The 113,941-nt window shown below is 68.5% G+C and carries 108 protein-coding genes and 1 pseudogene (2 of these 109 only partly in view); 71 read left to right on the top strand and 38 right to left on the bottom strand.

Translation table 11 applies throughout. The annotated features are described in order from the left end of the window. The 3 genes in view from NM203_RS19905 to NM203_RS19895 are tightly spaced (at most 28 nt apart) and all read left to right on the top strand, a layout consistent with a single transcriptional unit that may run on beyond the window. Positions 1-606: the 3' portion of a crotonase/enoyl-CoA hydratase family protein gene (locus tag NM203_RS19905; protein ID WP_255062003.1), read on the top strand. Its footprint begins 156 nt before the window's first position; only the last 606 of its 762 coding nucleotides appear in the window; its start codon lies beyond the left edge, outside the window; its stop codon occupies positions 604-606. 10 nt (positions 607-616) lie between these two features. Further along, on the top strand, positions 617-1,414 hold the full coding sequence (locus NM203_RS19900) for an SDR family NAD(P)-dependent oxidoreductase (protein ID WP_255062002.1): 798 nt from the start codon (positions 617-619) through the stop codon (positions 1,412-1,414). Positions 1,415-1,442: 28 nt separating this feature from the next. Beyond that, on the top strand, positions 1,443-2,450 hold the full coding sequence (locus tag NM203_RS19895) for a dihydrodipicolinate synthase family protein (protein WP_255062000.1): 1,008 nt from the start codon (positions 1,443-1,445) through the stop codon (positions 2,448-2,450). A gap of 5 nt (positions 2,451-2,455) precedes the next feature. Here NM203_RS19895 and NM203_RS19890 read toward each other — a convergent pair whose 3' ends face one another. Next, positions 2,456-3,946 (bottom strand): hypothetical protein, encoded by a 1,491-nt coding sequence (locus NM203_RS19890; protein ID WP_255061998.1) that lies wholly within the window; start codon positions 3,944-3,946, stop codon positions 2,456-2,458. Positions 3,947-4,196: 250 nt separating this feature from the next. Between NM203_RS19890 and NM203_RS19885 the strand changes: the two genes are divergently transcribed. The 8 genes from NM203_RS19885 to NM203_RS19850 all read left to right on the top strand — a co-directional run bounded on the left by NM203_RS19885 (position 4,197) and on the right by NM203_RS19850 (position 12,993). Then, positions 4,197-5,015: an enoyl-CoA hydratase gene (locus NM203_RS19885; RefSeq protein WP_255061997.1), complete on the top strand. Its 819-nt coding sequence runs from the start codon at positions 4,197-4,199 to the stop codon at positions 5,013-5,015. Next, entirely contained in the window at positions 5,016-6,230 is a 1,215-nt protein-coding gene (locus tag NM203_RS19880; protein WP_255061996.1) for an amidohydrolase family protein, read from the top strand. It begins immediately after the preceding gene. 2 nt (positions 6,231-6,232) lie between these two features. Continuing rightward, positions 6,233-7,849, top strand: coding sequence for an acyl-CoA synthetase (locus NM203_RS19875; RefSeq protein WP_255061995.1), 1,617 nt, complete (start codon positions 6,233-6,235; stop codon positions 7,847-7,849). 77 nt (positions 7,850-7,926) lie between these two features. After that, positions 7,927-8,688: an amidohydrolase family protein gene (locus tag NM203_RS19870; protein ID WP_255062283.1), complete on the top strand. Its 762-nt coding sequence runs from the start codon at positions 7,927-7,929 to the stop codon at positions 8,686-8,688. Then, on the top strand, positions 8,688-9,752 hold the full coding sequence (locus tag NM203_RS19865) for an acyl-CoA dehydrogenase family protein (protein WP_255061994.1): 1,065 nt from the start codon (positions 8,688-8,690) through the stop codon (positions 9,750-9,752). The genes NM203_RS19870 and NM203_RS19865 overlap by 1 nt, the downstream gene beginning before the upstream one ends. Before the next feature lie 12 nt (positions 9,753-9,764). Beyond that, entirely contained in the window at positions 9,765-10,955 is a 1,191-nt protein-coding gene (locus tag NM203_RS19860) for an acyl-CoA dehydrogenase family protein (protein ID WP_255061990.1), read from the top strand. Further along, positions 10,952-12,004: an NAD(P)H-dependent amine dehydrogenase family protein gene (locus tag NM203_RS19855; protein ID WP_255061988.1), complete on the top strand. Its 1,053-nt coding sequence runs from the start codon at positions 10,952-10,954 to the stop codon at positions 12,002-12,004. Before NM203_RS19860 ends, NM203_RS19855 begins: the two co-directional genes overlap by 4 nt. A 17-nt stretch (positions 12,005-12,021) precedes the next feature. After that, positions 12,022-12,993, top strand: a complete 972-nt coding sequence (locus tag NM203_RS19850; RefSeq protein WP_255062282.1) for an NAD-dependent epimerase/dehydratase family protein — start codon at positions 12,022-12,024, stop codon at positions 12,991-12,993. Positions 12,994-13,019: 26 nt separating this feature from the next. On the opposite strand, the gene NM203_RS19845 is transcribed toward NM203_RS19850, so the two are convergent. Continuing rightward, entirely contained in the window at positions 13,020-14,165 is a 1,146-nt protein-coding gene (locus NM203_RS19845; protein ID WP_255061987.1) for a thiolase family protein, read from the bottom strand. On the opposite strand from NM203_RS19845, the gene NM203_RS19840 reads away from it, so the two are divergent. Together NM203_RS19840 and NM203_RS19835 are read left to right on the top strand one after the other, a co-directional pair. After that, entirely contained in the window at positions 14,164-16,431 is a 2,268-nt protein-coding gene (locus NM203_RS19840) for a molybdopterin-containing oxidoreductase family protein (protein WP_255062281.1), read from the top strand. The two genes, NM203_RS19845 and NM203_RS19840, sit on opposite strands and share 2 nt — an antisense overlap. Positions 16,432-16,478: 47 nt before the next feature. Further along, complete coding sequence (locus NM203_RS19835) at positions 16,479-17,933, top strand: aldehyde dehydrogenase family protein (protein ID WP_255062279.1); 1,455 nt, start codon at positions 16,479-16,481, stop codon at positions 17,931-17,933. Positions 17,934-18,088: 155 nt separating this feature from the next. Here the strand turns inward: NM203_RS19835 and NM203_RS19830 are convergent, their stop codons facing one another. Next, positions 18,089-19,291, bottom strand: coding sequence for a cytochrome P450 (locus tag NM203_RS19830; protein WP_255061986.1), 1,203 nt, complete (start codon positions 19,289-19,291; stop codon positions 18,089-18,091). 57 nt (positions 19,292-19,348) lie between these two features. On the opposite strand from NM203_RS19830, the gene NM203_RS19825 reads away from it, so the two are divergent. Next, positions 19,349-20,803 (top strand): coniferyl aldehyde dehydrogenase, encoded by a 1,455-nt coding sequence (locus NM203_RS19825; protein WP_255061985.1) that lies wholly within the window; start codon positions 19,349-19,351, stop codon positions 20,801-20,803. 14 nt (positions 20,804-20,817) lie between these two features. Here NM203_RS19825 and NM203_RS19820 read toward each other — a convergent pair whose 3' ends face one another. Genes NM203_RS19820 through NM203_RS19810 form a run of 3 tightly spaced genes read right to left on the bottom strand, consistent with a single transcriptional unit; the run spans position 20,818 to position 23,056 of the window. After that, positions 20,818-21,426, bottom strand: coding sequence for a PaaI family thioesterase (locus NM203_RS19820; protein ID WP_255061984.1), 609 nt, complete (start codon positions 21,424-21,426; stop codon positions 20,818-20,820). Further along, positions 21,423-22,040 (bottom strand): cysteine hydrolase family protein, encoded by a 618-nt coding sequence (locus tag NM203_RS19815; protein WP_255061983.1) that lies wholly within the window; start codon positions 22,038-22,040, stop codon positions 21,423-21,425. Before NM203_RS19815 ends, NM203_RS19820 begins: the two co-directional genes overlap by 4 nt. Then, complete coding sequence (locus NM203_RS19810; RefSeq protein WP_255061981.1) at positions 22,037-23,056, bottom strand: Rieske 2Fe-2S domain-containing protein; 1,020 nt, start codon at positions 23,054-23,056, stop codon at positions 22,037-22,039. Before NM203_RS19810 ends, NM203_RS19815 begins: the two co-directional genes overlap by 4 nt. Before the next feature lie 80 nt (positions 23,057-23,136). On the opposite strand from NM203_RS19810, the gene NM203_RS19805 reads away from it, so the two are divergent. Beyond that, on the top strand, positions 23,137-24,636 hold the full coding sequence (locus NM203_RS19805; RefSeq protein WP_255061980.1) for a carboxylesterase/lipase family protein: 1,500 nt from the start codon (positions 23,137-23,139) through the stop codon (positions 24,634-24,636). Here NM203_RS19805 and NM203_RS19800 read toward each other — a convergent pair. Further along, positions 24,617-25,243 carry a TetR/AcrR family transcriptional regulator gene (locus tag NM203_RS19800; RefSeq protein ID WP_255061978.1) on the bottom strand — a complete coding sequence of 209 codons (627 nt, stop codon included), beginning with the start codon at positions 25,241-25,243 and terminating at the stop codon, positions 24,617-24,619. The two genes, NM203_RS19805 and NM203_RS19800, sit on opposite strands and share 20 nt — an antisense overlap. Before the next feature lie 62 nt (positions 25,244-25,305). Here NM203_RS19800 and NM203_RS19795 point away from each other — a divergent pair, with 62 nt between their 5' ends. The 3 genes from NM203_RS19795 to NM203_RS19785 are packed head-to-tail and all read left to right on the top strand — an operon-like array spanning position 25,306 to position 27,798. Further along, a complete protein-coding gene (locus NM203_RS19795; protein WP_255061977.1) occupies positions 25,306-26,349 on the top strand; it encodes a phosphotransferase in 1,044 nt (347 codons plus the stop codon). Beyond that, positions 26,346-26,720 (top strand): nuclear transport factor 2 family protein, encoded by a 375-nt coding sequence (locus NM203_RS19790; RefSeq protein WP_255061975.1) that lies wholly within the window; start codon positions 26,346-26,348, stop codon positions 26,718-26,720. The genes NM203_RS19795 and NM203_RS19790 overlap by 4 nt, the downstream gene beginning before the upstream one ends. Positions 26,721-26,754: 34 nt before the next feature. Next, positions 26,755-27,798 (top strand): TIGR03857 family LLM class F420-dependent oxidoreductase, encoded by a 1,044-nt coding sequence (locus NM203_RS19785; protein WP_255062277.1) that lies wholly within the window; start codon positions 26,755-26,757, stop codon positions 27,796-27,798. Here the strand turns inward: NM203_RS19785 and NM203_RS19780 are convergent. The 3 genes from NM203_RS19780 to NM203_RS19770 form a co-directional block, all read right to left on the bottom strand. Then, positions 27,777-28,505 (bottom strand): TMEM165/GDT1 family protein, encoded by a 729-nt coding sequence (locus NM203_RS19780; RefSeq protein WP_255061974.1) that lies wholly within the window; start codon positions 28,503-28,505, stop codon positions 27,777-27,779. The genes NM203_RS19785 and NM203_RS19780 overlap by 22 nt on opposite strands. Before the next feature lie 310 nt (positions 28,506-28,815). Beyond that, the gene (locus NM203_RS19775) at positions 28,816-30,462 is read right to left on the bottom strand and encodes an acetolactate synthase large subunit (RefSeq protein ID WP_255061972.1); all 1,647 of its coding nucleotides are present in this window, start codon (positions 30,460-30,462) and stop codon (positions 28,816-28,818) included. Between the two features lie 9 nt (positions 30,463-30,471). Next, the gene (locus NM203_RS19770) at positions 30,472-31,980 is read right to left on the bottom strand and encodes an acyl-CoA carboxylase subunit beta (protein WP_255061971.1); all 1,509 of its coding nucleotides are present in this window, start codon (positions 31,978-31,980) and stop codon (positions 30,472-30,474) included. Positions 31,981-32,051: 71 nt separating this feature from the next. Between NM203_RS19770 and NM203_RS19765 the strand changes: the two genes are divergently transcribed. The 4 genes and pseudogenes from NM203_RS19765 (at position 32,052) to NM203_RS19750 (ending at position 34,806) form a co-directional block, all read left to right on the top strand. Beyond that, entirely contained in the window at positions 32,052-33,095 is a 1,044-nt protein-coding gene (locus NM203_RS19765; RefSeq protein ID WP_255061970.1) for an LLM class F420-dependent oxidoreductase, read from the top strand. Continuing rightward, positions 33,088-33,285, top strand: a pseudogene (locus NM203_RS19760) (hypothetical protein); the annotation flags it as partial. The gene NM203_RS19765 and the pseudogene NM203_RS19760, both read left to right, overlap by 8 nt. A gap of 64 nt (positions 33,286-33,349) precedes the next feature. Next, positions 33,350-33,577 (top strand): SDR family oxidoreductase, encoded by a 228-nt coding sequence (locus tag NM203_RS19755; protein ID WP_255062310.1) that lies wholly within the window; start codon positions 33,350-33,352, stop codon positions 33,575-33,577. Further along, positions 33,577-34,806, top strand: a complete 1,230-nt coding sequence (locus NM203_RS19750; protein WP_255061969.1) for a cytochrome P450 — start codon at positions 33,577-33,579, stop codon at positions 34,804-34,806. Before NM203_RS19755 ends, NM203_RS19750 begins: the two co-directional genes overlap by 1 nt. Positions 34,807-34,910: 104 nt before the next feature. Here the strand turns inward: NM203_RS19750 and NM203_RS19745 are convergent, their stop codons facing one another. Genes NM203_RS19745 through NM203_RS19735 form a run of 3 tightly spaced genes read right to left on the bottom strand, consistent with a single transcriptional unit; the run spans position 34,911 to position 38,912 of the window. Then, on the bottom strand, positions 34,911-35,048 hold the full coding sequence (locus NM203_RS19745) for a YbdD/YjiX family protein (RefSeq protein WP_255061965.1): 138 nt from the start codon (positions 35,046-35,048) through the stop codon (positions 34,911-34,913). Continuing rightward, positions 35,048-37,336 carry a carbon starvation CstA family protein gene (locus NM203_RS19740; RefSeq protein ID WP_255061963.1) on the bottom strand — a complete coding sequence of 763 codons (2,289 nt, stop codon included), beginning with the start codon at positions 37,334-37,336 and terminating at the stop codon, positions 35,048-35,050. The genes NM203_RS19745 and NM203_RS19740 overlap by 1 nt, the downstream gene beginning before the upstream one ends. Positions 37,337-37,382: 46 nt before the next feature. Further along, entirely contained in the window at positions 37,383-38,912 is a 1,530-nt protein-coding gene (locus tag NM203_RS19735) for an ATP-dependent DNA ligase (protein ID WP_255061962.1), read from the bottom strand. Between the two features lie 96 nt (positions 38,913-39,008). Between NM203_RS19735 and NM203_RS19730 the strand changes: the two genes are divergently transcribed. Further along, positions 39,009-39,485: a type 1 periplasmic-binding domain-containing protein gene (locus NM203_RS19730; RefSeq protein WP_255061961.1), complete on the top strand. Its 477-nt coding sequence runs from the start codon at positions 39,009-39,011 to the stop codon at positions 39,483-39,485. A gap of 4 nt (positions 39,486-39,489) precedes the next feature. On the opposite strand, the gene NM203_RS19725 is transcribed toward NM203_RS19730, so the two are convergent. Then, positions 39,490-41,031 carry a molybdopterin-dependent oxidoreductase gene (locus NM203_RS19725; protein ID WP_255061960.1) on the bottom strand — a complete coding sequence of 514 codons (1,542 nt, stop codon included), beginning with the start codon at positions 41,029-41,031 and terminating at the stop codon, positions 39,490-39,492. Between the two features lie 97 nt (positions 41,032-41,128). Between NM203_RS19725 and NM203_RS19720 the strand changes: the two genes are divergently transcribed. The 4 genes from NM203_RS19720 to NM203_RS19705 all read left to right on the top strand — a co-directional run bounded on the left by NM203_RS19720 (position 41,129) and on the right by NM203_RS19705 (position 46,033). Then, on the top strand, positions 41,129-41,896 hold the full coding sequence (locus tag NM203_RS19720) for an SDR family NAD(P)-dependent oxidoreductase (RefSeq protein WP_255062275.1): 768 nt from the start codon (positions 41,129-41,131) through the stop codon (positions 41,894-41,896). 75 nt (positions 41,897-41,971) lie between these two features. Next, positions 41,972-43,708: a ubiquinone-dependent pyruvate dehydrogenase gene (gene poxB / locus NM203_RS19715; RefSeq protein ID WP_255061959.1), complete on the top strand. Its 1,737-nt coding sequence runs from the start codon at positions 41,972-41,974 to the stop codon at positions 43,706-43,708. Positions 43,709-43,784: 76 nt separating this feature from the next. After that, complete coding sequence (locus tag NM203_RS19710; protein WP_255061956.1) at positions 43,785-44,969, top strand: acyl-CoA dehydrogenase family protein; 1,185 nt, start codon at positions 43,785-43,787, stop codon at positions 44,967-44,969. Between the two features lie 2 nt (positions 44,970-44,971). Next, positions 44,972-46,033 (top strand): phosphotransferase family protein, encoded by a 1,062-nt coding sequence (locus tag NM203_RS19705; protein ID WP_255061955.1) that lies wholly within the window; start codon positions 44,972-44,974, stop codon positions 46,031-46,033. A gap of 3 nt (positions 46,034-46,036) precedes the next feature. Here NM203_RS19705 and NM203_RS19700 read toward each other — a convergent pair whose 3' ends face one another. Then, positions 46,037-46,789 carry a sulfite exporter TauE/SafE family protein gene (locus tag NM203_RS19700; RefSeq protein WP_255061954.1) on the bottom strand — a complete coding sequence of 251 codons (753 nt, stop codon included), beginning with the start codon at positions 46,787-46,789 and terminating at the stop codon, positions 46,037-46,039. A gap of 182 nt (positions 46,790-46,971) precedes the next feature. On the opposite strand from NM203_RS19700, the gene NM203_RS19695 reads away from it, so the two are divergent. After that, the gene (locus NM203_RS19695) at positions 46,972-47,448 is read left to right on the top strand and encodes an alpha-isopropylmalate synthase regulatory domain-containing protein (protein ID WP_255061953.1); all 477 of its coding nucleotides are present in this window, start codon (positions 46,972-46,974) and stop codon (positions 47,446-47,448) included. Here the strand turns inward: NM203_RS19695 and NM203_RS19690 are convergent. Both NM203_RS19690 and NM203_RS19685 read right to left on the bottom strand, forming a co-directional pair. Further along, complete coding sequence (locus NM203_RS19690; RefSeq protein ID WP_255061952.1) at positions 47,445-47,804, bottom strand: hypothetical protein; 360 nt, start codon at positions 47,802-47,804, stop codon at positions 47,445-47,447. The genes NM203_RS19695 and NM203_RS19690 overlap by 4 nt on opposite strands. Before the next feature lie 34 nt (positions 47,805-47,838). Beyond that, positions 47,839-49,320, bottom strand: a complete 1,482-nt coding sequence (locus NM203_RS19685) for a cytochrome P450 (protein WP_255061951.1) — start codon at positions 49,318-49,320, stop codon at positions 47,839-47,841. Between the two features lie 133 nt (positions 49,321-49,453). Here NM203_RS19685 and NM203_RS19680 point away from each other — a divergent pair, with 133 nt between their 5' ends. Next, complete coding sequence (locus NM203_RS19680; RefSeq protein ID WP_255061950.1) at positions 49,454-50,083, top strand: TetR/AcrR family transcriptional regulator; 630 nt, start codon at positions 49,454-49,456, stop codon at positions 50,081-50,083. 29 nt (positions 50,084-50,112) lie between these two features. Continuing rightward, positions 50,113-50,982, top strand: a complete 870-nt coding sequence (locus tag NM203_RS19675) for an SDR family oxidoreductase (protein ID WP_255061949.1) — start codon at positions 50,113-50,115, stop codon at positions 50,980-50,982. Between the two features lie 3 nt (positions 50,983-50,985). On the opposite strand, the gene NM203_RS19670 is transcribed toward NM203_RS19675, so the two are convergent. From NM203_RS19670 to NM203_RS19660, 3 genes are read right to left on the bottom strand one after another with little or no spacing between them, the layout of a single operon-like run. Next, entirely contained in the window at positions 50,986-52,140 is a 1,155-nt protein-coding gene (locus NM203_RS19670) for an AAA family ATPase (RefSeq protein WP_255061948.1), read from the bottom strand. Between the two features lie 19 nt (positions 52,141-52,159). Further along, a complete protein-coding gene (locus tag NM203_RS19665; protein WP_255061947.1) occupies positions 52,160-53,206 on the bottom strand; it encodes a DNA polymerase IV in 1,047 nt (348 codons plus the stop codon). A gap of 3 nt (positions 53,207-53,209) precedes the next feature. Continuing rightward, complete coding sequence (locus NM203_RS19660) at positions 53,210-53,827, bottom strand: TetR/AcrR family transcriptional regulator (RefSeq protein WP_255061944.1); 618 nt, start codon at positions 53,825-53,827, stop codon at positions 53,210-53,212. A gap of 81 nt (positions 53,828-53,908) precedes the next feature. Between NM203_RS19660 and ponA2 the strand changes: the two genes are divergently transcribed. The 5 genes from ponA2 (at position 53,909) to nrdE (ending at position 60,364) form a co-directional block, all read left to right on the top strand. Beyond that, positions 53,909-56,398 (top strand): transglycosylase/D,D-transpeptidase PonA2, encoded by a 2,490-nt coding sequence (gene ponA2 / locus NM203_RS19655; protein ID WP_255061943.1) that lies wholly within the window; start codon positions 53,909-53,911, stop codon positions 56,396-56,398. 101 nt (positions 56,399-56,499) lie between these two features. Beyond that, positions 56,500-57,039, top strand: coding sequence for an NAD(P)H-dependent oxidoreductase (locus NM203_RS19650; RefSeq protein WP_255061941.1), 540 nt, complete (start codon positions 56,500-56,502; stop codon positions 57,037-57,039). A gap of 466 nt (positions 57,040-57,505) precedes the next feature. After that, entirely contained in the window at positions 57,506-57,754 is a 249-nt protein-coding gene (gene nrdH, locus NM203_RS19645) for a glutaredoxin-like protein NrdH (protein ID WP_255061939.1), read from the top strand. Between the two features lie 31 nt (positions 57,755-57,785). Continuing rightward, on the top strand, positions 57,786-58,229 hold the full coding sequence (gene nrdI / locus NM203_RS19640; RefSeq protein ID WP_255061937.1) for a class Ib ribonucleoside-diphosphate reductase assembly flavoprotein NrdI: 444 nt from the start codon (positions 57,786-57,788) through the stop codon (positions 58,227-58,229). Next, the gene (nrdE, locus tag NM203_RS19635) at positions 58,199-60,364 is read left to right on the top strand and encodes a class 1b ribonucleoside-diphosphate reductase subunit alpha (protein ID WP_255061932.1); all 2,166 of its coding nucleotides are present in this window, start codon (positions 58,199-58,201) and stop codon (positions 60,362-60,364) included. The genes nrdI and nrdE overlap by 31 nt, the downstream gene beginning before the upstream one ends. A 74-nt stretch (positions 60,365-60,438) precedes the next feature. On the opposite strand, the gene NM203_RS19630 is transcribed toward nrdE, so the two are convergent. After that, positions 60,439-60,825, bottom strand: coding sequence for a DUF5997 family protein (locus NM203_RS19630; protein WP_255061931.1), 387 nt, complete (start codon positions 60,823-60,825; stop codon positions 60,439-60,441). Positions 60,826-60,866: 41 nt separating this feature from the next. Here NM203_RS19630 and NM203_RS19625 point away from each other — a divergent pair, with 41 nt between their 5' ends. After that, positions 60,867-61,568, top strand: coding sequence for a LysR family substrate-binding domain-containing protein (locus NM203_RS19625; RefSeq protein WP_255061930.1), 702 nt, complete (start codon positions 60,867-60,869; stop codon positions 61,566-61,568). Here NM203_RS19625 and NM203_RS19620 read toward each other — a convergent pair. Then, a complete protein-coding gene (locus NM203_RS19620; protein ID WP_255061929.1) occupies positions 61,561-62,745 on the bottom strand; it encodes an NAD(P)/FAD-dependent oxidoreductase in 1,185 nt (394 codons plus the stop codon). The two genes, NM203_RS19625 and NM203_RS19620, sit on opposite strands and share 8 nt — an antisense overlap. Positions 62,746-62,888: 143 nt before the next feature. Here NM203_RS19620 and NM203_RS19615 point away from each other — a divergent pair, with 143 nt between their 5' ends. The 5 genes from NM203_RS19615 (at position 62,889) to NM203_RS19595 (ending at position 67,665) form a co-directional block, all read left to right on the top strand. Beyond that, positions 62,889-63,629 carry a TetR/AcrR family transcriptional regulator gene (locus NM203_RS19615; protein ID WP_255061928.1) on the top strand — a complete coding sequence of 247 codons (741 nt, stop codon included), beginning with the start codon at positions 62,889-62,891 and terminating at the stop codon, positions 63,627-63,629. Positions 63,630-63,678: 49 nt separating this feature from the next. Next, on the top strand, positions 63,679-64,422 hold the full coding sequence (locus NM203_RS19610) for a hypothetical protein (RefSeq protein ID WP_255061927.1): 744 nt from the start codon (positions 63,679-63,681) through the stop codon (positions 64,420-64,422). A 17-nt stretch (positions 64,423-64,439) separates the two neighbouring features. Then, positions 64,440-66,008 (top strand): HD domain-containing phosphohydrolase, encoded by a 1,569-nt coding sequence (locus tag NM203_RS19605; protein ID WP_255061926.1) that lies wholly within the window; start codon positions 64,440-64,442, stop codon positions 66,006-66,008. Positions 66,009-66,147: 139 nt separating this feature from the next. Further along, positions 66,148-67,110 (top strand): class 1b ribonucleoside-diphosphate reductase subunit beta, encoded by a 963-nt coding sequence (gene nrdF, locus NM203_RS19600; protein ID WP_408633386.1) that lies wholly within the window; start codon positions 66,148-66,150, stop codon positions 67,108-67,110. Positions 67,111-67,266: 156 nt separating this feature from the next. After that, positions 67,267-67,665, top strand: coding sequence for a hypothetical protein (locus NM203_RS19595; protein WP_255061919.1), 399 nt, complete (start codon positions 67,267-67,269; stop codon positions 67,663-67,665). Positions 67,666-67,788: 123 nt separating this feature from the next. Here the strand turns inward: NM203_RS19595 and NM203_RS19590 are convergent, their stop codons facing one another. Together NM203_RS19590 and NM203_RS19585 are read right to left on the bottom strand one after the other, a co-directional pair. Then, complete coding sequence (locus NM203_RS19590; protein ID WP_255061918.1) at positions 67,789-68,844, bottom strand: NAD(P)-dependent alcohol dehydrogenase; 1,056 nt, start codon at positions 68,842-68,844, stop codon at positions 67,789-67,791. 210 nt (positions 68,845-69,054) lie between these two features. Then, positions 69,055-70,143, bottom strand: coding sequence for an iron-siderophore ABC transporter substrate-binding protein (locus NM203_RS19585; RefSeq protein WP_255061917.1), 1,089 nt, complete (start codon positions 70,141-70,143; stop codon positions 69,055-69,057). Positions 70,144-70,306: 163 nt separating this feature from the next. Here NM203_RS19585 and ctaD point away from each other — a divergent pair, with 163 nt between their 5' ends. Then, positions 70,307-72,052, top strand: a complete 1,746-nt coding sequence (ctaD, locus tag NM203_RS19580) for an aa3-type cytochrome oxidase subunit I (RefSeq protein WP_255062274.1) — start codon at positions 70,307-70,309, stop codon at positions 72,050-72,052. Positions 72,053-72,071: 19 nt separating this feature from the next. Beyond that, on the top strand, positions 72,072-73,319 hold the full coding sequence (gene serB / locus NM203_RS19575) for a phosphoserine phosphatase SerB (RefSeq protein WP_255061916.1): 1,248 nt from the start codon (positions 72,072-72,074) through the stop codon (positions 73,317-73,319). 2 nt (positions 73,320-73,321) lie between these two features. On the opposite strand, the gene yczR is transcribed toward serB, so the two are convergent. Further along, positions 73,322-74,764, bottom strand: a complete 1,443-nt coding sequence (gene yczR / locus NM203_RS19570) for a MocR-like transcription factor YczR (protein WP_255061914.1) — start codon at positions 74,762-74,764, stop codon at positions 73,322-73,324. 61 nt (positions 74,765-74,825) lie between these two features. On the opposite strand from yczR, the gene NM203_RS19565 reads away from it, so the two are divergent. From NM203_RS19565 to NM203_RS19530, 8 genes are read left to right on the top strand one after another with little or no spacing between them, the layout of a single operon-like run. Further along, a complete protein-coding gene (locus NM203_RS19565) occupies positions 74,826-74,990 on the top strand; it encodes a hypothetical protein (RefSeq protein ID WP_255061913.1) in 165 nt (54 codons plus the stop codon). Further along, positions 74,987-75,655: a membrane protein YczE gene (gene yczE, locus NM203_RS19560; RefSeq protein WP_255061912.1), complete on the top strand. Its 669-nt coding sequence runs from the start codon at positions 74,987-74,989 to the stop codon at positions 75,653-75,655. The genes NM203_RS19565 and yczE overlap by 4 nt, the downstream gene beginning before the upstream one ends. Next, positions 75,622-76,455 (top strand): ABC transporter ATP-binding protein, encoded by an 834-nt coding sequence (locus NM203_RS19555; RefSeq protein WP_255061911.1) that lies wholly within the window; start codon positions 75,622-75,624, stop codon positions 76,453-76,455. Before yczE ends, NM203_RS19555 begins: the two co-directional genes overlap by 34 nt. Continuing rightward, positions 76,452-77,264, top strand: coding sequence for an NUDIX hydrolase (locus tag NM203_RS19550; protein WP_255061909.1), 813 nt, complete (start codon positions 76,452-76,454; stop codon positions 77,262-77,264). Before NM203_RS19555 ends, NM203_RS19550 begins: the two co-directional genes overlap by 4 nt. Then, positions 77,261-77,917, top strand: a complete 657-nt coding sequence (locus tag NM203_RS19545; RefSeq protein WP_255061907.1) for an enoyl-CoA hydratase — start codon at positions 77,261-77,263, stop codon at positions 77,915-77,917. Before NM203_RS19550 ends, NM203_RS19545 begins: the two co-directional genes overlap by 4 nt. 10 nt (positions 77,918-77,927) lie before the next feature. Then, the gene (locus tag NM203_RS19540; RefSeq protein ID WP_255061906.1) at positions 77,928-78,896 is read left to right on the top strand and encodes a class I SAM-dependent methyltransferase; all 969 of its coding nucleotides are present in this window, start codon (positions 77,928-77,930) and stop codon (positions 78,894-78,896) included. A 2-nt stretch (positions 78,897-78,898) separates the two neighbouring features. Beyond that, positions 78,899-80,059, top strand: a complete 1,161-nt coding sequence (locus NM203_RS19535; RefSeq protein ID WP_408633385.1) for a THUMP-like domain-containing protein — start codon at positions 78,899-78,901, stop codon at positions 80,057-80,059. Positions 80,060-80,118: 59 nt separating this feature from the next. Then, complete coding sequence (locus NM203_RS19530; RefSeq protein ID WP_255061904.1) at positions 80,119-80,814, top strand: esterase; 696 nt, start codon at positions 80,119-80,121, stop codon at positions 80,812-80,814. A gap of 272 nt (positions 80,815-81,086) precedes the next feature. Here NM203_RS19530 and NM203_RS19525 read toward each other — a convergent pair whose 3' ends face one another. From NM203_RS19525 to NM203_RS19510, 4 genes are all read right to left on the bottom strand, one after another. Beyond that, the gene (locus tag NM203_RS19525; protein WP_255061902.1) at positions 81,087-81,620 is read right to left on the bottom strand and encodes a hypothetical protein; all 534 of its coding nucleotides are present in this window, start codon (positions 81,618-81,620) and stop codon (positions 81,087-81,089) included. Between the two features lie 165 nt (positions 81,621-81,785). Then, positions 81,786-82,328: an HNH endonuclease signature motif containing protein gene (locus NM203_RS19520; RefSeq protein WP_255061897.1), complete on the bottom strand. Its 543-nt coding sequence runs from the start codon at positions 82,326-82,328 to the stop codon at positions 81,786-81,788. 135 nt (positions 82,329-82,463) lie between these two features. Further along, positions 82,464-83,459, bottom strand: a complete 996-nt coding sequence (locus NM203_RS19515) for a DUF222 domain-containing protein (protein ID WP_255061896.1) — start codon at positions 83,457-83,459, stop codon at positions 82,464-82,466. Positions 83,460-83,575: 116 nt separating this feature from the next. Continuing rightward, positions 83,576-84,877 (bottom strand): outer membrane protein assembly factor BamB, encoded by a 1,302-nt coding sequence (locus NM203_RS19510; RefSeq protein WP_255061895.1) that lies wholly within the window; start codon positions 84,875-84,877, stop codon positions 83,576-83,578. A 53-nt stretch (positions 84,878-84,930) separates the two neighbouring features. Between NM203_RS19510 and NM203_RS19505 the strand changes: the two genes are divergently transcribed. Beyond that, entirely contained in the window at positions 84,931-85,668 is a 738-nt protein-coding gene (locus NM203_RS19505) for an acyltransferase (RefSeq protein WP_255061893.1), read from the top strand. Here the strand turns inward: NM203_RS19505 and NM203_RS19500 are convergent. Genes NM203_RS19500 through NM203_RS19490 form a run of 3 tightly spaced genes read right to left on the bottom strand, consistent with a single transcriptional unit; the run spans position 85,665 to position 89,250 of the window. Beyond that, positions 85,665-86,918, bottom strand: a complete 1,254-nt coding sequence (locus tag NM203_RS19500; RefSeq protein WP_255061891.1) for a glycosyltransferase family 4 protein — start codon at positions 86,916-86,918, stop codon at positions 85,665-85,667. The genes NM203_RS19505 and NM203_RS19500 overlap by 4 nt on opposite strands. Further along, the gene (locus NM203_RS19495; protein ID WP_255061889.1) at positions 86,915-88,492 is read right to left on the bottom strand and encodes a 1,4-alpha-glucan branching protein domain-containing protein; all 1,578 of its coding nucleotides are present in this window, start codon (positions 88,490-88,492) and stop codon (positions 86,915-86,917) included. The genes NM203_RS19500 and NM203_RS19495 overlap by 4 nt, the downstream gene beginning before the upstream one ends. Next, on the bottom strand, positions 88,489-89,250 hold the full coding sequence (locus NM203_RS19490) for a class I SAM-dependent methyltransferase (RefSeq protein WP_255061888.1): 762 nt from the start codon (positions 89,248-89,250) through the stop codon (positions 88,489-88,491). The genes NM203_RS19495 and NM203_RS19490 overlap by 4 nt, the downstream gene beginning before the upstream one ends. Before the next feature lie 208 nt (positions 89,251-89,458). Here NM203_RS19490 and NM203_RS19485 point away from each other — a divergent pair, with 208 nt between their 5' ends. The 9 genes from NM203_RS19485 to mnmA all read left to right on the top strand — a co-directional run bounded on the left by NM203_RS19485 (position 89,459) and on the right by mnmA (position 97,605). Next, entirely contained in the window at positions 89,459-90,244 is a 786-nt protein-coding gene (locus NM203_RS19485; RefSeq protein WP_255061887.1) for an electron transfer flavoprotein subunit beta/FixA family protein, read from the top strand. Positions 90,245-90,289: 45 nt separating this feature from the next. Next, positions 90,290-91,246, top strand: a complete 957-nt coding sequence (locus NM203_RS19480; RefSeq protein WP_255061885.1) for an electron transfer flavoprotein subunit alpha/FixB family protein — start codon at positions 90,290-90,292, stop codon at positions 91,244-91,246. 173 nt (positions 91,247-91,419) lie between these two features. Further along, positions 91,420-92,154: an SDR family oxidoreductase gene (locus NM203_RS19475; protein ID WP_255061884.1), complete on the top strand. Its 735-nt coding sequence runs from the start codon at positions 91,420-91,422 to the stop codon at positions 92,152-92,154. Then, entirely contained in the window at positions 92,151-92,879 is a 729-nt protein-coding gene (locus NM203_RS19470; RefSeq protein WP_255061882.1) for an SDR family NAD(P)-dependent oxidoreductase, read from the top strand. Before NM203_RS19475 ends, NM203_RS19470 begins: the two co-directional genes overlap by 4 nt. Beyond that, a complete protein-coding gene (locus NM203_RS19465; RefSeq protein ID WP_255061880.1) occupies positions 92,876-93,532 on the top strand; it encodes a nitroreductase in 657 nt (218 codons plus the stop codon). The genes NM203_RS19470 and NM203_RS19465 overlap by 4 nt, the downstream gene beginning before the upstream one ends. Positions 93,533-93,629: 97 nt before the next feature. Next, positions 93,630-94,442 carry a GNAT family N-acetyltransferase gene (locus NM203_RS19460; RefSeq protein ID WP_255061878.1) on the top strand — a complete coding sequence of 271 codons (813 nt, stop codon included), beginning with the start codon at positions 93,630-93,632 and terminating at the stop codon, positions 94,440-94,442. After that, the gene (locus NM203_RS19455) at positions 94,439-95,281 is read left to right on the top strand and encodes a lysophospholipid acyltransferase family protein (RefSeq protein ID WP_255061876.1); all 843 of its coding nucleotides are present in this window, start codon (positions 94,439-94,441) and stop codon (positions 95,279-95,281) included. Before NM203_RS19460 ends, NM203_RS19455 begins: the two co-directional genes overlap by 4 nt. A 60-nt stretch (positions 95,282-95,341) precedes the next feature. Further along, positions 95,342-96,529, top strand: coding sequence for a cysteine desulfurase family protein (locus NM203_RS19450; RefSeq protein WP_255061875.1), 1,188 nt, complete (start codon positions 95,342-95,344; stop codon positions 96,527-96,529). Between the two features lie 2 nt (positions 96,530-96,531). Then, the gene (mnmA, locus tag NM203_RS19445) at positions 96,532-97,605 is read left to right on the top strand and encodes a tRNA 2-thiouridine(34) synthase MnmA (RefSeq protein ID WP_255061874.1); all 1,074 of its coding nucleotides are present in this window, start codon (positions 96,532-96,534) and stop codon (positions 97,603-97,605) included. Here the strand turns inward: mnmA and NM203_RS19440 are convergent. After that, complete coding sequence (locus tag NM203_RS19440; RefSeq protein ID WP_255061873.1) at positions 97,602-98,264, bottom strand: sensor domain-containing protein; 663 nt, start codon at positions 98,262-98,264, stop codon at positions 97,602-97,604. The genes mnmA and NM203_RS19440 overlap by 4 nt on opposite strands. A 39-nt stretch (positions 98,265-98,303) precedes the next feature. Here NM203_RS19440 and NM203_RS19435 point away from each other — a divergent pair, with 39 nt between their 5' ends. The 3 genes from NM203_RS19435 to NM203_RS19425 all read left to right on the top strand — a co-directional run bounded on the left by NM203_RS19435 (position 98,304) and on the right by NM203_RS19425 (position 100,682). Next, on the top strand, positions 98,304-99,311 hold the full coding sequence (locus NM203_RS19435; protein ID WP_255061872.1) for a uroporphyrinogen decarboxylase/cobalamine-independent methonine synthase family protein: 1,008 nt from the start codon (positions 98,304-98,306) through the stop codon (positions 99,309-99,311). Between the two features lie 77 nt (positions 99,312-99,388). After that, entirely contained in the window at positions 99,389-100,219 is an 831-nt protein-coding gene (locus NM203_RS19430) for a hypothetical protein (RefSeq protein WP_255061871.1), read from the top strand. 16 nt (positions 100,220-100,235) lie between these two features. Then, positions 100,236-100,682: a hypothetical protein gene (locus NM203_RS19425; RefSeq protein WP_255061867.1), complete on the top strand. Its 447-nt coding sequence runs from the start codon at positions 100,236-100,238 to the stop codon at positions 100,680-100,682. Here NM203_RS19425 and NM203_RS19420 read toward each other — a convergent pair. Together NM203_RS19420 and NM203_RS19415 are read right to left on the bottom strand one after the other, a co-directional pair. Beyond that, positions 100,679-102,289 carry a 4-coumarate--CoA ligase family protein gene (locus NM203_RS19420; protein WP_255061865.1) on the bottom strand — a complete coding sequence of 537 codons (1,611 nt, stop codon included), beginning with the start codon at positions 102,287-102,289 and terminating at the stop codon, positions 100,679-100,681. The genes NM203_RS19425 and NM203_RS19420 overlap by 4 nt on opposite strands. Positions 102,290-102,324: 35 nt before the next feature. After that, complete coding sequence (locus NM203_RS19415; protein WP_255061864.1) at positions 102,325-102,720, bottom strand: MmcQ/YjbR family DNA-binding protein; 396 nt, start codon at positions 102,718-102,720, stop codon at positions 102,325-102,327. A 51-nt stretch (positions 102,721-102,771) separates the two neighbouring features. Between NM203_RS19415 and NM203_RS19410 the strand changes: the two genes are divergently transcribed. Together NM203_RS19410 and ligA are read left to right on the top strand one after the other, a co-directional pair. Then, entirely contained in the window at positions 102,772-104,208 is a 1,437-nt protein-coding gene (locus tag NM203_RS19410; RefSeq protein ID WP_255061863.1) for a multicopper oxidase family protein, read from the top strand. 39 nt (positions 104,209-104,247) lie between these two features. Further along, a complete protein-coding gene (ligA, locus tag NM203_RS19405) occupies positions 104,248-106,338 on the top strand; it encodes an NAD-dependent DNA ligase LigA (RefSeq protein ID WP_255061862.1) in 2,091 nt (696 codons plus the stop codon). On the opposite strand, the gene NM203_RS19400 is transcribed toward ligA, so the two are convergent. Then, positions 106,293-106,682 (bottom strand): hypothetical protein, encoded by a 390-nt coding sequence (locus NM203_RS19400; RefSeq protein ID WP_255061856.1) that lies wholly within the window; start codon positions 106,680-106,682, stop codon positions 106,293-106,295. The two genes, ligA and NM203_RS19400, sit on opposite strands and share 46 nt — an antisense overlap. Positions 106,683-106,910: 228 nt before the next feature. Continuing rightward, positions 106,911-107,570, bottom strand: a complete 660-nt coding sequence (locus NM203_RS19395) for an ACT domain-containing protein (protein ID WP_408633379.1) — start codon at positions 107,568-107,570, stop codon at positions 106,911-106,913. A gap of 113 nt (positions 107,571-107,683) precedes the next feature. Between NM203_RS19395 and gatC the strand changes: the two genes are divergently transcribed. From gatC to NM203_RS19370, 5 genes are all read left to right on the top strand, one after another. Then, on the top strand, positions 107,684-107,983 hold the full coding sequence (gatC, locus tag NM203_RS19390; RefSeq protein ID WP_255061854.1) for an Asp-tRNA(Asn)/Glu-tRNA(Gln) amidotransferase subunit GatC: 300 nt from the start codon (positions 107,684-107,686) through the stop codon (positions 107,981-107,983). Beyond that, the gene (gatA, locus tag NM203_RS19385; protein ID WP_255061852.1) at positions 107,980-109,473 is read left to right on the top strand and encodes an Asp-tRNA(Asn)/Glu-tRNA(Gln) amidotransferase subunit GatA; all 1,494 of its coding nucleotides are present in this window, start codon (positions 107,980-107,982) and stop codon (positions 109,471-109,473) included. The genes gatC and gatA overlap by 4 nt, the downstream gene beginning before the upstream one ends. Positions 109,474-109,491: 18 nt before the next feature. Continuing rightward, on the top strand, positions 109,492-110,523 hold the full coding sequence (locus NM203_RS19380) for an ATP-dependent 6-phosphofructokinase (RefSeq protein ID WP_255061850.1): 1,032 nt from the start codon (positions 109,492-109,494) through the stop codon (positions 110,521-110,523). Between the two features lie 72 nt (positions 110,524-110,595). Next, positions 110,596-112,098, top strand: coding sequence for an Asp-tRNA(Asn)/Glu-tRNA(Gln) amidotransferase subunit GatB (gatB, locus tag NM203_RS19375; protein WP_255061849.1), 1,503 nt, complete (start codon positions 110,596-110,598; stop codon positions 112,096-112,098). A gap of 11 nt (positions 112,099-112,109) precedes the next feature. Next, on the top strand, positions 112,110-113,486 hold the full coding sequence (locus NM203_RS19370; RefSeq protein ID WP_255061848.1) for a sensor histidine kinase: 1,377 nt from the start codon (positions 112,110-112,112) through the stop codon (positions 113,484-113,486). On the opposite strand, the gene NM203_RS19365 is transcribed toward NM203_RS19370, so the two are convergent. Beyond that, positions 113,483-113,941 carry the end of a cytochrome c-type biogenesis protein gene (locus tag NM203_RS19365; RefSeq protein WP_255061847.1) on the bottom strand. 621 nt of this gene lie beyond the right edge of the window, so the window shows 459 of its 1,080 coding nt (coding positions 622-1,080); its start codon lies off the right edge, out of view — the gene reads right to left on this strand; it ends in the stop codon at positions 113,483-113,485. The genes NM203_RS19370 and NM203_RS19365 overlap by 4 nt on opposite strands.

Genomic DNA, 113,941 nt, shown 5'->3' with positions numbered 1-113,941 from the left:
ATCACCGGTGCGGGCGGTAACTTCTGCGCGGGCATGGATCTCAAGGCGTTCATGGCCGGCGAGGTTCCCGCTATCCCCGGTCGCGGTATCGGGTTCACGGAGCGCCCGCCGCGCAAACCGGTGATCGCCGCCGTCGAGGGTTATGCGTTGGCGGGCGGTACCGAGATCGTGCTGGCCACCGACCTCATCGTGGCCGCCAAGGACGCCAAGTTCGGCATCCCCGAGGTCAAACGCGGACTGGTCGCCGCGGGTGGCGGTCTACTGCGACTGCCGCACCGCATCCCCTACCAGAAGGCGCTCGAACTGGCGCTGACGGGCGATAGCTTCACCGCCGAGGAGGCCTCGCAGTGGGGCTTCGTCAACGTGCTCACCGAATCGGGCGGAGCGCTCGAGGGTGCGCTCGCACTGGCCGAGCGCATCACCGCTAACGGTCCCCTCGCGGTCGCCGCCACCAAGGAGGTCATCGTCAAGTCCGCGGGCTGGAGCGAGGACGAGATGTGGAAGAAGCAGGGCGAGATCATCATGCCGGTCTTCTCCTCCAAGGACGCCATGGAGGGTGCCACCGCCTTCGCCGAGAAGCGCAAGCCGAACTGGACGGGGTCCTGACGGCTCGCCCGTGGACCTCGGGTTCTCCCAAGCGACCGCCGTCATCGTCGGCGGTGGACGCGGCATGGGCTTCGCGACGGCCCGCTGCCTTGCCGAGGACGGCGCGCGCGTCGCGCTGATGGGCCGGTCGCCTGACGTCCTCGAGCAGGCGGCGGCCGCGCTCGTCGAGTTCGGCAGCCCGGATGCCGTTGGCGTCGTGGTGGACACCGCCGATGTCGGGCAGGTCGAAGCGGCGTTCGCCGAGGTCGGTGAACGCTGGAACGACGGCCTCAACGTGCTGATCAACACCGTCGGGCCCGACGCCGTCGGCGGCTTCGAGGATCTGACGGACGAGCAGTGGCTCGCCGCGGTGGACGGCGGCGTCATGGGCATGGTGCGCTGCGTGCGTGCGGCACTGCCGCTGCTGCGACGCGCGGAATGGGCGCGCATCGTGAACTTCTCGGCGCATTCGACGCAGCGCCAGAGCGAGATCCTGCCCGCGTACACGGCCGCCAAGGCGATGGTGAACAGCGTTTCGAAGAACCTGTCACTGTCGCTGGCCAAGGACGAGATCCTGGTCAACGTCGTCTCTCCGGGGAGTATCGCGTCGGAGGCCCTGGTCGGCTGGGCGGATTCGGTGGGCGTGGACGGCAGCGATCCCTACCGTCTGATGGAGGCCATCGACGAGCACTTCGGCCATCCCGCGCACCTGCCCCGCGCCGGGTTGCCCGAGGAGATCGCCCCGGTGGCGGCGTTTCTCGCGTCGCGCCGCAACTCGTACATGACCGGGGCCAACGTGAACGTGGACGGCGGCAGCGTCTTCACCTGAGACCTCACCGGATTGAAAGGAGCGCGACATGGCAAGGGCGAAAGAGGCGCGCGACTGGGCGCACGGCGCAATTCGCGGGATCGGGGATTCGCTCTACACCCCGTTCAGCGGTGACGCGGGCGACGACATCGACTGGGACGCCTACCGGACGCTGGTGCGCTACTGCGTCGGTGACATGGGACGCCAGATGCTCTGGTGTGTAAGCGGTCTCGCGGAGTTCTGGGCGCTGACCGTGGATGAGCGCAAACGCCTGCTCGAGGTGGCCGTCACAGAGGCGCGGGCCATCAACCCGGACGTCGTCATCCAGGCGTGCACGTCGGCGACCGCGGCGAAGGACTGCCTCGAACTCACCCGGCACGCGCAGGACGTCGGCGCCGATATCGTCTACATCCAGACGCCGGTGATGGAGACCCACGGCGGCGAGGGGGTCCTGAACTTCTTCCGATACATCGCCGACCGCACGGACATCGCGCTCGGCATGTTCAACTCGCCGTCGTCGGGATACGTCCTCACGGCGGAGGAGAGTGCGCGCATCGCGGAGGAGATCCCTGCGGTGTGTGCCACCAAGGAGGGCGCCTTCCGGCCCGCCAACAGCAGGCGATTGCACGAACTGGCGCCCGAACTGTTGATCTGGGAGTGCGACACCACCGTGTACCGGGCGGGCTGGCTGCGCGACGGCATCGTGTGCTCGGCCCAATCGGGCACGGCGGGTTACCTATTCGAGACTCCGCAGCGCCGCCTGTTCACCGAGTACTGGAACCTCGTCTGGGAGGGCAAGCTCATCGAGGCGATGGACTACGCGCGCACCACGGGGATGGACCGGTTCGAGCTCGATCGCGGGAACTGGTACACCTGCTATCCCGGCCGGCCGGAGTACTTCACGCACTGGGGCGGGGCGTTCAAGTACGCCGCCTCGGTGCTCGGCTTGCCGGTGGGCTCCCACCCGGAATCGCGTCCACCGCAGGCGGTCCTTCCGGAGGCGGCCAAGGTACAGATTCGGGAGGCGTACGAGCGGCTCGGGCTCATCGACGGCTGACCCGGTCACTCGTCACCGCCGGCGGAGTCGCCTCCAGAGTCGCCGCCGCTCGTGCTGCTGGCTGCCGAGGTAGTCGACCCCTTCGAGGCGCCGGCCGACGCGGTGCTGGCCGATTCGGAGCCGCCGGCCTCGTCGGCGTCGTGCGCGTCGGTCGTGCTGCTCGGCGAGGTCTTCGACGTGCTCTTGGGTGTGCTAGTGACGTCGACGCCATCCTCATCCGATGAGGTCGTGCTCGCGGTCGAAACCCCCGACGGCTCAGGCGTTTCGGTGGAACCGGACACGGCCGGCGTTCCGGCGGTCTCGGGCTGGGGCTCGGGCGCGGGTTCCGGCGTCGCGGCGGGAGCCGGGACGTCCACCGTGAGCAGCTGGGCGTCGTCAGTGCCGGGAAGTGCGCTCGGTGACTCCGATTCCGCCGCAACGCGTGCGGCTGAGGGTGCGCCCGCCGGCGCCACTGCCGGAGCCGGTCGCGGGACCTGGAGGGCCGCGGCGATCTCCGCCGGGATCTGACGGAAGATGAAATCGAAACTGCCCGTCGGGCCGATCAGGCCGGGAAAGGTCTGTCCAGGCCCCGGCGGGATCGGACTGTTCGGATCGGTGACGAAGGCGGGCACGTACCCGTTCACGAAGGCGTTGACGATCTTGATCGGGGCGTTGACCAGTTCGCTGACCGCGGTTTCGAGGTCGCCGGTCTGCAGCGCGCCCCTGACCGCGTCCATGATCTCCACGGTCTGGAAGACCGCGGTGACCGGCGGGCCGAGCACGGCCCTGCCGAAGTTGCCTGCGATGCCGCGCGACAGCAGGCCACGTCCGAAGCCGGGGCCGTTGGTGCCCTCGTCCATCCACGACGTGCCGAGGATGCGCGCGAGTGGCTCGAGCCCGATCGAGTCCAGGAAATCACCGGGTACCCGGAGCGCGTCCAGCGCGGACCCCCGCAGGTCGGACAGCCCCGCCGTCAGGAACCAGAGGTTGATCTCGGCGAAGGACTCGAGGAACTTGCCTTCGGCGAGGAAGCCCGCGGAAACCTGCAGCACGCCCGGAAGCAATGAGATCGCCTCTTGGAACTGCGAAGACGAGCCGGCCTGCGCGGCGGCGAGGCGCTGCGCGTAACCGGGCAGCTCCGAGAGCGCACCCAGGATGCGGGTCGGGTCCGTCGCGGCGGTCAGGATGCCGGTGAACTGCGCCTGCACCGCGGGGTTGCTCAGCGCCGTCGCGAGCGCGGTTGCGGACGTCGTGGCGTTGGTGTTCAACGCGGTCAGGTTCGTGAACGTGTTGGTGAAGGTGGTCTGCAGCGTCGTGAGCGGGTTCGTGACGGCCGAGAGTTCGACGGCGGCCTTGCGGCTCTCCTCGATGGCGGGTGCAGTCATCACCGGGTGCAGGGCGAGGACACCGACACTCGCGACCGCGACGCCGGCAACCAGCATCTTGGTGCGGCTGGGCGCTACGTCCGGATATGTGGCGTCGCATCCCGGCGCGGCGGATGGAAGAGCTGGTTGCACGGGGTTCTCCTGTGATCGACACGGTTTCGCCTGTGGGGCGCCTGAAACGTAACCGTGACCTCTCTGTTGCACAAGAGGTAAGGCTTACCTCATTCTCAGTGGTTTCTCAGCGGTGCGCCGATGGAGGTTCCGGTTTGCTGATGGCACGCGCAGCGGACACCTGTGAGCGGAGATACTGATAGATGTACAGTATGGACAACCATTCGCACTGCCGTCGCTGAGGAGTCGATCATCCGATGAGGTCGTCGAAGTGACCACGACCAGCACGGGCCCGGTGCTGTTCGACGTCCGCGACAGTGGCGTCGCCGTCGTCACCCTCAACCGTCCCGAGCGGATGAACGCCTGGGGTGGCGGGTTGGCCGCGGCGTTCTACCGGTGCATGGACCGGGCCGAGGCGGACCCGGATGTCCGCGTCATCGTGATCACCGGGAACGGACGTGCCTTCTGCGCAGGGGCCGACATGGGCGACTTGGACACCATCGGAGGCGCCGATACGAACGGCGACACCGACGTGACGAAACTGGTGGGTGAGCGGCACCCGCATTTCGTCACCGAACTCCGCAAACCGGTCATCGCCGCGATCAACGGAGCATGCGCGGGTATCGGTCTGACCCAGGCGTTGATGTGCGACATCCGTTATGCCGCAGCGGGTGCGAAGTTCACCACCGCGTTCGCCAGGCGGGGACTGATCGCGGAATACGGCATCTCCTGGATTCTCCCGCGCGTCGTGGGGTGGAGCGCGTCGCTCGATCTGCTGATGTCGGGTCGGACGTTCTACGCCGAGGAGGCCAAGGAACTCGGCCTCGTCTCCGACGTGTTCCCTCCCGAGGAGTTGCTGCCCGAGGTGCTGGCGTACGCCGAGGACATGGCGAAGCACTGCGCGCCGAGTTCGATGGCGGTCATCAAACGTCAAGTGCACGACGACGTCTTGCGAAACGTCCGCGACGCCAGTGCCACAGCGGAGAAACTGATGCACGAGTCGATGCAACGGCCCGACTTCATCGAGGGCATCACCGCCTTCTTCGAGAAGCGTCAGCCGAACTTCCCGCCACTCAAGGAGGAGGACTGAATGTCCGATCAGCCACTGGATTATCAGGCGATCGACGTCGACAACCACTACTACGAGACGATCGACTCCTGCACCCGGCATCTGCCGAAGGAGTTCAAGCGTCGCGGCGTGCAGATGCTCACCGAGGGCAAGCGCACCTTCGCGGTCATGGGCGGCGTCGTCAACCAGTTCATTCCCAACCCCACGTTCGACCCCATCATCGAGCCGGGCTGCCTGGACCTGCTGTTCCGCGGTGAGATCCCGGAGGGTGTCGACCCCGCGTCGTTGATGAAGGTCGATCGCCTCGCCGACCATCCCGAGTATCAGAACCGCGATGCGCGCGTGAAGATCCTGGATACGCAGAATCTCGAAACCGCCTTCATGCTGCCGACGTTCGCGTGCGGGGTCGAGGAGGCGCTCAAGCACGACATCGAGGCCACGATGGCGACGGTCCACGCGTTCAACCTCTGGCTCGACGAGGACTGGGGATTCGACCGGCCGGACCACCGGTTCCTGTCGGCGCCGATCATCTCGCTGGCCGACCCCGACAAAGCCGTCGAGGAAGTCGATTTCGTACTCGGACGCGGGGCCAAGATCGTCTGCGTGCGACCCGCCCCCGTACCCGGTGTCGTCAAGCCCCGCTCGCTCGGCGACCCACTGCACGACCCGGTCTGGGCGCGACTGGCCGAGGCGGGCGTTCCCGTCGTCTTCCACCTGTCCGACAGCGGCTACCTCGCGATCGCCGCGCTGTGGGGCGGTAAGGCGACATTCGAGGGGTTCGGCAAGAAGGACCCGCTCGACCAGGTCCTCCTCGACGACCGCGCGATTCACGACGCGATGGCGTCGATGATCGTGCACCAGGTCTTCACCAGGCACCCGACGCTCAAGGTGGCGAGTATCGAGAACGGCTCGTACTTCGTCTACCGATTGATCAAGCGACTGAAGAAGTCGGCGAACAACGCGCCCTATCACTACAGGGAGGACCCCGTCGAGCAACTGAGGAACAACGTGTGGATCGCGCCGTACTACGAGGACGACGTGCAGCTGCTCGCCGACACGATCGGCGTCGACAAGATCCTGTTCGGGTCCGACTGGCCGCACGGCGAGGGGCTCGCCGACCCGATGACCTTCACCGCCGACATCCCGCAGTTCCCCCAGTTCAGCTACGAGGACACCCGGAAGGTGATGCGCGACAACGCGCTTGCCCTGGTCGGCACCCACGTCACGACCGCCTGACCATGGGGGAGTGGACTATCGGCGACGTCGTCGACGCCATCGCCGACGTGATCCCCGACCGCACGATGACGGTGTGCGGGGATCGCCGGACCGGTTACGGCGAGATGGCGGACCGAACGCGCCGCTTCGGCAACTTCCTCGCCGACTCCGGCCTCGGCGCCCACGTGGATCGGGCGGGGCTGCGGAACTGGGAGTGCGGGCAGGACCGCGTCGCCCTGGTGATGTACAACGACCGCTATCCCGAGGTGGTTCTCGGCTGCCTGAAGGCACGCGCGGTACCGGTCAACGTCAACCACCACTACACCCCGCGCGAGGTCGCCGAACTGCTCGCCTACGTCAAGCCTCGCGTCGTCGTCTACCACCGTGCGCTGGGGGCGAAGTTCGCCGACGTGCTCCCCGAGACGGGTGCCGAGCTGCTCGTCGCCGTCGACGACGGCAGCGACGCACCGCCACTACCCGGCTCCGTGTCGCTGGACGACGCCATAGCGCAGGGACATTCGGAACGCCGCATCGCCGGATCACCCGATGACGTCATCATGTACTGCACGGGTGGTACCACCGGCAGGCCCAAGGGGGTGCTGTGGCGACAGAGCGACACCTACGTGTCGTCGATGGTCGGCGCCGACCACGCGACGGTTGACGAGATCCACGACAAGGTGCGGCGCAACGTGGGCCCGCCGTGGTTCGCGGTGTCACCCCTCATGCACGCGGCGGGGCTGTGGACGGTGTTCTCCGGATCCCTGGCCGGGCTGCCCGTCATCGTGTACGACGACCGCGCCAAGTTCGATCCGGCGGCGGTGCTGAGCACGGCGGAGCGCGAGAAGGTCGGGCTGATGACGATGGTCGGCGACGCGTACGCGGCCCCGCTGATCGAGGAACTGGGACGCACCGACTACGACCTCACATCGCTGTACGCCATCGGAACGGGCGGCGCGGCAACCAATCCGAAGCACGTCGCCGCCATTCTGGAGAAGCTGCCGCAGGTGACGATCATCAACGGCTACGGGTCCTCGGAGACCGGCAACATGGGCTTCGGGCACAACCAGCGTGGTTCGCACCGCGAGACGTTCGACCTGCGCGAGGGCGGCATGGTGGTGTCGGACGACCTCACCCGCTTCGTCGCACCCGGTGAGGACGAGGTCGGCTGGGTGGTGCGGACCGGCCGAATCCCGTTGGGCTACTTCGACGACGAGGCCGCCACGGGCACGACGTTCCCCGTTGTCGAGGGTCGGCGCGTCGTGGTCTCCGGGGACCGGGCGTCGTTGGAGGCAGACGGAACGCTGAGACTCTTCGGCAGGGACTCGCTGGTGATCAACACCGGCGGCGAGAAGGTCTTCGTCGAGGAGGTCGAGGCCGTCATCCGCGCACACGCCGGCGTTGCCGACGCTCTGGTGGTCGGTCGGGAGAGCGAGCGGTGGGGCCAGGAGGTCGTCGCGCTCGTCGAACGGCGGCCCGACACCGCCGTCGACGCCGAGGCCCTGCACGCGGTCTGCGTCGAGCACCTGGCGAGGTTCAAGGCGCCCAAGGAGTTCCTGTTCGTCGAGAGGGTTCGCCGGCTGGGCAACGGCAAGGCCGACTACCGCTGGGCGAAGGCGGAGGCACAGGCGGTGTCGAGGTGACGGCAAACCGCGTCAACCGTGTCATTGACTGCCTGGTCAACGTGCACTTCGGCGAGACGGCCAAGCAACCCGAGTTCATGCTGAAGGTGCGCGACGACTACTTCAAGGGTCCGGCGTCGCTGTACGACCAGGTCGAGATGCCGGAACTGCTCGACGAGATGGACGAGCACGGCGTCGCACGGGCGGTGTTGATGGACAACCTGGTGAATCCGTCGGTCACCGCACGGAAGTTCGCGCAGGAGCGGCCGGACCGGTTCAGCCTCGCGATCGGCGGGATCAACCTGCTGCGTCCGGTGCCCGCACTGCGTGATCTGACGGCACTGCGTAACGATCTTCCGATCACGTACGTCGCTGTCGGGCCCAGCTTCTGGGGCGACGGCATGTACCCGCCGAGTGACGCCGTGTACTACCCGCTGTACGCCAAATGCGCTGAACTCGAGCTTCCGCTGTGCATCAACACCGGATTGCCCGGCCCGCCGATTCCCGGTGAGGCCCAGAATCCGATCCACCTCGACCGGGTGTGCGTCCGGTTCCCCGAGCTCAAGCTCTGCATGATCCACGGTGCCGACCCGTGGTGGGACGTCGCGATCCGACTGCTGATCAAGTATCGGAACCTGCGCATCATGACGTCGGCGTGGTCGCCGAAACGGTTGCCGGAGAGCCTGCTTCACTTCATGCGAACCCGCGGCAAGGACAAGGTGATCTTCGCGTCCGACTGGCCGGTGCTGCGGCAGAGCCGGGTCGTGCCGGAGGCGCTGGCGCTCGATCTCCCACCGGACGTACTCGACAACTACCTCTACAACAACGCCGCAGAATTCTTCTTCGGAGAGGAAGCGTGATGGATCGCTACGAATTGCGCAGGGTGGATTACAGCCTGACCGAGGACCACGTCGCCCTCCAGTCGGCGTACCGCGAGTTCGTCACGGCGAACTGCTCGATCGACGTCGTGCGCGCCGCCGAGGCCGCCGGCTTCGACAAGGGACTGTGGGAGAAGTTGTGCGCCACCGGAGCGACGACGATGGCGCTACCGGAATCCGTTGGCGGAGACGGTGCAACGCTGGTCGACCTGACACTGGTGGCAGAGGAGCTCGGGAGGTCGCTGGCACCGGTGCCGTGGATCGACCACGTCTGCGCCGCACGCCTGCTGGACAGGCTCGGAGCGCTAGGCGGCGAACTCGCGGGAGCCGCGTCCGGTGAACGGATCCTGACGCTGGACCTCCGCGAGACCGACACCGCGGGGCCGCGTTTGATCGCCAGCGGGGCGATCGCCGACCACATCGTCGTGCGCGACGGCGACGACGTCGTCCTCCTGGCGTTCGCCACCCGCCCTGCCGCCGTCGCGAATCTGGGCAAGCTGCCGATGGCGTGGATCGATCCGTCGGCCGCGGACACGCGGACTGTGCTGGGGAGCGGTGCGCAAGCGCTCGCCGATTACCAACTCGCCCTTGATGAATGGCGGCTGCTGACCGCGTCCGCGTTGGCCGGACTGATCGAGGAGACCATGACGATCGCCGCGGAGTTCGCGAAGACCCGCTACACGCTCGGCGTGCCGATCGCGACACTGCAGGCGATCTCACATCCGCTCGCCAACATGGCGATCACCGTGCAGGGCATCCGTGCGTTGGCCCGGCGCGCCGCGTGGTACCTGGACAACGAGCCCGGCGAACGCCCCGAGTTGGGTCCGGCGGCGTTCGTCTTCGCGGCGGAGGAGGCGGCGAAGGCCGCGACCGTGGCCGTGCACATCCAGGGCGGGCTGGGCGTGTCCGAGGAGGCCGCGGCGAGCGCGTACCTGGTGCGCGCGCGAGGCTGGCCCCTGGCGGCGGGCGATCCCGGAGAGACCACCAAGCGCATCGGGCGGCTCGTCGCTGCTCGAGAAACGTCAGCCGCGCGGGAAAGTGCATAGGAGACAACGGCGATGGACTTCTCACGCGTACAGCTGTCCGATGACGACCGGGCCTTCCTCGAGGAGGCCCGCGCCTTCCTCGCCGAGCACGTCACCGACGACGTCATCCGGCGCGACCGGGAGACCGGGGACAACTTCGACGAGGGCGTGCATCTGGCGCTCGGCGAGGCCGGTTACCTGCACGGGGAGTGGAAGAGCGAGGACGAGGGCGGCTTTCCCCGCGTCCGACGGCGGCTGTGGGAGTTGGAGAAGCGCCGCTACCACGTCCCCTGGGTGACCATGGGCACCACCGTCATGGTCTCCAGGGCCGTCGCCGCGTTCGGCTCACCCGAACTGCGCGACGAGGTGCTGCCGAAGGTGTTCAGCGGTGAAGCGCGACTGTGCCTCGGCTACACCGAGCCCGAGGGCGGCTCGGACATCGCGACCTGCAAGACCAGAGCGGTTCGCGACGGCGACGAGTGGGTGATCAACGGCTCCAAGATGTTCACCACCGGCGCGCACAACTGCCAGTACGTCTTCCTGATCACCAACACCGACCCCGATGCGCAGAAGCACAAGAGCATCACCATGTTCCTGGTGCCGCTGGACACCCCTGGAATCGAGATCCAGGGCATCCGCACCGTCGACGGCGACCGCACGAACATCGTCTACTACAGCGACGTTCGGGTACCGGACAGGTACCGGCTAGGCGAGGTCAACGGCGGCTGGACGGTGCTGCGGGGTCCACTGGACGCCGAGCACGGCGCCACCGCCACTGAGCCGGACGGGCTGCAGGACGTGGCGATCATGATGCATCAGGGCGAGTTCATGGTGAAGGCCTGCGACGTGGCGGGACGCGTGGTCGGTACGCCGGACGCCAACGGGCGCAAGGCGATCGACGACGATTCGGTGGCCTACCGGCTGGGTCGGAGTGTGGCTCGGATGGAGGTGGCGGTGAGTACGCCGAGCATCTTCGGCCGGGTCGCGCTGGCGCAGTCGATGCGCGATGTCGCGCCGGACCTGATGGACATCCTCGGCACGGCGTCGACGCTGCCCGTCGGCACCGAGGGAGCCGCCGACGACGGTGCGGCCGAGTACGTCTACCGGTTCGCGCCGCTGGTCGGGATCTACGGCGGGACGCTGGAGGTGTTCCGCAACATGATCGCCCAGCACGTGCTGGGGCTGGGCAAGCCGAACTACTCGCCACCGAAGAAGGCGTCGTGAGCGATAAGTACCGCGTCGTTCAGTGGACGACGGGCAACGTCGGCAAGCAGTCGGTGTCGTCGATCTCCACCCACCCCGATCTCGAACTCGTCGGGTGCTTCGCGTGGTCGGCGGACAAGGTCGGGCGCGACGCCGGCGTGCTGTGCGGCCTGGCGCCGGTCGGGGTCGAGGCCACCGACGACGTCGACGCGTTGTTGGCGCTCAAGCCCGACTGCATCGTCTACAACCCGATGTGGATCGATGTCGACGAGTTGGAGCGCATCCTCGAATCGGGTGCCAACGTCGTGACGACCGCCGCGTTCATCACCGGACATTCGCTGGGTACGGAGCGCAGGCAGCGCCTCGTCGACGCGTCTGAGCGGGGCGGTTCCTCGATCTTCGGTTCCGGCACCAACCCCGGCTTCGTCGACTTGCTGGCCGTCGTCGCGGCCGGCGGGTCCGAGCGCGTCGACAAGGTCACCGTCATCGAGGAAGCCGACATCAGCGGCTACGACTCACCGGCCACCGAGATCCCGGTCGGCTTCTCGCATCCCATCGATCACCCCGGCCTGCTGGCCATGACTACCAAGGCGACCGACGTCTTCATCGACGCCGTCCATCTGCTGGGTGACGTGCTCGGGGTCGAGTTCGACGAGGTCGTCTGCGAGGCGGAGTACGCCAAGACCACCGAGGACGTCGACCTGGGGTCGTGGACCATTGCGGCCGGCTGCGTGGCGGGTATCTCGTTCAGCTGGCACGGCAAGGTCGCCGGCCGCAGCGTCGTCGAGTTGAGGTTCGTCTGGCGCAAGGGTCAGACGCTCGAGCCGGACTGGCCGATCGACACCGGCCACCGCATCAAAGTCGCCGGGTGCCCGAACATCGATCTGCGCATGGACATCTCGCCGCCGCCGGACTTCCAGGGCACCACTCTCAACGACTTCATGCGGTTGCCGATGATCCTCACGGCGATGCCCGCCGTCAACGCGATCCCGAAGGTGGTGGCGGCGCCGCCGGGCATCGTCACCTACGCCGACATCCTGCCGCTGCCGCGGGGATTGGTTGCCCTGTGAGCCGGACCGCGCTGGTGATGGGCGCCTCGGGCTTCGTGGGCTCGCACGTCACCCGTAAGCTCGTCGAGCGCGGCGACGACGTGCGCGTCTACCTCCGTCGGACCAGCCTGACCACGGCGATCGACGACCTCGACGTCGACCGCCACTACGGGGATCTCGGCGATGTCGACGCGCTGCGATCGGCGATGGAGGGCGCCCGGGTGGTCTTCTACTGCGTCGTGGACACGCGGTTCAACCTTCGGGATCCGGCACCGCTGTTCGCCACCAACGTCGAGAGCCTGCGCCGTGTGCTCGACGTCGCGGTGACCGCGGGCTTGGAGAAGTTCGTGTTCTGCAGCACGATCGGCACGATCGCGATCGCACCGGACGGAGAGTCGGCGACCGAGGACATGCCCTTCAACTGGCCGGACAAGGGTGGCGCGTACATCGAGTCCCGGCGCAGGGCCGAGGATCTGGTCTTGGGCTACGCTCGTGACCGCGGACTGCCCGCCGTCGCGATGTGCGTGTCGAATCCCTATGGGCCGCTGGACTTCCAGCCGCACCAGGGCCTGATGGTGAAGATGGCCGCGCTCGGGAGGGTGCCCGCCTATCTGATCGGCGTGTCGACGGAGGTCGTCGGCATCGAGGATGTCGCCGAGGCGTTCCTGCTCGCGGATGAGCGCGGCCGGATCGGCGAGCGATACATCATCTCCGAGAGCTTCATGTCGATGCGGGACATGCTGGCCACCGCGGCGTCTGCGGTCGGTGCGAGGCCACCGCGAGTCGGCGTGCCGCTCGGCGTGGCCTACGCGTTCGCCGCCGTACTCGAAGGGGCGTGCCGGTTGCTGCGGCGCGACCCGCCCATCAACGTCACGGGAATCCGCCTGCTGCACATCATGTCGCCCGCCGACCACGGAAAGGCCACCCGCGAACTCGGGTGGCGTCCGCGCCCGACGGCTGAGGCCATCGAGCGCGCGGCGAGGTTCCACCTCGAGCGGGAGCGGGCCTAGCTATCCGCCTACTCGCGCGGTTACGGCTAGCGCGACACCACCGTGGCGCCGGAGGTTCCCGGTGCGCCGTAGAGCTGGGCGAAGCCGACGCGTGGAGCGCCGGGCACCTGCCGGTCGCCCGCCTCGCCGCGCAGCTGCCTGACGAGCTCGTGGATCTGACGCAGCCCCGAAGCGCCGATGGGTTCGCCGTTGGCGATCAGCCCGCCGTCGGTGTTGACGGGCAGTGCGCCGCCGATCTCGGTGGCACCGTCCGCCAGCAGCTTCTCCTGGTCACCGTCGGCGCAGAAGCCGGCTTCGGCCATGTGGATGACCTCCGCGCCCGCATCGGTGTCCTGCAGCTGTATCACGTCGACGTCCTCGGGTCCGATGCCCGCACGCTCGAACGCGGCACGCGAGGCGTACACCGTCGGCGAGACGTCCTCCTCGACGGGCGCACACGTGGTGTTGACCTCGTAGGCGCCGTAGCTGCGCGTCCGGACTTCGACGGCGCGCAGGTAGATCGGCTTGTCGGTGTAGCGGTGCGCGATGTCGGCGCGACAGAGCACCGCGGCGGCCGCACCCTCGTCGGGTGCGCAGAACATGTACTGCGTCAGCGGGTAGTTGAGCATGGGCGAATCGAGGATGTCGTCCTCGGCCATCGGCTTACGGCGGAACGCATTCGGATTCAACGCTCCGTTGCGGAAGTTCTTGGCGGCCACCTTGGCCAGCGTCCGCTGCGAGATGCCGTGGTCGTGCAGGTAGCGGTTGGCCTTCATCCCGAAGAACTGGGTGGTGAGGTACTGGCCGTTCTCGGCGTACCAGCGGGGCATGCCGACGAGTGCGGGGTCCTCCGTGAAGGCGCCGCGCGGGTGCTTGTCGAGGCCGATCGCGATGCCGATGTCGTAGTCGCCGAGCCGGATGCCGTCGGCACACGTCTTCAGCGCGCTCGCCGCGGTCGCGCACGCGTTGAACACATTCGTGAAGGGGATCCCCGACAGGCCGACCATGCCGACGATGGCATCGGGGTTGGCGACCGTCCAGCTGCCGCCCGTCGCCGCCTGCACGTCGCCCCACTCGACCCCGGCGTCGGCAACCGCGGCGAAGATCGCGTCGACGCCCATCGCCATGGCCGACTTGCCCTCGAAACGGCCGAAGGGGTGCAGGCCCACACCGATGATCGCCACGTCGTTCATGTGCGTTCACGCTCGCTTTCGCGGATCGGGCCATCTCAACTGTAACCGTTACAGTAACCTAGTACCGGTGATCGATCACAAGCCCACCTTCTGCCGCATCTGCGAGCCGCTGTGCGGCATGGTGGCGACCGTCGAGGACGGCAGGCTCGTCGCGTTGCGGCCCGACAGGGAGCACCCGCTCTCGGCGGGCTTCGCGTGCCAGAAGGGCATCGCGTTCACCGAGGTGGTCAACGACCCGGACCGCGTCACCACGCCGTTGCGCCGCACCGGAACGGGTTTTCAGCCGGTGTCGTGGGACGATGCGCTCGACGACATCGCTACACGCTGCACCGACATCCTGCGCCGTCACGGATCGGGCGCGTTCGGCTGGTACATGGGCAATCCCGCGGCGTTCAGCTACTCACACCTATTCGCGGTGATGGCGTTCATCAAGGGCATCGGGAGGCGGAGCCACTACTTCACGTCCTCCACGCAGGACACCAGCAGCCGACTGCTGGCCAGCCAGTTCCTCTACGGCACAACGATGTCGGTGCCGATCCCGGATCTCACCCGTACCGACCTGCTGGTGCTGATGGGGGCCAACCCCGTTGTCTCTCATGGCAGCTTCCTGACCGCCCCGCGGATCAAGGACCGGATGCACGACGTCGTGAAGCGCGGCGGTCGCGTCGTGGTCATCGATCCGCGCCGCTCGGAGACGGCCGCGCAGTTCGAGTGGCTGGGTCTCGTCCCGGACAGCGACGCCTACCTGCTGCTGTCACTGCTGTCGGTGATGTTCAGCGAGGGGCTGGTCGACATCCAGGCCGTCGTCTCGCGGGCCGACGGCCTGGATTGGCTTGCCGCGCAGGCCGCGTCGTTCTCGCCCGAGCGCACGGAACGGCACACCGGCGTAGCGCCGGACGAGGTGCGCGCGCTGGCTCGCGATCTGGTGCGCACACCGAGGGCGGCGATCTACGGGCGGCTCGGCACGTGCGTGGGGCGGCAGGGCACGCTCACCTGCTATCTCATCGACGCTGTGAACCTGATGGCGGGCAACCTCGACCGGCCCGGCGGCAGCGTGTTCAGCACGCTCGGCATCGCCGGGCAGCGCTGGGGAATCGCGGCGACGGGAGCGGTGCTGCGCAGGTCGTACCGGCGTAAGCGCACGCGCGTCGGCGGGTTCCGGTCGGTCATCGCCTCCGAGCCGGCGGCGCTGATGGCCAAGGAGATGTCGACCCCGGGCAGGAATCGGATCAGGGCGCTGTTCGTCAGCGCGGGCAACCCGGTGCTGTCGGTGCCGAACGGTCTGGAACTCGAGGAGGCGCTCGCGGGGGTCGACCTCGCGGTCGGACTGGACTTCTACGTCACCGAGACCACCGCGCACTGCGACTACATCCTGCCCGTGACGACCATGTACGAGCGCGACGACTTCGCGCTGACGTTCCAGCAATTCCAGGCGACACCGTTCCGACAGACCACCGAGGCCGTCGTCGAGGCACCCGGTGAGGCCCGCACCGAATGGGACATCGTCGACGACCTGACGGCGCGAATCGGCCCGCGCACCGCGGTGTTCGCCGCGCTCGCGGGCATGCGGAGGGTGCTCGGAGTATTCGGTCGCAGGCTGAATCCACGCGCCCTGGCCGACGGCATGATCCGGCTGTCCGACGGCGGCGACAGGTACGGGCTGCGGCGCGGCGGCCTGACGTTCAGCCGGTTGTCGCGCAGTCTTCCGCACGGAGTGGTGGTGGCGCCCCACATCCGCACTGGCGTGCTCGACGAGGTCGTGGTGTATCGCGGCAGCCGAATCAAGCTGGAGCACAGCGAGATCGCCGCCGAGCTGACGGCGATGGTGCGCCGCGGCCAGCCGGCCGGCTATCCGTTGCGGATGATCGGCATGCGCGAGGCGCGCTCGGAGAACTCCTGGATGCACAATTCGCCGTTGCTCATGCGGGGAGAGCGAGTGCACCGCGCGCTGATGCACACCGACGACGCGCAGGCGCGCGGCATAGCGGACGGCGACGTGGTGGAGGTCAGCTCGCCGCACGGGTGCATCGCGCTGCCCGTGGCGCTGACCACGGACCTCGTCCGCGGCACCGTCGCGATACCGCACGGCTGGGGACACAAGGGCACCGGCGGCTGGCGGGTGGCCAACCGAGCGGGCGGCGTCAACGTGAATCAGCTGATGTCGAGTGACCCCGGCGACGTGGAGGCGCTGGCCGGTATGTCGTGGTTGACGGGGGTGCCGGTACAGGTGGCGGGTGCCGTCGAACGGGTGGGCGGAACCCCGTGAGCAGCGTCGAGGTCGGTCGGCGCGCGGCGGAGCGTGCTGAGACGCGAATGCTGATCGACGGCGAGTTGGTGACCGCCGAGGGCTCCTTCGACAACGTCTGCCCCGCAACGGGTTCGGTGCTGGGCAGCACGTCGGCGGCGAACGCCGTGGACGTGGCGCGCGCCATCGGCGCCGCGCGGCGCGCGTTCGACGACGGCGACTGGGCGACCAACCCCGCGCTAAGGCGGCGCTGCCTCGGCCAATTGCAGGACGCGATCACGGCCGAACGCGACGACCTGCGCGACGAGCTGATCGCCGAGGCCGGCTGCCCGGACATGACGATCGGCATGGCGCAGCTGGACTGGCCGCTGGCCGATGCGCTGCGCTACCCGGCCGGGCTGATCGACACCTTCGAGTGGGAGCGGGTCCTCGACGGCGGCGGGCTGTTCGGTGAGCGCAACGTGCGCACCGTCGTCAAGGAGCCCGTCGGTGTGGTCGGTGCGATCACACCGTCGAACTTTCCGATCGAGGTCATCCTCAACAAGCTCGGGCCCGCGTTGGCGACGGGCAATACCGTTGTGCTCAAACCGGATCCGCACACGCCGTGGAACGCCACCCGGCTCGGCAGGCTCATCGCCGAACACACCGACATCCCGGCGGGCGTGGTGAACGTCGTACCGACACAGGACAACGCCGTCGCCGAACTGCTCGTTACGGATCCGCGGGTCGACATGGTGTCGTTCACCGGGTCGACGGCGGTCGGCAAGCTGATCGCCCGGCTCGGGGTCGAGACCATGAAGCGGACGTTCCTCGAACTAGGCGGCAAGTCCGCGCTCATCGTCACCGACGACGTCGACCCCGCCAAGGTCGTGCCCGGTGCGGTCGGGGTGTGCGTACACGCGGGGCAGGCATGCGGGATGAACACCAGGCTGCTGGTCCACCGTTCGCGGTACGACGACGTCGTGACAGGTGTGACGGCGGCGTTCGGCATGGTGCCGGTGGGCGATCCCGCCTCGCCGCAGACCCTGGTTGGCCCGGTCATCAGCGCAGCGCAGCAGCACCGCGTCCTGTCGGCGATCGACGGCGCCCGGCGTGACGGCGGGGAGATCACCACCGGCGGCGCGGCTTTCGACCCGCCGGGTGCGCTGGCCGGCGGCTACTACGTGCAGCCGACCGTCGTCGTCGGGGTCGACAACGGCGCCGCGATAGCGAGGGACGAGATCTTCGGTCCGGTGCTGGTGATCATCCCGTTCGAGGACGACGACGCGGCGGTCCGGATCGCGAATGACAGCGTCTACGGTCTGGCCGGTGCGGTGATGTCGGGTTCGCTCGAGCGGGGTCGGGCCATCGCGCGTCGCGTCCGCACCGGCGCGATCGGCGTCAACGGCGGCATGTACTACGGTGCCGACGCCCCGTTCGGCGGCTACAAGAGCAGCGGTGTCGGTCGCCAGTGCGGTATCGAGGGTTTCGAGCAGTACCTGGAGACCAAGACGATCGCCCACCGGGCCCCACGAACGGGCTGATTCCATCCGCGAGCGTGCGTGTCTGTACCCCCGACACTCCGTGCGGGGCGTACATTCCACGCCCGCCCACCCTGAAACGTCTCAGCACGAGAGTGCGCAGACTGACGGAAGATTCGGCGTGTCGGGGTACAGACACGCACGCTCGCGGAAGGACGTCAGGCCGCGCGGAAGGTGACCGGGAGGACGTTGGGGGAGCGGAACGGCTGGCCGTGGATGTGCGGGTCACCGTCGTCGCGCAACTCGAGGTCGGTGACGCGGTCGAGCAGGCACTCGAGCGCAACCCTGGTCTCCATCCGAGCGAGGTGCAGGCCCATGCAGGTGTGCTCGCCTGCGGCGAACGAGATGTGCGGCAAGCGCTTTCGGAAGATGTCGAACGTCTCGGGGTCGTCCCAGCGCTGCTCGTCCCGGTTGGCGGAGCCGATGCAGACGTCGATGATCGCGCCTTCGGGGATGGCGACGCCGTCGAGTTCGGTGGCCGCGGTCGCCGCGCGCTGCACGGTGGTCAGCGGGGTCTCGAACCGGAGACCCTCCTCGATGGCGGGCCCGATGAGTTCGCGGTCCCGCTGCACCGCGGCCAGCTGGTCGGGATTGCTGAGCAGCAGGTAGAGCAGATTGCCCGACGACCGGTACGTGGTCTCCAGGCCTGCGGGCAGCAGGAGCCGCAGGAACGAGTAGATGGCCTCGTCGGTGAGCTTCTCGCCGTCGATCTCCGCGGTGACGAGATCGCCGATGATGTCCTCGGTCGGCGCCGAGCGGCGCAGGTCGATCTGTGTCATGAAGTAGTCCTTGAGCGCCGCGGAGGCCTCGAAGGCGCGCTTGTACTTCACGTGATAGCTGATGAGCTCGACGGCCCGCTTACGGAACCACGACAGGTCCTCTTCGGGCAGGCCGAGCAGCTTGGAGATGACGCGGGTGGGGAACTCGAAGGTGAAGTCGCGCACCAGATCCGCCTTGCCAGTCTCGATGAACTCGTCGACGAGCGCGTTGACGACGGGCCGGACGATCTCCGGCTCCCAGCGGGCCAGCGACCGGGTCTTGAACGCCGCGGACACCAGGTTGCGGTGATCCCGGTGCACCTTTCCCTCCATGGCGAGGATCGACGGGCCGATGAACAGGCCGATGGTGTTGTCGTAGATGTTCGAGTCGAAGACCTTGCCGTCGCGGAACACCCGGTTGACGGCGTCGAACGACACCGCGGCGTAGAGGTTGTCGGGCATCGCCTCCGGGTACTTCGACCAGTCCATGACGCTGCCGTAGAACACCCCCGACTCGCGACGTCGCCGGGCGAACATGGGGTACGGATCGCGGAGGGTGTCAATCGAGTCGTCGGGGGTGACGTCCTGCAGCTGGCCATCCATACTGTAAATATTACAGTATGTTATCCGTGCTGCCCAGAGGTGCTAACGTGAGGCTCGATGACCACCGCTGAACAGCTGCAGGACACCCTGGATCGGCAGCGCCGCGCCTTCGTCGCGGCAGGCCCGCCCGACCCGGCCATGCGGCGCAATCGGATCGACCGACTGCTGGCACTGGTGCTCGACAACACCGACGCCTTCGTCGACGCGATGGCCGCGGATTTCGGCACCCGCTCGCGCGCCGCCACCCTGTTCACCGAGGTCGTCGGGATGATCCCGGTCATCGAGCACACCAGAGCGCACCTCGCGCAGTGGATGTCGGCGACCAAGCTGATGCGCGCGGCCCGCACCGTCGGGTTGCGCGCCGAAGTCGAGTCGGCGCCATTGGGCGTCGTCGGCATCATCGGGCCGTGGAACTTCCCGCTCAACCTCGTCGTCCTGCCGGCGTCGGCGGCGTTTGCGGCCGGCAACCGAGTGATGATCAAGATGTCCGAGATCACCTCGCACACAGCGGAACTCATGATGCGCACCGCGCCGCGCTATTTCAACGCCGACGAACTGGCGGTCGTCACAGGCGGCCCCGACGTCGCCGCGGAGTTCTCCCGGCTGCCGTTCGATCACCTGTTCTTCACCGGCTCACCGTCGGTCGGCGCCCACGTGCAGCGCGCGGCTGCCGACCACCTGGTGCCCGTGACGCTGGAGCTGGGTGGCAAGAATCCGGTCGTCGTAGCGCCCGACGCCGACGTCCGTCGATCGGCCACCCGAATCGCGCAGGCGCGCATGGTGAACGGCGGCCAGGTGTGCGTCTGCCCGGATTACGTCTTCGTGCCCGATGAGCGAGTGGACACGTTCGTGGACATCGCCCGCGACACCCTGCGCGGCATGTTCCCGACGATCCTCGGTAACGGCGACTACTGCTCCTCGGTCAACGAGGCCAACTTCGACCGGGTGGTGGGGCTGATCGACGACGCCCGCGCTCACGGCGCCCGCGTCGAATCGATTGCACCGGTGGGCGAGACGCTGCCCGACCGCACTTCTCGCAAGATCGCTCCGACCATCGTCCGCGATGTCGACGACCGGATGCGGATCGCCAGCGAGGAGGTGTTCGGTCCGGTGCTCGTGGTGCAGGGGTACTCGGCGGTCGACGACGCGATCCGCTACATCAACGCCCGGCCGGCCCCGCTGGTGGCCTACTGGTACGGCCCCGACGGTGACGCGTTCCGGAACTTCGTCCGCAACACCCGCAGCGGCGGGGTGGCGCGCAACGACTTCGCCGCGCAGATGATTCCGTCGGCCGCGCCGTTCGGCGGGGTGGGGCGCAGCGGGATGGGCGCCTACCACGGCAAGGCCGGCTTCGACACGTTCAGCCACCAGCGTTCCGTGGTCGGCACCGACCTGCCGTTCAGCATGACCGGATCCGCCGCGCCGCCGTTCACCACGCCGATGAAGCTGTACGCCGACATGTCGCTGCGCATGGCGCGCAACCGAACTCGGCGGAGGCTGCGAAAAAGCTAGGCGCCCGGTCCGATTCACGGCTGGTGGGGCAGGAGCTTGATCATGAGTCCGGTGGCCTCCGACAGCACGGTGCCGTCGGGGTCGGTCATGGTTGCGGTGAGGAACGCCTTGCGGCCGTCGAGGCGCTCGATGCGACCACGGCTGATCAGCGGGGTGTCGATGGGCGTCACCGCGCGGTACTCCACATGCAGGTACGCGGTGCGGCTGATGGGCCGTCCCGCGGCCGACACGACCATGCCGAAATGCCAGTCGTAGAACAGCGGGATCACGCCGCCGTGCACCGCCATGTTGCCGCCGACGTGGAAGCGACGGAACTCGCCCTCCATCGTGACGCCGTCCGCGCCGTACGCCGTGACCGTCCACGGTGGCAGCAGCGGGCTACCGAGGCCGGCCAGTTTCGTCGCCCGGCCGGCGGGCGCGTGGACATCCGCCACCACGTGCTGCTCGAGTTCGGCGCACGCGCGTTCGATCTGCTCGGTCGCGGCGATCCAGGTGTCCCCTGGGGGATTCGTCGAGACGGCGAGATCCTGCAGCCGGCGAACCGCGGACACGAACCGGTCGAGTTCCGGTGGTGCGTCAACGGGTTTGAGTTCGGGGAAGCCGCGCGTCTCGGGTTCGGTCATCGGGCCCACGTCGCCAGGAGTTCTTCGGTGGTGGTGACGGTCGACAGCAGCGACAGGCTGTTGGCGATGACGGCCTCGCCGTACTCGGCCGGGTACCCGGCGACCGCATCGCGGGGGAGGACGACGGTGTACGCGGCGTTCACGGCGTCCATGACGAGGTTGGGTAGCGCGATGTTGAGCGACACTCCGACTGCGACGATGGTCGAGACTCCGAGGTTGCGCAGCACCGCGTCGAGGTCCGTGCCACCCATGGGCCCGACACCGTGCCAGCGCGTCAGCGTGACGTCGCCCGGTTCCGGTCCGAGTTCGGGCAGCAGCGTCGCGCCCTCGCTACCGGGCGTGATGTCGACCCCCCTGCCGGCACCGGAGAACAGTCGCGCGTTGTGGTTGGAGCCGAGTCCGTCGGGGCGGCGCTGGACGAGACAGTGCACGATCCGCACCCCCGCAGATCGAGCCGCGGGCAGGAGTCGGACGATGTTGGGCAGCGCCTCGCGGCGAGCCTCGGCGGCCAGCACCGCGAGGCCCGCGTTCGGCCCCATCACCGCGCCCTGACACTCCTGGGTGACGATCGCGGTGTGCTCCGGTGCGATCAGGGTCGCTAGGTCGGGCTTCACGCCGGCTCTGCAGCGGGTGGTCGGGTGGGGGGTGCATCGTAGAACTGCTGGGCCCACTTACGCAGTGCCATATAGGGTTTGGCGTCCACCCTGGACAGGGCGGGATGCTCGACGTATTTCTGGTAACGCCAGATCTCGAGGTCGTCCCAGACCGTGCCGAGAAACTGCTTCTCGATCCGCTTACGGACGGACTCCGGGGGGACGTCGGACTCGTCGCCGGGCAGTCGTGGCTCCCAGATCGAGTAGAACATGGTGGAGTACCCGTCATCGACCGGTGTGCAGGCGAAGATCAGCCGGTGGTTCGACTGGCCGGCGAACACGCTGATCGCGCCGCCGAGGCCGAACATGTTGCTGTGAATCCGCAGCGCCATCTCGTCGGGATCGTCGCCGTCTGCGACCGGCCACCCTGTCAGGAAGCGCCACTCCCTGTCGACGACGTTCCACTCCAACAGTTTCGGGGTGACCGTGGCGCGGTGCACGTACTGGAAGTGGGCGCTGTCGGGGCCGTTCTCCGCCACGATCTGCGGGTGTACCGGCTCGCGCTCGGCGATCTGCGAGAACTCCGGGTACGGCCGGTAGTAGGCCTTCGGATCGGTCTCGTACTGCGGGAACGCCGTGAAGATGTCGGGCATCTCCCACTGGGGTTCCGCGCCGTCGGGGTGGTACCAGGCGAAGACGCAGTCGTACTGCTCCTTGACCGGGTAGACGCGCAGTGTGAGGCCGCGGTTGGGCTTGTCCGGCTGATAGGGGATGTAGCGGTTGGTGCCGTCCGGACCCCACCGCCAGCCGTGGAATGGGCACTCCACGCAATCGCCGACGACCGTGCCGCCGTGGCCGAGATGGGCGCCGAGGTGCTTGCAGTGCGCTTCCATGAGGTGCAGCTCACCGGATTCGGCGCGGTAGGCGACGAGGTCCTCACCGAAGTAGTGCAGCGGGCGGACCTCGCCTGTGACGAACTCGGGAGACCAGCCGACCATGAACCAGCCGGTGACCTTCCAGGTGAACGGCACCTCCACTGCAGGCCCCTTCCATCGCTGCTCGACTCAACGGAATACATTACAGTAGAGGCTTCGGCAAACTCGAGGAAGGGCGAGACGTGGCGGTCAGCCGGAGATCCACCACCAGCGGCACGGTCCAGGGCTTCATCCGCGACGGGGTCGCGCGGTGGCGTTCGATCCCCTATGCACGGCCGCCCATGGGCCCGTTGCGGTTTCGCGCGCCGGTGCCGCCGCTGCCGTGGCGCGGCGTCCGGTTCTGCGACGAGTTCTCCTACTGCGCACCGCAGGATCCGCGGTACACCTACGTCGGCCGGGCGGGCAGGCAGCAGATGAGCGAGGACTGTCTGACGCTCAACGTCGTCGCACCCGAAGGGCAGGACGGCCCGCTGCCGGTGATGTTCTTCATCCACGGCGGCGGGTACATGTTCGGCACGTCGGCCATCTCGGTGTACGACGGCGCGGCCATCGCCAGGCGCGGCGCGGTCTACGTGTCGGCGAACTACCGCCTCGGCGCTCTCGGCTGCCTCGACCTGTCGTCGCTGTCCACGCCGGAACACCCACTGCAGGACAACCTGTTCCTGCGCGATCTCGTCATGGCGCTGCGCTGGGTCCGCGACAACATCGCCGAGTTCGGCGGTGATCCCGACAACGTGACGATTTTCGGCGAGAGCGCCGGCGCTCACGCGGTCGCCACCCTGATGGCGGTACCCGACGCCGAAGGGCTGTTCCGGCAGGCGATCTCGGAGAGTCCGCCGGGCGGCCTCAGCCACGCGAGTGAATACTCCGCGGAGATCGCCCGACGATTCGTCGCGGGCCTCGGGGTACCCGTCTCCGACGCCGCCCGCGCGGTGATGACACTGCGACCGTCGCAGTTGGTGCGCGCGCTCGAGAACGTCATGACCGACACCATCAAGGACACCCCGGACTCCTTCGCGATCGGTGCGGCGTTCGGCGGCGAGTACCTGCCGCGCACGCACGTCGACGCGATGGCGCGCGGCGAGGCGCATCGGGTTCCGCTGATCGTCGGCAGCAATGCCACCGAGGCGACCCTGTTCGCGCGTTTCATGGATCACCTGCCCACCAACGAGCCCGTCATCGAGCGGTTCCTCGCGAACGCGGAGCCCGAAGTGGCCCAACGACTGCGAGTGGCATATCCCGGCTATCCGAGCAGGCGGGCCTGTATGACGTTCGGCAGCGACTTCACGTTCGGGGCGCGGGCGTGGGAGCTGGCCGAGGCGCACAGCGTGCACGCCCCCACCTACCACTACCGCTACGACTACGCGCCGCGCCCGCTGCAGTGGTCCGGCTTCGGGGCGACGCACGGCACCGAACTGCTCGCGGTGTTCGACGTCTACGAGACCCGGCTCGGGGGACTGCTCACGGCGGCCGGTGACCGTGGATCGGCGCGTAGGGTCAGCCGGGATCTGCAGCGCCGCTGGCGGTCGTTCAGCCGCACCGGCGTGCCCGGTGCCGACTGGCCGCGTTACACCGACGCGCAACGGGCCACGATGATCTTCGACCGACGGTCGAGGGTCGAGTTCGATCCGGTGCCGGAGCGGCGCGAGGCGTGGGCGGCGCTCAGCGCTTCCGACGCCTAGGGCCGTAGTCCCGGACGATTCGCTCCCGCGCGAACGCCAGTTCGCGGTCCAACTCGTACCGCTCGCCCAGCACGATCCAGTGGAACGCGAGGCCGAAACCCGCGGCACTGATGTCGTTGACCGCGCGATCGATGTCGATGTCGGGTCGCACCGACCCGTCGGTCATGCCCAGGCGCAAGCCCGCGTCCACGGCCTCGACACCGCGCTCGAACCACTTGTGCAGCAGCACCCGGACCGGCGAGGTGGCCTTCACCGCTTCGAAGGTCATCACGAACATCGCGCGCAGGAACACCGGGTCGTGCCGGTACATCTCCTCGATGCGGAGGAAGTGCGCCACGGCGTTCTCCATGCCGGTGGCCTCCGGCACGGGTGCCGGCAGCAGTCGCTGGACGTCGCCGTCAGCGAGCATCGTCTCGAGGATGGCGTCCTTGCTCCCGTACCGCGCATGCACCATCGCACGGCTGTATCCGGCCCGTCTGCCGATCTCCGCGGCTGTGGTTGCCTCCCAGCCCTTTTCGGTGATCAATTCGGCGGCCGCCTGGACGAGTCGACGGTTGGACAGCTCGACTCGCTCGGGTTGGGTGAGGCCGCGAGCGGGGGAGGGCACCCTTGCATATTAGACGCTCGACAACTATGTTAGTTGCGCTCCGTCAAATAATGAGGAACTCAATGGTGAGTGCGATCCCCGCGGGCATCGAGGACATCGACGCGCTGTGGTTGTCGGATGCGCTCGGCTCCCGTGTCACCGGTGTTCACGCCCAGCGGATCGCCCAGGACAACGGGTTCTCGTCGCTGCTGTACCGGCTGCATCTGAGCGGTGAGGGGGTGCCGGCCACGCTCATCGCGAAACTGCCCGCGGTGTCGGAGGCGCGGGGCGCCATGGATCTCATGGGCGGCTATCGGCGTGAGGTCGCGTTCTACCGCGACGTCGCGGGGCGATCGCCCATGGCGACGCCGCACGCGCACGTCGCTCGGATCGACGACAACGGCGTCGACTTCGTCCTGCTCCTGGAGGACCTCCTCGACTGGGACAACGCCGACCACCTGGCCGGACTTCCGATCGATCGGGCTCGTACCTGCCTCGAATCGCTGGCGGGCCTGCACGCGTGGTCGTGCCGACCCGGTAACCACGCTGTCGTGCAACAGTTTCCGAGCATCGACAATCCCACCGTTCGGGACGTCATGGTGCCCGCTTTCGGCTACGGCTGGCGGATGTACCTCGAGCGCGGACACAGCGTCGTACCGCCGGGCATCGCCGACTTCTTCGAGCGATACGCAGACCACAGCCCCCTGGCCCTCGCCGCGCTCACCGAACGGGAGATGCTGCTGCACGGCGACATTCGCGCCGACAACCTCTTCTTCGACGATGACGCCATGAAGGTCGTGGACTTCCAGTTCGCGGCGCGAGGATGCGGCGTCGCCGATGTCGCGTATCTCCTGACCCAGGGACTCACTGCGCAGGATCGGGCCGGGCGAGACGAGGAACTGCTCCGCGAGTACCTCGACCACCTGACCGGCCACGGCGTCGACTACGGCTTCGACGACGCCTGGCGTCAGTACCGGGCTGCAGCGGTCTACCTGGTGTTGATGCCGGTCGTCGCGTTGCTCACGTGGGACGTGGTACCGGAGCGGTCCCGCCGCCTGTGTCTCACGCTGACCGACCGCGCGGTGGCGGCGATCGAGGAAACCGCGGCTCTGGAGGTGTTCGCATGACGCGGACGGCACGCGAGGTCGTCGAGCTCTACAACCTGGTGGTCTGGAACCAGCGCGATTTCGCGCTCGCCGAGGAGTTGCTGGGCGACACCGTGATCCGCCACGACGTGGGGGAGGTGACGATGCTGACCCACGACGAGGCGGTCAGTCGCGTCACCGATCACTGGGAGATGTTCGAGACGATCCGGTTCGACCTGAACCTGGTGGTGGCAGGCGACGACGGCGAGCACGTCGCGATCGTCTACCAGTCGCCGATGACGCTGAAGGACGGCACCGAGGTGTGCGTCGGCAGCATGGAGATCTTTCGCGTCGTCGACGGCAGAATCGTCGAGGTGTGGAATTGCGGCTACAAGCAAGGAGTTTGGGCGTGACGGATTCGGCGGGCAGGAGCGGAGCGACATGGGGATGAACCGGACGTTGGATGAACTCGGGTACTACCTGCTGGCGGGTGCGGGTGGTGAGGGCCCGGCCACGCTGATGGACGAGGCTCGGCGCGGTGAGGAACTGGGCTTCGGCACCGGCTTCATCTCGGAGCGCTGGAACGTCAAGGAGGCGTCGTCTCTGACGGGGGCGGCGCTCGCGGTGACCACCCGGATGCAGATCGCCACCGCGGCGACGAATCACAACACCCGGCATCCGCTGATCACCGGATCGTGGGCCACGACCATGCACCGCCTCTCGGGCGGCCGATTCACGCTGGGCCTCGGGCGCGGCATCGCGGCGATGTACGGCGCGTTCGGCGTGCCACCCGTGACCACCGCGCAGATGGAGGACTTCGCGCAGGTGATGCGCCGACTGTGGCACGGGGAGCTGATCTTCAACCACGACGGTCCGATCGGGAAGTACCAACTGCTGTTCCTGGATCCGGATTTCCGCGAGGACATCCGGTTGGCGATCGTGGCGTTCGGTCCGCAGACGCTGGCGTTGGGCGGGCGCGAGTTCGACGACGTCATCCTGCACACCTACTTCACCCCGGAGACGCTGGAGCGCGCGGTGAAGACCGTTAAGGACGCGGCCGAGAAGGCCGGCCGCAACCCCGACGACGTGAAGGTCTGGTCGTGTTTCGCCACCGTCGGTGACCACCTGCCCGAGGAGTTGCGGCTCAAGAAGACCGTCGCGAGGCTGGCGACCTACCTGCAGGGCTACGGCGAGCTCTTGATCACCACCAACAACTGGGATCCGTCGGTGCTGCAACGCTTCCGGGACGACGCGGTGGTGCAGTCGATCGGTGGCGGTATCGACCACAAGGCGACCGCCGAGCAGATCGAGCACATCGCGACGCTGATTCCCGATGAGTGGCTGGAGCCGTCGGCGACGGGCTCGGCGCAACAGTGTGTCGACCGGGTGCGCAAGGAGTTCGACTACGGCGCCGACGCCGTCATCATGCACGGCGCGACTCCCGACGAGCTCGAGCCGATCGTCGCGGCCTACCGGGCCTCCGTGGGCTGAACCGCCGGTGTCGGCTCGTCCTCGGTCGTGGGCCGCATGACCGCGGGGCGCCGGTGGTCCGGGAGTGCGCGCAGCGCCACCGCAAGGGCGGCGACGATCCCGAGCGCGATGGCACCGATGACCGCGACCGGCAGCGCCGGGAAGAAGCTCTCCAACAGCATGTAGGCGCCGAAGAGCACGAACAGCGCGGCCGCACCCAGCTGGATGGCGCGCTCGGGCAGGTGCTTGCCCGCGACGGCCCCGACGATGATCGCCAGGCCGTCGGCGGCGACCATGCCGATAGTGGAGCCGATCCAGACACCCAGCCAGTTGTTGTCGGCGGCCAGCGTGATCGTCGCGAGCATGGTCTTGTCGCCCAGTTCGGCGAGGATGAACGCCGACGTCACGACGAAGAACGCGGGCGCCGTCGCCTTGGCGGTCTTGGACTTCTCCTCCTCGGAGAGGGTGTCGCCGCGCAGCGTCCAGAGCCCGAAGAACACGAACATCGCGCCGGCGATGATGCCGAGCAGGTGTGTCGGGAGGGCGGCGCCGACGTAGTGCCCGATGGCGACCGACAGCACGTGCACGGCGGTGGTGGCCACGGTGATGGCGGACAGGACGACCCACCAGCGGTATCGCAGCGCGAACATCATCGCGACGAGCTGGGTTTTGTCACCCAGTTCCGCGATGAAGATGACGGCGAAGCTCAAGGCTAGAGCGGCGAACACGACGACTCCTCGGTCGATGGCTGCCGGTCCGGGGGATCGTGTCGACGCCTCCGGCCGACAGCCCGGTTACGGTCTGTACGGCCGAAGGTCTCGCCCACCGAGTCGTTCGATTCGGTTCGCGTGACCGGGCCTTGCGGCCAGTATGTCGATCACCCGATTGGGGGCTACTCCCCTTCGCTTCGACCACCATACGCGGAACGCGGTTACCGTCGCAACTCGTGTGATCGAAATCCCTTTGCGGACAGTAAGTTTGAGGGACCTGCCAGAAGTGTTCGGGGACCCTCACAATCGGAATGGGCCGCCCGGACGGCTACAACGTGCCGTCGAGCTGACCGAGGCGTTCCGTGAGCTGCAGGTTCTCCGAGTAGTCGACCGGGCAGGCGATGATGGACACGCCGTCGGACGCCAACGCCTCGCGCAACGTCGGAAGCAACTCGTCGGCGGCTTCGATGCGATAACCCTTGGCACCGAAGCTCTCCGCGTACTTCACCACGTCGGGGTTGGTGAACCCGACGTGGTAGTGGTCGCCGAGTTCCATGTCCATCTTCCACTCGATCAGTCCGTAGCCGTTGTCCTCCCACACCAGGACGATCAGCGGAATACGTTCGCGCACAGCGGTTTCGATCTCCTGACTGTTCATCAGGAACGCGCCGTCACCCATCACCGCGAGCACCTTCGCCTCGGGTCTGGCCAGCTTGACGCCGAGGGCGCCCGGCAGTGAGAAGGCCATGGTGGACAACCCGTTGGAGATGAGGCAGGTGTTGCGCTCGTAGGTGGGATACAGCCGCGCCATCCACATCTTCGCGGCGCCGGTGTCGACGAGGACGACGTCGCTACGGCCCAGCGCCGCCCTGGTGTCGGCGACGACGCGCTGCGGGGCCAGTGGAAAGCGCGAATCGGCCTGGCCGCCGGCGAACTCCTCGGCGAGCAGCTCCGCGCCCGGTGCCGACGTCATCTCGTAGCGGTGGCCCGACATCGAGGTCGTCAGCGCATCCAGGGAGGCGCTGATGTCGCCGATGATGCCGACGTCGACCGAGTAGTGCGCGTCGACCTCGGCGGGGAAGCGGTGGATGTGGACGATCCGCTTGTCACCGCGTGGGTTGATCCGGACCGGGTCGAACTCCTGCAGTTCGTATCCCACGGCGATGATGAGGTCCGCGTCGTCGAATCCGAAGTTCACGTAGTCGTGCCGCATGAACCCGATGGTGCCCATGCTGTTGGCGTGGTCGTCGGGCATCACGCCCTTGCCGTGGAAGGTGTTGGCGACCCGGATGCCGAGCCCCTCCGACATCCGGAGCAGGGCCGCGGTCGCATCGGCCCGCGCCGCCCCGTGGCCCGCGAGGATCACCGGACGCTGCGCTGCCCGGAGCAGGTCGGCGGCCCTGGCGACCTGACTCGGTGACGGGGCCTCGGCGCGAACCACGTTGCGGGGCAGGGGAGCCAGGTCGTATGAGGTGTCGTCGGCGTCGATGTTCTCGGGGACGGCGAGGTAGACCGCCGCCGGGCGCTCGGTCTCGGCGAGCTTGAACGCCTTGCGGAACATCTCCGGAATCGCCAGTGGTGTCGGCACACCGTCGGCCCAGCGGGTGATCGGTGCGAACATCGCCACCAGGTCGACGTACTGATGGGATTCCTTGTACTCGCGGTTCTGCCCCACCTGCGCCGAGATGGCCACCATCGGAGTGCTGTTGGTGGTGGCGTCGGCGACACCGAGTTGCAGGTTGATCGCGCCGGGGCCGAGCGTCGCCGACACGACGGCGGGCTGGCCCGTGACGCGCCCGTACATCTCGGCCATGAACGACGCCCCCTGCTCGTGGCGGGCCAGGATGTAGCGGATCCGGGACGAGCCGGCCAGCGCGCGCGTGAAGCGGATGTTCTCCTCGCCGGGAATGCCGAAGACCAGCGTGACGCCCTCGGATTCCAGGCACTCGACCATCAGTTCGGCAGGAGTCGGCATGCTGCCACGCTACGGCAGGATCACCGTCCGGCTCACGGGTTCCGCGGCGGCCTGCCTGCTGAACAACCCGCGTTGCAGCCCGGCCAGCAGTGCGTCACGGGTCTCGCGGGGATCGATCAGCTCGTCGAAGCCGAGGTTCTCCGCGGAGCGGTACGACGCCTGCAGCTCGGCGTCGCGCAGCACGGCGCTGAGGTCGTCCTCGGCATGCGTGGCGCGGCTCAGTGCGGCGGCGCTCATCGCCCCCATCGTGGCGCCGGGGAAGGCGTACGTGGCGCTCTGGTTGTCGAAGCCGAGGATCGCCATCACCATCGAACCGAACCCGTAGGCCTTGCGCAGCGTGACTTGGAGCTTCAGCGTAGTCGCCGCCGTCTGCGCCGCGAACATCCTTGCGCCCGCGCGCAATACGCCGCTGCGCTCCGAGCGGCTGCCCGGAAGCATGCCGGGGTTGTCGGCGAGGAACACGATCGGCAGGTGGAACGAATCGGCCACCATGATGAAGTGCGACGCCTTGTCGGCGGCGTCGGCGTCGATCGAGCCCGCCAGCACCTGCGGCTGATTCGCGACCACGGCGACGGGGTGGCCGCCGAGATGGGCCAGTGCGCAGACGATGGCGCGTCCGAACTTCGGCTGCACCTCGAACCAGTCCGGCCGGTCGAAGACGACGTCGAGCACCTTGCGGATGTCGTACACGCGCTTGTTGTCCCGCGACACGATGTCGAGCAGTTCCGGGGTGGGCCGTGGCGCGCACGTCTCGTCGGGGGTGAGCTGCTGGGGGTACGACCAGGCGCTCGGCGGGAAGTACGACAGGTAGCGCTTCACGTCGTCGATGACCGTCTCGTCGTCCTCGCCGAGATTGTGGACGACACCGCTGGCCAGCGCGACCCCCGGACCGCCCAGCTCCTCCTTGGTGATCTCCTCGCCCGTGGACTCCTTCACCACCGGCGGGCCCGCCGTGAAGATCGCGCCCTGGTTGCTCATGATGCGGAAGTCGCACACCGGCGCCACCAGCGCACCGTGCCCCGCGGACGGGCCGAGGATCGCCGCCACCGTCGGCACCTTGCCCGAGCAGCGCGCCTGGGACAGCAGGTCGGTCGGCGTGCGGCCGTAGTGGCCGCCCGTCGGCCGGAAGCCCGCCCCCTCGAGCAGCATCACCAGCGGAATGCGGTCGCGCAGAGCGAGTTCCGCGATCCGGTAGCGCTTGGAGTTGCCGCCCGGCCCGATGCTGCCCGCCAGCGTGGTGAAGTCCTCGGCGCCGACCATGACCGGTGTGCCGTTGATCGCGCCGGAGCCGACGACGATGCCGTCGGCCGCGATCTCACCGCCGACGAGGGTGCCGATCTCCCGGAACGTCCCCTCGTCGACGAGTCGGTCGATGCGGGCGCGGGCATCCAGTTTGCCCTTGCCGTGGTGCTTGGCCAGTCGCTCGTCGCCGCCCATCGCGCGCGTGCGCCGGCGTCGCTGTTCGAGGTCGTCGAGCGTGTCCTGCCAGGCTTCTCGACCAGTTCGGCCAGTGCTCATCGTGCCCTTTCGTCGTGCGCGGTCCGTCGCGGCGTTGACCATACTGAAGTGCTTACTGTAGCGTCTGCCGCATGGCTGGCGGTGATGAGGCTGCGCCCGTCCGGCTGAAGGTCGACCGGGGCATTCCCAGCGACCTGTCCCGAGTACCCGGTGTCGCGAGTGTGCTTGAGCGCCAGGGCTACGACGGTTGCTGGACCGGCGAAATCGACCACGACCCGTTCTTCCCCCTCCTGCTCGCCGCCGAACACACGTCGCGGCTGGAGATCGGCACCAGCATCGCCGTCGCGTTCGCGCGTAATCCGATGACGGTAGCCAACATCGGCTGGGATCTGCAGGCGTACTCGCGGGGCCGGTTCAACCTCGGCCTCGGCTCGCAGATCCAGCCGCACATCGAGCGCCGGTTCAGCATGCCGTGGAGTCACCCCGTGCGCCGGATGCGCGAGTTCATCGAGGCGACGCGCGCGATCTGGACCTGCTGGCGCGACGGCGGGCGACTCTCCTTCGAGGGGGACTTCTACACCCACACGCTGATGACGCCGATGTTCACTCCCGCACCCATGCCGTACGGCTTCCCGAAGGTGTTCGTCGCCGCCGTCGGTGAGGCGATGACGCGACTGTGCGGGGAGGTCGCCGACGGCGTGATCGCCCACGCGTTCACCACCAAGCGCTACGCCGACGAGGTGACGACCCCGGCGCTGCTCGCGGGCGTGACGAAGGCGGGGCGCAGCCGAGCGGACCTCGAGGTGTCGTGCCCGGTGTTCGTCGTCACCGGCGACACCGAGGAGAGCATGGCGGTGTCGGCCGTCGGCGTGCGCAAGCAGCTGGCGTTCTACGGCTCGACCCCGGCGTATCGCGGGGTGCTGGAGTTGCACGGCTGGGGTGACCTGCACACCGAACTGCACCGGATGTCGAAGCAGGGCCGGTGGGACGAGATGGGCGGTCTGCTGGACGACGACGTGCTGGCGGCGTTCGCGGTCGTCGCGCCGGTGTCCGAACTGGCGGCGGCGCTGCGGCAGCGCTGCGACGGCGCGATCGACCGCGTCCTGCCGGCCTTCCCCGCCGACCTGCCGGAGGACGTCGTCGCCGCGGTGCTCGACCAGGTCCGCAATGGGTAAGCGCGACCGGATCGCCGGCCGGACCGTCGTCATCACCGCCCTGGAATCGGCGGTCACCGGGTTGGCCGAGCTCGGCGGGTTCCTCGACCAGACCGACGAGGCGATTCGCACGTCGATCGAGGTCAACTTCTGCGGCGTCCTGACCGGTTGCCGGCTGGCACTTCCGCAGATGGTGCGCAGGCGCAGCGGGCACATCGTCAACGTGGCGTCACTGGCGGGGGTGATGGCGGTGCCGGCTCGAGGTGTCAGTGGTCATGCCGCCGTTCACGAACACCGAACTGATCAGCGGGACCAGACCGGTGCCCGGCGCGGTCCGCGTGCCGCTGGGCGTGATCGCGGTACTCGGCCCACGGGCCAGGCGCTGGGTGCAGCGCCGCACCGGCAGCGACCGGGTGTTCCTGGATTTCGATCCGGCGCAGCGCCGGTCCTACGAGGACCGCGCGCAACACGCGACGGGCCTGACAGGTGAAGGGAGTAGTTGATGGGCACGCCGATCCTCGATGGGAAGGTCCTGGCGGACCCGCTGGCCTACACCGACGACGCGAGGCTGCACGCCGCGCTGAGCCACCTGCGCGCACACGCTCCGGTGTCCTGGGTGGACGTCGAGAACTACGCGCCGTTCTGGGCGATCACCAAGCACGCCGACATCATGGAGATCGAGCGCGCCAACGACGTGTTCACCAACTCGCCGCGGCCGGTGCTGGTCACCAGGGAGGGTGACGAGCAGCAGGCCGCCGTCGGGATCAAGACGCTGATCCACATGGACGACCCGCAACACCGCGACTTCCGGGCGATCGGGGCGAACTGGTTCCGGCCGAAAGCCATGCGCGCACTGAAGGATCGGGCCGACGAGCTGGCGGTGCGTTTCGTCGACAAGATGGCGGCCGAGGGGCCGGAGATCGACTTCGTGCAGCAGGTGGCGGTGAACTACCCGCTGTACATGATCATGACGCTGCTCGGGGTTCCCGAGGCCGACTTCGCGTCGATGCTGCTGTGGACACAGGAGCTGTTCGGCGCCGACGACGAGGAGTTCCAGCGCGGAAAGTCCATGGAGGAGCGCGCGATGGCGCTGCTGGAGATGTTCCAGTACTTCACCCAGCTCACGGCCGACCGCCGCGCCAACCCGACCGAGGACCTGGGCTCGACGATCGCCAACGCCACGATCAACGGCGAACCGCTGTCCGATATCGAGACCGTGTCGTACTTCGCGATCATCGCCGCGGCCGGCCACGACACGTCGAGCGCCAGCATCTCCGGCGGAATGGGTGCGCTACTGCAGCACCCGGATCAGCTCGCCCGGCTGCAGAACGACATGAGCCTGATGCCCCTCGCCGTCGAGGAGATGGTCCGCTGGACGACGCCGGTCAAGGAGTTCATGCGGACGGCCCAGCAGGACTACGTGATTCGCGGAGTCCCGATCGCGGCGGGGGAGTCGGTCGTGCTGTCCTACGTGTCCGGCAATCGCGACGAGGAGATCTTCGCCGACCCGTTCAGGTTCGACGTCGGCCGAGAACCCAACAGGCACATCGCCTTCGGCTACGGCGTGCACTTCTGCCTCGGCGCCGCACTGGCCCGGCTCGAGATCAACAGCTTCTTCTCGGCGCTGCTGCCGCGGCTGAAATCCGTCGAGCAGACGGGCCCCGCGGCGCACGTCGCGACGACGTTCGTCGGCGGCCTCAAGCACCTGCCGATCCGCTACGAACTCACCTGAGATACCAGCAGAAGTCGCAGGTGTCCTCTTTCGGACCCCCGTCCCAGTGCAAGTGGACACGGCGCGGGGTGTTACCGATCCCAACTTTCGTGCCGCGGGGGACGTCAGCAGCAGCGGGACTGCGGGTTGGCCTCGGTGGCGGCGTGGCGCATGCGCCAGTACTCGGCCTCGGTGGGCACCGGCTCTCCGGGATGGGTGCGGGCCCGCAGGTCGAGGTAGCGCCGATAGTGGTTGTCGCCCATCAATGACCCCCAGTACCAACGGATCTTGCGCGCGAATTCGGCAAAGCGTCCCACTGCTTCTGCACCTCCTTCTCGGCCTTCGTCGCGATCAGCCCGGACGGCGCGAAGATCCGCGAGGGCACGGGTTCGTCCTCCGACAGCGTCGCGGTGTCGCCACGTCGGATGGCGCGCACCGACATCACCACGCCCGCCGCGAACACGACGACGACGAGCACGGCGAAGATGATCGACAGCGTGCCCTGCACGAACGTGTTGTAGATGACGTTGTCGATCTGACTCGGATCCTTGGCGGCGCCGAACGCGGTCTTGCCCGCCTCCTTGGCATCGACGTACTGAGCTCGCTGCGCCCAATACCCGACCTTGGGATCGGCGGAGAAGATCTTCTGCCACGACGCGGTCATCGTGACGATCAGGTCCCACATCAGCGGAACTCCGGGAATCCACGCCCATTTCAGCAGGCCGCGTTTGATGACGACGACGGTGACCACGGTCAGCGCGATCGCCGCGAGCAGCTGGTTGGCGATGCCGAACAGCGGGAACAGCGTGTTGATGCCGCCCTGCGGGGCCGTCACGCCGATCAGCAGGAAGTAACCCCACGCGGCCACCACGACGACGCTGCAGATCCACGCACCGACTCGCCAGCTCGGGTTCTGCAGCTTGCGCAGCGGCCCGCCCAGGTTGCCCAGCGCGTCCGACAGCATGAAACGCGCGACACGAGTGCCCGCGTCGACCGTCGTGAGGATGAACAGCGCCTCGAACATGATCGCGAAGTGGTACCAGAACGCCTTCAAGCTCTGGCCGCCGAAGACCTGATGCAGCACCTCGGACATGCCGAACGCCAGCGTCGGTGCACCACCGGTCTTCGACACGATCGAGTTCTCGCCGACACCTTCTGCCGCGGCCGCGATCTCGTCCCCGGTGATCGGCGCGCCCGACAGGCCGAGGCCGTTCACGAAGTCCGCCGCGGTGTTCACGTCGGTGCCGGTTGAGGCGGCAGGCGAGTTCATCACGAAGTAGAGGTGCTGATTCAGGATCGCCGCGGTGATGAGCGCCATGATCGCGACGAACGACTCGGTCAGCATGCCGCCGTAGCCGATCAGCCGCATCTGACTTTCCTTCTCGAGCAGCTTCGGTGTGGTGCCCGAGGAGATCAGCGAGTGGAACCCGGATAGCGCTCCACAAGCGATCGTGATGAACAGGAACGGGAACAGCGAGCCCGCGAACACCGGCCCGGTGCCGCTCGACGCGAACGACGACACCGCGGGCGCCTGCATCACCGGCTGGGCGATGAGGATGCCGATCGCGAGCAGCACGATGGTGCCGACCTTCATGAACGTCGACAGGTAGTCCCGGGGCGCCAGCAGCAGCCACACCGGCAGCACCGACGCAGCCAGCCCGTAGATGATGATGCACCAGGACAGCGTCACCTTCGACAGCGTGAACCACTCGGTACCCCAGTCGGTTTCGGCCACCCAGCCGCCACTCGCCACGGCGAGGAGCAGCAGGACGACGCCGATCAGCGAGACCTCGGACACCCGGCCCGGCCGCAGGAACCTCAGGTACAGGCCCATGAAGATGGCGATCGGAATGGTCATCGCGATCGAGAACACGCCCCACGGGCTCTCCGAGAGCGCGTTGACGACGACGAGCGCCAGTACAGCCAGCAGGATCACCATGATGATCAGCACGCCGACGATGGCCGCGGCACCGCCGATGGTGCCGAGTTCGTCCTTGGCCATCTGGCCCAGTGAGCGGCCGCGGCGCCGCGTCGAGATCGACAGCACCAGGTAGTCCTGGACGCACCCCGCGAAGACCGCGCCGACGATGATCCAGATGGTCCCCGGCAGGTAGCCCATCTGCATCGCCAGCACCGGGCCGACCAGCGGACCCGCTCCCGCGATCGCGGCGAAGTGGTGCCCGAAGAGCACCCGCCGGTCGGTCGGCATGTAGTCGGTGGCGTTCTCGAAAACCTCTGCCGGAGTGGCGTTGTCGTCACGCGGCTTGACGATCTTCATCTCGATCAGACGCGCGTAGAAGCGATAGCCGATGACGTAGGTGCAGACCGCGGCGATCACGAACCAGACGGCGTTGACGGTCTCACCGCGGAAGAACGCGATGATGGCCCACGCGACCGCACCGACCAGTGCGATGACGCCGAAGATGATCTTGTGCTTGGTGGTGATGGGGGAGCGGTCGACGATCGCCACCGGCGGATCATCGGAATCCGTCCTGATGTAGGTGATGTCGCCGTCGGTTTCCTCGGTGCGCTCCGATGGTGGTGCAGACATGGGTTCGATCCTGTCAAAGGGTGAGACGAGATTGGGCGGAACGCGACTAACGCTCGTAAAGCGCTCGCACGGTCTCGACGGTATCCGCCTCCCCTGGCGTCTTGTCGTCGCGGTAGCGCACGACACGGGCGAAGCGCAGCGCCATGCCGCCCGGATACCGGCTGGAGCCCTGCACGCCGTCGAGGGCGATCTCCACGACCTGTTCGGGGCGCACCCTGACGACGTAACCGTCGGTGGGGCCGTCCGCGATCTCGAGGAAGCGCTCGGTCTGCCACGCCAGCATCTCGTCGGTCATGCCCTTGAAGGTCTTGCCGAGCATGACGAATCCGCCGGTTGCGGGATCGCGGGCGCCGAGGTGGATGTTCGACAGCTTGCCCGTGCGGCGACCCGAGCCCCACTCGATCGCCAGCACCACGAGATCGAGGGTGTGCACCGGCTTCACCTTGAGCCAGCCCGCGCCGCGGCGGCCGGCCTCGTAGGGCGCGGTGGGCGACTTCGCCATCACGCCCTCGTGGCCCGCGGCGAGTGTCCGGTCCAGGAACGCCTGCGCTGCGGTCGCGTCGGCGGTCTGCAGTCGGTCGACGCGCTGGTCGCCGGGCACGATCGCGTCGAGCAGCGCGGACCGTTCGGCGGCGGGCAGGTCCAGCACGTCGGTGCCGTCGACGTGCAGCAGGTCGAAGAAGAACACCGACAGCGGGGCGGCGCCCGTGTCGCGGCCCGCGCGCTTGCCGAACCGCGACGCCGTGACCTGGAACCGGTCCGGCCTGCCGTCGGGGCGCAGCGCGATGGCCTCGCCGTCGGCGATCAACGTCGTGACGGGCAGCGCACGGGTCGCGTCGACGACCTCCGGCAGCCGATCGGTCACGTCGTCGAGGCTGCGCGTGTACACCGAGATCCGATCCCCGTCGCGGTGGATCTGCACACGGGCGCCATCCAGCTTCGCCTCGAAAACCGCTGTGCCGCCCAGTTTCTCGAGAGCGGCATCGACGCCGGTGGCGGTCTGGGCGAGCATCGGGCCGACCGGCGTTCCGACCGTCAGCCGGAACTGCGCGAGCGCGTCGGCGCCGCCGGTGAGCGCGGCCGCGGCGACGGCGGGCAGCGCACCGCCCAGCATGGCGGCCCGACGCACCTCGGGTGCGGGCAGCCCGGACGCGGCGGCGACGGCGTCGGCCATCACCCCCACGAGGGCGCCCTGGCGCAGTTCGCCGCCGAGCAGGCGACGCAGGAACGTCTGTTCCGCCTCGGTGGCGGCACCGAACGTCGCGCCGAGCAGTTCCGCCCGCCGGGTCTGCGAGCCCTTACCCGCGACCGCGCCGATCTCGGTGAACACCGCGTCGACGCCGTGCACCGTCAGCGACGGCTGATCCGCCGGCTCCGGCAGCGCGCGAAGCGACGCCCACCCCACGCCGATCTGGCGCTGCGGCAGTTCACCCGAGAGCCACGACACGATCACGGCGACGAGGGCGGCGTCGTCCCCGGCGCGCTCCAGCAGGTCGGAGATCAGCCGGGTCTTGGCGGACCGCGCGGAGACGGCGCCCACCTCCGCGGAGGCTCGTGCGACGTCGACGAGGAGCATGAGCCCACCCTGGCACGGGGGTCGGACACGGTGTGTCGGTGGGGACTGGCATGCTCGCGATCCGTCAGTTCGGGGAACAGGTTCGGGGGGAACGACATGACCGTTGGAAAGGGTCGCAAAGCGCATCGTCCGTGCGGCAGGCACCGCAGGCACGTGCCGCGCACGCTGCATCTGATCGATCTGGAGAACCTGTGCCGGGTCACGCCGCGGTCGGTGAGTAGGGCATGGCGGCTCTACACCGCCAGCGTGGGGGTCTACAACGACGACGGGGTGATGGTCGCCGTCGACGTGTCGCGGGCGTTCACCGTCGCGGATGCGCTGCCCAGCGGTATCCGCTTGCTCACCGGTCGGGGCCGCAACGGCGCCGATCGGGCGCTACTTCAGGCAGTCGACATCGCCTGGGCGAAGCGCTGTTTCGAGCGAGTGGTGGTGGCTTCGGGGGATCACGTGTTCGCGCCGACCGTGCGTGAGTGCCTGGCCGCCGACATGGCGGTCGAAGTGGTGACCGGCGGCGGGGTGGCTCGCGTGCTCACCGAGACCGGGGTGACGGTGCACCGACTGACGGCGGCGTGAGGCTTCAGGTGACCGCGAACGCCACCGTGTGCCAACCGGTGGCCCCGTCGGGAACCACGTCGGCCAGGTCAGCGGTCTGCACGACGCCGTCGCCGTCGGTGGCCCGCACCCGGATCTCGTGCGGTCCCTCGCCGCGGGCGTCCCACTGGTAGCTCCACAGTCGCCAGGTCTCGTTCGAGTACTGCTCGCCCAGTTCCGCGGGTATCCACTCGCCGTCGTCGATGCTGACCTCGACGGCGCGCACGCCGCGGTTCTGCGCCCACGCCACCCCGCCGAACGTCACCGGACCCGGCCGCACGTCCTGCCCGCTGCGCGGCACGTCGATCCGCGATTGAGTCTTGATCGGCCCGCGTGCCGACCAGCCCAGTCGCGTCCAGTACGCCTGCGCGCGGTCGAACCGGGTCAGCTCGAGGTCGACGACCCACTTGGTCGCCGACACGTAGCCGTACAGACCGGGAACGACGAGCCGCGCCGGATAACCGTGCTCGGTGGGCAGCGGCGCGCCGTTCATCGCGACGGCCAGCAGTGCGTCCCGGTCGTCGGTGAGCGCCTCGGTGGGAGTGCCCGCGGTGAAGCCGTCGATGGACGTGGACATGACCATGTCGGCGTCGGCGTGAACACCGGCCTGAGCCAGCAGATCCCGCACCCGGTAGCCGGTCCAGGTGGCGTTCGAGATGAGGTCGCCGCCGACGGGATTCGAGACACACGTCAGCGTGACGACCTTCTCGATCACCTCGAAGCGGTCCAGAGCGGCGAAGTCGAGCTCCACCTCGCGGTCGACCATGCCGTGGATCCGCAGTCGCCACGCGTCGCGGCTGAGCTGGGGGACCGACAGCGCGGTGTCGATGCGGTAGAAGTCCGCGTTGGGAGTGACGAACGGGGGCAGGGTCACGCCTTTCGGCTGCACCCCCGGCGGAATCGGTGCGGCCTCGACCGCGGGGGTCGGCAGCTGGAAGGCGGTGCGATCGCCGGAGACCGAGGTCCTGGCGCGGGTCCACACCGCGCCCGCTACGCCGGCCACCGCGCCGCCTGCCAGGAACCCCAGCGTGATCAGCGACAATCGGCGACCTCGGTCGGGTGCGTCCGCTGCGGGGTCGGCGGCGGGGCTCGCGTCGGTGAATCGGCCCGACACCAGCAGCCGCAGGGTCGCGACGCCGCAGACGGCCCCGGCGAGCGTGGGCAGGACGTCGTACCAGGCGGAGCCCGCCCGGCTGAGCACGGCGGCACTGCCCGCGATCCCGGCCAGCACGATCGCGATGCTGCCCAGTGGTACTCGGCTGGTCTCCAGGGTGGACGTGAGCGCTGCGATGACCGCGATGACGCCGAGCACCAGGATCGACAGCGCCAACTTGTCGGCGGTGCCGAACAGCTGAATCGCCCACTCCTTGACCGGCCCCGGCGTCAGGTCGATGACGGCGGACCCCACCGCGGTCCGCGAATCGGCCTGCGCTCCGAATGGCACCGCCGCGAGTTGGGCGACGCCGATCGCGACCGCTGCTGTGGCGACGCCGACGAGTCCGCTGGGGCGGGCGACCGCTGTGGGCATGTCGCCCAAGGTACCGAGTCCGGGTGCCGAAAGGCTTACCGTAAAGTGACCTCGCCAGGTGCGTTACACACTGAGCTGAATGTGGAAAGGGAGTTGGATGGAGATCTCGGGCAAGAAGGCGATCGTCGTCGGGGGTGCGTCGGGCTTCGGCAGGTCCACGGCGGAGACTCTCGTCAAGCGTGGGGCCAGCGTGGCGATCCTCGATCGGCCGCAGTCGGAGGGCAAGGACGTCGCCGCCGAGATCGGGGCGAGCTTCTTCGAAGTGGACGTCACCGACTTCGCGGGCACCGAGACCGTCCTCAACGAGGCCATCGAGGCGCTCGGCGGCCTGCACATCATCGTCACGACCGCGGGCGGCGGCATCGGCGAGCGCACCATCAAGAAGGACGGGCCGCACAGCCTGGATTCGTTCCGGCAGACCGTCGACCTGAACCTCATCGGCTCGTTCAACATCAGCAGGCTCGCCGCCTGGCAGATGAGCAAGCAGGAGCCCGTCGACGACGAGGCCGAAGAGCGCGGCGTCATCATCAACACCGCCTCGATCGCCGCGTTCGAAGGCCAGATCGGACAGGTCGCCTACACCGCGTCCAAGGCCGCCATCGCCGGCATGTGTCTGACCATGGCCCGCGACCTCGGCAGCCTGGGCATCCGGGTGCTCGCCATCGCCCCGAGCCTGTTCGCGACCGGACTGACCAAGGGGATTCCCGACGAGTTCGCCACCGCGCTCACCAAGGACGCGGCGTTCCCGAAGCGTCTCGGCAAGCCCGAGGAGTACGCGAAGCTCGTCACCGCGATCGTCGACAACCCGATGCTGAACGGCCAGTGCATCCGCCTCGACGCCGGGCAGCGCTTCGCCCCCAAGTAAGTAGAGTGATCTCGGCGTGAAAACGTTCGCCCAGCGATCGTTTTCACGCCGAAATCACGATTACGGGAGGCGCGGATGGCCACGGTTGCTGCTCAACTGATCGAGGCACTCACCCGCAGCGGCGTGCGCCGCGTCTACGGCCTCCCCGGCGACAGCCTCAACGGCTTCACCGACGCCATCCGGCGCTCCGGCGACGTCAGCTGGGAGCACGTCCGGCACGAGGAGAACGCCGCGTTCGCGGCTGCGGCCGACGCGGCACTCACCGGGCAGCTGGCGGTCTGCGCGGGCAGTTGCGGGCCGGGCAACCTGCACCTGATCAACGGCCTGTACGACGCTCAGCGCAGTCGGGTGCCGGTGCTGGCGATCGCCGCCCACATCCCGCGCAGTGAGATCGGATCGGAGTACTTCCAGGAGACGCGCCCGCAGGATCTGTTCCGCGAGTGCAGCGTGTTCTGCGAACTCGTCGGCACGCCCGAGATGGCGCCGCGCATCATCGAGATGGCGATGCGCGCCGCGGTCGAGGAGAACGGCGTAGCGGTCGTCGTCATCCCCGGCGAGATCTTCCTGTCGCAGGGCCCCGACACCGGCTGGTTGACCCGGCCGATAGCACCCACCCGGTCGGTCGTGCGCCCCGACGACGCGTCGCTGCGCCGGGCCGCGGACATCCTGAACGCCGCCGAGCGCGTCACGATCCTCGGTGGCGCAGGGGCGGCGGGCGCCCACGACCAACTGATCCGGCTGGCGGGCACCCTCAAGGCGCCTGTCGTGCACGCCCTGCGCGGCAAGGAGTTCATCGAGTACGACAACCCGTACGACGTCGGAATGACCGGGCTGCTCGGCTTCCACTCCGGGTACAAGGCGATCAAGGAATCCGACGCTCTGCTGATGCTCGGCACCGACTTCCCCTACGGGCAGTTCTATCCCGATCACGGCCGGGTCATCCAGGTCGACGTGCGGGGCCGCAACCTCGGCAGGCGCACCCCGATCGAACTCGGTCTGGTCGGGACGGTCGCCGATACCCTCGACGCGCTGCAGCCGATGCTCGTGGACAAACTGGACGCCACGCACCTGGATCGCTCGCTCAAGCACTATCGCAAGACTCGCAAGACCCTGGACTCGCTTGCGGTCAACGACCGTGACAAGCAGCCGATCCGCCCGGAATACCTTGCCGGACTGGTGGATCGGCTGGCCGCCGACGACGCTGTGTTCACCGTGGACGTCGGTTCGCCCGTGGTGTGGGCGGCGCGTTACCTGACCATGAACGGCAGGCGCAGGCTCGTCGGCTCCTTCAACCACGGGACGATGGCGTGCGCGCTGCCGCTCGCGATCGGAGCGCAGACCGCGTTTCCACGGCGCCAGGTGGTGGCGTTCGCGGGCGACGGCGGCCTCACGATGTCGTTCGGTGAACTGATCACGTTGAGCCAGAACGGGTTACCCGTCAAGGTGGTGCTCTTCAACAACTCGTCGCTGAACTTCGTCGAGCTCGAGATGAAGGCCGCGGGCATCGTCAACTTCGGAACCGATCTCGTCAACCCGGACTTCGCCGCGGTGGCTCGCGCGATGGGGTTGTACGGCCGACGTGTCGAGGCGCCGGGCGATCTGGAGGGCGCGCTCGCCGAGGCCTTCGCGCACGATGGCCCCGCGGTCGTCGACGTCGTGACCGCCCGCCAGGAGCTCTCGATCCCGCCGGCGATCACCGCCGAACAGGCGAAGGGATTCTCGCTGTACGCGATCCGGACCATCCTCGCCGGCCGGGGTGACGAACTGCTCGATCTGGTGACCACCAACGTCGCGCGCCGGCTGCTCGACTGACGGCGAGCTGTTCCCAGGAGAACCAGCGTCGGCATTCCGCCACGAGGATCGCGGGGTCCCCGCCACGATGTAGCACATGGTCGTCGACGCCCCCGCCGTAACGAATCCCACTTCCCTCGCCCGTGGCCTGCGTGAGCTGGTCCGCGCGGAAGCCGCCGAGTCCGAGCGACTGCGCACGCTGGCGCCCGCGATCGTCGAGGGGATGTGGGCGTCCGGGCTGATGGCCTCCTTCAATCCGGTCGCGGCGGGCGGGGTCGAGCCGAGCTTCACGGAGATGATCGAGACCTGGATCGAAATGGCCTGGCAGGACGGCTCCTTCGGGTGGATCGGGATCGCCAACCTGCCCTCGTCGTTCGCCGCCGCGGCCTACCTGCCCGATGACGGATTCGCGGAGGTGTTCACCGCCAACGCCAACCGGGTCACCATGGGCGGCCAGTTCTTCCCGAACGGGACCGGCGAGGCGGGCGACGGCGGCTTCCGGCTCACCGGGGCGTGGAGCTTCGGGTCCGGCACCGGCCACGCCGAGTACGTCGCCGCGGGGTTCATGCCGACCGACGACGGGCAGCCCCGCCTGCTCGCCGAGGGCGTGCCGGACATGCGCGTCGCGATCGTGCCCCGCGACGAGGTGATCTTCGAGGACGGCTGGCATGTGCAGGGGCTCAAGGGCACCGGCTCCTACGACTACGCGATTCAGGACGTGTTCGTGCCGGAGTCCCGGACCTTCGAACTCTTCGCCCGCACCCCGGTGCGCGGTGCTTCGCCCGCCACCCGAATGGGTCTCATGCCGGTGACCGCGGCGGGCCACGCGTCGTGGGCGCTGGGCGTGGCCAAGAGCATGCTCGATGACGTGCAGGAGCTCGCCGCCACGAAGTTCCGGATGAGCGACATGGCCTCCCTGGCGAGCAGGCCGACGTTCCAGAAGGGCCTCGCCCATCACGTCGCGGCGTGGCGTGCCGCGCGACTGCTGGTGCTCGACGCGTTCACGTGCGCCGAAGCCGCCGTCGCCGCGGGCGGGGAGCTGACGCCGGTTCTGCGCGCCGACATGCGCGTCGCCGCCGTGTACGCGACCGACGTGGCGCGCGCGTGCGCGGAGTGGGCGCATCTGGCGGCCGGTACCAGTTCGATCCGCGAGGGCAGCAGGCTCGAGCGCGCCTTCCGCGATATCTACACCGGCACGCAGCACGCCTTCATCAGCGAGAAGGTCGCCATCGACGCGGCGCAGATCTGGCTCGGCGTCATCGACGACCAGTTCGGGCTCTGAGCGTGGTCGATGACGCGAGCGCGCTGCCGACGCTCGATGACGCCGATCGCGATGCGGTGCAGGCGTGGGTTCGCAAGCAGGGCCTCGGTTCCGACGTCACCGACGTCGCCCCACTGACCGGAGGCACCCAGAACATCGTGGTGCACCTGCGCATCGACGGCAGGCCGATGGTGTTGCGCAGACCGCCCCTGCACCCGCGGCCGACGAGCGACAAGACGATGCTGCGTGAGATCGCGGTGCTCCGCACCTTGGCAGGCACCGACGTCCCCCATCCCGGCTTCATCGCCGGATGCGACGACCTCGACGTGCTCGGCGTCGTGTTCTACCTCATGGAGGAGGTCGACGGGTTCAACCCCGGCAACGAGGTTGCGGCGCCGTACGTCTCGCACCCCGAGATGCGCCATCGGGTCGGGTTGTCGTACGCGGCCAGCCTGGCCCGGCTCGGCGACGTGGCCTGGGAGGGCAGTCCGCTGGCCGCCATCCGCAAGCCGGGATCCTTTCTCGAGCGCCAGGTTCCGCAGTTCCTCGGCCTGCTCGAGAGCTACCGCCACGACGGCTACGACCCCGCGACCATGCCCGCAGACGAGCTGGCGCGGTGGCTGAACGACAACCGGCCCGCCGACGGCGAACCGGGCATCATGCACGGCGACGCTCACCTGAACAACGTCCTGCTCCATCGTGAGCGACCCGAGTTGGCGGCGTTCATCGACTGGGAGATGTGCACCGTCGGCGATCCGCTGCTGGACCTCGGCTGGATGATGGTGTGCTGGCCGAGCGGGATCAACACGATCAACGCCGGCGCCGAACTGGCCTCGCTCGGCGGACTGGCAACACGCGCCGAGCTTCTCGACGCCTACCTCGCCGCGAGCGGGCGAACCGCCGACGCGCTCGACTGGTACGTCGCGCTCGCGTGCTTCAAGCTCGGCATCGTCATCGAGGGCACGTGGTCGCGGTACCTGGCGGGCCGGGCCAATCGCGAAGCGGGGGAGCGTCTGCACGAGTCCGCCGTCGGCCTCCTGGAGCTCGGGACACGGGTGGCCAAGGGCGACAACCCGTTCGAGTGAGCCTCAGCGGTAGGTGTCGAACCCGAGCTTGATCGCCAGCGCGAGTGCCGCGGCGGCGATCACCAGCCGCATCGGCCCCGCAGGTGCCCGGCGGACCACCACGGGCCCCAGCCGCGCCCCGAGCAGGCATCCCAGCGCCATCGGCACCACCGCGGTCCAGGCGACCGGCGACAACACGATGAAGATCACCGCGGCCACCAGGTTTGCGACGCCCAGCACGACGTTCTTGGTCGCGTTGGCGTCGGCCAGCGTGCGGGCGCCGACGCGCAGGAAGAGCGCGAGCATGAGTACACCGGCCGCCGCGCCGAAGAAGCCTCCGTATACGCAGATCCCGAACAGGGCCGCACCGATCAGAACCGTCCGCGCGGTGGTCGGTGGCGCGGGCTCGGCGTCCTTGCGATGCGGGAGCGCGATGACGAGTGCCGAGGAGGCCAGCAGGATCGGCACGGCGTTCTCGAAGCCCTCGGCGGGAATGGTCAACAGCAGGGCCGCGCCCGCCGCTCCGCCCGCGACGCCGATCGGCACGAACCTCCTGAGCAGGTCCCGCTGATCGCGGAGTTCGGGCAGCGACCCCGACACCGAACCGACGCCGTTGAACACCAGCGCGACGGTGTTGGTGACGTTGGCGGTGACCGGCGGCAGGCCGATCAGCAGCAGGGCGGGATAGGTGGACACCGAGGCCAGGCCCGCGATGCTGCCCGCCAGGCCGCCACCGATGCCCGCCGCGAAGAGCAGGAACCACTCGGCGACCGTCACAGCCGCAGAACCCTAGCCGAAAAGGTGTTTGCGCCACCTGTGCGACGAGGTCTACTGTCGCTTCCGTGCGTCACATCCTCGTAGTAGCTCCCCACAGCGGGGTCTGATCTCGGACCGACCCCCCGCTGTGGGTCGGAAGCTACTGCCAGTCGGTCACTCGTCAACGAGAGAAGACCGACGCCATGACCGCTCCACCACAACCCCAGTCGCGTTTCGCGGAGTTGTTCGACGCGCCTCTGCCGCGCGGCCTGCGTGAGGAGGTCGCCGAGATGGATTGGACCCGAGTCATCGCCAGCCACAGTCCCGCCGGCGGGCCGGTGCGACTACGTCAATGGGAGTGCACCGATGCGCAGCGGCCGGCGAGCAGGCTGGGGCCGCAAGCCCGCAACTACCGCGCCACCATCGCCGTCGGCGACTCCATCAGCACCTGCACCGCCGCCGGGAGCGGTCCCGTCGCCGCCCTGACGGTCATGCTGCACGCCCGTGGGGTTCCCGTGGAACTGCTGAGGTTCCACCAGCTCGATTCGGCCGCCGGCATCACGACGTTCGTGCGGGGCACCGACGGCGCGCACGCCGAGTGGGGCATGGGCGTGTCGGACGACGCCACCGAGTCGGCGCTGAGCGCCGTCGTGGCGTGCGCGAACAGGCTCGCCTGCTAGCGGCCGCCCCTGGTCAGCGCCCAGGCGCCGAAACCGACTGCCGCAGCGGGCACTCCGATCATCGCGGCCGCGCTGATCGGCTTCACGTCCGCCCTGCCCAGCGTGCCCGCCGCGCCATCGGCGACATCGCACGCGAGGCCGACCGCCGCCCAGCTTCTGCGCCGGTCGCCGCGGGACGTCACCGTGCCCAGTCCGACGACGACGTCACGGACGCCGAACAGCCGCCACGCGTAGCGCGCCTGGCCGTCGGGTTCGGAGAAGCCGAACAGTCTCGCGGTCAGGTCCGGCTTGGCCCACGCCATGGCGCCGATGCCGATCCGCATCGCGGCCAGCGAGACGATGCCCGCGGTCGCCAATCCGTCTCGCCGAGTTGACGATTCGTTCGGCACGTCAGCGCAGCGGTCGCAGGACGATGTGCATCCCGTCCTTGGGCACCGGCATGCCGCCGTAGTCCCACTCGGTGGTGTAACCGGAGTGCGGCAGTTCCAGCCGGTACTTACGCAGCAGTCGGTGCAGGATCGTCTTCACCTCGAACTGGCCGAAGGCCATGCCGATGCACTTGTGCGCGCCGCCGCCGAACGGGGAGAACGCGTAGCGGTGCTGCTTGTGCTCGTTGCGCGGCTCGGTGAAGCGCAGCGGGTCGAACTTCATCGGGTCCGGGTAGAACTCCTCGAGCCGGTGGTTCATGCCCGGGTACGCGATGACGTTGGTGCCCTTGGGCAGGTAGTGGCCGAGGAGCTCGGTGTCGCGCACCGTCTGGCGCATCGCCCACTGCACCGGCGTCACCAGCCGGATCGACTCGTTCATCACCAGATCCAGAGACTCGAGCTTGTCGAGCGATTCGATGTCCGCGGGACCGTCACCGAGACGGTCGGACTCGTCGCGGCAGCGTTCCTGCCACTCCGGATTCTTCGCCAGGTGGTAGATCATCGTGGTGGCCGTGGACGTCGACGTGTCGTGCGCGGCCATCATCAGGAAGATCATGTGGTTGACGATGTCGTCGTCGGAGAACTTGTTGCCGTCCTCGTCCTCGGTCTGGCACAACACCGTCAGCAGGTCCGAGCCCTCCTTGCCGCGGCGCTCGGCGACACGGGCGCGGAAGTAGTCCTCGAGCAGTTCGCGTGCCTTCAGGCCGCGCCACCACGTGAACGGCGGGACACCGGTGCGGATGATCGCGTTGCCCGCACGGGTGGTGGTGGTGAACGCCTTGTTGACCTTCGTCACGAGTTCGTGGTCGGAGCCCGGCTCGTGGCCCATGAACACCATCGACGCGATGTCGAGCGTGAGTTCCTTCATCGCGGGATACATCAGGAACCGCGAGTCGTTCGTGACCCAGTCGTTGGCGATGACCTGGGTGACGACCTGGTCGACCTGCTCCTGGTATCCGACCAGCCGGGTGCGGACGAACGCCTCCTGCATGATCCGCCGGTGGTACATGTGCTCGTCGAAGTCGAGGAGCATCAGGCCGCGGTGGAAGAACGGGCCGATCACCGGCACCCAGCCCTGCTGCGAGAAGTCCTTGTTGCGATTCGAGTAGACGGCCTGCGCGGCGTCGGGGCCGAGTGCGGCGACCGCGGCGAGCGCGGGGGAGTCGGCGTAGTAGAGCGGGCCGTACTTGCGGTAGAGGTGCAGCAGGTAGTCGGGGCCGCCGCGGAACATCTCGACCATGTGGCCGACGACCGGCAGCCCCGCGTCGCCCATGATCGTCTTCAGGTCGCTGCCGGGCGGCGGGGTCGCCATCGGCTTCTGCGGGAAGTCGGTCTGCAACAGCCTGCGCTCGAGTGCGCCCATGCCGGGGAAGTTGGTGATCGACGGTGTGAACCGCCGCTTGGCCTTGTCGAGCAAATACTCGGGGGTGCTGATCGTCGCCATCGGCAATCTCCTAGGGCTGGGACATTCGGCGAGGTGATGTGTGCGATCTCACTCGCCAGCACCATCCTGTAGGGCAGACTTGACGCATGTCAAGTTTTGATGGAGCGCGTCGCGGATGCAAAGGTTGTTGCCCATGACCGCCGACCCGGCTCCATCACCGCAGGCTCGCCGCAGCCGCGGCGACCGGCAGCGGGAGGCGATCGTCGCCGCGGTGCGTGAGCTGCTCGAGGACCACGCGTTCGCCGACCTCTCCGTCAGCACCATCAGTGAGAAGGCCGGCGTCGCGCGATCGGGGTTCTACTTCTACTTCGACTCCAAGTACGACGTCCTCGCGTTCATCGTCAAGGACGCCCTCGCCGAGCTCGACGACCTCACTCACGACTTCGCACCCCGCGATCCCGAGGAGTCGCCGCAGGCCTTCGCCAAGCGCATGGTCGGCAGCGCCGCCGCGGTTTTCGCGAGCAACGACCCGATCATGGCCGCCAGCACCATCGCGCAGAACACGGACTCGCAGATCCGCGAGATGATGAACGACTTCGAGGACGCCCTGATCGAGAAGATCGTGACGGTCGTCAAGCAGGACTCCGGCGCCCGGCCGATCTCCGACGACGTCGCGGGCCTCGTCCGGATGCTGACCGCGACGACGGCGATGACGCTGTCCCGCGACAGCGCCTTCGTCGGCAGGCGCGGCGATGCCGGCCGCGCCGTCGCCGTCCTCGAGGCGCTGTGGCTCAACGCGCTGTGGGGCGGCGGTCACGTCTGATCCCGCGGGCTGATCGGTAGGGTCACGGCATGACGGTCAAGGACTTCGCGGGTAAGCGGTGCCTCCTCACCGGTGCGGCCAGCGGGATCGGCCGGGCGACGGCGCTCGTGCTCGCGGCCGAGGGCGCCGAACTGTTCCTCACGGACCGCAACGGCGAGGGGTTGGCGGAAACGGTCGCCGACTGTCGAGCCCTGGGCGCCGAGGTCACCGCGCACCGAGTGCTCGACGTCTCCGATCACGACCAGGTGGCCGCGTTCGCCGCGGACATCCACGAGGCCATCGGAGGCGCCGCCCCCGCAGTGGACGTGGTGATGAACATCGCCGGGGTGTCAGCGTGGGGGACGGTCAGCACGCTCGACCATCGACACTGGGAGTCGATGGTCAACATCAACCTGATGGGCCCCATTCACGTCATCGAGAACTTCGTGCCGCCGATGGTGAAGGCCGGCCGCGGCGGGCACCTGGTGAACGTGTCGTCGGCGGCGGGCCTGGTGGCACTGCCGTGGCACGCGGCCTACAGCGCCAGCAAGTACGGTCTACAAGGCGTCAGCGAGGTGCTGCGCTTCGACCTGGCACGCCACAAGATCGGCGTGTCGCTCGTCGTCCCCGGTGCCGTGAAAACCCCGCTGGTCCAGACCGTGGAGATCGCGGGTGTGGATCGCGACCATCCGCAGGTGCGTAAGTGGGTGGACCGGTTCGGCGGCCACGCGGTCACTCCCGAGCACGTCGCGGACCGCATTCTGGTCGGCGTTCGCCGCAACCGCTACCTGGTCTACACGTCTCCCGACATTCGCGCGCTCTACCTGTTCAAGCGGCTGGCGTGGTGGCCCTACAGCGTCGCGATGCGGCAGGTGAACGTCATCTTCACCCGCGCCCTGCGGCCCACCAAAACACGGTGAGCCCTAGCGCTTCCCCCAGTCCCACGGCGGGGCGGTCAGCTGCGTCTGGCCAACCAATCGCGTTTCGCCCCACTCCTTGACGAGTTCGAGTTCGAGCGCGTCCACCGCCGCGAGCCGTTCGCGCATGGTCTGCGAGTGCGTCACGACGACCACCTGCGTGGTCCGCGCCGCGGTTGCGATCATCGCCGCCAGCGGCGGAACCAGGTCGGGGTGCAGCGAGGTCTCCGGCTCGTTGAGCACCATGAGCGACGGCGGGCTGGGGCTCAGCAGCGCGGCGCCCCACAGCAGGAAACGCAAAGTGCCATCGGATAATTCGGCGGCACGCAGCGGCCGAAGCATGCCGCGCTGGTGAAGTTGGAGCTCGAAGAGGCCGTCGGTGACCGCGATCGACAGGGTCGCACCGTCGAAGGCGTCCGCGACCGCCCGCTCGAGATCCTCGAAACCCGCTTCGACGATGGTCTGCACCGCCGCGGCCAGGTCACCGCCGTCATCGGACAGCACCGGCGTCCGGGTGCCGACCCGCGGCGCTCGCGCGGGCGCGGCCGCATCGACGCGGAAGCCGTCGTAGAAACGCCAGCCCCGCAACCGGTCTCGTACCGCGGCTAGCTCGGGCAGCGCGCCGGCGTGCTCGGCCAACACGCTGCGGTAGGCGGGCAGCGCACGGGTCAACTCCGTGAAGCCGCGCCCGGACTCGTCGGCCACCTCGACGTAGTCGCGACCGCGCCGCACCAGCGTGGAAGCGGGTCGCATCCGGTCACCCGCGAACACGATCTCGCGTTTGAGTTCGGGATCGCGCGCGAACAACGAGCCCGGCCCGGCGTACTGCGGCAGCCCGAGATCGACGAGATAGCCGAAATCATCTGAGGCGAAGCCGAGTTCGAGTGCCACCGGCCTGGTGCGGGTGGTGCCCTGCGTCGATCCCGTTCGGCGGGCGCCGCCGGTCGTCTCGGGGCCGGCCCACAACACCGACTCGAGTCCGCCTTCGCGCGCGAGCGATCCGACGACGTCCCCTCGCCCGCAATCTGCGAGCAGGCGCAGCGAGCGGTACACCGACGACTTGCCGGTGCCGTTCGCCCCCGTCACGACGGTCAGCGCCGCGAAGGGCACGACGAGTTCGCGCAGCGATCGGTAGCCCCGGACGGCGATGGTCTGCAGCACGACTCGACGGTAGTACGGGCTACCGACCGGTTTCGGTGGGCACGGCGAGTTCGAGTCGCACGCCGAGCAGTCGGATCGGGCGGTCGAGTTCGAACTGGTGCAGGAGGTCCAGGGCGGTGCCGACGATCGGGTCGGCGTCGTTGCCCGCGTGCGCCAGCTTGCGGATCTTGGTTCGGGTGTAGAACGTCTTGGTGCGCACCGTCACGGCGACCCTGGTGACGGTGCGCCCCGCGGCGTCGACTTCGGCGAGGGTGCGGCGGGCCAGATCAGTGACGGCGGAGTCCATTTCCGCGAGGTCGGTGAGATCGCGCGGGAACGTGACGACGTGGCTGCGCGACCGCGGCACCCACGGCTCGGAACTGACGGCCGCATCGCCGCCGCCCTTCGCCAGCAGCAGGATCCAGAGTCCCGTGGTCGGACCGAACGTCGCCGTGAGCAGGCTCGCATCGGTCGCGGCGAGATCGGCGACGGTCGTAACACCTAGTGCGGCAAGGCGTTTGGCGGTCTTGGGTCCGACGCCCCAGAGTGCGTCGACACCGAGGTCGCCCATCGTCGTCATCCAGTTCTCGTCCGTCAGCCGGAACACCCCCGCGGGCTTGCCGAAACCCGTCGCCACCTTGGCGCGCTGCTTGTTGTCGCTGATGCCGACCGAACACGACAAGCCGGTCTCGGCCTCGATCAGGGTTCTGATGCCGTTCGCGAGTTCGACCGGGTCGGTGGTGTCGTCGTCGAAGCCGAGGTAGGCCTCGTCCCAGCCCCACACCTCGAGCGGATGTCCCAGATCGCGCAGCAGGCCCATGACCCGATCCGACGCCTCGTCGTACGCCGCGGGGTCCGACGGCAGGAACGTGGCGTCTGGGCACTTCCTGGCCGCGGTGCGCAACGGCATGCCCGCGTGCACGCCGAACTCGCGGGCCTCGTACGAGGCGCAGGTGACGACCTTGCGGGGTTCGAGGGGATCGCCGTTGCCGCCGACGATCACCGGAAGGCCCCTGAGATCAGGGTGGCGCTGCAGTTCCACCGACGCGAGGAACTGGTCGAGGTCGACGTGCAGGACCCAGCGCACGGCTCACTGCCCGCAGAGTTTGCGCGCCACGCTCTCCCACGCGTCGCCCTGCTCGCGGAGGCTGCGGCCGAGGTCGACGAACCGATGCGTCACGTAATCGGCGTCGAGCAGAGCGACGAGCGCGTCGGCCTGGGCATCGAGATCGCCCGAGGTGTCCGCGGCCGCAAGTAGTGAGCGCACATGCGTGCGGTGCAGGGTGGCGGGGGAGTTGAAGCGCGTCTGCGGATCGCGAGTCGCGTCGGACAGCAGCGCCCGGTGATCCCAGACGAACTGCAGCCGCTCCCTGCCGTAGGCGAGCAGTCGCTCGAGCGGCGGAGCGCCGGGCCCGAACGGCGGCGGCCCGAACATGAAGGCCTGCTGCTGAATCTTCTCGTCCTCGTCGAGCAGCACCAGCATCAGCCCGGCCCTGCTTCCGAATCGCCGGAACAGCGTTCCCTTGCCGACACCCGCCGCCGCGGCGACGTCGTCCATCGTGACGGCTTCGGCGCCGCGCTCGGCGACGAGTAGGCGCGCGGCATCGAGCAGGAGGGCACGGTTGCGCGCCGCGTCGCCGCGTTCGACGGGAACCGAATTCGTCAGCGGCAGTGGCGACGTGCCGGCCGTGCCGTTACCGACGCTCATGACTGCACTTTACGTGGCCGAACGGCCACGAGCGGCACTGCTCGCTCGGGCCGGTTCGCGCACGGGCCTACGCTGTCGAGCATGTCCGGCAGCCGTGCGTTGATGCGAACGCTCGCCTGGCTCGTGCACGTCTGCGTGCTCAGCGCGGTACTCCTGGCCGCCGCGGCCTTCCCGATCGTCGGCAGCGTGGGATTGGTGGTGGGGCAGGCATCCGACGTGGTGGTCCAGGACTCCGCGGACATCCTCGAAGGCGAGGTGCCGAGCGTCTCGACGATGGTGGACGCCGCGGGGACTCCCATCGCGTGGCTGTACACCCAGCGCCGCTGGCAGGTGCCCAGCGAGAAGATCGCCGACACGATGAAACTGGCGATCGTCTCGATCGAGGACAAGCGATTCGCGGAGCACAACGGGGTGGATCTGCCGGGCACGCTGACGGGCCTGGCCGGTTACCTGCAGGGCGACGAGAGCACGCGCGGCGGATCGACCATCGAGCAGCAGTACATCAAGAACTACAACTTCCTCGTCAGCGCGCAGACCGACGCGGAACGCCGCGCGGCCATCGAGTCCACTCCGGTCCGCAAGCTGCGCGAGATGCGGATGGCGCTCGAACTGAACAAGGCGCTCACCAAACCGGACATCCTGACGCGGTACCTGAACCTGGTGTCGTTCGGCAACGGCGCCTTCGGCGTACAGGACGCGGCGAAAACCTACTTCGGCGTCGACGCACGGCAGCTGAACTGGCAGCAGGCCGCGCTGCTGGCCGGGCTGGTGCAGTCCACCAGCACGCTCAACCCGTACACGAATCCCGACGGTGCACTGGCCCGCCGCAACCTGGTGCTCGACACCTTGATCACCAACCTGCCCGAACGGGCCGACGAACTGCGCGCCGCGAGGGCCGAGCCATTGGGTGTGTTGTCGCGGCCCAACACGCTGCCCCAGGGGTGCATCGGTGCGGGTGATCGAGCGTTCTTCTGCGAGTACGCGCTGCAGTACCTGACCCAGGCCGGTATCACCAGGGAGCAACTGGCCCGCGACGGCTACCTGATCCGCACCACGCTCGACCCCAAGGTCCAAGCCAGCGTCAAGTCGGCGGTCGACAAGGTGGCGAAACCCACCGAGGAGGGCGTCGCCAGCGTGATGAGCGTCGTCAAGCCCGGCAAGGACGCACACCGGATACTCGCGATGGCGGACAACCGCACCTACGGACTCGACCTCGACGCCGGACAGACCGTGCAACCGCAGCCCTTCTCCCTCGTTGGCGACGGCGGAGGCTCGACCTTCAAGATCTTCACCACGGCTGCGGCACTCGAGTTGGGCATGGGCATCAACGCGCAACTGGACGTCCCACAGAAGTTCGAGGGCACGGGCCTCGGCAGCAGCAACACCCCCGGTTGTCCGCCTCAGACGTGGTGCGTGAAGAACGCCGGCGGCTACGGCGGCAAGATGAGCGTGACCGACGCGCTGGCCCAGTCGCCGAACACCGCTTTCGCCAACCTGATTCGGCAGGTCGGAGTGCCCCGCGTGGTGGACATGGCGGTCAAGTTGGGTTTGCGGTCGTATGCCGCTCCGAACACGGCCCGAGCCTACGATCCGGACAACGACGAGAGCCTCGCGAACTACATCAAGCGGCAGAACATCGGTTCCTTCACGCTGGGCCCGTTCGAGCTCAACGCTCTCGAGATGTCCAACGTCGCGGCCACACTGGCCTCGGGGGGCACGTGGTGCCCGCCCAGTCCCATCGACAAGGTGTTCGACCGCCGTGGTCGCGAAGTGGCCCTGGCGACGGCGCCGTGCGAACAGGTGGTCCCGGAAGGGCTGGCCAACACGCTCGCCAACGCGTTGGCCAAGGACACCATCAGCGGCACGGGCGCCGCTGCGGCCGGCTCCGTCGGATGGAATCTGCCGATGTCGGGCAAGACGGGAACCACGGAGTCGCACCGGTCGTCGGCGTTCCTGGGTTTCACCAATCAGTACGCCGCCGTCAACTACGTCTTCGACGACTCCACGAGTCCATCGGGGCTGTGCTCGTACCCGTTGCGAAAGTGCGGCGACGGGACCCTCTTCGGCGGTAACGAGCCGGCGCGCACCTGGTTCCTCGCCATGGATCCGATTGCGGACGACCTCGGTCCGGTGAGCCTGCCGCCCACCGATCCGCGCTACGTCAACGGCAACCCCGGTAGCGAGGTGCCCAGCGTGACCGGCCTGAAGCTCGACGCGGCGATCAAGCGAGTGCGAGATGCCGGCTTCCAGGTGCCCGATCAGCCCGCGCCGGTGGACAGCTATCTGTCCAAGGGCGCCGTCGCGGGCACCACGCCGAAGGGCAAGACGATCCCCGGTTCCATCGTCGTCATCAACACCAGTAACGGGATCGCGCCGCCGCAGCAGTACTTCCCACCCGCTCCGCCCCCGGATGCGCCGCCGCCGCCCGAGGCGCCGCCGCCCCCACCGCCGCCGAACGTGATCATGATTCCCGGGTTGCCCCCGATCACCCTGGGCCCCCCGCCACCGCCTCCACCCCCGCCACCTCCACCACCCCCGCCACCGCCCGACCCTGGCGCGCCGCCGCCGTAGCGGGCGCCGTTAAACTCAGCGGGAAATAAACCGGACCAAGGTCCGGTTGGATGAACGAGCATCACGACGAACGTTCACGCACTCGAGGAGGAAACGGGCACATGTCGGTCAAGGTCTTGGTTCTGGTGGGAAGTCTGCGCGCCGCGTCGGTCAACCGGCAGCTGGCGGAACTGGCAGCGGAGGTGGCGCCCGAGGGGGTGACGCTGGTGCCGTTCGACCGCCTGGGCGAGTTGCCGTTCTACAACGAGGACATTGACAACGAGTCCGTCGCTCAGAGCGTCGCCGACCTGCGCGCCGCGGCCGCCGACGCCGACGCGGCGCTGGTGGTCACCCCCGAGTACAACGGCGGCACTCCCGGCGTGCTGAAGAACGCCATCGACTGGCTCTCCCGCCCGTTCGGCGACGGTGCGTTGAAGGGCAAGCCGGCGGCGGTGGTCGGTGGATCGTTCGGGCAGTACGGCGGGGTCTGGGCGCACGACGAGGTCCGCAAGTCGCTGGGGATCGCCGGTCCTCGCATCGTCGAGGACCTGAAGCTGTCGGTGCCGTTCAAGACCCTGGACGGCAAGCATCCTCGGGAGAACGCCGAGGTGGCCGCTCAACTGGGCGACATCGTCGCCAAGCTCGCCGCCGAGGTGGGCTGACACCTCACCGCAGTCGCACCGAGCCGCCGCCGAATCCGATTCGGCGGCGGCTTTGCTGTCGGCGTGTTCGCCGACGCCGGTTGTCGGTGCCCGCTGGTAAACAGGGGGGCGTCGCCCGGCACGCCGGTCGATGTGACGTGCGACACGCCGGAAGAAACGCCGCGCGTCGGCTTACGACCAGGGAATTTCACGAATGTTGTTCAGAACATCTTGTATCTCTTCTGAATGTCGGACACTAGGTGTAGTGTCTTGCAGACCGACAGACCCCCACGGTTCCCAAGCTTTCACGGGTCGGCCGGAGCGCAGATTCCGGCAGTATCGGTGCCCCGAACCGCCTCACTCTGAGCCTCGGACGGCCGGAATTTCAGGGGTCCGGAGGCTGCTTTACCAGAGTGAGAAGCACTACCCCAGCAGTTGCCAGTCACGTGTGGTCCACGTTTAGTTCTTGCCCGAGGAGCCGATCCAGATGACTCAGTCCGTCACCGTCTACACGAAGCCCGCCTGTGTCCAGTGCAACGCGACCTACAAGGCGCTCGACAAGCTGGGCGTCGCCTACAACATCGTCGACATCAGCCTCGACGACGAGGCGCGCGACTACGTCATGGCGCTGGGCTACCTGCAGGCCCCCGTCGTGGTGGTCGGCAACGAGCACTGGTCGGGTTTCCGGCCGGACCGCATCAAGGCCCTCGGCGCGTCGGTCGCAGTCACGGCATAGCGGGTACACGGCGGGCGGAGAGGAGAACGCGATGAGCAACCTCGTCTACTTCTCCAGCGTCTCGGAGAACACCCACCGGTTCGTCGAGAAGCTGGAACTGCCCGCGATCCGCATCCCGCTGCGCGAGCGCATCGAGGTGCACGAGCCATACGTTCTGGTGCTGCCCACCTACGGCGGTGGTCATGCCAACGGTCCTGATCCCGACGCTGGGGGATACGTCCCCAAGCAGGTGATCGCCTTCCTCAACAACGAGATCAACCGGTCGTTGATCCGCGGTGTCATAGCCGCGGGCAACACCAATTTCGGCGCCGAATTCGGATACGCCGGGGTCGTCGTCTCCCGCAAGTGCGGCGTCCCATTCCTCTACCGCTTCGAACTGATGGGCACCACGGACGACGTCTTCGCCGTCCGCGAGGGGCTTGCCGACTTCTGGAAGGACCAGACGTGTCACCAACCGTCACTGCAGAACCTGTAACCACCGCTCCGAACGCGCTGCCGGGCGAGACGGACTATCACGCGCTCAACGCGATGCTCAATCTGTACGACGCCGACGGCAAGATCCAGTTCGACAAGGATCGCGAAGCGGCGAACCAGTACTTCCTGCAGCACGTCAACCAGAACACGGTGTTCTTCCACAATCAGGACGAGAAACTCGACTACCTCGTCAAGGAGAACTACTACGAGCGCGAGGTGCTCGACCAGTACTCGCGCAACTTCGTGAAGACGCTGATCGACCGGGCCTTCGCCAAGAAGTTCCGCTTCCCCACGTTCCTCGGGGCGTTCAAGTACTACACCTCCTACACGTTGAAGACGTTCGACGGGAAGCGCTATCTCGAGCGCTTCGAGGATCGCGTCGTGATGGTGGCCCTCACGCTGGCCGCGGGTGACACGACGCTGGCGGAGAAGCTCGTCGACGAGATCATCGACGGCAGGTTCCAGCCGGCCACCCCGACGTTCCTCAACTCCGGCAAGAAGCAACGCGGCGAACCGGTGTCGTGCTTCCTGCTGCGCATCGAGGACAACATGGAGTCCATCGGGCGCTCCATCAACTCGGCGCTGCAGCTGTCCAAGCGCGGTGGCGGAGTCGCGTTGCTGCTGTCCAACATTCGCGAGCACGGCGCGCCGATCAAGAACATCGAGAACCAGAGCTCGGGCGTCATCCCGATCATGAAGCTGCTCGAGGACTCGTTCTCCTACGCCAACCAGCTCGGCGCCCGTCAGGGTGCCGGCGCGGTGTATCTGCAGGCGCACCACCCCGACATCTACCGGTTCCTCGACACCAAGCGCGAGAACGCCGACGAGAAGATCCGCATCAAGACGCTGTCGCTCGGCGTGGTGATCCCGGACATCACGTTCGAACTCGCCAAGAAGAACGAGGACATGTACCTGTTCTCGCCGTACGACGTCGAGCGGGTCTACGGCGTGCCGTTCGCCGACATCTCGATCACCGAGAAGTACTACGAGATGGTCGACGACGCGCGCATCCGCAAGACGAAGATCAAGGCGCGCGAGTTCTTCCAGACGCTGGCCGAGCTGCAGTTCGAGTCCGGCTACCCGTACATCATGTACGAGGACACGGTGAACCGGTCCAACCCGATCGAAGGCAAGATCACGCACAGCAACCTGTGCTCGGAGATTCTGCAGGTGTCGACGCCGTCGCTGTTCAACGAGGACCTCACCTACGCCAAGGTGGGCAAGGACATCTCGTGCAACCTCGGGTCGCTCAACATCGCCAAGGCCATGGACTCGCCGGACTTCGCGCAGACCATCGAGGTCTCCATCCGTGCGCTCACCGCGGTGAGCGACCAGACCCACATCTGGTCGGTGCCGTCGATCGAGCAGGGCAACAATCAGTCTCACGCCATCGGCCTCGGCCAGATGAACCTGCACGGCTACCTGGCTCGCGAGCGGATCCTGTACGGCTCCGAAGAGGGCGTCGACTTCACGAACATGTACTTCTACACCGTGCTCTACCACGCGCTGCGGGCGAGCAATCGGATTGCGATCGAACGGGGTACGGCGTTCGGCGGCTTCGAGCGCTCGAAGTACAAGTCGGGGGAGTTCTTCGACAAGTACACCGATCAGGTGTGGGAGCCGGCCACCGCCAGGGTCCGGGAGCTCTTCGCCGATGCGGGCATTCGAATTCCGACGCAAGAGGATTGGCTGCGACTCAAGGAGTCGGTGCAGACGCACGGCATCTACAACCAGAACCTGCAGGCGGTTCCGCCGACCGGCTCGATCTCCTACATCAACCACTCGACGTCGTCGATCCACCCGGTCGCGTCGAAGATCGAGATCCGCAAGGAAGGCAAGATCGGCCGCGTCTACTACCCGGCGCCGTACCTCACGAACGACAACCTGGAGTACTACCAGGACGCGTACGAGATCGGCTACGAGAAGATCATCGACACGTACGCCGCGGCGACGCAGCACGTGGATCAGGGCCTGAGCCTGACGCTGTTCTTCAAGGACACCGCCACCACGCGCGACGTTAACAAGGCGCAGATCTACGCCTGGCGCAAGGGAATCAAGACGCTGTACTACATCCGGCTCCGTCAGATGGCCCTGGAGGGCACCGAGGTGGAGGGTTGCGTCAGCTGCATGTTGTGACGCGCGAACGGCCAGTTAGCACACGCTTTTCCGCGATTTGCGTACGCTAACTGGCCATTTGGCGTTTGGGGTGACTAGCCTTCGCGGGCCTGCTCCGCGCGCACTGCCTTGAGGCGGCGCTGTTCGATCAGCACCGCCTGGAAGCTCTCGCGCTCGGCGACCAACCACTCGGGTTTCTCCTCCAGCAGCGCGTCGATCTGCTCAGTGGTGAGCGCCTCGGTGACGCCACCACGCGAGAGACCCGCGATCGAGACGCCCAGCTTGGCGGCCACCAGGTTCTTCGGGTGCGGTCCGTTCTTGCGGAGATCCTTGAGCCACTGCGGTGGGTCCTCCTGCAGGGCGGCGAGTTCCGCGCGGGTGATCGCGTTCGCCTGAAACTCGGCGGGCGTCGCGGGTAGGTAGACGTCCAGCTTCTTCGCCGCCGTGGCGGGTTTCATGGACTGCGCGTTCGGCCTGCTCATGGCTCGAGCTTATCGACGGGGCGCAGCGGTAGCCTGATGCGGTGACCCAGCACCGTCTCACCGTCGGGTACGTCCCCGGTGTGACGCCCGCGAAGTGGGCCCGGACCTGGGCGGAACGCCACCCGACGGTGTCGCTGCAGTTGCGCACCGTCCCCGCGGCTGAGGCGGCCGATGCGTTGCGGAACGGCATCGTCGACGCGGCGCTGCTCCGGCCGCCGGCCGACTCGTCCGGCCTGGCCCTCATCGCGCTCTACGAGGAGACGACGGTCGCGATGGTGCCGACCGACCACCTGCTCACCGCGGCGGACTCGGTGACCGCCGCGGATCTCGACGGCGAGCCGATCCTGCTGCCCCTCGACGACGTCGTCGCCTGGGCGGATACTCCCGGCGCCCCCGTGGAGCACAGGCCCGAAACCACTTGGGACGCAGTGGAACTCGTCGCCGCGGGGATGGGTGCGCTGATCGTTCCGCAGTCGCTGGCGCGGCTGTACCACCGCAGGGATCTGACGTACCGGCCCATCACCGATGCGCCGGTGTGCCCTGTCGCGCTGGCCTTCCCGGAAGGGCCGCAGTCGGCGCTGGTCGAGGAGTTCGTCGGGATCGTGCGGGGTCGCAAGCCGGGATCGTCGCGGGGCCGGGCCGAGCCGGCGCCGAAACGCACCGCACGGGAGAAGACCCTTGCCAAGCAGGCCGCCCGCGCCGCCGCGGGCAAGGCGGCTCGCAAGCCTCGCCGCGCTACATGACCTTGTGCTGAGGGCCCTGCTCCTTCTTGTACAGCGACTTGAGCAGCCGATCACGCAGGAAGGGGTTGTCGATCAGCTTGATCCCGGTGTTGGCGACCCGCGGTATGCCGGCCAGCTTGTGGAAGTAGCGGCCCCGCTTGTACTCCCGGCCCCACGCCGCTTCCATCCGCAGCGCGTAGTTGGTGAAGTCGTCGGGGCCGCCGTTCTGCAGTGCCGCGATGGCGCATTCGCCTGCGGCCAAGCCGGATTCGAGCGCCTTGGAGATACCCGCGCCCGACGCCGGCTTACCCGCGCCGAGCGAGTCTCCGGTGAACAGCACGCCGGGACGCCACGGTGGCCACGCGGTGAAGCCCATCGGCAGTCGCCAGGCGCGCACGCTCTTGTTCTTCTTCAGCTCCTCGATCGCCGGGACCTCCCAGTCGCGGGGCAGCGTGCGGAGGAACTCGCCGAGGAACTGGGTCGCGTTGATCGACTGCCAGTTCTTGTAGCTGTTGACGTAGCCGAGGCCGATGTTGAAGACCCCGTTGCCCATCGGGAACACCCAGCCGTAGCCGGGCAGTTGGTCGCCCTGGAACGCCAGCTTGAGGTAGATGTCGAGGCTGTCCGAGTCGGGCCTGCTGAGGTGCATCTCGGAGCGGATCGCGATCGCGGAGTAGCCGTTGTACTCCGAATCGATCTTCAGCGCCCTCTTGATGGGGGAGTAGGCGCCGTCGGCCGCGATGACCGCGTCGCCGTAGACCTTCTCGCCGCCCTTGAGGACCACGCCGATGACCCGCCCGTTCGCGTCCAGCTCGGGACCGGTGACCTCGGCGCCCTGGCGCACCTGCGCGCCCGCCGACTCCGCGTGCTTGAGCAGCACGGTGTCGAGGTGCTCGCGGCTGACGGTGTGGCCGTGGTCGGGCATGCCGGGACGCTTGGGGAACGACAGCTCCCAGGCGCTCGGGCTGAACACCGTGACGCGATTCACTCGGTGGTAGGTGGCGACCTCGCCGGCGAGGCCCATCTTCTGCAGGTAGCTCACGGCCCTGGCGGTCAGCCCGTCGCCGCACGGCTTCGCTCGCGGGAACTCGGCCTTGTCCAGGACGATCACCTTGGCACCGGTCTGCGCAGCCTGCCACGCCGCCGCCGCACCGGACGGACCTCCACCGGCGATGACCAGGTCGTATCGCTGCGTCATGAAACTCGTCTCGCTTACTCGGTCGGATTAACGTGGCGAATCGTACCCAAGCCGGTGCGACGCAGCCGACCACCAGAGAGCCGCTGCCCGGCGCACCGGGCGGTCTGGGCAGGTCAGGCGGTACCAGCGGTTATAGTAATCCGGTGCGCAGACCGTCCATCCCCCGTCCGGGTCCCCAGCCCGGCGTGAAGGTCGACGCACGCAGCGAGCGGTGGCGCGAGCACCGCAAGAAGGTGCGCGCGGAGATCGTCGACGCGGCCTTCCGCGCCATCGACCGGTTGGGCCCGGAGCTGAGCCTGCGGGAGATCGCCGAGGAGGCGGGCACCGCCAAGCCGAAGATCTACCGCCACTTCACCGACAAGTCCGATCTCTTCCAGGCCATCGGCGAGCGCATGCGCGACATGCTGTGGGGGGCGATCTTCCCGGTCATCGACATCCAGGCCGACTCGGCCCGTGAGGTGATCCGGCGCAGCGTCGAGCAGTACGTGCGGCTCGTCGACGAGCACCCGAACGTGTGCCGCTTCCTGATCCAGGGGCGCTTCGCCGAGCAGAGCGAGTCGACGATGCGCGCGCTCAACGAGGGCCGCGAGGTCACCCTCGCGATGGCGAACATGTTCAGCAACGAACTTCGGGATATGGAACTCGACCCCACCGCCATCGAACTGGCGGCGTACACGACGTTCGGTTCCGCGGCCGCGGCGACGGACTGGTGGCTCGGCCCCGAACTCGGCAGCCCGCGCCGGATGCCGCCGGAGGTGTTCGTCGATCACATGACCACGATCATGCTGGGCTCGATCAACGGGACCTGCGAGCTGCTGGGCATCAAGATCGATCGCGATCTGCCGCTCGGCGAGGGCGTTCAGCGCCGCGAACCCGTGAGTTGAGGCGTCTGCCCCATGTGAGGGCCGACCCCGCTCGGCCACGATCGACGGCATGACAAACAACACACCCGCCGCCATCGTCGCGGCGCTCAACGAACGACCCGAACTGCCCACCGGGGACGACGAACGCTTCGCCGGCTTCGGCATCATGGGGCTGCCCTTCGCCAGCGGCCACTACCTGGGGCTGCGCCAGTTCCCGGCGGCGACCTTCGCGCCCGCCTACGCCTCGGTGTGGCACCGGGATCCGGTCGGCCGGTGGACGTTCTACGCCACCACCCCCGGCGAGCAGAGCTGCGCGAGGTACTTCAGTTCGTCGACCTCAAACGACGCGGTGCAGTGCGATATCGGCGTCACCTGGGACGCGCCGTGGTCGCTGTCGATCACGATTCCGGGACTGCTCGACTGGACCGTGACCCTGGGTGAGTCCCGTGCGACCCGGCTGATGACCGACATCGGCGGTCGGCTACCCGAGTGGGCCTGGACGAATCCCCGTGCGCTGGCGACGATCAGCCGCGCGGCGGGCCGGGTCCTCGGCGTCGGGGAGATGCGCCTGGCGGGGACCGCCTCGAACGGCCAGACGTTCATGGTGGCACCGCGGAAGGTGTGGACCGTCACGGGGACGCGTGCGGTGCTGCGCGGGACCGACCTCGGTGAGTCCGCGCCGCTCGCGATCCAGGCTCGGCTCGGGGATTTCCGGCTACCGCAACGCGGCATCGCCGTCGTCGCCAACGGGCACTTCGAGAATTTCGATCCGACGAGGCACCGGCGGTCGATGCGCACCGTGGCGCTGGCGTGATCAGTCACAATCAGCCGATGAGCCCGCTCGCCGCCAGCAGTTCCGCGCCGTCGCGCGCGGAACTGCTGGCCGCGCTGTCGGTCGCGGTGGACCTGGGACTGGGCCAGCCCGCCGAGCACATGCTGCGGTCGGCGGTGATCGCCGGTCGCATCGCGGACCGGCTCGGGCTCAGTCGCCGGGACCGCGACTGCGTGTACTACGCGACGCTGATCATGTGGATCGGCTGCCACGCCGACTCTCACGAGTACGCACAGTGGTTCGGCGACGACATCGCGGTGCGGCACGACTCGTATCTGGTCGACTGGGCGGGGCTGCCGTACCTGCGCTTCCTGATGGGCAACGTCGCCAAGGGCAGACCACTGCTGAACCGGATCAACGCGATGGCGGCCCTCGTCGCCAATGCGCGCGGCCAGATCTCGCGAATGATCCACTCCCACTGCGCTTCCGCCAGCCTGCTCGCTGATCGGCTCGGGGTCGATGGGGCCGTTCGCGATGTGCTGGCCTTCACCTTCGAGCGGTACGACGGCGGCGGGTTGCCCGGTGGGGTTGCCGGCGAGGCGATTCCGATCGCGATGCGGGTCGCGCAACTCGCCGACATGGTGGAGGTGCACCAGCGCACCTACGGCGTCGAGGGAGCCGTCGCGATGGCGCGCAGTCGGCGCGGTGGCCAGTTCGATCCGGCGGTGGTCGACGCGTTCATCGCCGACGCGGCCGAGATCCTCGCGGGCCCGCCGGTCGGGGACGCCTGGGCGGCGGCCGTGGCCGAGGCGCCCGACCGCGACGAACGGCTCAGCGCAGACGAATTGGACAGCCTGCTCGTCGCTCTCGGCGACTTCGTCGATCTGAAGTGCCCCTTCACCCTCGGCCACTCCCAGGCGGTGGCCCGACTCGCGTCCGCCGCCGCGACGGCCGCCGGCTGCAGTGCCGACGTCGTCACCACCGTGCGGCGCGCGGCGCACGTACACGACGTCGGACGGATCGGCATCTCGAATCAGATCTGGTCGAAGCCCGGTCCCCTGATGTCGGCCGAGGCGGAGCGCGTGCGGCTTCATCCGTATCTGACCGTGCGGATCCTGTCTCAGGTCGGCGGGCTCAAGCAGATCGCCGACCTGGCGGGCAACCATCACGAGCGGCTCGACGGTTCGGGCTATCCGCGCGGGTTGTCGGGTGCGACGCTCGGGATGCCCGACCGCATCCTGGCCGCAGCGGTGCACTATCAGTCGGCCCGCGAACCGCGGCCCTACCGCGCCGCGCTCACCGCGGCGCAGGCGGAGCGCCGACTGCGCGACGGTGTCCGGGCGGGAACGCTCGACACGGTCGCCGTCGAAGCGGTGCTGCAGGCCGCGGGTCACACGGGCGAACGGCGGATGGTGCGGCCGGATGGGCTGACGCCGCGCGAACTGGAAGTGCTCGGCCTGGTGGCGCGCGGCGCGTCGAACAAGGACATTGCCGCCAGACTGGTGATCTCGGAGAAGACCGCCCGTAATCACGTCGAGCGGATCTACGCGAAGATCGGCGCGTCCAATCGCATCGGGGCCAGCATGTACGCGCTCGATCACGGGCTGGTGCAGGCCGAATCGGCCTGACACGCCGCGACACGCACAACACAAGCTGTTGTGTTGCGCCCGGTTGTCGTACCCCAGGGGTAGTGTCGGCACCAGCCGGCCGGGCTGGTCGGGCTGAACAACCTTCGCAGGTGAAATGGGGTCTGACGTGTCGGATGGAATGAAGCTGATCGACCGGGTTTCGGCCATCAACTGGAATCGTCTCCAGGACGACAAGGACGCCGAAGTGTGGGAGCGCCTGACGGGCAATTTCTGGTTGCCGGAGAAGGTGCCGGTGTCCAACGACATCCCGTCGTGGGGCACGCTCAACGCGCACGAGAAGCAGCTGACGATGCGGGTGTTCACGGGCTTGACCCTGCTCGACACCATCCAGGGCACCGTCGGCGCGGTCAGCCTGATCCCCGATGCGCTGACACCGCACGAGGAGGCGGTGTACACCAACATCGCGTTCATGGAGTCGGTGCACGCCAAGAGCTACAGCAACATCTTCTCGACGCTGTGCTCGACGGTCGAGATCGACGAGGCGTTCCGCTGGTCGGAGGAGAACCCCAACCTCCAGCGCAAGGCCGAGATCGTCATGAACTTCTACAAGGGTGACGACCCGCTGAAGCGCAAGGTCGCCTCCACGCTGCTCGAGAGCTTCCTGTTCTACTCGGGCTTCTACCTGCCCATGTACTGGTCGTCGCGCGCCAAGCTCACCAACACCGCCGACATGATCCGGCTGATCATCCGCGACGAGGCCGTGCACGGGTACTACATCGGCTACAAGTTCCAGAAGGGTCTCGCGCTCGAGAACGAGGCGCGCAAGCAGGAACTCAAGGACTACACCTACGAGTTGCTGTTCGAGCTGTACGACAACGAGGTCGAGTACACCCAGGACCTGTACGACGAGGTCGGGCTCACCGAGGATGTGAAGAAGTTCCTGCGCTACAACGCCAACAAGGCGCTGATGAACCTCGGCTACGAGGCGCTGTTCCCCAAGGACGAGACCGACGTGAACCCCGCCATCCTGTCGGCGCTGTCGCCGAACGCCGACGAGAACCACGACTTCTTCTCGGGCTCGGGTTCGAGCTACGTCATCGGCAAGGCCGTCGTCACCACGGACGAGGACTGGGACTTCTGATTTTGCCTGCTCAGCGAACTAGTAGTCGCTGATACTTCGGCCTACCGGCACGAGTGACCGTAAAGCTCGCCAGCGACGACGGACGCGCGTGGTCGCCATGGCCGTGCACGAAGCATGTGCATCGAGTGGTCGCCTATCGCCGATACGGTGATCAACATGGGTGTGCCGACGCACGTGATGCAGTTCAGCAGCGGCGGGGCGGCGGTGAAGGACGGCGGATCGAGTCTGTTGCAGTTCGTCAGTCCGCTGCGCCAGCTGGACGGAGCTGAACGCTGGTTCATCACCTTTTACGCGCTACCCGAGGGGCGGAGTTTCGAGGAGGTACGCGGCCAAGCCACCGAGCAGTTCCTTCAGGCCGCCGGACGATCCGACGCCATGACCGTCGAGATCCGCAAGCTCGCCGCCGGTCAGTCGCGGGTCGGATGGGTTCGATACACCGTCGGACACGAACACGACGGCACCCTTCCTCTGGACGTCGCGATCCCGTTGCCCACGACATCCCGTCCGGATACACGATGCGCCCCGTCGAGGGGTACACCGCAGACGGAGACATAGTCGACTTGCAAGGCACCGCTCAATAGGGGTCGGAGCGGACCATGTGGCCGACCAGTACGAAGCGCCCGGTGGTAGGCGGTAGTAGGACCGGCTCGCGGCGGCGGGCCGGAAGGCCGGCGACGTTTAGAGCGTCGAGTTGTCGATGACGAAGCGGTAGCGCACGTCGCTGGCGAGCATCCGCTCGTAAGCCTCGTTGACGTAGGACGCCTCGATGACCTCGATCTCGGGGGTGACGTCGTGCTCGGCGCAGAAGTCCAGCATCTCCTGGGTCTCCTTGATGCCGCCGATCAACGAGCCGGACAGCCGACGACGGCCGAAGATCAGCACGCCGGCCGGGATCGGCATCGGGTTCTCGGGCATGCCGAGTTCGACGAGCGTGCCGTCGAGCCTGAGCAGGCCGAGGTAGTCCTCCATATTCAGGTTCGCCGACACGGTGTTGAGGATGAGGTCGAACGAGCCCCTGAGCTTCTTGAAGGTGTCGGGATCGCTGGTGGCGAAGTACTCGTCGGCACCGAGGCGCAGCCCGTCCTCCATCTTCTTCAGCGACTGGCTGAGCACGGTGACGTGCGCGCCGAGCGCGTGCGCGAGCTTCACGCCCATGTGGCCGAGCCCGCCGAGTCCGATGACGGCGACGCGCTTGCCGGGACCGGCGTCCCAGTGGCGCAGCGGGGAGTACAGCGTGATGCCCGCGCACAGCAGGGGAGCGGCCTTGTCCAGGGCGATGGAATCGGGGATCCGGAGCACATAGTTCTCGTCGACGACGATCGCGTCGCTGTAGCCGCCCTGGGTGGGCTTGCCATCCCGGCCGGTGCCGTTGTAGGTGCCGATCATGCCGGGGTTGTTGCAGTACTGCTCCTCGCCGGCTTGGCAGAACTCGCACTCGCGACAGGAGTCGACGAAACAGCCGACGCCGACGCGGTCGCCGACGGCGTACCTGGTCACGTCCGAGCCCACCTCGGTGACGATGCCCGCGATCTCGTGGCCGGGGGTCATCGGGAAGGTGACGTCACCCCATTCGCCGCTGACGGTGTGCAGGTCGGAGTGGCAGATGCCGGCGAACTTGATGTCGATCGCGACGTCGTTCGGGCCGACGTCGCGGCGCTCGACGGTGGTCTTGGTCAGTGGGGCCGAGCTGCCCCAGGGCTGGGTCGCGGCGTAGGCGTTAACGGTCGTGGTCATGATTTCTACGTGCCTCTTTGTGTCGTGTCGCAAACGGTGTTCGCTTAAAGATTAGCGAAGGTAACGAGTCGGGTGCAGCGTTGCACCCGGTGGAGCAACGGGGGGCCGAGTCCGGATGATTCCCGGTGTGACGTGAATCAGTCGGAGGTCACAGGCCCGGCGCATGGGCTCCGCCCGTGAAGCTTAAGCGCGAATAGCTCACCAGGCCCGCTAGTTCACCGGCCCGTTCAACGTCCTGAGGTCGTCGAGCATCCCGCGCGCGGCGACCACCCCCTGACCGGTCTGCCATACCTCGTTGTTGACGATGAACACCCGGTTGTCTCGCGCCGCGGACAGCGCGCGCCATGCGTCGCTGTCCAGCACCGCGGCCGCGCGGTCCTTCGCGGCCGGGTCGCTGAACGAGACGTACACGATGTCGCCCTCGGCGGGGGAGAAGTCCGCTTCGTCCAGCTCGGTGGTGCCGATCTCCTGGTAGGGCTTGTCGGTGAAGCGTTGCGCCGCAGGGCGATCCACGCCCACGGCGGCGAGCACGCTACCGGGGAAGTCGGCGGCCCCGTACACGCGCATGGTGTCCTCGGTGAACTGCACGACGGACGCCTGGTAGTGGGTGGCGTCGTTCTCGCTGCCCGTCCGATCGGCGTCGCGTTCGAAGCCGTCGACGATGCCGTTGGCGGCCTCGGCCCGACCCGTCGCGGCGCCGACGGTGCGCAGCGTGTCCCGCCACTCGGGTCCCGGTGGGCCGGTGAAGACCGTGGGCGCGATGTTGGTGAGCGCGCGGTAGCTCTCCGGCGTGAGGGCCTCCGAGCCGAGGATGAGGTCGGGTTTGGCGGCCGTGACGGCGGCGAGGTCGGGATCGCTGCGGGTGCCCGCCGGCGGCGCGTCGTGCACGGCGGTGCCGAGGTAGGAGGGCTGGGCGTCGGTGTCGTCGGGGGTTGCGGCCGCGACGATTCGGCCCTGCAGTCCGAGGGCGCATAGCGCGTCCAGTTGGTCACCCGACAGCACCACGATGCGCTGCGGGTCGCCGCGGAGTTCGGTCTCGCCGGCGGCGTGGCGCACGATGCGCTGCTCGAATCCGGGGTCGGGTGCCGCGGGTTCGGGGGCGCACGACTCGTCGGGCCTGCGCTGATTTCCGAGGACACCGGCGCCGGCGATCTTCGTCGTGCTGGTGACCGGCGCGTTCGACGCGTTGGTCGCCGGTCCCGATTCGTCACCGCACCCGCTGACGAGCGTCACCGCGACCGCGATGGAGACCGCAATAGCGGCCGCGACTGGGCCCGTTCGTCGGCTCGTCGGCAGCACGCGCCGACCGTAACATCCGCGCCGCTCGGAGTGTTTTGTGACAAAGTACGACGGTTTGTAGGACCCATAGCGCTGATCGTCTCGGCGAGAGTTAGGATTCAACTCGAGCACGCGGGCAGCGCGTCCGTCGACTCGCCGCAGTCAGATGACCCAGGAGGATCTGTTGGTAGCCGAAGCGCCCCCAATCGGAGAACTCGAGGCACGTCGCCCGTTCCCTGCGCGGCTTGGCCCCAAGGGCAACCTGATCTACAAGCTGGTGACCACGACCGATCACAAGCTGATCGGCATCATGTACTGCGTCGCCTGCTTCGTGTTCTTCTTCATCGGCGGCCTGATGGCGCTGTTCATGCGCGCCGAACTGGCGCTGCCGGGGCTGCAGTTCCTGTCCAACGAGCAGTACAACCAGCTGTTCACCATGCACGGCACCGTGATGCTGCTGTTCTACGCGACGCCGATCGTCTTCGGCTTCGCGAACCTGGTGCTTCCGCTGCAGATCGGCGCGCCCGACGTGGCGTTCCCGCGTCTGAACGCCTTCTCGTTCTGGCTCTTCCTCTTCGGCGCGACGATCGCGATCGCGGGCTTCATCACCCCCGGCGGCGCCGCCGACTTCGGCTGGACCGCGTACTCGCCGCTCACCGACGCCATCCACTCGCCCGGTGCGGGCGGTGACCTCTGGATCATGGGTCTGGCCGTCGGCGGTCTCGGCACGATCCTGGGCGGCGTCAACATGATCACCACGGTCGTGTGCATGCGCGCGCCCGGCATGACCATGTTCCGGATGCCGATCTTCACCTGGAACATCCTGGTGACGTCGATCCTGGTGCTGCTCGCGTTCCCGCTGCTCACCGCCGCGCTCTTCGGGTTGGCCGCCGACCGCCACCTCGGCGCTCACATCTACGACCCGGCCAACGGCGGCGTGCTGCTGTGGCAACACCTGTTCTGGTTCTTTGGACACCCCGAGGTGTACATCATCGCGCTGCCGTTCTTCGGCATCGTGAGTGAGATCTTCCCGGTGTTCTCCCGCAAGCCGATCTTCGGATACACCACGCTGATCTACGCGACGCTGGCGATCGCGGCGCTGTCGGTGGCCGTGTGGGCGCACCACATGTACGCCACCGGTGCGGTGCTGCTGCCGTTCTTCAGCTTCATGACGTTCCTCATCGCGGTGCCGACCGGGATCAAGTTCTTCAACTGGATAGGCACGATGTGGAAGGGGCAGTTGACGTTCGAGACACCGATGCTGTTCTCGGTCGGCTTCCTCGTCACGTTCCTGCTCGGTGGCCTGTCCGGCGTCCTGCTGGCCAGCCCGCCGCTGGACTTCCACGTCACGGACAGCTACTTCGTGATCGCCCACTTCCACTACGTGCTCTTCGGCACCATCGTGTTCGCCACCTACGCGGGCATCTACTTCTGGTTCCCGAAGATGACCGGCCGGCTTCTCGACGAGCGGCTGGGCAAGCTGCACTTCTGGCTGACGTTCATCGGCTTCCACACCACCTTCCTGGTGCAGCACTGGGTCGGTGACGAGGGCATGCCGCGCCGCTACGCGGACTACCTGCCGTCGGACGGCTTCACCACGCTGAACGTGGTCTCGACGATCGGCGCGTTCATCCTCGGCGTCTCGACGCTGCCGTTCGCGTGGAACGTGTTCAAGAGCTGGCGTTACGGCGAACCCGTCGTGGTCGACGACCCGTGGGGTTACGGCAACTCGCTGGAGTGGGCCACCTCGTGCCCGCCGCCTCGGCACAACTTCACCGAACTGCCCCGAATCCGTTCGGAGCGGCCGGCATTCGAGCTGCACTACCCGCACATGGTCGAACGCATGCGCGCGGAAGCTCACGTCGGACGTGCGCACGGACCCGCAGACGGCGATGTGACGCGCATCGACGACGTCGACGTCCGCACCTGACGATCGGTTACCCGTAGGCGTGACCGCACCCACAATTCAAGACGGGTCCCGTTCCAGCCTGCTGATCACGGTCACCGGTCGCGATCAGCCCGGCGTCACCTCGGCGCTGTTCGAGGTCCTCGCGCGACGCCAGGTGGAATTGCTCAACGTCGAACAGGTGGTGGTCCGCGGCAGGCTCACCCTCGGGGTGCTGGTCGTCGCACCGCCGGACAGCAGCGATCTCCGCGACGAGGTTCAGAAGGCGATCTGGAAGGTCGGGCTGGACGTCACCATCGAGCGCAGCGACGACCTCCCCGTCCTCAGCCAACCGTCGACCCATTCGATCGTGGTGCTCGGCAGGCCCATCACCGCGCAGGCGTTCGGCGTCGTGGCCAGGGAGACCGCGGCGCTAGGCGTCAACATCGACACCATTCGCGGTGTCTCCGACTACCCGGTGACGGGTCTGGAACTGCGCGTGTCGGTGCCCGCCGGTGCGGCCTACGGCCAATTGCAGCAGGCGCTGGCCGACGTGTCCGTGGCCGAGAGCGTCGACATCGCACTGGAGGACTACAGCCTGTCGCGACGGGCCAAGCGACTCATCGTGTTCGACGTCGACTCGACGCTGATTCAGGGCGAGGTCATCGAGATGCTCGCCGACCGGGCGGGTGCGCTGGCAGCCGTCGCCGAGGTCACCGAGGCCGCGATGCGCGGTGAGCTGGACTTCGCCGAGTCGCTGCACAAGCGCGTCGCCACGCTCGCGGGACTGCCCGCCGAGGTCCTCGACGACGTCGCCGACCAGATCGAGCTGACGCCGGGTGCGCGCACCACGATCCGGACACTGCGCCGCCTGGGGTACCACTGCGGCATCGTGTCCGGTGGTTTCCGGCAGGTGATCGAACCGCTCGCCCACGAGCTGATGATGGACTTCGTCGCCGCCAACGAACTTGAGATCGTCGACGGCAAGCTGACCGGGCGCGTCGTCGGGACGATCGTCGATCGGCCCGGAAAAGCCAAGGCGCTCAGGGACTTCGCGCAGCAGGCCGGGGTGCCGATGGAGCAGACCGTCGCGGTGGGTGACGGTGCCAACGACATCGACATGCTGGCCGCCGCGGGTCTGGGTGTGGCGTTCAACGCCAAGCCGGCGCTGCGCGAGGTCGCCGACGCATCGCTGAGCCACCCGTACCTGGACACCGTGCTGTTCATCCTCGGCGTCACCCGCAGCGAGATCGAGGCCGCCGACGCGTCCGACGGCACCTACCGCCGGGTCGACATCCCCGACGAGGGCTAGCCCTACACCACCACGGCGTAGGGTTCCGAACCGGTTGCGCCCGTGACGCTTCGCCACGCTCTGGCGAGGACCTCGACCGCTTCGGTGAGTTGGTCGTCGGGCAGCGTGTAGGGGAGTCGAATGTACCGTTCCAGGCTGCCGTCGACGCCGAACCGCGGGCCCGGTGGGATCTCCAGTCCCATCCGCGAGGCGGCCGCGGACAACGCCGTACTCATCGGCACCGGCAGCCGTACCCACATCGACAGTCCACCCGTGCCGGGCAGCGGGTGCCAGTCCGGCAGGTGCTCGTCGAGCAGTGTGAACAACAGCGCCCGTCGGCCCCGGAGTATCTCGCGGCGCTCGGGCAGCACCTCGTCCTCGTACCCGAGAAGCCTTGCCGCGGCGAGCTGTTCGACGATGGCGGTGCCCATGTCGATGGACGGTCGCAACGCGGCGATGGTGGCCAGGGTGGCGCGCTCGGCGCGAATCCAGCCGATGCGGAGGCCACCCCAGAACGACTTCGACATCGAACCGACCGTCAGCACCAGATCGCGACGGGACGTCATAGCGGCCGCAAACGGGGCGGGGACCTGTTCGTCGAGCCACATGTCGGTGATGGTCTCGTCGATGATCGTGCGGGTCCTGGTATCGGAGATGATCTGCGCCAACCTGTTTCGGCCCTCGGGCGGCAGCGTCAGGCCGGTCGGGTTGTGGTTGTCGGGAATGAAGTACGCGAGGGTGGGTGCCAGTTGGCGGACGGCGGCGTCGACCGCGTCGAGTTCCCATCCGTCCGGGGTCATCCCGACCGGCACCGGTCGGACGCCCCGGCTCGCCATCGCCGACAGCGCACCGTGGTAGGTCGGCTGTTCGACGAGCGCGCGATCACCGGGCTGGGTGTAGGTCGCGAGGATCAGGCCGATGGCGTGCAGTGCGCCGGTGGTGACCAGGATCTCATCGGGATGAGTGGGAAGTCCTCTGGCGGAGTACCTTTCGGCTAGGGCCTCGCGCAGCGGCGGAACGCCGACGAGCTCGACGCCGATGTCGTGCAGATAGGGCGTCACCTCGGCGGCGGCTTCGGCGAAGGCTCGCGAGGTCACGGCGGCCGGGGCGGACAGGGTGGCGGCCGCCAGGTTGACGGTGACCGGACCGGGTTCGAAGCCCACCGGTGACGTCGTCGGAATCGCCGTGGTGCTGCGTGCGCCCCGACGGGCGTGTAGATAGCCGTCCTCGCTCATCTGGTTGTACGCCGCGGTGACGGTGGTGCGCGATACCCGCAGGGCGTCGGCGAGGGCGCGTTCGCTCGGCAACTGCGCCCCGATGGGGATCCGCCCGTCGACGATCAGCATCCGCAGTCCGTCGGCGAGACCCTGATAGGCCGGACCACTGGCACTGGACGTGCGCCAGTTGCCGAGTTCGCGGACCAGTAGGTCCACACTGAGCCTTCGGCCCGCCAACTCGTCGATCATTGAAGCCACTTTGCCCCAACTGGCTATTGAATGCAACCGTTTGGCGAGCCAATATCGAGCCATGACGCAGAACTGGACCTCTAAACTGGCCCGCTCGACGCGCAAGCTGGGGCTGGTCTTTCGCACCGAGTCGTATCCGCGCCGCAGCGCGGACATCGACGCGGACACCCGTCGGATGCGGCACGAGCTCGACGCCATCCGCGCCCGCTTCCCAGATCACGCGTGAAGCGGGGCTTCGCCCGAGGGTCGGCCCTGCTCGTCGGACTGGCCGGCTACGGCTTCTCGATGGCGGTGATGATTCGCGCCGGCCTCGGACTGGACCCCTGGGACGTGTTCCATCAGGGGCTGGCCGGACGGACCGGCCTGAGTTTCGGCGTGGTCACCGCGCTCGTCGGGGTGGCGGTGCTGCTGGCCTGGATTCCGCTGCGGAATCGCCCCGGCATCGGCACCGTTGCCAACGTCATCGTGATCGCGGTGACGGTCGACGCCGGCCTGGCACTGCTGCCCGCGCCGTCGGAGTTGCCGATCCGCATCGCGATGATGCTCGGTGCCGTCGTTCTCAACGCCGTCAGCACCGTGCTCTACATCGGTGCCGGCCTCGGCCCCGGCCCGCGTGACGGACTGATGACGGGTCTCGTTGCGCGCACGGGACTCTCGGTCCGGCTGGTGCGGACCTCGATCGAGGTCGCCGTGCTCAGCATCGGATGGCTGCTCGGCGGCACCGTCGGAGTCGGCACGGTCGTCTACGCGTTCGGCATCGGCCCGCTCGTTCAGCTCTTCGTCCGATTGACCCCGCAGCGGTGGCTGGCCGCCAGTGGCTGGGCGTTCACCGATCCGCGCCTGACTACGATGGTCGAGTGCCAGGAGAAGCAGCCGACCCCGACCTGCTGATCGACTTCGCGAGGGTCACGCTGCGACGAGGTGGCAAGACCCTGGTCGGTCCGGTCACCTGGGCCGTCGAACTCGACGAGCGCTGGGTGGTCCTCGGACCCAACGGCGCGGGCAAGACGTCGCTGCTGCGGTTGGCCGCGGCGCTCGAGCATCCGTCGACGGGTACCGCGTACGTCCTCGGGGAGCGCCTCGGCAAGACGGACATGTCGGAGCTGCGGTCACGCGTCGGCCTGTCGAGTTCGGCGCTGTCGCAGCGCGTTCCCGACGGGGAGATCGTGCGCGATCTGGTGGTGTCGGCCGGTTACGCCGTACTGGGGCGCTGGCGGGAGAAGTACGACGACTACGACTACGAGCAGGCGATCGACATGCTCGAGAGCGTGGGCGCCGAGCACCTCGCCGATCGCACGTACGGCACGCTGTCGGAGGGTGAACGCAAGCGGGTGCTGATCGCTCGCTCCATGATGACCGACCCCGAACTGCTGCTGCTCGACGAACCCGCTGCCGGTCTCGACCTAGGCGGCCGCGAGGAACTCGTCGCCCGGCTCGCCGATCTCGCCGCCGATCCCGATGCGCCCGCCACCGTGTTGGTCACCCACCACGTGGAGGAGATCCCGCAGGGCTTCAGCCACTGCCTGCTGCTGTCCGAGGGCAAGGTCGTCAAGGCGGGTCTGCTCACCGACGTGCTGACGTCGGAGAACCTGTCCGCGGCGTTCGGCCAGGCGATCACGCTCGAGTACATCGACGGGCGGTACTTCGCGCGGCGCACCCGCACCCGCGCGGCACACAGGAGGGCCAAATGACCGACCCCGATCCGCTCGTCCCGCGACCGGCGTCGACCGTGATGCTGGTGCGTGACACCCCCGAGGGCATCAAGACCTTCATCATGAGGCGGCACGCCCGGATGGAGTTCGTCGCGGGCGTCATGGTCTTTCCCGGCGGCGGCGTCGACGACCGCGATCGCGGTGCGCACATCCCGTTCTACGGCCCCGAACCCGAGTGGTGGGCGCAGCGCTTCGGCGTCGACGTGGAGTTGGCCGAAGCACTGGTCAGCGCCGCTGCGCGGGAGACCTTCGAGGAGTCGGGCGTGTTGTTCGCCGGCTCGGCGGACGATTCCGACGTGCTCGTCGACGACGCGTCGGTGTACCGCGACGAGCGGGCCGCGCTGGCCAACCACTCGCTGTCGTTCGCCGACTTCCTGCGCACCGAGAAACTCGTGCTGCGTGCCGACCTGCTGCGCCCGTGGGCGAACTGGGTGACGCCGAAGGAGGAGCGGACCCGCCGCTACGACACGTACTTCTTCGTCGGGGCGATCCCGGACGGGCAGCGGGCCGATGGTGAGAACACCGAGACCGACCAGGCGTTCTGGACCACACCGCAGGCCGCTCTCACCGAGTTCGAGAAGGGCAGGACGTTCCTGCTGCCGCCGACCTGGACACAGCTCGACTCGCTGAACGGCCGTACCGTCGCCGAGGTGCTCGCGGTCGAGCGCAAGATCGTGACGATCGAGCCGAATCTCACTACCGGCGAGAACAACTGGGAGATCGAGTTCTTCAACAGCGATCGCTACAACGCGGCCCGCGAGGGTCGCTCACCCGACGGTTATCGGTGAGCGAGTTCGTCAGCGTCCACGTCGCGGACAGTGACGCGCCCGCCGTGGCGACGCTGCTGATCTCGCGGCCGCCGACTAACGCGCTGAGCAGGCAGCTGTGCCGTGAACTCGCCGCCGCCGCGGCCGACCTGGGTGACAGGGACGACGTCACCGCCGTCATCCTGTTCGGCGGTCACGAGATCTTCTCCGTGGGCGCCGACGTGGGGGAGGCGCGGACATTGGACACCGCTGAGGCGGCAGGGGCCGCGGAGGTGTGCCGGGGCGCCGTCGAGGCTGTCGCCGCCATCCCGAAACCGACCGTTGCCGCGATCACCGGGTACGCGCTGGGCAGCGGGCTGACGCTGGCGCTGGCCGCGGACTGGCGGGTCAGTGGCGACAACGTCAAGCTCGGCTCGACCGAGATCCTGGACGGCCTTGCGCCCGCCCCCGGCGGGCCCGCCCGGTTGGCCCGCGTGGTGGGTGACAGCCGGGCCAGGGACCTGGTGTTCACCGGGCGGTTCGCCGGTGCCGAGGAAGCGCTGGCCATGGGCCTCGTCGACGAGCTGTCGGCGCCCGATCACGTGTACGACGACGCGCGCACCTGGGCGCTGCGGTTCGCCGGTTCGTCGGTGGAAGCTCTGGCGGCGGCCAAACGCGCGTTCGCCACCCGTTAGGCTGCCCTTCATGACGAGCATGGACCCCGCTCCGAACCCGCACGCCTCCGCCGAAGAGGTCGAGGCCGCCCGCCACGACAGCAAGCTCGCCCAGGTGCTCTACCACGACTGGGAGGCCGAGAGCTACGACGACAAGTGGTCGATCAGCTACGACCAGCGCTGCATCGACTACGCGCGCGGTCGCTTCGACGCCATCGTGCCCGACGAGGTGCAGCGTGAACTGCCCTACGATCGTGCGCTCGAGCTCGGCTGCGGCACCGGGTTCTTCCTGCTGAATCTCATTCAGGCCGGTGTCGCGCGCCGCGGCTCGGTGACCGATCTGTCGCCCGGCATGGTCAAGGTCGCAACCCGCAACGGCCAGGGCCTCGGGCTCGACGTCGACGGCCGCGTCGCTGACGCCGAGGGCATCCCGTACGAGGACGAAACGTTCGACCTCGTCGTCGGGCACGCCGTGCTGCACCACATTCCCGACGTCGAACTGTCGTTGCGCGAGGTCGTCCGCGTGCTCAAGCCGGGTGGCCGGTTCGTGTTCGCGGGAGAGCCGACCGCCAAGGGCAACGTCTACGCGCGCAACCTGTCGACGCTGACGTGGCACGTGTCCACGAACGTCACCAAGCTGCCCGGTCTGGAGTCCTGGCGGCGGCCGCAGACCGAACTCGACGAGTCGTCACGCGCTGCGGCGCTCGAGGCGATCGTCGACCTGCACACGTTCGAGCCCGAGGACCTGGAGCGGATGGCGACCAACGCCGGCGCGGTCGAGGTCGCCACCGCCAGCGAGGAGTTCACCGCGGCGATGCTGGGCTGGCCGGTCCGCACCTTCGAGGCGTCGGTGCCACCCGGTCGGCTGGGCTGGGGCTGGGCGAAGTTCGCGTTCAACAGCTGGATGGGGTTGAGCTGGGTCGACGCCAACGTCTGGCGGCACGTCGTGCCCAAGGGCTGGTTCTACAACGTCATGGTGACCGGGGTAAAGCCCTCCTGAGCCTGTTCTCCGTCGAGGACGTCGACTACCTCACCGGAGACGTCGGCCGCGCCGCGCTCGACGAGGTCGCCGGTTATCCGCTGACCGCTGCGACCAGGGTCGCGGATATCGCTTCGGCGCGTACCCGTTTCGGGGCCCGCGCCCCGGTGTTGATCGAGACCGTGCTGCTGCGACGGCGGGCGGTGGCCAAGTTCGCCGATCCGGGCAGGTGGCTGTTCACCGACGAGGCGCTGCAGCAGTCCACCGCTGCCGCGGTCGCCCAGCACCGGGCGCGTCGACTGGCGGGCGCGGCCGTGCACGACGTGACCTGTTCGATCGGTGGTGAGCTTGCCGCACTGCGTGATTCGGCCTCCTACGTGGTGGGAAGCGACCTTGATCCGGTGCGCCTGGCGATGGCACGGCACAACCTGGGTGACGTCGAACTGTGCCGCGCCGACGCGCTGACGCCGGTCACCCGCGACACCGTGATCGTCGCGGATCCGGGGCGGCGGACAGGGGGCGCCCGACGCTTCGATCCGCGCGCGTACACGCCGCCGCTGGACCGTTTGTTCGAGGTGTACGCGGGTCGCGACATGGTCGTGAAGTGCGCTCCCGGGATCGATTTCGCTGCCGTGCGGCAGCTCGGGTGGATGGGAGAGATCGAGGTCACGTCGCTCGGCGGCGGAGTTCGCGAAGCGTGTCTGTGGACCGGCGGCCTGGCCGACGCGGGTGTGCAGCGGCGCGCGACGATCCTTGATCGCGGCGAGCAGATCACCGACGCCGACCCCGACGACTGCGATACGGGCCCGCCGGGCCGCTGGATCGTCGACCCCGACGGTGCCGTGGTCCGCGCCGGGCTGGTGCGGCAGTACGCGGCGCGCTACGGGTTGTGGCAGTTGGACCCCGAGATCGCCTACCTCACCGGCGACGCCCTGCCCGACGGCGTGCGCGGCTTCGAGGTCATCGACACCGTCGACTACCGCGAGCGGGTGCTGCGCCAGGCCGTCGCCGCACACGACGCCGGTTCGCTGGAGATCCTCGTCCGCGGTGTCGACGTCGACCCCGACGCGCTGCGCACCCGGCTGCGGCCGCGCGGCTCACAGCGTCTTGCGCTGGTCATCACCCGTATCGGTGCCGGCCGGGCGAGCCGAGCGGTGGCCTACGTGTGCAGAGCCTCGCGCTGAGGCCACGTATTGTTGCTGGAGCGGCGACAGTGCCGCCTGCTTTCGGTGAAGGGTGTCAGATGCGCATTGTCTCCTTGGCGCTGACCGCTGTCGCGGCAGCGACGGTCGCGGTCTCGAACGTCGGTGTGAGTCATGCGGCGCCACCGAAGTGCGCGGACCTGTCCGGAGTGCTCGACGGCAGCGGAATGTGCCGCATCTCGGCGACCGACCCCGCGTACACGCTGAACATCACCTACCCCGTCGACTACCCCGATCAGGACGGCGTCGTCGACTACATCAAGCAGACGCGCGACGGGTTCCTGAACGTGGCCAAGGCACCTGGTCCGCATGAGATGCCCTACGAGCTCGAGACCACGGCCACCGAGTACAACTCGGCGCTGCCGCCGCGGGGGTCGCAGTCCGTGGTGTTCAAGACGTACCAGGGCGTCGGCGGGGCGCACCCGCTGACGTTCTACAAGGCCTTCAACTGGGACCAGACGTTCCGCAAGCCGATCACGGCCGCCGGGCTGTTCCGCGAGGGCACGCAGCCGTATCCGCTCATCTACCCGGTGGTGGTCGCCGAGCTGACCAAGCAACTGGGTCAACCCGTCGACATCCCCCCGGGCGTGGGGCTCGACCCGTCGAAGTACGAGAACTTCGCGATCACCAACGACGCGATCATCTTCTTCTTCGACCAGGGCGAGATCCTGCCGGAAGCCGCAGGAGCGCTGGAGGTCTCGGTTCCGCGCGGCCCCATCGACTCGATGATCACCTAGCCGGAGCGTCAGAACGGCGCTGTGCAGTCGGCATCCGCATCTCTCGGCCGGTGGGTTCGGTGTCGGGGTGTCCGGCGGCGCCAGGTGCTTCAACCCGGCCCGACTCGTCCACACGATTGGTGTCGTCGGCGAGCTGCTCGTCGGACCAGCCGCCCTTGCCGACCGAGAAGGTTTTGAGCAGGTGATGGCGGCGAACGGCTGAAAACGCTCCGTGTCGTAGCGCCATGCCGAAGCGTGGCGGCCGCGTGTGCTACACGTCGGTCAGCCCTCGCCTAGCCAGTGGGTCCTCCGCCGGGGCCGCCGCTGCATCCGGGACCGTCTGGTCCGGGGCCGTCGGCGATCGGAGTATCGACGCAGCCGCCGTTCGATTGGCCGCGGACGATGGACGTGACCGCGTTGCTCGCGGCGGTGCCGATGAGGATCTGGCTGTTGGTGCCCGCCGTGCCGACGAGTTGGCCGAGGTTGGTGCCGACGGTGCCGACGAATCGGTTGGCATTGGTGCCGACTGTGCCGATCCACTGCCCAGTGTGGTTGATGAAACCGGGGAGTGAGTAGTCGGGGCCGGTGCTGGGTCCGCCGGGTCCGCCGGGGTTGGCTCCCCCGCCGGGGCCGCCGCCGCTACCGCCATCATCGGGGCCGCCGCCGGGACCACCGCTTCCACCGCCCGTGTCGGGGCCGCCGGGGCTGGGAGGCGGTGCCCCGAACGCCATCCCTGCCGGTCCCGTCAGCAGTAGCCCGCTCGCGAGCAAGCCTGCCGCGATAGCCGATGACGCCGTGCGCCCCGTTGTCTTTCGATGTTGCCCCATGTTTGTCCCCCTCGACAGGTTGTTGCCCCGCTACTCACAGCAAGTTAACGGCCTACAGCGAACTGTCGAATCAGGGAAAACCCTTGTGATTCCCAGCAGAACCCCATGACCACAGCGGCATCGGCGAGGCAGAGGCGATCGGCCCTCGCAAGCGGGCACCGCTTATCAGAACGGTGCGGTGCATTGTGCGAGGCGGTCTTCGTGGTTGCGTCGGCGTTCGGCGGCGATGGTGGCGGCGCGTTGTTGGGCGCGGGTGCGTCGGCGGGTGGGCATGCGCAGGTCGCGGCCGGGGGTCGGTTCGGTGACCGGTGTCGGGGTGTCCGGTAGTGGTGTGGTGGGGTCCCAGTTCGGGAAGTAGATCCGACTGCCCGGTGGGGCGCGGTGTTTGAGGCCGGATGGGCTCGTCCAGACGATGGTGCCGTCGTCGAGTTGTAGTTCCGACCAGCCGCCCTCGCCGACCCAGAACGTCTTGAGCAGGTGATGTTTTCGGCACAGCGTGGCGATGTTGCCCGGATGGGTCAGCCCGCCGGGGCGGCCGTAGGGGACGGTGTGGTCGAGGTCGGCGTATTCGGCCGGGTGATCGCAGCCGAGGAACCGGCACGTCATGTCGCGGGCCCGTACGAGACGCTGCGCGGCGATGGAGGGCCGGTAGCGGATCTCGGCGGTCAGGTCTTCGGGTGTGGCGATGGTGCGGATGGAGGCGCCCATCCGGCACAGGTCGGCCAGCAGCGCCGCGGGCAGGACGCCACCGCCGGCGATGATCGCGGTATAGCTGCACGGGGCGGGTGTGGGTTCGGAAGTCGTTGCGGATTCGGCACTCTCGGGCTGGGTGACGGAATCCGCTTATTCGGGCGCGGATTCCTCGTCCTCGGGTGGTGGTTCGGGCGCCTCGGCATCCTCGGGTGGCGCTTCACCGGTCCAGTGGTGTTCCCAGTCGTAGTCGCGGTCGTAGCGCGGCCCACCGTCGTCCGGCCCGTCGTTCGGCCCGTCGTCTGGGCCGTCGTCGGGTGCCGGGCCGTCGGCGGGATTGGGGTTGTCGGTGAGGACGAGGATCTCGAAGTGCTTACCGCGCGCGTCGGGCCCGGTGGCCGGGCAGTCGGCCGATCCGCACAGGCACGGCAGGTGGTCGCCGCCGGCGTTGATGATCCCGTGGGCGGCCACGCGACGCTCACCGTGGGTGCGCGGATCCTCGGGACACACCGATGTCGCCATGGCGTCGAGGCGGCGGTCGGTCAGTTCGGCGTCCAGGGCACTGACCCGCCCGTAGATGGAGCGGGTGCCGGTGGCGTCGTCGGGTTTACCGAACGCGATGTTCAACGAGCGCTGCGCGGTCCGGAACCGGCGCACCGCGTCGGGGTCGTGGCGTTCGATCGCGGCGTCGATGGCGTCGCAGAGTTTCTGCTCGGAGTAGCCGCCCCACCGGGTGGCCACCGCGGCGAGGTCGGCGTCCACCCGCGCCAGCGCGTCGGGGTCGACGATCAGCTGGGTGCGCCACGACGCGGTGGCCGCCACCTTCAGGGTGATGTCGCCGCGGCGCAGCAGGTCCCCGGTCAAAGGGATCCGGTCGCGCAGGTCCAGGGCCTGATACATCAACCCCGAGGCCGTGCGGTGGCTGACGATCAGGTCGGCGGCGATCTCGGCGGCACAGCAATCCCACGCGTCGCAGGCCGAGCGCTCGCGGCTGCGGGCCAGGTCGGTGCCCAGCCGCCGGTCGACCAGTTCCGCGATCAGGGCCAGGCGATGCCCGGCGGTCGCGGCCTCGGCGCGGGCGTAGCCGGTGATCGACAGATTCAGCGCGGCATCGTCCATCCCCGCCGGATCCCGAAACGCTTCGCACATACATTCGATTATCCGGACGTCGAGGACCTCTCGCCACGGTGCACATTCGACCTGTGGATGAAACCCGGACTGTGGATGACTCAGGCCTGCAACACGATTCGTGTCACACCCGTGTGCTAGCCCCGCGAGAACCCGTAGATCTGGCCGTCGCTCGTCGCGGCGACCACTCGCCCGTCGGCGCCCACCGAAACCCCGACCGGGAACCCGGTGGCGCCGGGCAGCGGGTAGGAGTTGACGGTTTCACCGTCCGACGGGTGGAAGACGAGGAGGGCTTCACCCTCTCCGTCGCGCACTACGGTGTAAGCGACGTCCGCGCCCGCGCGACTGGAGGTTGACAGCGCTTCGACGTCATCGCGCGTCCACGCCACCTCGCCCTTGTCGCCGTTGTCCCTGATGCCGGTCAGCTTGGCTTCGGGTCCGCCGCCCGCGACGATCACCCCGTCCGGACTGACCGACGGCGGCGTCTGCGGCTGATAGTCCAGCGGCACGGACCACTTCGCCTTGCCATTGGTGGTGTCCAGTGCCCACAGTTTCCTGTCGCGGCCGTTGACGTACACCGTCGTGCCGTCCGCCGACAGCACGGGGCTGGCGAGCGGGCCGCCACCGACGTCGGTGCTCTGCCACTCACGGGACAGCAGCGGCGTCTGGCCGGGCCGGTAGCGCAACCCCACGACAACGGGGGCGTCGGTGTCCGGTTCCCACAGCGTCACGACGACGATGTCGCTGGCGGGCGAGTAGGCCGGCGCGGCCGCGACGGGGCAGCGGGACCTGCCCTGCGCACAGTCGGCGAGCCCGCGCTGCGCGTCGGTGGGGTCGACGCCTTCGACGAGGTCGAGCGAGGTGCCCTCGACTTCACCGCGGTGGGCGTCGAAGACGAGCACCTGCCCGAGATGCGTGACCACCAGGAGTTCGCCGGGGTCCAGGAGGCGCGGCGTCAGCGGCAGCCCGATCACCGGCTTCCGCCAGCGGATCCACTGCGTGGGCGGGAACGACATCACCGCGCCGGGTTGGCCGACGTACAGGTTGTCGAATCCGTCGATGAGAGGACTCGAGAGACCGCCGCCCTGCCACAGCCTGGTGCACCAGCGCTGGCGGCCGTGGTTGTCCGACTCCCACACCATCAGGGAGCAGCCGCCCGCGGTCTGGGCGTTGGCGGCGAGGTACTTGGTGGCGCCCGTGGAACCCAGCGCCACCTGCGCGCCGAGGTCGCCCTTGACCGACCGCGTCCAGTCGAGTCGCAGCGCTTCGGACCCCGCCACCTCGGTGTAACTGCTGTTCGCGGCGTCACCGTACTGCGCGGGCCAGCCACCTGCCGGGTGCGCCTCGACCCAGGAGTCGGTGTTGCCGCAGGAGGTCGCCAGGAGCGTCACGACGGCGAGGGCCGCCAGCAGCCGTGCGGTCGTTCGTCGAGCGGTCATCGAGGATCGAGACTAGTCGGGCTCACCCGGCTGCTCGCGTAGGCTGTCCGGCCATGACGACGATGTGGGGTGCACCGATTCACGTTCGCTGGCGCGGATCACGGTTGCGCGACCCGCGTCAGGCTCAGTTCCTCACCAGGGCGTCGCTGAAATGGGTGCTCGCGAACAAGGCGTACACCCCCTGGTACCTGGTGCGTTACTGGCGGCTGCTGAAGTTCAAGCTCGCCAACCCGCACATCATCACCAGGGGCATGGTCTTCCTCGGCAAGGGCGTGGAGATCCAGGCGACTCCCGAGTTGTCGACGATGGAGATCGGCCGCTGGGTGCACATCGGCGACAAGAACACCATCCGCTGCCACGAGGGCTCGCTGCGCTTCGGTGACAAGGTCGTGCTCGGCCGCGACAACGTCATCAACACCTACCTGGACATCGAGATCGGCGACTCGGTGTTGATGGCCGACTGGTGCTACATCTGCGACTTCGACCACAAGATGGACAGCATCGACCTGCCGATCAAGGACCAGGGCATCATCAAGGGCCCGGTCCGCATCGGCCCCGACACCTGGGTCGCCACCAAGGTCACGGTGCTGCGCGGGACCTCGATCGGCAAGGGTTGCGTGCTCGGCTCGCACGCCGTGGTGAAGGGCGAGATCCCGGACTACTCGATCGCCGTCGGCGCACCGGCGAAGGTGGTCAAGAACCGCAAGGTCGCGTGGGACGCCTCCGCCGCACAGCGCGCCGAACTGGCGGCGAACCTCGCCGATATCGAGCGCAAGAAGGCGGCTCGCTAACCCCGGTCGGGAAGTGCCTGCTCGACGATCAGCCGGCGCCGGTGTGGTTCGCGCTCACCGCGTTTCGCGGCCAGGTAGACCTGCGCGGTCTCCGCGGCCACGGTGCCCCAGTCGAAGTCGGCGGTGAGGCGGGTGCGCGCAGCGATCGCCATTCGTTGCGCCGCGGCGGGATCGTCGAGCACGGTCCGCACCGCCCGTGCGAGGGCGGCTACGTCGCGTGGCGGGAACGAGACTCCGGTCTCGCCGTCGATGACGGCCTCGCCGAGTCCGCCGACGTTCGACGTCACCAGCGGCGCACCCGTCGCGGCCGCCTCGAGGGCGACGATGCCGAACGGCTCGTAGTGGCTCGGTAGCACCGCGGCGTCGGTGTCGTGCAACAACGTGACCAGACGGTCGTGATCGACGCGGCCGACGAACTCGATCGCCTTGAGCACCTTGTGCTTTCGCGCCTGCTCGGTGAGCCAGTCCTGCTGCGTGCCGTCGCCGGCGATGGTGAGCGTGGTGCCGGGATGACTGCGGCGGATCCGGGGCAGCGCGGCGATGGCCTCGTGCACGCCCTTCTCGTATTCCAACCGGCCCAGGTACAGCAGCCGAGGCGGGCCGCTGCGCGGCGCACGTTCGGCGAACGGCCAGAGTGCGGCGTCGATGCCGTTGCGGATGACGCGGGTCTCGGCGAGGCCGGGTCCGAAGAGCTCGGTGATCTCGTCGCTCATCGAATGCGAACAGGTGATGAGCGAATCGGATTCGTGCACCAGCCACGATTCGAGGGCGTGCACTTGCCTGCTGATGGGGCCGGACACCCAGCCGGAGTGCCTACCCGCCTCGGTGGCGTGCACCGTGGAAACCAGTGGTACGTCGAAGTATTCGGCAAGCGTGATGGCCGGGTGCGCGACCAGCCAGTCGTGGGCGTGCACGACGTCGGGCCGCCACGGCTTGCCCGCCCGCCTGCCGTTCGTCTTGATCGCCAGACCGGAGCGCACCATCGCGTGGCCCATCGCGAGGACCCACGCCATCATGTCGGTGCCGAAGTCGAATTCGTGCGGGTCCTGCGCGGCGGCGATCACCCGAACGCCCTCGCTGACCTCGTCGGTCGACGGGTGCGTGCTCGGGTCGGTGCCCGTCGGTCGCCTGCTGAGGACGACGACCTCGTGGCCGGCTTCGGCGAGCGCGACCGCGAGGTGGTGGACGTGTCTGCCGAGGCCCCCGACCACGACCGGCGGGTACTCCCACGACACCATCAGGATTCTCACCGCGGCAGCCTCCTGGCGTCCAGCGCCCCGAACAGGCCGTCGGCGCGGTTCCAGCCGTCGGCGAGCCGCTCGGCCTGCTCGCGGCGGCCGGCCGCCAGCGCATCGGCGATCTCGCGGGTGGCGTGCGCGTGCAGGTGGGCGCGGTAGCGGGCGTAGTCGGCGGCGGTGTCCTTGCTGACCATGAACGGCCAGTCGCTCGACACCGTGAGCAGCGCCTCGCGCAGGATCTGGTCGGCGACCCTGTCGCGGGGGGTGGGCGCGCCGACCGCGGCGTTCTGGTCGAGCGCCTTGTCGACGCATGCCAGTGCGACGTCGACGACCTCGGTGTTCAGTTGCACGAAGTCCGAGACCTGCTCGCCCGACCACACCTGCCAGTCCTTACCGGAACCCCATGAGCTGGGCGGTAATTCGACGGGGGCGCCGACGAAACCGTCGGCGGCGGCATCGGCCAGCGTGCCGACCCGCACGCCTGCCGCGGGCAGCGCGCGCAGGACCCGCTCCAGCCAGATCGGACCCTCGTGCCACCAGTGTCCGAACAGTTCGGTGTCGAACGCTGCGATGACGTGCGCCGGCCGGCCGAGGCGGTCGCTCTCGGCGGCCAGTCGGTTGCGCACCACGTCGACGAAATCGGCCACGTGCTGGTCGACGGTGTGGCTGGCGCGCTCGGCGTCGTAGGGCGCCTTGTCCTGCGACGGCACGGAGCGCCCGGTGACCCTGGCGGGTTTGAGGCCGGTGACGTGGTCGTAGGTGTGGAAGTCGCGGTAGGCGGCGTGGCCGGGGTAGCCCGACTTCGGCGACCACACCCGGTAGCTCACCTGAAGGTCGCGTCCGAACGCGATGACGTCGGAATCCGCGACGGGCCTGCCCAGTGCGGTGTCGCCGCGGAGCGAGGGGCCGTCGACCATGAAATGCGTCACTCCCGCTGCGGCGTAACCGTTCTCCATGCCGGGGGCGTACGCGCACTCGGGTGCCCAGATGCCCCGCGGGGTGTGCGCGAATCGCTGGTGGGCGTCGGCGAGACCCTCGCGCAGCGCGAACTCGCGCAGTCGTGGGTTCAGCAGCGGCTGGAACGGGTGCGAGAGTGGGCCGCCGAGCAGTTCGATGGTCTCGGCGTCGATCAGTTGCCGTAGCAGTGGACTTCCGCCGTGGCGCCACTCGACGGCCATCTCCTCGAGCGCGCGGCCCGCCTCGTCGTACTCGCGAATGCCGAACGCGCGCATGGCCTCCGGTGCGGCGTAGGGACCTTCGTCGGCCGTGCAGGCCAGTCGCGTGGTCGCCTCCCGTGCACGCAGCTGCCAGTTGGCGACCCAGTGCGACATGCCCTCGAGGCAGTACGGGTCGTCGAGCTGAGCGGTCACGACCGGCGTCATGCCGAGCGTCACCAGGTGGCCGCGGCCCTCTGCGGCGAGCGTGCGCAGCACCCGCATCAAGGGCAGGTAGGCCGCTGCCCACGACTGGTACAGCCACTCCTCGCCGACCGGCCAGCGACCGTGGTGAGCGAGCCAGGGCAGGTGGGTGTGCAGGACGAGGGTGAACATGCCCGGCACCGGGGGTGGCGCGGGCTGCTCGCTCATCTGCGCACCGCGATCGCCACCAGGTCGAGGCTGTCGTCGATGTTCCTGGACGAGGCGTCGACCAGCTCGAAGTCGTCGGTCGCGATCCCGGCCACATCGGTCAGCAGGTCGTCGGGCCAGGGAGCGTCGGCGACGGCGCGCTCGATCTGCGCGTCGATGATGGAGCCGCCGTACTTGCGGTCCAGGGCGACCAGTCCCGGACCGTGGAAGACGCCGAGTACCGCGTCCACGCTCAGACCGGCGTCGGTCAGCAGCTCGCGTAGCTCCTGGGCGTTGAGCTCGCGGGTGTGGAACGGGTTGAGCGGGGTATCGCGGCCCGGGGAGAAGGTGATGCGGTTGGGCGTCGACACGAGCAGTACGCCGCCGGGACGCAGCACCCGACGGCACTCGGCCACGAATTGGCCCTGGTCCCAAAGGTGTTCGATGACCTGGAAGTTCACCACGACGTCGACCGACTCGTCGGGCAGCGGCAGGTTCGCGAGATTGCCGTGGTGCATCTCGATGCGCGGGTAGCGGGCGCGCACGTGCGCGACGGTGGCCTCGTCGTAGTCGAGCCCGATGACCCGGTTGGCGACGCCGGCGATGAGGTCGGCGCCGTAACCCTCACCGCAACCCGCCTCCAGGACGTCGCGATCCGCGCAGCGCGGAGCGAAGTGCCGATAGACGACCTCGTGTCTGCGGAACCAGTAGTTCTCCTCGGCCAGGCCCGGCACGGTGCGCTCGCCGGTGAGAGGGAGGTCTGCTGAATATGCGCTCATTGCACAGGCAGGCTAACGCAGTAGTGGCGTTTATCACCCGCTCGGCAACTGTTCACGGGCTGTTCGGTGAGTCAAGATGCGAAAGGGGACCGGTTATGGTGACTCTGCGTTAGCACTGCAGTTACCGACGAGTAACATGCTGGTCATAGCGAGAATCGTGACATTTCAGGCCGCCTAACGGCCTCAACGAGGAGGACGAAGCACACCCATGACGAACATCGTGGTCCTGATCAAGCAGGTCCCAGACTACGAGAATCGCCAACTCTCGGATGACTTCACGCTGGATCGGGCCGGTAGCGACCCCGTTCTGGATGAGATCAACGAGAAGGCGATCGAGGTCGCGCTGCAGCTCAAGGAGGCCGGAAAGGCGGACAACGTCACCGTCCTGACCGCCGGACCTGCAGCCGCCGAATCGGCCATCCGCCGCGCGCTGTCGATGGGCGCGGACAACGCCTACCACCTCGTGGACGACGACATGCACGGCTCGGACGCCATCCAGACCGGCTGGGCGCTCGCCTCGGCGGTCGGCCAGATCGAGGGCGTCGACCTGCTCATCGCGGGCAACGAGTCCAGCGACGGCGTCGGCGGCGCGATCCCCGCGATCCTGTCGCACTTCCTGGGTCTGCCGCAGCTCACCCATATGCGCACCATCGAGATCGACGGAACGACGATCACCGGCGAGCGGGAGACCGACGACGGTGTGTTCGGCGTCGAGGCGTCGCTGCCCGCGGTCGTCAGCGTCTCCGAGAAGATCGTCGAGCAGCCGCGGTTCCCGTCCTTCAAGGGCATCATGGCCGCCAAGAAGAAGCCGGTCGAACAGCTCACGCTGTCCGGGATCGGGGTCGACGGCGAGGAAGTCGGCAAGGACGACTCCTACTCCGTGGTCGAGTCCGCAACGCCCAAGCCGCCGAAGCAGGCCGGCGAGAAGGTGACCGACGAGGGTGAGGGCGGCCAGCAGATCGCGCAGTACCTCGTCGCCCAGAAGCTCGTCTAATCCACCCGACTCACCCGATTTCATTCACGCGAAAGTAGCGAAGACATGGCAGAAGTACTCGTGCTCGTCGAGCACGCAGACGGCAAGTTGAAGACCATCACCAGCGAGCTGATCACCGCGGCGCGGACGCTCGGCGAGCCGTCGGCGGTCGTCGTGGCGGCCCCCGGCACCGCGGAGACCCTCAGCGACGCGCTCAAGGCCGCCGGCGCCGCGAAGATCTACGCCGCCGAAGGCGATGCGGCTGAGCAGTACCTGGTCACCCCGAAGGTGACCGTGCTGGAGTCGCTGATCGAATCGGCCTCGCCCGCAGCCGTTTTCGTGGCGTCCACCGCCGAGGGCAAGGAGGTCGCGGGCCGGCTCGCGGCCGCGACCTACTCCGGCGTGCTGTGGGACGTCGTCGGTGTCAAGGAGGGCGGCGTGTTCGTGCACTCCGTGTTCGGCGGCGCCTACACGGTCGAGGCCAAGGCCAACACCGATGTCGCGATCGTCGCGCTCCGCCCCGGCTCGATCGAGGCCGAGCCGTCCGACGGCGCGGGGGAACTCGTCAGCGTCGACATCCCGGAGCAGCCGGAGGGCGCCGCGAAGATCACCTCGCGCCAGCCCGCGCAGAAGAGCGCTCGCCCGGAACTGACCGAGGCCAAGATCGTCGTCGCAGGCGGTCGCGGTGTCGGCAGCAAGGACAACTTCGGTGTCGTCGAGGAGCTGGCCGACGCGTTCGGCGCCGCCGTGGGTGCGTCCCGCGCGGCCGTCGACTCGGGCTACTACGAGGGCCAGTTCCAGGTCGGCCAGACCGGCAAGACCGTGTCCCCGCAGCTGTACATCGCGCTCGGCATCTCCGGTGCGATCCAGCACAAGGCCGGAATGCAGACGTCCAAGACGATCGTCGCGGTCAACAAGGACGAGGAGGCGCCGATCTTCGACATCGCGGACTACGGCATCGTCGGCGACCTGTTCAAGGTCACGCCCCAGCTGACCGACGCGGTGAAGGCCCGCAAGGCCTGATTCCTCGCCACTGAGCGCAGTGAGACCCCGGCACTTCGGTGCCGGGGTCTTCGCGTTCGTGGGCAACCGTGGCGGGGGTGAGACTACGGACTTTCCAGGGTTCGCCCCGACGTCTCCGGTGCCAGTGTTGATCTCGTAACCACTTGGCGCACGCACTACGGAAGGTGTCGGAAATGAAAGTCACGGTTGTCGGAGCCACCGGCCAGATCGGATCCAGGGTGGTCGAACTGCTCACGTCGGCGGGTCACGACGTCGTCGCCGCGTCGCTGTCGACCGGTGCCAACGTCCTGACCGGCGAGGGCCTCGACGACGCCGTCGCCGGTGCGGATGTCCTCGTCGACGTCGTGAACTCGCCGTCCTTCGAGGACGGTCCGGTGCTGGACTTCTTCACGACGTCGACGGCCAACCTCGTCGCCGCGGCGGCGAAAGCCGGCGTCGGGCACTACGTCGCGCTGTCGATCGTGGGCGCGGACGGGCTGCCCGACAGCGGCTACATGCGCGCCAAGGTGGCGCAGGAGAAGGCGATCGTCGCCTCGGGGCTCCCGTACTCGATCGTGCGGGCGACGCAGTTCCACGAGTTCGCCGAGATGATCATCGGATCGCTACTCGTCGACGGGGTCGCGCACGCCCCCGACGGACGGATCCAGCCGATCGCCGTCGCCGAGGTGTCCGCCGCGGTCGCTCGGGTGGCGTCGAACGCCCCCGTCGACGGCATCGTGAACGTCGGTGGCCCGGAGAAGATGTCGTTCGCGGATCTGGCCCGTGCGGTGCTGGGTGCCGACGCGAACGTGGTCGTCGATAGCGCCGCCACGTACTTCGGTACCGCGGTGGACGATTCGAGCCTGGTGACCGGTGCGGGTGCCGAGCTCGCCCCGACGCGGTTCGCCGACTGGCAGGCCGCCCGGTGACACGTGAGCTCTCGGGTGTGCGCGCACTGGTCACCGGGGGAACCGCCGGGATCGGGCTGGCATCGGCGCGGCTTTTGGCGCTGGCAGGCGCGGAAGTCGTGATCAGCGGCCGTGATGCTGCGCGAGGTGCCGCGGCTGCGGCCGCCCTGGGCGGCGCCGTGCGATTCGCGGCGGCGGACCTGGCCGACCTCGATTCAGTACGGCGGCTCGCCGACACCAGCGGTGACGTCGACATTCTGGTGAACAACGCAGCGACCTTTCCCGGCGCCATGACGGTCGACCAGGATGTGACGTCGTTCGAGCGGACCTTCGACACCAACGTGCGCGGCGCGTACTTCCTCGTCGCCGCCCTGGTGCCGGGCATGGTCCGTCGCGGCGTGGGCAGCATCGTGAACGTGACGTCGATGGTGGCGTCACGAGGCGTGCCGGGTGCGTCGACCTATAGTGCGTCGAAGGCCGCACTCGAGTCGTTGACGCGCAGCTGGGCGGCGGAATTCGGAGGATCCGGTGTCCGGGTGAACGCGGTCGCACCAGGACCGACGGCGACCGAGGGCGTCGTCGCGGAGTGGGGCGACACGAACGACGATCTCGGGCGGGCGCTGCCGCTGGGGCGCACCGCGGACCCCGCTGAGATCGCAGAAGCGGTGCTGTTCCTGGCTTCGCCGAGGGCGAGTTTCATCACGGGCTCGACGCTGCACGTCGACGGCGGCGGGGTGGCGGCGTGACACTCGAGGACGTCGTCCGTGCGCGTCGATCGACACGGAAGTTCCTGTCGGACAGGCCCGTTCCACGTCACCTGCTGGACGAGGCACTCGAGCTGGCGATGCGGGCACCGTCGAACTCCAACACCCAGCCGTGGCACCTCTACCTGGCCACCGGAGCCCGGCGCGATCGGCTGGCGACGGCGTTGCTCGCCGCAGTGGACGAGAACCCGCCCGTGATCCGGTCGGCCGGGCTGCCGCCGAGATTCGCCGATCGGCGTGCCGAGAGCGGCGCATTGGTCTACGGCGCCATGGGTATCGCACGCGACGACGCCGTGGGCCGGTGGGCGGCTCAGCGGCGCAACTGGGAGTTCTTCGGGGCACCGGTGGCCGGCGTGGTCTGCATGCATCGCGAGTTCGCGGACGTCGATGCTCTCGGCGTCGGAATGTTCCTGCAGACCCTGCTGCTGGCGCTGACCGACCGCGGTCTCGGAAGCTGCGTCCAGGTGTCCATCGCCCTGTACCCGGACGTGCTGCGCGCCCAACTCGGCATTCCGGATGAACTGAGGGTGTTGTGCGGGTTGTCGATCGGTTACGCCGATCCCGCGTTTCCAGCCAATCACCTCGACGTTCCCCGGAACCCGGTCGTCGAGAACGTGGTGTCGCTAGAGAGTTGACCGGGCCGATCGGCGTCCACAACTCGTCACCCACCGTGCACGGACGCGACACGCAACCGTTGCAGTCCCGATCACCGGCTCAACGACCGTGCTGGCTATGAGCACCGCATCAGTACTCATAGCCGCCGACGAGACCGGTAGCGCGACCGCGGGAACCTCCGGACCGCGCTACACCCTGTTGCTGTCCACCGACTCCGCGCTCGTCGACGCCGCGCAGCGCCTTCGTCACGACGTGTTCACCAGCGAGCCCGGTTTCGGCCTGGAGAAGGCGGGCGACGGACGGGACGCCGACCGCTTCGACGAGTTCTGCGACCACCTCCTGGTCCGCGACGACACCACGGGGGAACTGGTGGGCTGCTACCGGATGCTGCCGCCGCCAGGCGCCATCGCCGCCGGCGGTCTCTACACCGCAACCGAATTCGAGGTCAGCGCGCTCGACGAGCTGCGCCCCTCGCTGGTGGAGATGGGCCGTGCCGTGGTGCGCGCCGATCATCGCCACGGCGGGGTGGTGCTCCTGATGTGGGCGGGCATCCTGGCCTATCTCGATCGCTGCGGCTACGACTACGTGACCGGCTGCGTCTCGGTGCCCGTGCAGGGCGGTGACGGCGAAGCGCCCGGTGCGCAATTGCGCGGCGTCCGCGACTTCGTGCGCAGGCGGCACGCGTCGGACTACGCGGTGTACCCGTACCGCCCGGTCGAGATCGACGGCAGGGGGCTCGACGACATCGCGCCGCCGGCCCGGCTGTCGGTGCCTCCGCTCATGCGCGGCTATCTCCGGTTGGGGGCCAAGGTCTGCGGCGAACCCGCTCACGACCCGGACTTCGGCGTCGGCGACTTCCCGGCACTGCTGGACAAGCGGAACGCCGACGTGCGCTACCTGAACCGGCTCCGCTCGGCGGCGCAGGCATGAGCAGCCACCAGCACGTCGACAACGTCTGGCTGCCGCGGGCGTCCTGCGGTTCCCACTGTCACGCCGCCGATCTGGCCCACGCGTCGCGTCCCGCCGTCGTCGCCCTGCGGGCGGCGGTCCGGATGTGCTGTGTCGTGACGCTGATGGCCGCGGTGCCCCTGCTGGCGGTGCCGCTGCCCGGCAAGTCGCGCGTTCAGCGGATGTACTGCCGGATCATGCTGCGCTGCCTCGGCGTGCGAATCACGGTGTCCGACGGTCCGATTCGGAACCTGCGCGGTGTGCTGGTGGTCAGCGGACACGTGTCCTGGGTCGACATCTTCGTGATCGGCGCGGTGCTCCCCGGCTCGTTCGTCGCCAGGGCCGATTTGATCGAATGGCCCGCACTCGGCTTCCTGGCCCGGCTGATGAAGGTGATCCCGATCGAGCGGACGAACCTGCGCAGGCTGCCCGACGTCGTGCGCACGATCGCCGACCGGTTGCGCGCCGGACAGACCGTGGTCGCGTTCCCCGAGGGCACCACGTGGTGCGGGGTGGGGTACGGCAGCTTCCGGCCGGCGATGTTCCAGGGCGCCGTGGACGCCGCACGACCCGTGCAGCCGCTGCGCCTGACCTACCACCACCGCAACGGCGCACCGTCGACGGTGCCCGCCTTCATCGGCGACGACACGCTGATGGACTCTGTGCGGCGGGTCATCACGGCCCGGCTCACGGTGTGCCATGTCGCCGTCCAGTCGCTGCAGCTGCCGGGAGGCGATCGTCGGGACCTCGCGGCCCGCTGCGAGGCGGCGGTGCGCGGAACGGACAACAGGCAGGCGGGCGACCACGCGCTGGTGGCGTGACAGGCGTGCGACCACGGCGCTAGCCGCCGGATTCGCCGCGGACCGTATCCTGGTTGGGCCATGCACGCCGCCTACCTCGATCACGCCGCCACCACCCCGATGCACCCCGCTGCCGTCGAGGCGATGACGGACGTCCTGACGACGGTCGGCAACGCGTCGTCGCTGCACACCGCAGGTCGCGCCGCACGCAGGCGCATGGAGGAGGCCAGGGAGGCGCTGGCCGCTCTGCTGGGCGCCCGGCCGTCGGAGGTCGTCTTCACCGCGGGTGGCACCGAGAGCGACAACCTGGCGGTCAAGGGCATCTACTGGGCCCGGCGCGACGCCGACCCGCGGCGCAGGCGAATCGTGACGTCGCCCGTCGAGCACCACGCCGTCCTGGACGCCGTGCAGTGGCTCGTCGAGCACGAGGACGCCGAGGTGACGTGGCTGCCCGTCGACGACACCGGCGCGGTGTCGGCCTCCGCGTTGCGGGACGCGCTCCAGGCGCACGATGACGTCGCCGTGGTCACCGTGATGTGGGCCAACAACGAGGTCGGCACGATCATGCCGATCGACGACCTGGCGGCGGTCGCCGCCGAGTTCGACGTGCCGATGCACAGCGACGCGATTCAAGCGGTGGGCCAGGTCCCGGTGAACTTCGCGAAGAGCGGGTTGTCCGCTATGAGCATCGCCGCGCACAAGTTCGGCGGCCCCACGGGGGTGGGTGCGCTGCTGCTGCGCCGGGACACCGCGTGTGTACCGCTACTGCACGGCGGAGGCCAGGAGCGCGACGTGCGATCCGGTACGCCGGACGTCGCGGGGGCCGTCGCGATGGCCGCCGCCGCCGAGGTCGCCGTCGCCGGACTCGAGTTCTACCGGGCACGGGTCATCGCGCTGCGGGACAGGCTCATCGGCGGTGTCCTCGCCGCGATCGACGACGTCGACCTGAACGGTGCCGTCGGCGACGCCCGGTTGCCCGGCAACACGCATTTCACGTTCCGCGGCTGCGAGGGCGACGCGCTACTCATGCTCTTGGACGCCAAGGGTGTCGAGTGTTCGACCGGTTCGGCCTGCACCGCGGGGGTGGCCCAGCCGTCACACGTGCTCCTCGCGATGGGCGCCGATGCGGCGACGGCGCGCGGCTCGTTGCGACTCTCGTTGGGGCACACCAGCACCGACGCCGACGTCGACGCCGCACTCGAGGTGCTGCCCGCCGCGGTCGAGCGTGCCAGGCATGCCGCCCTCGCCAGCGCGGGGCACGGGAAGTAATCATGCGTGTCCTGGTCGCGATGAGCGGCGGGGTCGACTCGTCGGTCGCCGCCGCACGCATGGTCGACGCCGGCCACGACGTCGTCGGCGTGCACCTCGCGCTCTCGTCGGCGCCGGGCACGCTGCGCACCGGGTCGCGCGGGTGCTGCTCGAAGGAGGACGCCGGGGATGCCCGTCGCGTCGCCGACATCCTCGACATCCCCTTCTACGTATGGGATTTCGCCGACCGCTTCAAGGAAGACGTCATCGACGACTTCGTCGCGTCCTACGCGCGGGGCGAGACCCCCAACCCGTGCGTGCGATGCAACGAGAAGATCAAGTTCTCCGCACTGGCCGCGCGGGCACTCGCTCTGGGGTTCGACGCCGTGGCGACCGGCCACTACGCCCGGCTGAGCGACGGTCGGCTGCGGCGCGCGGTAGACGCCGACAAGGATCAGTCCTACGTGCTCGCGGTGCTGACCGCAGATCAGTTGCGGCACGCCATCTTCCCGATCGGCGACACCCCCAAGCCGCAGATCCGCGAGGAGGCGGCACGGCGCGGACTGGCCGTCGCCGACAAACCCGACAGCCACGACATCTGTTTCATTCCGAGTGGCGACACGCGGACGTTCCTGGGCTCACGCATCGGGATGCGTCGCGGCCGCGTCGTCGACTCGGCGGGCGCGGTGCTCGCCGAGCACGACGGGGTGCACGGGTTCACGATCGGGCAGCGCAAGGGCCTGGGTATCGCGGGGCCCGGCCCCGAGGGCACCCCGCGCTACGTGACCGCCATCGACGCCGACAGCGGCACCGTGCGAGTGGGTGACGCCAGTGAGCTCGACGTGTGGACGCTGACGGGTGAACGCCCGGTGTTCACCTCGGGGTCGGCCTTCTCCCGCCCGGTCGAGGGCGAGGTTCAGGTGCGCGCGCACGGCGGCCTGGCGGCCGGTGTGGCGGAGCTGCGCGGCGAGCAGCTGGTGGTGCAGCTGCGGTCGGCGATACGCGGTGTCGCGGCGGGGCAGACGATGGTGCTCTACCGCCCCGACGCCGACGGCGACGAAGTCCTCGCCAGCGCGACCATCCGGTCGGCCGACTAGCCGGGGATCTGCTCGAGCAGGTTCGCCATGACGATGTCCGGCACCGAATCCGGGTAGCGGCAGTACGTCACCTCCACGAGGACCACGGACTTGACCCGATAGTCGCGGCCGCAGTCGCCGGCTCTGGTCTGCACGGCGTCGACGGTGCCGGTCGCCTCGCCCAGCAGCACCCGTCCCGATGTCGACTCCAGACACCGCTCGATCCGGTCGACGACGCCGTCGAACGCGCGTCGGGCCGTCGCCGGGTCGCGGTAACCGGCGGCGCCCTGAGATATCAGCGCACCGTCGGGAGGGTCCTGGTAGGTGGTTTTGTGGAACTCCTCGACGTCGGGGCCGAAGGTGTCGGTTTCGGCGAAGTACCAGCGGCACGGCGGTGCGACCGACTCGGCGAGCGCGTCGATGTCGACGGGCTGTTTGCCGTCCATGGTCGGAATCACCGTGAGATCGTCACCGCCGCCCGTGATCGCCCGCATACGGGACTGCTCGAGCAGGACGGCGTCGACGTCGACGGGGGAGCGGGAGTCGTCGTCGATACCGGGTGCGGCCTTCACCGCCACCCCGGTCACCGTGCTGGAACACGCGGCGACGACTATCGCCGCACAGGCCGTGACCAGTGTGAACCGCGCGCGCCACGCGGTTCCTCCCGACGCTGCGGCCATGGTTGAGAGTATCGCGGCCGCATCGCATACTGTGGCCGCGTGACTGACTTCGCCGGGGCGACCGGGGTGGGCTCGTGGCCGGGTAACGCCGCACGGGAGGCCGCCGCGGTGGTGGTCGGCGAACTGCATCAGCTCTCGCATCTGGTGGAACTGCCCGCTCGCGGCGTAGGCGCCGACATGATCGGCCGGGCTGGCGCGCTGCTGGTGGACATCGGCATCGACACCGTGCCGCGCGGATATCGCATCGCGCCGGGCCGGAGCTCCGTCGCCCGGCGCGCCGTGAGCCTGCTCGGCGAGGATGTCGACGCGCTCGAGGAGGCGTGGGAGAACGCGGGACTGCGCGGTAGCGGCCGCCCGGTCAAAGTCCAGGCACCGGGCCCGATCACGCTGGCCGCGCAGCTCGAACTCGGTAGCGGGCACCGCGCGATCACCGACGCCGGTGCGCTGCGCGACCTGACCGAGAGCCTGGCCGAGGGGGTCGCGCTGCATCGCGCCGACGTCGCGCGGCGGCTCGAGACGCAGGTGCTGGTCCAGTTCGACGAGCCGCTGCTGCCCGCCGCACTGGCCGGCCGGCTGACGGGTGTGACGGGCATGTCCTCGGTGCACCCCGTCGACGAGCCCGTCGCGACCAACCTGCTCGACCAGTGCGTCGGGCGCGTCGGCGGCGCGGTGGCGCTGCACAGCTGCGCACCTGAATTGCCATGGAAGGCGTTGCAGCGCAGTGCTCTTCGTGCGGTGTCCGTCGACGTGGCCACGCTGACGCCTGCGGACCTCGACGGCATCGGCGAGTTCGTCGACTCGGGTCGGGTGGTGCTTCTCGGCGTGGTGCCGGCCGCGGCGCCCGAGCGGCACCCCTCGGTGGACGAGGTCGCCAAGGCCGTCTCGTCGCTCACCGACCGGTTGGGGTTCGAGCGCTCGGTGCTCCAGAACCGGATCGGTGTCACCCCGGCGTGTGGACTTTCGGGCGCCACACCGGAGTGGGCGCGCGCCGCCGTGGAGTTGGCGCAGAAGGTTGCCGACCGTTTCGCGCAAGATCCCGACGGGTAATCGCCCAAACAGTCAACGTGCGGCCGTCGGCGGCTATCCTGCTACTGGCGACACGAGTGGGACAGGAAGTGGCGCGTATGCGCAGGCGCGTGGCGGCGGGGACCGTCCTGGTGGCCGCGGTGGTGACCATCGGCGGTCCGGGGATCGCCGTTGCCTCAGCTGATCCCGGACACGGGCACTCGCGCGGCGATCGAGGTCACCACGGACGTGACCGCGGTGGACACGAGGATCGTCGCGACCGCGATCACTCCCGCGACGACTCCAGATCCGGTGACAACCGAGGCCGACACGACCGCGGCGGCGACGACGACGGGTCGACGGACACCGATCGGTTCCGGATCGCCGAGGACGACAGCGGTTCGGAGCGGATCGACGCGAACGACTCGACCAGCGGGGGCATCACCAGTGGCGTGACTGCCACTCGAACCGCGACCGCGGAGTCCGACTCGGCGGGTGTGCAGTCGGTCGGTCCCGTTGACGCGCCGGCGGTACCCGGAACCGCCACCGCGGAACCGGTTGTCCCGGTAAGCGGCGGCGGGGCGGCGCTCGCGGAAGTGCCGATCAAGCGGCCGACGGTCGTCGTCGGCAACGGTCGGACGCCGGGCGTGCCGTCGATCGGGCCGGCCGGTGCCGAAGCTCCCGTTGCCACGCCGGTGCAGGTGACCGAGGCGCCCGCAGCGCCCCTGCCGCCCGTCGTGATCGCACCGATCCCGGCTGCGTCGATCCCCGACCCCGACGCACCGCTTCCGTGGGTGACCTCCGAGATCTGGAGCCCCATCGGACCGGGTGGCAACGACAACGCGCTGTTCGGTCTCGCGGGGCTGGTGCTCATTCCGCTCGCCGGGGTGTGGCTGGGCTACCGCCAGGCGCTCGCCGCACGCGCGGCGGCGGCGCTGGCCAGTCGATAGCGCTCCAGGGGGCCTCATGGTGTCGTTCCCGCTCGTGCTGGCATCGGTCTTCGTGGTGAATCCGATTGCGGCACTGGCGTTCACGCCCAGTGCGCACGCGGAGCCCGATCCCGACCAGCAGTTCGTGACGACGGAGTCGCGCAAGGTGCGGTGCATCGTGCAACCCGACAACGTCGGGTGCCAGAGCAACAGCGTCGACGGCTTCATGAACGCCCCGGTCGAGCACGGATACCGCGACAACAACGTATGGGTCGACGCCGGCGGAGGCCCGCTGCGCTGGAATCAGTCCAACATGCCGTCGACCGACTACGCCGCCCCGCAGAACGACTTGGTGCTCACCTACGGACAGGTGTTCCACCTGAAGGGGTGGACCGTCGAACCCAACTCGACCGGGACGCGATTCACCAATGACGTTAGCGGTCACGGCATGTTCGTCAGCGTGGCGGCCGTGACGGCCTTCTAAGCGCCGCGCAGATCCTTGCGAAGGATCTTGCCGGAGGCGGACTTCGGGATCGCGTCGATGAACGCCACCTGCCGAACCTTCTTGTAGGGGGCGACGTTCTCGGCGACGAAGCGCATGACGTCGTCCTCCGACAGGTCACCGTCCGCCTGCTTGACCACGAACGCCTTCGGCACCTCCTCGCCGGATTCGGTGTCCACCACGCCGATGACGGCGGCGTCGGCGATCTGCGGATGGGTCAGCAGCACGGCCTCGAGTTCCGCGGGCGGCACCTGGTAGCCCTTGTACTTGATGAGCTCCTTGAGCCGATCGACGATGTAGACGCAGCCCGTCGAGTCGACGCGCGCGAGGTCGCCGGTGTGCAGGAACCCGTCGGCGTCGATCGTCTCCGCGGTGGCCGAATCGTTGTTCAGGTAGCCGGCCATGACGTTCGGCCCCTTGAACCACAGCTCGCCGGTGTCGCTGAGACCCGAAGCGGGAGGATCGATCTCGGCCCCGGTCTCGGAGTCGATGATCTTGCTGACGGCGTTGGGCACCGTCCAGCCGCACGAGCTCTTCGGTGCCACCTTGCCGATCAGTTCGTGGCCGCCGTCGAACGGTGTCACGTGGCTGACCGGGCTCAGTTCGCTCATGCCGTAGCCCTGAACCAGCTTGCAGTTCAACCGCTTCGCGACCGTTTCGGCCAGATCCTCGTCCAGCGGCGCAGCACCCGACATGATGCCCGTGATCGTCGACAGGTTGTACTGCTCGACCAGCGGGTGCTTGGCCAGTGCCACCGCGACCGGCGGCGCGATGAACGCGAAGGTGCACTTGTGGTCGGCGATGCTGCCGAGGAACTTGGCGAGGTCGAAGCTCGGCATGATGATCAGCCGCGCCCGCGCGTGCAGGGCCGCGTTCAGCAGCACCGTCATTCCGTAGATGTGGAAGAACGGTAGGACGGCCAGAATGCGGTCGTCGGCGGTCATGCCCTGGATCGGCCTGATCTGGGCGACGTTCGACGCCAGGTTCCGGTGAGTCAGCATGACTCCCTTGGGATTCCCGGTGGTACCGGAGCTGTACGGCAGGGCCGCGAGGTGCGTTTCCGGGTCGATGGCGACTTCGGGGGCCGGGTGCGCCGGGCCCAGCAGGTCGGCGGCGTTCGGGTGCCCGTCAGCTGACTGGCCGGGTCCGTCCAGGACGACGATGCGGTCCTTGGTCAGCCCGACGGATTCGGCGCCCTCCAGTGCCTGTGGCAGCAGCGCTGTCACGGTCACCAGCAGGGTGGCGCGCGAATCGGTCAGCTGTTTGGCGATGTCCTTGGCGGTGAACAGCGCGTTGACCGTGGTGGCGGTGGCGCCCGCACGCAGGATGCCGTGAAAGGCGATGGCGAACGCCGAACTGTTCGGTGCGTGCAACCCGACCACGTCGCCGACGCCGATACCGCGCTGCGCCAACGCCCCCGCGAGCGCGTTGATGGACGCGATCATCTCGCGGTAGGTGGTCTCGGCGCCGGTGTGCGTGTCGACAAGGGCGACGCGATCGGCGTCCTCGTCGGTGATATCGGCGAACAGGTAGTCGTAGAGGCTCGTCGTGGGGATCTGGACCTGGGGGTACGGGCTTGCGAAACTCATCGAGACGATCGAACCATGCGAACGCGGGTGTCGGGTCAGGCTTCGTCGAGGAGCTTGATCAGTTTCCGCGACGCGACCAGTCGATACGACGCGTCGACCAGTTCGCGCACCTCGGCCCAGTCGACCTCGGCGACCGAGAAGTCCAGCCCGAGCCAGCCCGACGGGCCCAGGTAGGCGGGGTGGAAGAAGCGCTCGTCCTGCTGCAACGCCGAGCGCTCGGCCTCCTCGACCTTGACCATGACGCAGTGCGGCACGGCGCGCATGATCCCGGTCTCCTTCGTGGACCCGCCGTACATGGCGAACATCTTCGAGACGAAGAAACCGGGCCGGCCGTGCGACACCTTCTCGTACGCCTCGGGGTAGCTCAGCGCGATGTCCCGCAGTTCACGCAGGCCGGGGTCGTCGTCGCCGAACATGATCGGATGCGGCACGGAACGCACTTTATCGTCCCGCGCAGATGAGCGAGATGCGACGATCTTGATGTGCTGGGCCGTCGCGGATTCCTCAAGGTGACGGCGGTCGGCGCGGTTGCGGGCGTCACAGGGGCCTGTTCGACCCGCGCCGGCGAGACGCCCGCCGTGGACCGGACGGGCGCGCCCGCCGTCGTCGTCACGATGACGCCCGCGGAGGCGGATGTCGATCTCGGCGGCCTGGCCGTCCGCACGTGGACCTACACCGGCACCGTCCCCGCCACGGAGATTCGCCTCCGCAAAGGCGCCCTGCTCGACGCCACGGTAACCAACCGGCTCCCGCAGGAGACCACGGTGCACTGGCACGGGCTGGCGATTCCCAACGACATGGACGGGGTGCCGGTGCTCACCCAACCGGCGATCGCACCCGGCGACACGTTCCGCTACCGGTTCACGGTGCCCGACGCCGGCACCTACTACCTGCACAGCCACGTCGGCACCCAACTGGACCGAGGCATGTACGGGCCGCTGATCGTCGAGGACCCCGACGACGGATCGGATTACGACGACGAACTGGTGATCGTGCTCGACGACTGGATCGACGGCACCGGCACCGATCCGGATGCGGTGTTCGCGAACCTGCGGCGGACGGGGATGAAACCGATGGCGAGCGGCGGTCCGCCGCTCAGTCCGACGCTGCCCCTCGGCGAGGACGGAGGTGACGTCACCTATCCCTACTTCCTCGTCAACGGACGCACCACCAGGGATCCACAGCGTCGCGATTACCGAGCGGGACAACGTATTCGGCTGCGCATCGTCAACGCGGGCGCGGACACCGCGTTCCGTGTCGGCGTGCCCGGCGTCCCACTCTCCATCACCCACACCGACGGCTACCCGGTGGTGCCACAGCGGGCGGACTCGGTGATCCTCGGCATGGGGGAGCGCGCCGACGCCGTCGTCACGATCACCGGTTCGGTGCCGGTCGTCGCCGCCCCCGAGGGCAAGGACGGGTTCGCGATGATGAGCCTGCGCGTCGACGCGAAACCCGCCGCGACCGACGTCCCGGCGTTCGTGGCGTCGCTGCGCGCCGGCGCCCCGGTCAACACATCCACGCTGACACCGTTGCCGGATGTGGTTCTCCCGCAACGAAATCCGGACACAACCGTCGATTTGAAGCTCGCGGGTCCGTTGGCCGGGTACACGTGGCCCATCAACGGCGCGCTCTACGACCCGCCGAACGGCGGCATCGAGTTGGCGCGGGGCCAGCGGGTTCGGCTCCGGTACGTCAACACGTCGATGATGTTCCACCCGATGCACCTGCACGGGCACACCTTCCAGGTGCAGGGCCCGGCGGGGCCGGGGCCGCGCAAGGACACCGTGCTGGTACCGCCGCGCGAGACCGTGACGGTGGACTTCGACACCGACAACCCCGGCAGGTGGATCGTGCATTGTCACAACGACTACCACCTCAACGGCGGAATGGCGACGTTCGTCGAATACCGCGGATGAGCCGGCCGCCTCGTCGGTGCCCTTCGCTAGCCTTTCCCCGTGAGCACGCCCGACCTGCCCGAGGATTCCGTCGCCCCCGATGTCCGTCGGCGCTGGCAGGAACTCGCCGACGAGGTTCGCGGCCATCAGTTCCGCTACTACGTCAAAGACGCGCCGATCGTCTCCGATGGCGAGTTCGACACCCTGCTGGGCGAGCTCACCGCACTCGAGGAGACGTACCCCGAGCTGCGCACTCCGGACTCGCCGACGCAGTTGGTCGGGGGTGCCGGCTTCGCCACCGACTTCACCTCCGCCGACCACCTCGAGCGGATGCTCTCGCTGGACAACGTGTTCGACTCCGACGAGCTCACGGCCTGGGCGGCGCGCCTGACGGGTGAGATCGGCGACGACCCCGACTTCCTGTGCGAGCTCAAGATCGACGGCGTCGCACTGGCGCTGGTGTACCGCGACGGCAGGCTGGAACGGGCCGCCACCCGTGGCGACGGGCGCACGGGCGAGGACGTCACGCTCAACGCCCGCACCATCGAGGACATCCCCGAAACGCTGACCGCCAGCGCGGAGTACCCCGTTCCCGCGGTGCTCGAGGTGCGTGGGGAGGTGTTCTTCCGCCTGACGGACTTCGAGGCGCTCAACGCCAGCCTGGTGGAGGAGGGCAAGCCGCCGTTCGCCAACCCGCGAAACAGCGCCGCGGGCTCGCTGCGCCAGAAGAACCCGGCCGTCACCGCGCGCCGCAGGCTGCACATGATCTGCCACGGCCTGGGCCGATCCGAGGGCTTCAACCCGCCCACCCTCCACGACGCCTATCTGGCGCTGGCGGCGTGGGGCCTGCCGGTGTCCACGCACACGGTCAAGGTGAAGGGCATCAAGGCCGTGGCCGACCGCGTCGCCTACTGGGGCGAGCACCGGCACGACGTCGAGCACGAGATCGACGGCCTGGTGACGAAGGTGGACGACGTCGCCCTGCAGCGCAGGCTCGGCGCGACGTCACGCGCGCCGCGGTGGGCGATCGCCTACAAGTACCCGCCGGAGGAGGCCACCACCAGGCTGCTCGACATCAAGGTCAACGTCGGCAGGACCGGGCGCGTGACCCCCTTCGCGTTCATGGAGCCGGTCAAGGTGGCGGGATCCACGGTCAGTCAGGCCACGCTGCACAACGGGTCCGAGGTGAAGCGCAAGGGGGTGCTGATCGGGGACACCATCGTCATCCGCAAGGCCGGCGACGTCATCCCCGAGGTGCTGGGCCCGGTCGTCGACGCGCGCGACGGCACGGAACGCGAATTCGTGATGCCGACGCAGTGCCCCGAGTGCGGCACCACGCTGGCACCGGCGAAGGAGGGCGACGCCGACATCCGATGCCCGAACTCACGGTCGTGCCCAGCGCAGTTGCGGGAGCGCGTGTTCCACGTCGCGGGCCGGGGTGCGTTCGATATCGAGGGCCTCGGCTACGAGGCCGCAACTGCGCTGCTGGTGTCCGGCGTCATCACCGACGAGGGCGACCTGTTCTCGCTCACCGCAGACGATCTGCTGCGCACCGACCTGTTCCGGGTCAAGGCCGGCGAGCTGAGCGCCAACGGCAAACGGCTGCTCGCCAATCTGGGCAGGGCCAAGTCGCAGCAGCTGTGGCGGGTGCTCGTCGCGCTGTCGATCCGGCACGTGGGGCCCACCGCCGCACGCGCCCTGGCGCAGGAGTTCGGCAGCCTCGACGCCATCGAGGCCGCCAGCGAGGAGCAGTTGGCGGCGGCGGAGGGTGTCGGCCCGACCATCGCCGACGCCGTCATCGACTGGTTCACGGTCGACTGGCACAGGGCGATCGTCGACAAGTGGCGGGCGGCCGGCGTCCGGATGGCCGACGAACGCGACGCCAGCATCGAGCGCACGCTCGAGGGTCTGTCGATCGTCGTCACCGGATCGCTCACCGGGTTCTCCCGCGACGAGGCCAAGGAGGCCATTCTGGTGCGCGGAGGCAAGGCCGCCGGTTCGGTGTCGAAGAAGACCGCCTACGTCGTGGCGGGCGATTCGCCGGGGTCCAAGTACGACAAGGCGATTGAACTCGGAGTGCCGGTGCTCGACGAGGACGGCTTCCGTCAGTTGTTGGCAGCGGGACCGCAGAGCGCCGACGAGTCGGACTGAGTCGGGTACTGCACGAAGCGGCGTAAGCGGGGGCGGATGACGGCGAGACCGACGACCGCGATCGCGAACATCACGATCGCCGCGGAGGCCAGTTCGCCGATCACGAAAGCGGCCAGCACAGCCATCGTCACCGCGAGTACCACCAGCGTGACATCCACGGTCCGCAGATAGGACGCCGCCGTGGACGGCTCGCGGGCCGCGCTGTCGACGACGAGAGCGACGATCACCGAGAGCGGCACGCCGACGATGAGGCCGCAGATCGCGCCGATCATCGCGCCGATCATCGTGCCGATCACGGGAAACACCGCGGTCCCGCCACCCCCTCCGGTGGCCAGGCCGATCATGACACCCCAGACAAAGGTCCGGCTGAAAACAGTGCTTCGACCCCTCGACGGGGAGTGGGGCCTCGGAACTGCCCACTGTCTGCCGTTCCACCGGCGTATGTGCGCCGGGTCGTCCGGGTCGAGGTACCAGCCGGCTCGCGCTCCCCTGGTGGGCATGGCCTCGATTCTTTCACCGCGATGGCCCCTGTTCGGACGCCAATGGGCGCAGCCGTGGACGCCTGATTGCCGCTAGCGGATGATCGTGGCCACGATTCCCGCGAGGTAGCCGAGCCGCGCGACTTCCGAGGGCCGGAACAGCGGGCCGCCGGGGCGCCCCAGCATGACCGCGATGTGCGCGTCACCGAGCGGCGCCGCCGCCAGTGTCGTGTCCATGTCCCGCCACACCTGCGGCACCCAGTCCGCGGAGCCGTCCAGCGCCTCGGCGTGCTCGAGCGGCAGCCACGGAACGGTACCGGGTTGGGTCTCGGGAGCGCCGGGACTGCCTGCGACCTGGTGCAGGCCGGGCTCGGCGAGGCTCAGCACCGTGCACCAGCCGACGCGCAGCACTCGCGGAGCCTCGTCGACGAGGACCTGGAGCCGATCCTCCCTGGTGCCGCCCGCGGCGACGTGGTCGATGAGCTCGAGTTCGCGATGGGCTTCGAGCAATCCGGTGTGCGGTCGGATGCTGTCGACGTAGACGCCCTCCAACCGCTCCGCGGCGGTGATCAGCGTGTCGGGCATGGCGCCGGCGGGCAACTCCACGACGAGGTCGTCGATGGCGTAACCCGACCAGCGTTCGACCACGTCGAGGGACAGGATGTCGGCGCCCACCGAGCCCAGCGCCACGGCCAGCGAGCCCAGGCTGCCGGGTCGGTCCTCCAGCTGGACCCGCAGCAGATATGACGGCACGGGCAACACTGTCGCATGGGGTGGGTGGCTCAGCGACTCGGCAGCCGGCCGCTCACGGTCCATCGCCACGTCCGATGCGGCCCGCCGGGCGCGCGTGACTAGGGTTATTCGACGTGTCTCAGATCTCCAGGGATGACGTCGCCCACCTGGCGCGGCTGGCCCGACTCGCACTGACAGACGACGAGCTCGACGGGTTCGCCGGCCAGCTCGACGCGATCCTCGCCCACGTCGGTGCGATCCAGGCCGTCGACGTGACCGGTGTCGAAGCCACAGACAACCCGCTGAAGGACGTCAACGTGACCCGGCCCGACAACGTCGAACCGTGCCTGACCCAGGACGAGGCGCTGGCGGCGGCGCCGAAGGCCGAAGACGGCCGGTTCGCGGTGCCGCGGATTCTGGGGGAATCGGAATGAGCAGGCATGACGACGAATTGATCAAGCTCTCGGCCGCCGAGTTGGGCGCGAAGATCGCCGCCAAGGAGGTGTCCTCGACCGAGGTCACGCAGGCGTGCCTCGATCAGATCGCCGCCACCGACGACACCTACCGCGCGTTCCTGCACGTCGGCGCGGATGAGGCGCTGGCCGCGGCGGGCCGGATCGACGCGGCGGTGGCGGCCGGAGACGCGCTCCCCTCGCCGCTGGCCGGGGTGCCGCTGGCGCTGAAGGACGTCTTCACCACCACCGACGCCCCCACGACGTGCGGGTCGAAGATCCTCGAGGGCTGGCGCTCGCCGTACGACGCGACGGTGACCGCGAAGCTGCGTGCGGCGGGGACGCCGATTCTCGGCAAGACCAACATGGACGAGTTCGCGATGGGGTCGTCGACCGAGAACTCCGCGTACGGGCCCACGCGCAATCCGTGGAACGTCGAGCGGGTGCCCGGCGGGTCGGGCGGCGGCAGCGCGGCGGCGCTGGCGGCGTTCCAGGCGCCGCTGGCCATCGGCTCCGACACGGGCGGGTCGATCCGCCAGCCCGCGGCGCTCACCGCCACGGTCGGCGTGAAGCCGACCTACGGCACGGTGTCGCGGTACGGGCTGATCGCGTGTGCTTCGTCACTCGACCAGGGCGGCCCGTGCGCGCGCACCGTGCTCGACACCGCGCTGCTGCACCAGGTGATCGCCGGGCACGATCCGCGTGACTCGACGAGCGTCGACGTCGCCGTTCCGGACGTGGTCGGCGCGGCCAGGGCGGGTGCCGCGGGCGACCTGAAGGGCGTGCGCGTCGGGGTGGTGAAGCAACTGCGCGGTGACGGCTACCAGGCCGGGGTGCTGGCGTCGTTCAACGCCGCGGTCGAACAGCTGACCGCGCTCGGCGCCGAGGTGTCCGAAGTCGACTGCCCGCATTTCGACCACTCGCTCGCGGCGTACTACCTGATCCTGCCGTCGGAGGTGTCGAGCAACCTCGCGCGGTTCGATGCCATGCGCTACGGACTGCGGGTCGGCGACGACGGCACGCACAGCGCCGAGGAGGTGATGGCGCTGACCCGTGCGGCCGGGTTCGGCCCGGAAGTCAAGCGCCGCATCATGATCGGCACTTACGCGCTGTCGGCGGGCTACTACGACGCGTATTACAACCAGGCGCAGAAGGTCCGCACACTCATCGCCCGAGATCTCGACGAGGCGTATCGATCCGTCGACGTGCTGGTGTCGCCCGCCACGCCGACGACGGCGTTCCCGCTCGGGGAGAAGGTGGACGATCCGCTGGCGATGTACCTCTTCGACCTGTGCACGCTGCCGCTGAACCTCGCGGGCCACTGCGGAATGTCGGTGCCATCGGGACTGTCGGAGGACGACGGGCTGCCCGTCGGTCTGCAGATCATGGCGCCCGCACTCGCCGACGACCGGCTCTACCGGGTCGGTGCCGCCTACGAGGCCGCGCGCGGATCGCTGCCGACCGCGCTGTAACCGGGTTAGATACACACCATGCGTATCGGAGTACTCACCGGCGGCGGTGACTGTCCAGGCCTGAACGCCGTGATCAGGGCGGTGGTGCGGACGTGCGACCAGCGCTACGGGTCGTCGGTCGTCGGCTTCCTCGACGGCTGGCGCGGTCTCATGGAGGACCGCCGCATCCAGTTGGCGAACGACGATCGCAACGACCGGCTGCTGGCCAAGGGCGGCACGATGCTCGGCACGGCGCGGGTGAATCCCGAGATCCTTCGGGCGGGTCTGGACCAGATCAAGCAGACGATGGAGGACAACGGCATCGACGTGCTGATTCCCATCGGCGGTGAGGGCACGCTGACCGCGGCGCACTGGCTGTCCGAGGAGAACGTGCCCGTCGTCGGCGTTCCGAAGACCATCGACAACGACATCGACTGCACGGACGTCACTTTCGGGCACGACACCGCGTTGCAGGTGGCCACCGAGGCGATCGACCGGCTGCACAGCACCGCGGAATCCCACCAGCGAGTCATGCTCGTCGAGGTGATGGGCCGGCACGCGGGCTGGATCGCGCTGAACGCCGGAATCGCCTCCGGCGCGCACATGACACTGATCCCCGAGCAGCCCTTCGACGTGGAGGAGGTGTGCCGGCTGGTCAAGAAGCGCTTCCAGCACGGCTCGTCGCACTTCATCTGCGTCGTCGCCGAGGGCGCCAAACCGGCCGAGGGCACCATGCAGCTGCGTCAGGGCGGAATGGACGAGTTCGGCCACGAGAAGTTCACCGGGGTGTCCCAGCAGCTGGCCATCGAGGTGGAGAAGCGGATCAAGAAGGAAGTCCGGGTGACCGTGCTCGGACACGTGCAGCGGGGCGGTACTCCGACGGCGTACGACCGCGTGCTCGCCACCCGATTCGGCGTGAACGCCGCGGACGCCGCCCATTCCGGTGAGTTCGGGATGATGGTGTCGCTGCGCGGCCAGGACATCGGCCGGGTTCCGCTGGCCGACGCGGTCAAGCAACTCAAGCTGGTGCCCCAGACCCGCTACGACGACGCCGCGGAGTTCTTCGGATAGCGCGTTCTCCTCACGCGGCCGCGGTGCCGTGCACCCGAAGCTCGTCGAGAGCTGAACACTAGGATCGTCCCCATGTCCGTCACGACCGCCGAACTGCTCGACTACGACGAGGTCATCGCGCGCTACGAGCCCGTCATGGGCATGGAAGTGCACGTCGAGCTGTCCACGGCAACCAAGATGTTCTGCGGCTGCGCCAACCGCTTCGGCGGCGAGCCGAACACCCAGGTCTGTCCCGTCTGCCTGGGCCTGCCGGGGTCGCTACCGGTGCTCAACCAGGCCGCGGTCGAGTCGGCGATCCGGATCGGTCTGGCGCTTAACTGCGATATCGCACCCTGGGGCCGGTTCGCCAGGAAGAACTACTTCTACCCCGACCAGCCGAAGAACTACCAGATCAGCCAGTACGACGAACCGATCGCCGTCGACGGTTACCTCGACGTGCCGCTCGACGACGGCACCACGTGGCGGGTGGAGATCGAGCGCGCCCACATGGAGGAGGACACCGGCAAGCTGACGCACCTCGGCAGCGACACCGGTCGCATCGAGGGCGCCACCACGTCGCTGCTCGACTACAACCGTGCGGGCGTACCGCTCATCGAGATCGTCACAAGGCCGATCGAGGGCACCGGCGAACGCGCGCCGGAGATCGCCCGAGCCTACGTCACCGCGCTGCGGGATCTGTTGCGGGCGTTGGGAGTCTCCGACGTCCGGATGGACCAGGGCTCCATGCGGTGCGACTCGAATCTGAGCCTCAAGCCGATTGGGGCCACCGAGTTCGGCACACGCACCGAGACGAAGAACGTCAACTCGCTCAGGAGCGTGGAAGTCGCGGTCCGCTACGAGATGCGGCGGCAGGCGGCGATTCTCGAGGCGGGCGGCCGAATCGTCCAGGAAACGCGGCACTTTCACGAGGACGGCCACACGACCGCCGGTCGTAGCAAGGAGACCGCCCAGGACTACCGGTACTTCCCGGAACCCGACCTCGAGCCGGTCGCGCCGAGCACCGAGGTGATCGAGCGGCTGCGGCAGACCATCCCCGAACTTCCGTGGCTGACGCGCAACCGGATTCAGGAGGAGTGGGGCATCTCCGACGAGGTGATGCGCGACCTGGTGAACAACGGTGCCATCGACCTCGTCGCGGCGACTGTCGGCCACGGCGCGCCGAGCGAGGCGGCCCGAGCGTGGTGGGGCAACTTCCTGGTGCAGAAGGCGAACGAGGCGGGGGTCGAACTCGACGCGCTCGCGATCACACCCGCGCAGGTCGCCTCGGTGATCGCGCTGGTCGACGAGGGCAAGCTGTCGAACAAACTCGCCCGCCAGGTGATCGAGGGCGTGCTGGCCGGTGAGGGCGAACCCGACCAGGTGATGACCGACCGCGGGCTCGCCGTCGTGCGCGACGACTCCGTGATCAAGGCGGCCGTCGACGAGGCGCTGGCGGCCAGTCCGGACATCGTCGAGAAGATCCGCGGCGGCAAGGTGGCTGCAGCCGGCGCGATCGTCGGCGCGGTGATGAAGGCGACGAAGGGTCAGGCCGACGCCGCGCTGGTCCGCGAGATGGTCATCGCGGCCTGTAGCTGACTGATCCTCCGATGAAGTCGCCCCAGGACATCGCGTACCGCCTGCTACGGCAGCCGCTGCGCCTGCTGTCGTTGCGGTCGATCGTCATCATCTCCCAGCTGGGCGTCATCATTCTCGTTCTGACACTGGGTGTGTGGGTGTGGGTCGGCGTGACCAACGACCAGTACGACCAGTTGGACCGCAGGCTCGACTCACTGTCGAGCCTCGGTGACGTCAACACCCTGCTGCGCAGTGCGCAGGACGGCGTCGGCCCCGAACCCACCGAGGGCGGGCTGGTGCGCACGGCACGCATCGGCAATACGACCGTGTCGATTCCGTCCGACATCGTCCTGCCCGAACTCGGCACGGGATACTCCGACGCCGAGATCAACGGCGTGGAGTACCGGGTCCGCACCATCAACACCGGAAGCGCGTTCGTCGCACTCGGCGCTCCACTCGCGGACACTCAGGCGCGCATCGACTCGCTGCACTGGCGGGTGTTCTGGATCTGCAGCAGCGTCATCCTCGGCACGCTCCTCGTCGGGTGGGTCATCGCCCTGGTCATGGTGAATCCGTTCCGGTTGTTGGCCAAACAGGCACGCGCCATCAACGCGCAGTCCAACCCGGACGAGGTCCAGGTGCGCGGGGTGTGGGAGGCCGTCGAGATATCCGAAGCCGTCGAGGGCATGCTCGGCCGCATCGGCGACGAACAGCAACGCACCCGTGCGGCACTGGAATCGGCGCGCGACTTCGCCGCGGTCGCCTCCCACGAACTGCGCACCCCGCTGACCGCGATGCGGACCAACCTCGAGGTCCTCGCCACCCTGGACATGACGGCCGAGCAGCGCAAGGAGGTCATCGCCGACGTCATGCGGACCGAGGGCAGGATCGAAGCGACGCTCGGGGCGCTCGAGCGACTCGCGCAGGGGGAGTTGACCACCGTCGACGACTTCGTGCCCGTCGACGTCGTCGAACTGCTCGACCGTGCCGCGCACGACGCCGTGCACAACTACCCCGACCTGGACGTCTCGATGGGGTCGTCGACGACCGTCCTGATGCTCGGGATGCCCGCCGGGCTGCGCCTGGTAGTCGACAACGCGATCGCCAACGCCGTGAAACACGGTGGTGCGACGCAGGTTCGGCTCAGCGTCGTGAGCTCGGCCGCCGGTGTCGAGATCGCGATCGACGACGACGGCTCGGGGGTGCCCGCCGAGGAGCGCGCCGCGGTGTTCGAGCGCTTCCACCGCGGAACGACGGCGTCGCGCTCGGGTTCGGGTCTCGGCCTCGCCCTGGTCGCCCAGCAGGCCGAGATCCACGGTGGCACAGCCGCGCTCGAGGTCAGCCCGCTGGGCGGCACCCGGCTCATGCTGCGGCTACCCGGTCCGGGGCCGGGGCCGGGACCGGGCTAGCGCACCGTCACACCCGCGGGCTCGTGTCTGCCGATGGTGCTCACCCCGACGACACACGCCAAAGCCGCGGTGAAACACGCCGCGACGTAACCGAAGTTGCCCGTCGGCGTGCCGGTGCTGGTGATCCCGTCGATCGCGCCGGCGAACTCGGGCAGCGCACTGATCCACAGGACGGCGAACACCGCGAGATACAGTGCGCCGTAGAACCGCACGTAAGTGCTCGGATACTCGGTACCGCCTTCGTGCCGGGTGCGCCGCCACTGCTGGAACAACACCGGGACGGAAACAACGGCGAACACCACGATTTCGATGCCGAGCACCAGGGCTTGAACGACGTCACGGCTCTCGAAGATCGAGACGGGCAGACTCAGCGCCACCATCGCCACCGGAACCAGCGCCCCGATCAGCACGGTGCGCCAGGTCACCGCCCAGGGCCCGAACCGCCGGCCGCGTGC

The organism is Mycolicibacterium arenosum, assembly GCF_024320865.1.
GTDB classification, from domain to species: domain Bacteria; phylum Actinomycetota; class Actinomycetes; order Mycobacteriales; family Mycobacteriaceae; genus Mycobacterium; species Mycobacterium arenosum.
Note: the sequence above shows the minus strand (reverse complement) of the source record. Positions and strands in the feature narration are given on the sequence as shown.

What these genes read in the sequence shown, in the direction of transcription:
- NM203_RS19895 (WP_255062000.1), top strand. Translation starts at nt 1,443, where the DNA reads ATGGCAAGGGCGAAAGAGGCGCGCGACTGGGCGCACGGCGCAATTCGC.
- NM203_RS19880 (WP_255061996.1), top strand. Translation starts at nt 5,016, where the DNA reads ATGTCCGATCAGCCACTGGATTATCAGGCGATCGACGTCGACAACCAC.
- NM203_RS19875 (WP_255061995.1), top strand. Translation starts at nt 6,233, where the DNA reads ATGGGGGAGTGGACTATCGGCGACGTCGTCGACGCCATCGCCGACGTG.
- NM203_RS19870 (WP_255062283.1), top strand. Translation starts at nt 7,927, where the DNA reads ATGCTGAAGGTGCGCGACGACTACTTCAAGGGTCCGGCGTCGCTGTAC.
- NM203_RS19865 (WP_255061994.1), top strand. Translation starts at nt 8,688, where the DNA reads ATGGATCGCTACGAATTGCGCAGGGTGGATTACAGCCTGACCGAGGAC.
- NM203_RS19860 (WP_255061990.1), top strand. Translation starts at nt 9,765, where the DNA reads ATGGACTTCTCACGCGTACAGCTGTCCGATGACGACCGGGCCTTCCTC.
- NM203_RS19850 (WP_255062282.1), top strand. Translation starts at nt 12,022, where the DNA reads ATGGGCGCCTCGGGCTTCGTGGGCTCGCACGTCACCCGTAAGCTCGTC.
- NM203_RS19840 (WP_255062281.1), top strand. Translation starts at nt 14,164, where the DNA reads ATGTGCGTTCACGCTCGCTTTCGCGGATCGGGCCATCTCAACTGTAAC.
- NM203_RS19845 (WP_255061987.1), bottom strand. Translation starts at nt 14,165, where the DNA reads ATGAACGACGTGGCGATCATCGGTGTGGGCCTGCACCCCTTCGGCCGT.
- NM203_RS19835 (WP_255062279.1), top strand. Translation starts at nt 16,479, where the DNA reads ATGCTGATCGACGGCGAGTTGGTGACCGCCGAGGGCTCCTTCGACAAC.
- NM203_RS19830 (WP_255061986.1), bottom strand. Translation starts at nt 19,291, where the DNA reads ATGGATGGCCAGCTGCAGGACGTCACCCCCGACGACTCGATTGACACC.
- NM203_RS19825 (WP_255061985.1), top strand. Translation starts at nt 19,349, where the DNA reads ATGACCACCGCTGAACAGCTGCAGGACACCCTGGATCGGCAGCGCCGC.
- NM203_RS19820 (WP_255061984.1), bottom strand. Translation starts at nt 21,426, where the DNA reads ATGACCGAACCCGAGACGCGCGGCTTCCCCGAACTCAAACCCGTTGAC.
- NM203_RS19795 (WP_255061977.1), top strand. Translation starts at nt 25,306, where the DNA reads ATGGTGAGTGCGATCCCCGCGGGCATCGAGGACATCGACGCGCTGTGG.
- NM203_RS19790 (WP_255061975.1), top strand. Translation starts at nt 26,346, where the DNA reads ATGACGCGGACGGCACGCGAGGTCGTCGAGCTCTACAACCTGGTGGTC.
- NM203_RS19785 (WP_255062277.1), top strand. Translation starts at nt 26,755, where the DNA reads ATGAACCGGACGTTGGATGAACTCGGGTACTACCTGCTGGCGGGTGCG.
- NM203_RS19775 (WP_255061972.1), bottom strand. Translation starts at nt 30,462, where the DNA reads ATGCCGACTCCTGCCGAACTGATGGTCGAGTGCCTGGAATCCGAGGGC.
- NM203_RS19770 (WP_255061971.1), bottom strand. Translation starts at nt 31,980, where the DNA reads ATGAGCACTGGCCGAACTGGTCGAGAAGCCTGGCAGGACACGCTCGAC.
- NM203_RS19765 (WP_255061970.1), top strand. Translation starts at nt 32,052, where the DNA reads ATGGCTGGCGGTGATGAGGCTGCGCCCGTCCGGCTGAAGGTCGACCGG.
- NM203_RS19755 (WP_255062310.1), top strand. Translation starts at nt 33,350, where the DNA reads ATGCCGCCGTTCACGAACACCGAACTGATCAGCGGGACCAGACCGGTG.
- NM203_RS19750 (WP_255061969.1), top strand. Translation starts at nt 33,577, where the DNA reads ATGGGCACGCCGATCCTCGATGGGAAGGTCCTGGCGGACCCGCTGGCC.
- NM203_RS19745 (WP_255061965.1), bottom strand. Translation starts at nt 35,048, where the DNA reads ATGGGCGACAACCACTATCGGCGCTACCTCGACCTGCGGGCCCGCACC.
- NM203_RS19740 (WP_255061963.1), bottom strand. Translation starts at nt 37,336, where the DNA reads ATGTCTGCACCACCATCGGAGCGCACCGAGGAAACCGACGGCGACATC.
- NM203_RS19735 (WP_255061962.1), bottom strand. Translation starts at nt 38,912, where the DNA reads ATGCTCCTCGTCGACGTCGCACGAGCCTCCGCGGAGGTGGGCGCCGTC.
- NM203_RS19730 (WP_255061961.1), top strand. Translation starts at nt 39,009, where the DNA reads ATGACCGTTGGAAAGGGTCGCAAAGCGCATCGTCCGTGCGGCAGGCAC.
- NM203_RS19725 (WP_255061960.1), bottom strand. Translation starts at nt 41,031, where the DNA reads ATGCCCACAGCGGTCGCCCGCCCCAGCGGACTCGTCGGCGTCGCCACA.
- NM203_RS19720 (WP_255062275.1), top strand. Translation starts at nt 41,129, where the DNA reads ATGGAGATCTCGGGCAAGAAGGCGATCGTCGTCGGGGGTGCGTCGGGC.
- poxB (WP_255061959.1), top strand. Translation starts at nt 41,972, where the DNA reads ATGGCCACGGTTGCTGCTCAACTGATCGAGGCACTCACCCGCAGCGGC.
- NM203_RS19710 (WP_255061956.1), top strand. Translation starts at nt 43,785, where the DNA reads ATGGTCGTCGACGCCCCCGCCGTAACGAATCCCACTTCCCTCGCCCGT.
- NM203_RS19695 (WP_255061953.1), top strand. Translation starts at nt 46,972, where the DNA reads ATGACCGCTCCACCACAACCCCAGTCGCGTTTCGCGGAGTTGTTCGAC.
- NM203_RS19685 (WP_255061951.1), bottom strand. Translation starts at nt 49,320, where the DNA reads ATGGCGACGATCAGCACCCCCGAGTATTTGCTCGACAAGGCCAAGCGG.
- NM203_RS19680 (WP_255061950.1), top strand. Translation starts at nt 49,454, where the DNA reads ATGACCGCCGACCCGGCTCCATCACCGCAGGCTCGCCGCAGCCGCGGC.
- NM203_RS19675 (WP_255061949.1), top strand. Translation starts at nt 50,113, where the DNA reads ATGACGGTCAAGGACTTCGCGGGTAAGCGGTGCCTCCTCACCGGTGCG.
- NM203_RS19660 (WP_255061944.1), bottom strand. Translation starts at nt 53,827, where the DNA reads ATGAGCGTCGGTAACGGCACGGCCGGCACGTCGCCACTGCCGCTGACG.
- ponA2 (WP_255061943.1), top strand. Translation starts at nt 53,909, where the DNA reads ATGTCCGGCAGCCGTGCGTTGATGCGAACGCTCGCCTGGCTCGTGCAC.
- NM203_RS19650 (WP_255061941.1), top strand. Translation starts at nt 56,500, where the DNA reads ATGTCGGTCAAGGTCTTGGTTCTGGTGGGAAGTCTGCGCGCCGCGTCG.
- nrdH (WP_255061939.1), top strand. Translation starts at nt 57,506, where the DNA reads ATGACTCAGTCCGTCACCGTCTACACGAAGCCCGCCTGTGTCCAGTGC.
- nrdI (WP_255061937.1), top strand. Translation starts at nt 57,786, where the DNA reads ATGAGCAACCTCGTCTACTTCTCCAGCGTCTCGGAGAACACCCACCGG.
- NM203_RS19630 (WP_255061931.1), bottom strand. Translation starts at nt 60,825, where the DNA reads ATGAGCAGGCCGAACGCGCAGTCCATGAAACCCGCCACGGCGGCGAAG.
- NM203_RS19620 (WP_255061929.1), bottom strand. Translation starts at nt 62,745, where the DNA reads ATGACGCAGCGATACGACCTGGTCATCGCCGGTGGAGGTCCGTCCGGT.
- NM203_RS19610 (WP_255061927.1), top strand. Translation starts at nt 63,679, where the DNA reads ATGACAAACAACACACCCGCCGCCATCGTCGCGGCGCTCAACGAACGA.
- NM203_RS19605 (WP_255061926.1), top strand. Translation starts at nt 64,440, where the DNA reads ATGAGCCCGCTCGCCGCCAGCAGTTCCGCGCCGTCGCGCGCGGAACTG.
- nrdF (WP_408633386.1), top strand. Translation starts at nt 66,148, where the DNA reads ATGAAGCTGATCGACCGGGTTTCGGCCATCAACTGGAATCGTCTCCAG.
- NM203_RS19595 (WP_255061919.1), top strand. Translation starts at nt 67,267, where the DNA reads ATGGGTGTGCCGACGCACGTGATGCAGTTCAGCAGCGGCGGGGCGGCG.
- NM203_RS19590 (WP_255061918.1), bottom strand. Translation starts at nt 68,844, where the DNA reads ATGACCACGACCGTTAACGCCTACGCCGCGACCCAGCCCTGGGGCAGC.
- yczR (WP_255061914.1), bottom strand. Translation starts at nt 74,764, where the DNA reads ATGATCGACGAGTTGGCGGGCCGAAGGCTCAGTGTGGACCTACTGGTC.
- NM203_RS19565 (WP_255061913.1), top strand. Translation starts at nt 74,826, where the DNA reads ATGACGCAGAACTGGACCTCTAAACTGGCCCGCTCGACGCGCAAGCTG.
- NM203_RS19550 (WP_255061909.1), top strand. Translation starts at nt 76,452, where the DNA reads ATGACCGACCCCGATCCGCTCGTCCCGCGACCGGCGTCGACCGTGATG.
- NM203_RS19540 (WP_255061906.1), top strand. Translation starts at nt 77,928, where the DNA reads ATGACGAGCATGGACCCCGCTCCGAACCCGCACGCCTCCGCCGAAGAG.
- NM203_RS19530 (WP_255061904.1), top strand. Translation starts at nt 80,119, where the DNA reads ATGCGCATTGTCTCCTTGGCGCTGACCGCTGTCGCGGCAGCGACGGTC.
- NM203_RS19525 (WP_255061902.1), bottom strand. Translation starts at nt 81,620, where the DNA reads ATGGGGCAACATCGAAAGACAACGGGGCGCACGGCGTCATCGGCTATC.
- NM203_RS19520 (WP_255061897.1), bottom strand. Translation starts at nt 82,328, where the DNA reads ATGGGCGCCTCCATCCGCACCATCGCCACACCCGAAGACCTGACCGCC.
- NM203_RS19515 (WP_255061896.1), bottom strand. Translation starts at nt 83,459, where the DNA reads ATGTGCGAAGCGTTTCGGGATCCGGCGGGGATGGACGATGCCGCGCTG.
- NM203_RS19510 (WP_255061895.1), bottom strand. Translation starts at nt 84,877, where the DNA reads ATGACCGCTCGACGAACGACCGCACGGCTGCTGGCGGCCCTCGCCGTC.
- NM203_RS19505 (WP_255061893.1), top strand. Translation starts at nt 84,931, where the DNA reads ATGACGACGATGTGGGGTGCACCGATTCACGTTCGCTGGCGCGGATCA.
- NM203_RS19495 (WP_255061889.1), bottom strand. Translation starts at nt 88,492, where the DNA reads ATGAGCGAGCAGCCCGCGCCACCCCCGGTGCCGGGCATGTTCACCCTC.
- NM203_RS19490 (WP_255061888.1), bottom strand. Translation starts at nt 89,250, where the DNA reads ATGAGCGCATATTCAGCAGACCTCCCTCTCACCGGCGAGCGCACCGTG.
- NM203_RS19485 (WP_255061887.1), top strand. Translation starts at nt 89,459, where the DNA reads ATGACGAACATCGTGGTCCTGATCAAGCAGGTCCCAGACTACGAGAAT.
- NM203_RS19480 (WP_255061885.1), top strand. Translation starts at nt 90,290, where the DNA reads ATGGCAGAAGTACTCGTGCTCGTCGAGCACGCAGACGGCAAGTTGAAG.
- NM203_RS19475 (WP_255061884.1), top strand. Translation starts at nt 91,420, where the DNA reads ATGAAAGTCACGGTTGTCGGAGCCACCGGCCAGATCGGATCCAGGGTG.
- NM203_RS19460 (WP_255061878.1), top strand. Translation starts at nt 93,630, where the DNA reads ATGAGCACCGCATCAGTACTCATAGCCGCCGACGAGACCGGTAGCGCG.
- NM203_RS19455 (WP_255061876.1), top strand. Translation starts at nt 94,439, where the DNA reads ATGAGCAGCCACCAGCACGTCGACAACGTCTGGCTGCCGCGGGCGTCC.
- NM203_RS19450 (WP_255061875.1), top strand. Translation starts at nt 95,342, where the DNA reads ATGCACGCCGCCTACCTCGATCACGCCGCCACCACCCCGATGCACCCC.
- mnmA (WP_255061874.1), top strand. Translation starts at nt 96,532, where the DNA reads ATGCGTGTCCTGGTCGCGATGAGCGGCGGGGTCGACTCGTCGGTCGCC.
- NM203_RS19440 (WP_255061873.1), bottom strand. Translation starts at nt 98,264, where the DNA reads ATGGCCGCAGCGTCGGGAGGAACCGCGTGGCGCGCGCGGTTCACACTG.
- NM203_RS19430 (WP_255061871.1), top strand. Translation starts at nt 99,389, where the DNA reads ATGCGCAGGCGCGTGGCGGCGGGGACCGTCCTGGTGGCCGCGGTGGTG.
- NM203_RS19425 (WP_255061867.1), top strand. Translation starts at nt 100,236, where the DNA reads ATGGTGTCGTTCCCGCTCGTGCTGGCATCGGTCTTCGTGGTGAATCCG.
- NM203_RS19420 (WP_255061865.1), bottom strand. Translation starts at nt 102,289, where the DNA reads ATGAGTTTCGCAAGCCCGTACCCCCAGGTCCAGATCCCCACGACGAGC.
- NM203_RS19400 (WP_255061856.1), bottom strand. Translation starts at nt 106,682, where the DNA reads ATGATCGGCCTGGCCACCGGAGGGGGTGGCGGGACCGCGGTGTTTCCC.
- gatA (WP_255061852.1), top strand. Translation starts at nt 107,980, where the DNA reads ATGAGCAGGCATGACGACGAATTGATCAAGCTCTCGGCCGCCGAGTTG.
- NM203_RS19380 (WP_255061850.1), top strand. Translation starts at nt 109,492, where the DNA reads ATGCGTATCGGAGTACTCACCGGCGGCGGTGACTGTCCAGGCCTGAAC.
- gatB (WP_255061849.1), top strand. Translation starts at nt 110,596, where the DNA reads ATGTCCGTCACGACCGCCGAACTGCTCGACTACGACGAGGTCATCGCG.
- NM203_RS19370 (WP_255061848.1), top strand. Translation starts at nt 112,110, where the DNA reads ATGAAGTCGCCCCAGGACATCGCGTACCGCCTGCTACGGCAGCCGCTG.